The sequence below is a fragment of the Promicromonospora iranensis genome, from assembly GCF_028994805.1.
Lineage (GTDB): Bacteria > Actinomycetota > Actinomycetes > Actinomycetales > Cellulomonadaceae > Promicromonospora > Promicromonospora iranensis.
Genome location: NZ_JAJQQP010000008.1, coordinates 106,534 through 221,876, shown reverse-complemented (window position 1 = coordinate 221,876; position 115,343 = coordinate 106,534). Strand labels below are relative to the sequence as shown.

General features: G+C 72.4%; 101 protein-coding genes and 1 tRNA gene (1 of these 102 running past the window's edge). 37 read left to right on the top strand and 65 right to left on the bottom strand.

All coding sequences use genetic code 11. From position 1 onward, the window contains the following. The 4 genes from LUM46_RS15490 to LUM46_RS15475 all read right to left on the bottom strand — a co-directional run. A protein-coding gene (locus LUM46_RS15490) for a sacsin N-terminal ATP-binding-like domain-containing protein (RefSeq protein WP_274995034.1) crosses the window boundary here: on the bottom strand, window positions 1-2,031 show its 5' portion. Its footprint begins 1,233 nt before the window's first position; only the first 2,031 of its 3,264 coding nucleotides appear in the window; it begins with the start codon at window positions 2,029-2,031; the stop codon falls past the left edge of the window. After that, entirely contained in the window at window positions 2,028-2,870 is an 843-nt protein-coding gene (locus LUM46_RS15485; RefSeq protein WP_274995032.1) for a DUF3027 domain-containing protein, read from the bottom strand. Before LUM46_RS15485 ends, LUM46_RS15490 begins: the two co-directional genes overlap by 4 nt. 23 nt (window positions 2,871-2,893) lie before the next feature. Then, window positions 2,894-3,268: a cold-shock protein gene (locus tag LUM46_RS15480; protein WP_274995031.1), complete on the bottom strand. Its 375-nt coding sequence runs from the start codon at window positions 3,266-3,268 to the stop codon at window positions 2,894-2,896. Between the two features lie 194 nt (window positions 3,269-3,462). Next, window positions 3,463-4,209 carry a TetR/AcrR family transcriptional regulator gene (locus LUM46_RS15475; RefSeq protein WP_274995029.1) on the bottom strand — a complete coding sequence of 249 codons (747 nt, stop codon included), beginning with the start codon at window positions 4,207-4,209 and terminating at the stop codon, window positions 3,463-3,465. Window positions 4,210-4,333: 124 nt separating this feature from the next. On the opposite strand from LUM46_RS15475, the gene LUM46_RS15470 reads away from it, so the two are divergent. From LUM46_RS15470 to LUM46_RS15450, 5 genes are all read left to right on the top strand, one after another. Next, window positions 4,334-5,254 (top strand): NAD-dependent epimerase/dehydratase family protein, encoded by a 921-nt coding sequence (locus LUM46_RS15470; RefSeq protein WP_274995028.1) that lies wholly within the window; start codon window positions 4,334-4,336, stop codon window positions 5,252-5,254. Window positions 5,255-5,316: 62 nt separating this feature from the next. After that, window positions 5,317-7,962: a helicase-associated domain-containing protein gene (locus LUM46_RS15465; protein WP_274995027.1), complete on the top strand. Its 2,646-nt coding sequence runs from the start codon at window positions 5,317-5,319 to the stop codon at window positions 7,960-7,962. A gap of 10 nt (window positions 7,963-7,972) precedes the next feature. Beyond that, window positions 7,973-9,670: a DNA repair helicase XPB gene (locus tag LUM46_RS15460; RefSeq protein ID WP_274995026.1), complete on the top strand. Its 1,698-nt coding sequence runs from the start codon at window positions 7,973-7,975 to the stop codon at window positions 9,668-9,670. A 111-nt stretch (window positions 9,671-9,781) separates the two neighbouring features. Next, the gene (locus tag LUM46_RS15455) at window positions 9,782-12,037 is read left to right on the top strand and encodes a TPM domain-containing protein (protein WP_274995025.1); all 2,256 of its coding nucleotides are present in this window, start codon (window positions 9,782-9,784) and stop codon (window positions 12,035-12,037) included. Between the two features lie 112 nt (window positions 12,038-12,149). Further along, window positions 12,150-12,956 carry a carbonic anhydrase gene (locus LUM46_RS15450; RefSeq protein ID WP_274995024.1) on the top strand — a complete coding sequence of 269 codons (807 nt, stop codon included), beginning with the start codon at window positions 12,150-12,152 and terminating at the stop codon, window positions 12,954-12,956. Window positions 12,957-13,051: 95 nt separating this feature from the next. Here LUM46_RS15450 and LUM46_RS15445 read toward each other — a convergent pair whose 3' ends face one another. Beyond that, window positions 13,052-13,645: an NYN domain-containing protein gene (locus LUM46_RS15445; RefSeq protein ID WP_274995022.1), complete on the bottom strand. Its 594-nt coding sequence runs from the start codon at window positions 13,643-13,645 to the stop codon at window positions 13,052-13,054. Between the two features lie 117 nt (window positions 13,646-13,762). Between LUM46_RS15445 and LUM46_RS15440 the strand changes: the two genes are divergently transcribed. From LUM46_RS15440 to LUM46_RS15425, 4 genes are all read left to right on the top strand, one after another. Next, entirely contained in the window at window positions 13,763-14,488 is a 726-nt protein-coding gene (locus LUM46_RS15440; RefSeq protein WP_274995021.1) for a response regulator transcription factor, read from the top strand. Continuing rightward, complete coding sequence (locus LUM46_RS15435) at window positions 14,481-15,941, top strand: sensor histidine kinase (RefSeq protein ID WP_274995020.1); 1,461 nt, start codon at window positions 14,481-14,483, stop codon at window positions 15,939-15,941. Before LUM46_RS15440 ends, LUM46_RS15435 begins: the two co-directional genes overlap by 8 nt. 150 nt (window positions 15,942-16,091) lie before the next feature. Next, window positions 16,092-16,796, top strand: a complete 705-nt coding sequence (locus tag LUM46_RS15430) for an HD domain-containing protein (protein WP_274995019.1) — start codon at window positions 16,092-16,094, stop codon at window positions 16,794-16,796. Window positions 16,797-16,958: 162 nt separating this feature from the next. Next, window positions 16,959-17,243 (top strand): WXG100 family type VII secretion target, encoded by a 285-nt coding sequence (locus LUM46_RS15425; protein WP_274995017.1) that lies wholly within the window; start codon window positions 16,959-16,961, stop codon window positions 17,241-17,243. A 119-nt stretch (window positions 17,244-17,362) separates the two neighbouring features. Here LUM46_RS15425 and groL read toward each other — a convergent pair whose 3' ends face one another. The 6 genes from groL to LUM46_RS15395 all read right to left on the bottom strand — a co-directional run bounded on the left by groL (window position 17,363) and on the right by LUM46_RS15395 (window position 23,368). After that, window positions 17,363-18,991 (bottom strand): chaperonin GroEL, encoded by a 1,629-nt coding sequence (groL, locus tag LUM46_RS15420; protein ID WP_274995015.1) that lies wholly within the window; start codon window positions 18,989-18,991, stop codon window positions 17,363-17,365. A gap of 196 nt (window positions 18,992-19,187) precedes the next feature. Next, the gene (locus LUM46_RS15415; protein WP_274995014.1) at window positions 19,188-20,705 is read right to left on the bottom strand and encodes a phytoene desaturase family protein; all 1,518 of its coding nucleotides are present in this window, start codon (window positions 20,703-20,705) and stop codon (window positions 19,188-19,190) included. Window positions 20,706-21,012: 307 nt separating this feature from the next. Then, window positions 21,013-21,216: a cold-shock protein gene (locus tag LUM46_RS15410; protein WP_274995013.1), complete on the bottom strand. Its 204-nt coding sequence runs from the start codon at window positions 21,214-21,216 to the stop codon at window positions 21,013-21,015. A gap of 296 nt (window positions 21,217-21,512) precedes the next feature. Then, window positions 21,513-22,187 (bottom strand): LytR C-terminal domain-containing protein, encoded by a 675-nt coding sequence (locus tag LUM46_RS15405; protein ID WP_274995012.1) that lies wholly within the window; start codon window positions 22,185-22,187, stop codon window positions 21,513-21,515. Between the two features lie 42 nt (window positions 22,188-22,229). After that, window positions 22,230-22,529, bottom strand: coding sequence for a DUF3263 domain-containing protein (locus LUM46_RS15400; RefSeq protein ID WP_274995163.1), 300 nt, complete (start codon window positions 22,527-22,529; stop codon window positions 22,230-22,232). 116 nt (window positions 22,530-22,645) lie between these two features. After that, window positions 22,646-23,368: a uracil-DNA glycosylase gene (locus LUM46_RS15395; protein WP_274995011.1), complete on the bottom strand. Its 723-nt coding sequence runs from the start codon at window positions 23,366-23,368 to the stop codon at window positions 22,646-22,648. Window positions 23,369-23,459: 91 nt separating this feature from the next. Here LUM46_RS15395 and LUM46_RS15390 point away from each other — a divergent pair, with 91 nt between their 5' ends. The 3 genes from LUM46_RS15390 to LUM46_RS15380 all read left to right on the top strand — a co-directional run bounded on the left by LUM46_RS15390 (window position 23,460) and on the right by LUM46_RS15380 (window position 26,550). Next, on the top strand, window positions 23,460-24,314 hold the full coding sequence (locus tag LUM46_RS15390) for an SGNH/GDSL hydrolase family protein (protein ID WP_274995010.1): 855 nt from the start codon (window positions 23,460-23,462) through the stop codon (window positions 24,312-24,314). A gap of 131 nt (window positions 24,315-24,445) precedes the next feature. Further along, window positions 24,446-25,978: an MFS transporter gene (locus LUM46_RS15385; protein WP_374726963.1), complete on the top strand. Its 1,533-nt coding sequence runs from the start codon at window positions 24,446-24,448 to the stop codon at window positions 25,976-25,978. A gap of 35 nt (window positions 25,979-26,013) precedes the next feature. Then, entirely contained in the window at window positions 26,014-26,550 is a 537-nt protein-coding gene (locus tag LUM46_RS15380; RefSeq protein WP_274995009.1) for a TetR/AcrR family transcriptional regulator, read from the top strand. Window positions 26,551-26,736: 186 nt separating this feature from the next. On the opposite strand, the gene LUM46_RS15375 is transcribed toward LUM46_RS15380, so the two are convergent. The 3 genes from LUM46_RS15375 to LUM46_RS15365 all read right to left on the bottom strand — a co-directional run bounded on the left by LUM46_RS15375 (window position 26,737) and on the right by LUM46_RS15365 (window position 29,819). Beyond that, window positions 26,737-26,812, bottom strand: a tRNA-Thr gene (locus tag LUM46_RS15375). Between the two features lie 196 nt (window positions 26,813-27,008). Further along, complete coding sequence (locus LUM46_RS15370) at window positions 27,009-27,866, bottom strand: DsbA family protein (protein ID WP_274995008.1); 858 nt, start codon at window positions 27,864-27,866, stop codon at window positions 27,009-27,011. 120 nt (window positions 27,867-27,986) lie between these two features. Continuing rightward, on the bottom strand, window positions 27,987-29,819 hold the full coding sequence (locus LUM46_RS15365; protein ID WP_274995007.1) for a protein kinase domain-containing protein: 1,833 nt from the start codon (window positions 29,817-29,819) through the stop codon (window positions 27,987-27,989). A 166-nt stretch (window positions 29,820-29,985) separates the two neighbouring features. Between LUM46_RS15365 and otsB the strand changes: the two genes are divergently transcribed. From otsB to LUM46_RS15350, 3 genes are all read left to right on the top strand, one after another. Then, a complete protein-coding gene (gene otsB, locus LUM46_RS15360; protein ID WP_274995005.1) occupies window positions 29,986-32,316 on the top strand; it encodes a trehalose-phosphatase in 2,331 nt (776 codons plus the stop codon). Between the two features lie 152 nt (window positions 32,317-32,468). Then, the gene (locus LUM46_RS15355; protein ID WP_274995003.1) at window positions 32,469-33,584 is read left to right on the top strand and encodes an ABC transporter ATP-binding protein; all 1,116 of its coding nucleotides are present in this window, start codon (window positions 32,469-32,471) and stop codon (window positions 33,582-33,584) included. Window positions 33,585-33,773: 189 nt separating this feature from the next. After that, window positions 33,774-35,018: a DUF4032 domain-containing protein gene (locus LUM46_RS15350; RefSeq protein ID WP_274995002.1), complete on the top strand. Its 1,245-nt coding sequence runs from the start codon at window positions 33,774-33,776 to the stop codon at window positions 35,016-35,018. On the opposite strand, the gene rlmB is transcribed toward LUM46_RS15350, so the two are convergent. The 5 genes from rlmB to LUM46_RS15325 form a co-directional block, all read right to left on the bottom strand. Next, entirely contained in the window at window positions 35,015-35,989 is a 975-nt protein-coding gene (rlmB, locus tag LUM46_RS15345; RefSeq protein ID WP_274995000.1) for a 23S rRNA (guanosine(2251)-2'-O)-methyltransferase RlmB, read from the bottom strand. The genes LUM46_RS15350 and rlmB overlap by 4 nt on opposite strands. Window positions 35,990-36,084: 95 nt before the next feature. Continuing rightward, window positions 36,085-37,512, bottom strand: coding sequence for a cysteine--tRNA ligase (cysS, locus tag LUM46_RS15340; RefSeq protein WP_274994998.1), 1,428 nt, complete (start codon window positions 37,510-37,512; stop codon window positions 36,085-36,087). After that, window positions 37,509-37,991, bottom strand: a complete 483-nt coding sequence (locus LUM46_RS15335) for an SRPBCC family protein (protein ID WP_274994997.1) — start codon at window positions 37,989-37,991, stop codon at window positions 37,509-37,511. Before LUM46_RS15335 ends, cysS begins: the two co-directional genes overlap by 4 nt. Before the next feature lie 44 nt (window positions 37,992-38,035). Next, window positions 38,036-39,319: a low temperature requirement protein A gene (locus LUM46_RS15330; RefSeq protein ID WP_274994995.1), complete on the bottom strand. Its 1,284-nt coding sequence runs from the start codon at window positions 39,317-39,319 to the stop codon at window positions 38,036-38,038. Between the two features lie 44 nt (window positions 39,320-39,363). After that, a complete protein-coding gene (locus LUM46_RS15325; RefSeq protein ID WP_274994994.1) occupies window positions 39,364-40,569 on the bottom strand; it encodes a type III PLP-dependent enzyme domain-containing protein in 1,206 nt (401 codons plus the stop codon). A 76-nt stretch (window positions 40,570-40,645) separates the two neighbouring features. Here LUM46_RS15325 and LUM46_RS15320 point away from each other — a divergent pair, with 76 nt between their 5' ends. After that, a complete protein-coding gene (locus LUM46_RS15320) occupies window positions 40,646-41,989 on the top strand; it encodes a D-arabinono-1,4-lactone oxidase (RefSeq protein WP_274994993.1) in 1,344 nt (447 codons plus the stop codon). Here LUM46_RS15320 and LUM46_RS15315 read toward each other — a convergent pair. The 4 genes from LUM46_RS15315 to LUM46_RS15300 form a co-directional block, all read right to left on the bottom strand. Continuing rightward, window positions 41,986-42,585 carry a TetR/AcrR family transcriptional regulator gene (locus tag LUM46_RS15315; protein WP_274994992.1) on the bottom strand — a complete coding sequence of 200 codons (600 nt, stop codon included), beginning with the start codon at window positions 42,583-42,585 and terminating at the stop codon, window positions 41,986-41,988. The genes LUM46_RS15320 and LUM46_RS15315 overlap by 4 nt on opposite strands. Then, on the bottom strand, window positions 42,582-43,130 hold the full coding sequence (ispF, locus tag LUM46_RS15310; protein WP_274994991.1) for a 2-C-methyl-D-erythritol 2,4-cyclodiphosphate synthase: 549 nt from the start codon (window positions 43,128-43,130) through the stop codon (window positions 42,582-42,584). The genes LUM46_RS15315 and ispF overlap by 4 nt, the downstream gene beginning before the upstream one ends. Further along, entirely contained in the window at window positions 43,127-43,843 is a 717-nt protein-coding gene (gene ispD, locus LUM46_RS15305) for a 2-C-methyl-D-erythritol 4-phosphate cytidylyltransferase (protein ID WP_274994990.1), read from the bottom strand. Before ispD ends, ispF begins: the two co-directional genes overlap by 4 nt. A 100-nt stretch (window positions 43,844-43,943) precedes the next feature. Further along, window positions 43,944-44,426, bottom strand: a complete 483-nt coding sequence (locus LUM46_RS15300; RefSeq protein WP_116677014.1) for a CarD family transcriptional regulator — start codon at window positions 44,424-44,426, stop codon at window positions 43,944-43,946. A gap of 304 nt (window positions 44,427-44,730) precedes the next feature. Between LUM46_RS15300 and LUM46_RS15295 the strand changes: the two genes are divergently transcribed. Then, entirely contained in the window at window positions 44,731-45,273 is a 543-nt protein-coding gene (locus tag LUM46_RS15295) for a hypothetical protein (RefSeq protein ID WP_274994988.1), read from the top strand. A gap of 117 nt (window positions 45,274-45,390) precedes the next feature. Here the strand turns inward: LUM46_RS15295 and pstB are convergent, their stop codons facing one another. The 7 genes from pstB to LUM46_RS15260 all read right to left on the bottom strand — a co-directional run bounded on the left by pstB (window position 45,391) and on the right by LUM46_RS15260 (window position 52,843). Further along, window positions 45,391-46,170, bottom strand: a complete 780-nt coding sequence (gene pstB, locus LUM46_RS15290) for a phosphate ABC transporter ATP-binding protein PstB (RefSeq protein WP_274994987.1) — start codon at window positions 46,168-46,170, stop codon at window positions 45,391-45,393. A 49-nt stretch (window positions 46,171-46,219) separates the two neighbouring features. Next, window positions 46,220-47,164, bottom strand: a complete 945-nt coding sequence (gene pstA, locus LUM46_RS15285) for a phosphate ABC transporter permease PstA (protein ID WP_274994986.1) — start codon at window positions 47,162-47,164, stop codon at window positions 46,220-46,222. Beyond that, complete coding sequence (gene pstC, locus LUM46_RS15280; protein ID WP_274994985.1) at window positions 47,164-48,180, bottom strand: phosphate ABC transporter permease subunit PstC; 1,017 nt, start codon at window positions 48,178-48,180, stop codon at window positions 47,164-47,166. The genes pstA and pstC overlap by 1 nt, the downstream gene beginning before the upstream one ends. Window positions 48,181-48,315: 135 nt before the next feature. Further along, window positions 48,316-49,416, bottom strand: coding sequence for a phosphate ABC transporter substrate-binding protein PstS (locus LUM46_RS15275; protein ID WP_274994984.1), 1,101 nt, complete (start codon window positions 49,414-49,416; stop codon window positions 48,316-48,318). Window positions 49,417-49,593: 177 nt separating this feature from the next. Continuing rightward, a complete protein-coding gene (pstS, locus tag LUM46_RS15270) occupies window positions 49,594-50,757 on the bottom strand; it encodes a phosphate ABC transporter substrate-binding protein PstS (RefSeq protein ID WP_274994983.1) in 1,164 nt (387 codons plus the stop codon). A 119-nt stretch (window positions 50,758-50,876) separates the two neighbouring features. Further along, window positions 50,877-51,575 (bottom strand): response regulator transcription factor, encoded by a 699-nt coding sequence (locus LUM46_RS15265; protein WP_274994982.1) that lies wholly within the window; start codon window positions 51,573-51,575, stop codon window positions 50,877-50,879. Next, window positions 51,572-52,843 (bottom strand): sensor histidine kinase, encoded by a 1,272-nt coding sequence (locus tag LUM46_RS15260; RefSeq protein ID WP_274994981.1) that lies wholly within the window; start codon window positions 52,841-52,843, stop codon window positions 51,572-51,574. Before LUM46_RS15260 ends, LUM46_RS15265 begins: the two co-directional genes overlap by 4 nt. A gap of 272 nt (window positions 52,844-53,115) precedes the next feature. Between LUM46_RS15260 and phoU the strand changes: the two genes are divergently transcribed. After that, a complete protein-coding gene (phoU, locus tag LUM46_RS15255) occupies window positions 53,116-53,763 on the top strand; it encodes a phosphate signaling complex protein PhoU (RefSeq protein WP_274994980.1) in 648 nt (215 codons plus the stop codon). Window positions 53,764-53,864: 101 nt separating this feature from the next. After that, window positions 53,865-54,605, top strand: a complete 741-nt coding sequence (locus LUM46_RS15250; RefSeq protein WP_274994978.1) for a phosphoglyceromutase — start codon at window positions 53,865-53,867, stop codon at window positions 54,603-54,605. Between the two features lie 89 nt (window positions 54,606-54,694). On the opposite strand, the gene mshA is transcribed toward LUM46_RS15250, so the two are convergent. The 8 genes from mshA to LUM46_RS15210 form a co-directional block, all read right to left on the bottom strand. After that, window positions 54,695-56,050 (bottom strand): D-inositol-3-phosphate glycosyltransferase, encoded by a 1,356-nt coding sequence (gene mshA, locus LUM46_RS15245; RefSeq protein WP_274994977.1) that lies wholly within the window; start codon window positions 56,048-56,050, stop codon window positions 54,695-54,697. Beyond that, window positions 56,050-57,150: a lactonase family protein gene (locus LUM46_RS15240; RefSeq protein WP_274994976.1), complete on the bottom strand. Its 1,101-nt coding sequence runs from the start codon at window positions 57,148-57,150 to the stop codon at window positions 56,050-56,052. Before LUM46_RS15240 ends, mshA begins: the two co-directional genes overlap by 1 nt. A gap of 108 nt (window positions 57,151-57,258) precedes the next feature. Then, complete coding sequence (locus LUM46_RS15235; RefSeq protein ID WP_274994974.1) at window positions 57,259-57,588, bottom strand: histone-like nucleoid-structuring protein Lsr2; 330 nt, start codon at window positions 57,586-57,588, stop codon at window positions 57,259-57,261. 187 nt (window positions 57,589-57,775) lie between these two features. Next, window positions 57,776-57,958, bottom strand: coding sequence for a hypothetical protein (locus LUM46_RS15230; protein WP_274994973.1), 183 nt, complete (start codon window positions 57,956-57,958; stop codon window positions 57,776-57,778). A 39-nt stretch (window positions 57,959-57,997) separates the two neighbouring features. Further along, on the bottom strand, window positions 57,998-59,527 hold the full coding sequence (gene lysS, locus LUM46_RS15225) for a lysine--tRNA ligase (RefSeq protein WP_274994972.1): 1,530 nt from the start codon (window positions 59,525-59,527) through the stop codon (window positions 57,998-58,000). 101 nt (window positions 59,528-59,628) lie between these two features. Beyond that, window positions 59,629-60,558, bottom strand: coding sequence for a carboxylating nicotinate-nucleotide diphosphorylase (gene nadC / locus LUM46_RS15220; protein ID WP_274994971.1), 930 nt, complete (start codon window positions 60,556-60,558; stop codon window positions 59,629-59,631). Continuing rightward, on the bottom strand, window positions 60,555-61,268 hold the full coding sequence (locus LUM46_RS15215) for a GntR family transcriptional regulator (protein ID WP_274994970.1): 714 nt from the start codon (window positions 61,266-61,268) through the stop codon (window positions 60,555-60,557). Before LUM46_RS15215 ends, nadC begins: the two co-directional genes overlap by 4 nt. Before the next feature lie 101 nt (window positions 61,269-61,369). Further along, window positions 61,370-62,884, bottom strand: a complete 1,515-nt coding sequence (locus LUM46_RS15210; RefSeq protein WP_274994969.1) for a PIN domain-containing protein — start codon at window positions 62,882-62,884, stop codon at window positions 61,370-61,372. Between the two features lie 221 nt (window positions 62,885-63,105). On the opposite strand from LUM46_RS15210, the gene LUM46_RS15205 reads away from it, so the two are divergent. From LUM46_RS15205 to LUM46_RS15190, 4 genes are read left to right on the top strand one after another with little or no spacing between them, the layout of a single operon-like run. Beyond that, window positions 63,106-64,407, top strand: coding sequence for an NRAMP family divalent metal transporter (locus LUM46_RS15205; protein WP_274994968.1), 1,302 nt, complete (start codon window positions 63,106-63,108; stop codon window positions 64,405-64,407). Window positions 64,408-64,463: 56 nt separating this feature from the next. After that, the gene (locus tag LUM46_RS15200) at window positions 64,464-65,249 is read left to right on the top strand and encodes a LamB/YcsF family protein (protein ID WP_274994966.1); all 786 of its coding nucleotides are present in this window, start codon (window positions 64,464-64,466) and stop codon (window positions 65,247-65,249) included. Further along, window positions 65,246-66,970: a 5-oxoprolinase subunit B/C family protein gene (locus tag LUM46_RS15195; protein WP_274994964.1), complete on the top strand. Its 1,725-nt coding sequence runs from the start codon at window positions 65,246-65,248 to the stop codon at window positions 66,968-66,970. Before LUM46_RS15200 ends, LUM46_RS15195 begins: the two co-directional genes overlap by 4 nt. Then, the gene (locus LUM46_RS15190) at window positions 66,967-68,784 is read left to right on the top strand and encodes an acetyl/propionyl/methylcrotonyl-CoA carboxylase subunit alpha (RefSeq protein WP_274994963.1); all 1,818 of its coding nucleotides are present in this window, start codon (window positions 66,967-66,969) and stop codon (window positions 68,782-68,784) included. The genes LUM46_RS15195 and LUM46_RS15190 overlap by 4 nt, the downstream gene beginning before the upstream one ends. A gap of 118 nt (window positions 68,785-68,902) precedes the next feature. Here LUM46_RS15190 and LUM46_RS15185 read toward each other — a convergent pair whose 3' ends face one another. The 15 genes from LUM46_RS15185 to dacB all read right to left on the bottom strand — a co-directional run bounded on the left by LUM46_RS15185 (window position 68,903) and on the right by dacB (window position 86,666). After that, entirely contained in the window at window positions 68,903-70,603 is a 1,701-nt protein-coding gene (locus LUM46_RS15185) for an L-aspartate oxidase (protein ID WP_274994962.1), read from the bottom strand. Then, the gene (gene panD / locus LUM46_RS15180; protein ID WP_274994961.1) at window positions 70,600-71,106 is read right to left on the bottom strand and encodes an aspartate 1-decarboxylase; all 507 of its coding nucleotides are present in this window, start codon (window positions 71,104-71,106) and stop codon (window positions 70,600-70,602) included. Before panD ends, LUM46_RS15185 begins: the two co-directional genes overlap by 4 nt. A 4-nt stretch (window positions 71,107-71,110) precedes the next feature. Next, window positions 71,111-71,971, bottom strand: a complete 861-nt coding sequence (gene panC / locus LUM46_RS15175; protein WP_274995161.1) for a pantoate--beta-alanine ligase — start codon at window positions 71,969-71,971, stop codon at window positions 71,111-71,113. 89 nt (window positions 71,972-72,060) lie between these two features. Further along, window positions 72,061-73,035: a Rossmann-like and DUF2520 domain-containing protein gene (locus LUM46_RS15170; RefSeq protein ID WP_274994960.1), complete on the bottom strand. Its 975-nt coding sequence runs from the start codon at window positions 73,033-73,035 to the stop codon at window positions 72,061-72,063. A 13-nt stretch (window positions 73,036-73,048) separates the two neighbouring features. Continuing rightward, window positions 73,049-74,644 carry a PH domain-containing protein gene (locus tag LUM46_RS15165; RefSeq protein WP_274994959.1) on the bottom strand — a complete coding sequence of 532 codons (1,596 nt, stop codon included), beginning with the start codon at window positions 74,642-74,644 and terminating at the stop codon, window positions 73,049-73,051. Continuing rightward, window positions 74,641-75,132, bottom strand: a complete 492-nt coding sequence (locus LUM46_RS15160; RefSeq protein ID WP_274994957.1) for a PH domain-containing protein — start codon at window positions 75,130-75,132, stop codon at window positions 74,641-74,643. The genes LUM46_RS15165 and LUM46_RS15160 overlap by 4 nt, the downstream gene beginning before the upstream one ends. A 35-nt stretch (window positions 75,133-75,167) precedes the next feature. Further along, complete coding sequence (locus tag LUM46_RS15155; RefSeq protein ID WP_274994956.1) at window positions 75,168-75,653, bottom strand: DUF3180 domain-containing protein; 486 nt, start codon at window positions 75,651-75,653, stop codon at window positions 75,168-75,170. 1 nt (window position 75,654) lies between these two features. Continuing rightward, complete coding sequence (gene folK, locus LUM46_RS15150; RefSeq protein ID WP_274994955.1) at window positions 75,655-78,417, bottom strand: 2-amino-4-hydroxy-6-hydroxymethyldihydropteridine diphosphokinase; 2,763 nt, start codon at window positions 78,415-78,417, stop codon at window positions 75,655-75,657. After that, window positions 78,414-79,373 (bottom strand): dihydropteroate synthase, encoded by a 960-nt coding sequence (gene folP / locus LUM46_RS15145; protein WP_274995160.1) that lies wholly within the window; start codon window positions 79,371-79,373, stop codon window positions 78,414-78,416. Before folP ends, folK begins: the two co-directional genes overlap by 4 nt. Before the next feature lie 86 nt (window positions 79,374-79,459). After that, window positions 79,460-80,083, bottom strand: a complete 624-nt coding sequence (gene folE, locus LUM46_RS15140; RefSeq protein ID WP_274994954.1) for a GTP cyclohydrolase I FolE — start codon at window positions 80,081-80,083, stop codon at window positions 79,460-79,462. 43 nt (window positions 80,084-80,126) lie between these two features. Further along, a complete protein-coding gene (gene ftsH / locus LUM46_RS15135; RefSeq protein WP_274994953.1) occupies window positions 80,127-82,163 on the bottom strand; it encodes an ATP-dependent zinc metalloprotease FtsH in 2,037 nt (678 codons plus the stop codon). Window positions 82,164-82,348: 185 nt separating this feature from the next. Continuing rightward, on the bottom strand, window positions 82,349-82,903 hold the full coding sequence (gene hpt, locus LUM46_RS15130) for a hypoxanthine phosphoribosyltransferase (RefSeq protein ID WP_274994952.1): 555 nt from the start codon (window positions 82,901-82,903) through the stop codon (window positions 82,349-82,351). Between the two features lie 3 nt (window positions 82,904-82,906). Beyond that, window positions 82,907-84,061 (bottom strand): tRNA lysidine(34) synthetase TilS, encoded by a 1,155-nt coding sequence (tilS, locus tag LUM46_RS15125; RefSeq protein ID WP_274994951.1) that lies wholly within the window; start codon window positions 84,059-84,061, stop codon window positions 82,907-82,909. Window positions 84,062-84,104: 43 nt separating this feature from the next. Continuing rightward, window positions 84,105-85,181 (bottom strand): zinc-dependent metalloprotease, encoded by a 1,077-nt coding sequence (locus tag LUM46_RS15120; RefSeq protein WP_274994950.1) that lies wholly within the window; start codon window positions 85,179-85,181, stop codon window positions 84,105-84,107. A 33-nt stretch (window positions 85,182-85,214) separates the two neighbouring features. Continuing rightward, a complete protein-coding gene (dacB, locus tag LUM46_RS15115) occupies window positions 85,215-86,666 on the bottom strand; it encodes a D-alanyl-D-alanine carboxypeptidase/D-alanyl-D-alanine endopeptidase (protein ID WP_274994949.1) in 1,452 nt (483 codons plus the stop codon). Between the two features lie 255 nt (window positions 86,667-86,921). Between dacB and LUM46_RS15110 the strand changes: the two genes are divergently transcribed. After that, on the top strand, window positions 86,922-87,422 hold the full coding sequence (locus LUM46_RS15110; RefSeq protein WP_108493354.1) for an inorganic diphosphatase: 501 nt from the start codon (window positions 86,922-86,924) through the stop codon (window positions 87,420-87,422). 82 nt (window positions 87,423-87,504) lie between these two features. On the opposite strand, the gene LUM46_RS15105 is transcribed toward LUM46_RS15110, so the two are convergent. Then, window positions 87,505-88,872, bottom strand: a complete 1,368-nt coding sequence (locus tag LUM46_RS15105; protein ID WP_274994947.1) for a C40 family peptidase — start codon at window positions 88,870-88,872, stop codon at window positions 87,505-87,507. Between the two features lie 420 nt (window positions 88,873-89,292). On the opposite strand from LUM46_RS15105, the gene LUM46_RS15100 reads away from it, so the two are divergent. From LUM46_RS15100 to LUM46_RS15070, 7 genes are all read left to right on the top strand, one after another. Then, window positions 89,293-90,630: a bifunctional o-acetylhomoserine/o-acetylserine sulfhydrylase gene (locus tag LUM46_RS15100; RefSeq protein WP_274994945.1), complete on the top strand. Its 1,338-nt coding sequence runs from the start codon at window positions 89,293-89,295 to the stop codon at window positions 90,628-90,630. A 73-nt stretch (window positions 90,631-90,703) separates the two neighbouring features. Then, window positions 90,704-91,990 carry a homoserine O-acetyltransferase MetX gene (gene metX, locus LUM46_RS15095; protein ID WP_274994943.1) on the top strand — a complete coding sequence of 429 codons (1,287 nt, stop codon included), beginning with the start codon at window positions 90,704-90,706 and terminating at the stop codon, window positions 91,988-91,990. Window positions 91,991-92,031: 41 nt separating this feature from the next. Beyond that, on the top strand, window positions 92,032-92,457 hold the full coding sequence (locus tag LUM46_RS15090) for a VOC family protein (protein WP_274994941.1): 426 nt from the start codon (window positions 92,032-92,034) through the stop codon (window positions 92,455-92,457). Window positions 92,458-92,547: 90 nt separating this feature from the next. Further along, window positions 92,548-93,789 carry a YncE family protein gene (locus LUM46_RS15085; RefSeq protein ID WP_274994940.1) on the top strand — a complete coding sequence of 414 codons (1,242 nt, stop codon included), beginning with the start codon at window positions 92,548-92,550 and terminating at the stop codon, window positions 93,787-93,789. Between the two features lie 9 nt (window positions 93,790-93,798). Further along, window positions 93,799-94,758 carry a zinc-binding dehydrogenase gene (locus LUM46_RS15080; RefSeq protein ID WP_274994939.1) on the top strand — a complete coding sequence of 320 codons (960 nt, stop codon included), beginning with the start codon at window positions 93,799-93,801 and terminating at the stop codon, window positions 94,756-94,758. A gap of 196 nt (window positions 94,759-94,954) precedes the next feature. Beyond that, the gene (locus LUM46_RS15075; RefSeq protein WP_274994938.1) at window positions 94,955-96,640 is read left to right on the top strand and encodes a discoidin domain-containing protein; all 1,686 of its coding nucleotides are present in this window, start codon (window positions 94,955-94,957) and stop codon (window positions 96,638-96,640) included. A gap of 92 nt (window positions 96,641-96,732) precedes the next feature. Continuing rightward, window positions 96,733-97,785, top strand: a complete 1,053-nt coding sequence (locus LUM46_RS15070) for a LacI family DNA-binding transcriptional regulator (protein ID WP_274994937.1) — start codon at window positions 96,733-96,735, stop codon at window positions 97,783-97,785. Between the two features lie 40 nt (window positions 97,786-97,825). Here the strand turns inward: LUM46_RS15070 and LUM46_RS15065 are convergent, their stop codons facing one another. Continuing rightward, window positions 97,826-99,871, bottom strand: a complete 2,046-nt coding sequence (locus LUM46_RS15065; RefSeq protein WP_274994936.1) for a restriction system modified-DNA reader domain-containing protein — start codon at window positions 99,869-99,871, stop codon at window positions 97,826-97,828. A gap of 113 nt (window positions 99,872-99,984) precedes the next feature. Next, on the bottom strand, window positions 99,985-100,308 hold the full coding sequence (locus LUM46_RS15060; RefSeq protein ID WP_274994935.1) for a thiamine-binding protein: 324 nt from the start codon (window positions 100,306-100,308) through the stop codon (window positions 99,985-99,987). 34 nt (window positions 100,309-100,342) lie between these two features. Here LUM46_RS15060 and cofD point away from each other — a divergent pair, with 34 nt between their 5' ends. The 3 genes from cofD (at window position 100,343) to LUM46_RS15045 (ending at window position 103,129) form a co-directional block, all read left to right on the top strand. Then, the gene (gene cofD / locus LUM46_RS15055) at window positions 100,343-101,263 is read left to right on the top strand and encodes a 2-phospho-L-lactate transferase (RefSeq protein ID WP_274994933.1); all 921 of its coding nucleotides are present in this window, start codon (window positions 100,343-100,345) and stop codon (window positions 101,261-101,263) included. Then, on the top strand, window positions 101,260-101,925 hold the full coding sequence (gene cofC / locus LUM46_RS15050) for a 2-phospho-L-lactate guanylyltransferase (RefSeq protein WP_274994932.1): 666 nt from the start codon (window positions 101,260-101,262) through the stop codon (window positions 101,923-101,925). The genes cofD and cofC overlap by 4 nt, the downstream gene beginning before the upstream one ends. Before the next feature lie 61 nt (window positions 101,926-101,986). Continuing rightward, on the top strand, window positions 101,987-103,129 hold the full coding sequence (locus tag LUM46_RS15045) for an FAD-dependent monooxygenase (RefSeq protein ID WP_274994931.1): 1,143 nt from the start codon (window positions 101,987-101,989) through the stop codon (window positions 103,127-103,129). 21 nt (window positions 103,130-103,150) lie between these two features. Here LUM46_RS15045 and LUM46_RS15040 read toward each other — a convergent pair whose 3' ends face one another. Further along, window positions 103,151-104,692: an aminotransferase-like domain-containing protein gene (locus LUM46_RS15040; protein WP_274994930.1), complete on the bottom strand. Its 1,542-nt coding sequence runs from the start codon at window positions 104,690-104,692 to the stop codon at window positions 103,151-103,153. A gap of 93 nt (window positions 104,693-104,785) precedes the next feature. On the opposite strand from LUM46_RS15040, the gene LUM46_RS15035 reads away from it, so the two are divergent. Next, complete coding sequence (locus LUM46_RS15035) at window positions 104,786-105,769, top strand: aldo/keto reductase (protein ID WP_274994928.1); 984 nt, start codon at window positions 104,786-104,788, stop codon at window positions 105,767-105,769. 29 nt (window positions 105,770-105,798) lie between these two features. Here LUM46_RS15035 and LUM46_RS15030 read toward each other — a convergent pair whose 3' ends face one another. Then, window positions 105,799-106,503, bottom strand: a complete 705-nt coding sequence (locus LUM46_RS15030; RefSeq protein ID WP_274994926.1) for an SDR family oxidoreductase — start codon at window positions 106,501-106,503, stop codon at window positions 105,799-105,801. An 80-nt stretch (window positions 106,504-106,583) separates the two neighbouring features. Between LUM46_RS15030 and LUM46_RS15025 the strand changes: the two genes are divergently transcribed. After that, window positions 106,584-106,961, top strand: coding sequence for a winged helix-turn-helix transcriptional regulator (locus LUM46_RS15025; protein ID WP_274994925.1), 378 nt, complete (start codon window positions 106,584-106,586; stop codon window positions 106,959-106,961). A 6-nt stretch (window positions 106,962-106,967) separates the two neighbouring features. On the opposite strand, the gene LUM46_RS15020 is transcribed toward LUM46_RS15025, so the two are convergent. Then, window positions 106,968-107,573: a nitroreductase family protein gene (locus LUM46_RS15020; protein ID WP_274994924.1), complete on the bottom strand. Its 606-nt coding sequence runs from the start codon at window positions 107,571-107,573 to the stop codon at window positions 106,968-106,970. 88 nt (window positions 107,574-107,661) lie between these two features. Between LUM46_RS15020 and LUM46_RS15015 the strand changes: the two genes are divergently transcribed. Beyond that, window positions 107,662-107,991 (top strand): cupin domain-containing protein, encoded by a 330-nt coding sequence (locus LUM46_RS15015; protein ID WP_274994923.1) that lies wholly within the window; start codon window positions 107,662-107,664, stop codon window positions 107,989-107,991. Between the two features lie 166 nt (window positions 107,992-108,157). On the opposite strand, the gene LUM46_RS15010 is transcribed toward LUM46_RS15015, so the two are convergent. The 6 genes from LUM46_RS15010 to LUM46_RS14985 all read right to left on the bottom strand — a co-directional run bounded on the left by LUM46_RS15010 (window position 108,158) and on the right by LUM46_RS14985 (window position 115,324). Then, window positions 108,158-109,459 carry a serine hydrolase domain-containing protein gene (locus tag LUM46_RS15010; protein WP_274994922.1) on the bottom strand — a complete coding sequence of 434 codons (1,302 nt, stop codon included), beginning with the start codon at window positions 109,457-109,459 and terminating at the stop codon, window positions 108,158-108,160. 298 nt (window positions 109,460-109,757) lie between these two features. Beyond that, entirely contained in the window at window positions 109,758-112,673 is a 2,916-nt protein-coding gene (locus tag LUM46_RS15005; protein WP_274995159.1) for an FAD-binding and (Fe-S)-binding domain-containing protein, read from the bottom strand. A gap of 393 nt (window positions 112,674-113,066) precedes the next feature. Then, window positions 113,067-113,510 (bottom strand): OsmC family peroxiredoxin, encoded by a 444-nt coding sequence (locus tag LUM46_RS15000; protein ID WP_274994921.1) that lies wholly within the window; start codon window positions 113,508-113,510, stop codon window positions 113,067-113,069. Between the two features lie 75 nt (window positions 113,511-113,585). Beyond that, on the bottom strand, window positions 113,586-114,458 hold the full coding sequence (locus tag LUM46_RS14995; RefSeq protein ID WP_274994920.1) for a hypothetical protein: 873 nt from the start codon (window positions 114,456-114,458) through the stop codon (window positions 113,586-113,588). A gap of 55 nt (window positions 114,459-114,513) precedes the next feature. Next, window positions 114,514-115,068 (bottom strand): RNA polymerase sigma factor, encoded by a 555-nt coding sequence (locus tag LUM46_RS14990; RefSeq protein ID WP_274994919.1) that lies wholly within the window; start codon window positions 115,066-115,068, stop codon window positions 114,514-114,516. Window positions 115,069-115,222: 154 nt separating this feature from the next. Beyond that, on the bottom strand, window positions 115,223-115,324 hold the full coding sequence (locus LUM46_RS14985; protein ID WP_274995158.1) for a carbohydrate-binding protein: 102 nt from the start codon (window positions 115,322-115,324) through the stop codon (window positions 115,223-115,225). Between the last annotated feature and the right edge of the window lie 19 nt (window positions 115,325-115,343).

The window sequence follows — 115,343 nt, the reverse complement described above, 5'->3', positions numbered from 1 at the left end:
CCAGAACGGGAGCTCGGCCGGGCCCTCCGCCGCGGCGAGCCGGACCAGCTCCAGCACCGCCACGACCACGTCGGCGGGGCTCGGGTCGTCGAGCACGCCCGGGTCCGCCGGCGCCGGACCCGAGGACGCGCTCGTGGGCGGAGCCGCCAGGACGTCTCCGAGCTGCTCCGCGGCGCCGTCGTCCAGGAGCTCCTCCGCGGCGGCGAGCGCCGTCGACCGGACCGCCGGGTCCGCCAGCAGCCCGTGCGGCGTGGTGGGTACGGCTCCGGCGCGCTCCAGCAGCGGGTGCGCCACGTCCGGGTGCACCACACGGACGCCGAGCGCGCGGGCGGCCGCGGCGAGGTGCGGGGCGTCCAGGAGCACCGTGCCGCGGGCGCCGCGGGTCACCCGGCCGTCGGCGAGCGGGAGCGGCGCTCCGGCGACCGCCTCGAGCACCGTGGCCTCGCCCGCGTGCGGCGCGAGGGCGTCGAGCGCCGCACGGAGCACACCGGGTTCGGGCGGCAGCGCCTCGACCAGGTCGGCGAGGTCGACGGGCTCCGCGCCCAGGGAGCGAGCGAGCGCCTGGAACCGCACGGGGACGGTGACCAGGGTCGTGGGCGCACCGGCGGCGAGCGCCCGGGCGAGGTCGGGGTCCTCGCCCAGCGGCCCGGCGAGGAATGCCGTGCCGCGCGGCGCGACACGCTGCGGCACGCCGGGTGCGTCGTCGGCCCTGGCCTCCCGGCCGGGTGCGCTCCGCCGGAGGAGCGGGGTCTCGCGCAGGGCGGTGTCGGCCGCCGTGCGGATCGCGGCGTCGACGTCGCCGGCGGGCAGTCCGGTCGGCACCAGCCCGAGCACCTCGCGGTCCGCGCCGAGCTCACCCAGGAACGTGGCGTAGGCACGCCCCGCCTCGGCGGCCACGCGGTCCGACGTCGGTCCGGGGAGCACACCTCGCCGTCCCGGGTCGACGGGGAACGAGGCGACGAGCAACGCCGGGAACGTGAGCCGGACGTCGGTGGGGGTCGGCGCGTGCAGCACCGTGCTCTCCGCGGCGCGGCCGCCGGCGGTGGGCAGCGCCCAGAGCACCGACCAGTCCCGGCGGCGGGCCTCGGACGGCAGCGCGTCGTCCGGGTCCAGCGGACCGGACGCACGGTGCACGCGCCACCGTGCGGCGACGTCGCGGAGCACGCGGCGGGGCGGCGACGAGGTCGCGTCCTGCGCTGCGGAACCCTGCTGGCCTGCGAAGTCATCCTCGATCGCCACCTCGTCGAGCGCGGGGAGGGCGAGCAGGAGGGCGTCGTCGAGCGCGGCGAGCTGGGCGCTGACAGCCGCCACGGCGTCGGCGTCGCGCAGCAGCAGCTCGACCACCGTGCCCGGTTCGTCCGGCGCGGTGGCGGGTGCGGGGAACGGGAGCCGCAGCACCGGCAGCGCGGAGCCACGGGCGGCGGCCTCGCGGACGAGGTCGGCGCCGTGCTGGACACCCTCGCCGAGACCGGGTCCTGACCCGAGCTCCGCACGCAGCGCGGCGAGCGAGAACCGCACCCCGCCGTCACGTGAGCGGACCAGCACCTCGTCCGACACGGACCGGACCGCCGCGAACCCGACCCCGAACCGGCCCACGAGGGCATCGGACCCTGAGGTCACCCCGCCGCCCGAGGCGCCGACCTTCGCGGACGCCCGGAGGGACGCCAGCGACGCGACACCCTCGGCGTCGAGCGGCGCGCCCGAGTTGGCGGCCACCAGCCGCCAGCCCGCGCCGTCGCCCGAGCCGCCGGGCCGCTCGTCGTCCGACCCACCGGGGGACCCGGTCCGGTCGCCGTCGGCCCGCACCGGCTCCCCGCGCTCCAGGCGCAGGACCAGCCGGCCCGGGACCCCGGCGCGTGCGGCGGCGTCGGCCGCGTTCTGCGCGAGCTCGACGACCACGCGGTCGCGGTAGTAGCCGCGTGCGTGGTCCTCCTCGGAGTTCGCGTCCTCGCGAAAGCGCGTCGGGGACGCGCGCCACGCCTCGGTCACCGCGCGCCGCAGCGCACTGGTGCCGAAGGGGTCGGGCGTCACGCGGGAGATGCGTCCTCGCCGCCCGAGGTCTCGGCCGGCTCGACCAGCGCGGTCGCCTCCACCTCGTGCTCGTCGATCAGCGGGGCGGGCGCCGGCCAGTCGGTCGGGTGCTCCTCGACGTCCGTCTCCGAGTGCGCGCCACAACCGTGGTCGAGGGAGACGACCTTGCCGTCGTCGGGTGACCACTCGTTGGCGCACACCCCGAAGAGCTGCCCCATCGAACCGGACAGCGGGACGAGGAAGGCGCAGGTCATGCACTCGGCGGCCGCCGCGACGGCACCCGCCGTGGTGGGCCCGCGCGAGCCGCGGTACCAGCGCTCGGCCGCCTCGGCACGGCCCTGCGGGGACAGCACGCGGGTGCGGGCGAGGGCGAGCTCGTCGATCGCCACCTCGTCCACCTCGGGGTCGCCCGTCGGGGTGTACCCGGGCTCGAGCCGCGGGTCGTCGGCGCGGAACGGCAGCACGTCCCCGGCGCCGACGTCGCCCGGGCGCAGGCGCTCGGACCACGGCAGCCAGGCGGGGGCGAGGATCGCCTCGTCGCCGGGCAGCAGCTCGACCTCGCTGATCGTGGCGGTCCGGCCGCGCGGCACGCGCGCCACCGTGACCGTCCAGTGCCAGCCGCGGTAGCCCCGCATGGTGGCGGCGAAGCGGTGGGAGACAACTCGTTCGTCCTCGAAGAGGGTGCCGAGGTGTTCCCCGACGTCCTCCGGTCGCTCAGCGACCTCCTGTGCGGCGGCGCGCGCGAGCTCGGCGGCGCCGTTCAGGACGGCGTCTCGGCTCGAGCGTGCGGCGATCCGCCGGATGGGTGTTCGTGCGGCGGGCGCGATGGTCGTGACCATGTTCCTCGGGACCTCGTGGGGGTTCAGGCGTCGAAGTCGTCTGCGACCTTGCGCAGCATCTTGGCGAGCGTCTCCGGATTCTTCGGATAACGCCCCTTGCGCAGGTCGTTCGCCACACCGTCCAGCAGCTGCGTGAGATCGCCGACGATCACAGCCATGTCGTCGGCGGGCTTCCGCTTCGCCTTGGCGACCGACGGAGCGGCGTCCAGCACCTTGACCGCGAGCGCCTGGGGACCGCGACGGCCGTCGGCCACCCCGAAGTCCACCCGTGTGCCCGGCTTGGGGACGACGCCCTCGGGCAGAGCGGAGGCGTGCAGAAATACCTCGCCTCCGTCCTCGTTGGCGATGAAACCGAAGCCTTTGTCGGTGTCGAACCACTTGACCTTGCCGGTGGGCACTGCGACCTTCTTCTGTGCTTGTCGGTACTGCTCGTGGAAACTGCAGGACGGCCCGGGCTGCTGCGAGCTGAGCGCGCTACCTGGGCCGGAGGCACCAGGTTACCGGGCGGAAGCCTGCCGCGTCGCATGCATTGCGCACTCTTCGCCCGGACGGCCTGTTCGGGGGCGGGTCCGGGCGGCTCGTCCGCCGGGTCTCAGGCCCGGATACCCAGGTCTGCGGCGAGCCGGAGCGCCACCTCGTCCAGCCACGCCTCGGGATCCGCTATCGAGCCCACCTGGTGCCCGAACAGCTCGAACGAGATCACGCCGAACAGCTCCGTCCAGGCCATGACGGCGCGGCGGACCGTCTCGGGCAGCTCGGGATCCGACGGCTCGGCACCTTCCATGAGCCCGTGCCCCGCCACGAAGTCCAGCGCCGGCGCGATGGTGCCCGGAGGGGACGCGACGCCCGAGGTGGCGCCGGCGGACGGGATCACCTGCGGGCGTGCGCCGGCCGCGTAGCCGTCGCCCACGATGCGGATGAGCACGCGCACGACCCGGGTGGCCGGGTCGACGGTGTCCCGGGGGGCGGCGTAGCCGGGCACCGGTGTGCCGTAGAGCAGCCCGAACTCCCCCGGGTGCGCGACGCACCAGGCCCGGACGGCGCGGAAGGTGGCGAGCCAGCGGGCGGTGACGTCCGACCGGTCGGCGACACCGGCGTCCGCGACCTCCGCGGCGGTGCCGAGCTCGTCGTACGACTCGATGAGCAGGGCGGTGAGCAGCGCGTCCCGGCTCGGGAAGTACCGGTAGACGGCCGAGGAGACCATCTCGACGTCGCGGGCCACGGCACGCAGCGACAGCGCGGCGGCGCCGTCCGTGCTCAGCCGCGCACGGGCGGAGTCGAGGATCTCGCGGGTGATGGCCTCGCGGGCGAGGGCTCGGGCAGTTCGGGCCGGGCTCATGCGTTCCAGGGTGGCACGGGCAGATCGCCGCACACAAACGCGAGCACCGCTCTTGCCAGGGTGCATCCGCTCGTGCCACGCTGACGACACACGAGAGCGCCGCTCTCAGAATGGAGCACCGATCATGCCCGATCGTCACCTCGTCGTCGGCGCCGGCCCTGTCGGCCGTCACGTCGCCGCCCTCCTGGCCGAGCGCGGTTCCCGCGTCACCGTCGTGAGCCGTTCCGGCCGCAGCACCGGGATCGGCGGCGTCGAGCACCTCGCCCTCGACGCGTCGGACGCCGACGCGCTGGCCCGCGCCGCCGAGGGCGCGGACCACCTCTACAACTGCGCCAACCCGGCCGACTACACCCGGTGGGAGCGTGTCTGGCCGCCGCTCGCCACGTCGCTCCTGTCGGCCGCCGAGCGCTCCGGCGCCGTCTACGCGATCACCGGCACGCTGTACCCGTACGGACCGGTCGACGTCCCGATCTCCGAGGACCTGCCCGACGCCGCGACGGACCACAAGGGGCGCCTCCGCGCCCGGATGTGGGCGGACGCCAAGGCGGCGCACGACGCCGGACGCCTCCGTGCCGTCGAGATCCGCGGCTCCGACTACATGGGGCGCGGCGTCGGCGGCAACGGCCACATCTCGCGCCTGGTCCCCGACGCGCTGCGGGGCAGGCGCGCCCTGATGATGGGCCGGACGGACCGGCCCCACACCTTCACCGACGTCGCGGACGCGGCCCGCACCCTGGTCGCCGCCGCCGAGGACCCGGGTGCCCACGGCCGGGTCTGGCACGTGCCGAGCAACCAGCCGGTCACTCAGGCCCAGGCCCTCACCGACGTCCTGGCGAGCGTCGGCAAGCCGCCGGTGAAGATCTCCTCCCTGCGCGGCGCCGCCCTGAGCGCGGCCGCCCTGGCCTCCCCGTTCATGCGGGAGATGCGCGAGATCATCTACCAGTGGGAGCGTCCGTACGTCCTGGACGACTCGGCCGCCCGCGCCCGCTTCGGCATCGCCCCGACGCCGTGGGAGGAGGTCTGCCGCCGTACCGCGCAGCCCTGAGAGGCAGCCGGGGCGTGGACCGGCCGAACTTCGGCCCAGGAAACGCGCGTAGCATCATCAGGATGGCCTCCTCGCTCCCCGCAGCGCCGGCGGCGGCCACGCGGCACTTCGCCGACGACCTCCGGCAGCGCTCGGACACCGCGCTCGCCGCGCTCCTGCGCGCCCGTCCTGATCTCGCCACCCCCTCTCCCTCGACGCTCCGCTCGCTCGCGGCCCGCGCCTCCAGCCGCACCTCGCTCGAGCGCGCCCTGGCGCGCGCCGACGCGCTGACCCTGCAGGTCCTGGAGGCGGTACTCGCCCTGGAGCCCGTCCTCCGCCCGCCGTCCGGGCCGCTCAGCACCGCCGTGGTCACCTGGGCGCTGGGCGGCGCGGCGGAGGACGGCCACCTGGTCGACGCCGCCGTCCGCCGCGCCGTCGAGCACGCACTGCTCTGGGACGCCGGGGGCGAGTACGGCGCCACGCTCGACCTGCGCACGGCGCCCGGCCTCGACGAGCTGCTGGGGCCGAACCCGGCGGGCCTGGGTCCGCACCTCGACCCCGTGCCGGACGGCCTGGCCGAGGCGGTCGGGCACGCGCTCGGGTCCGCCCGCAGCGGCACCGAGACGACGGCGGCGCTCGACGCGCTCCTCGCGGAGGCCCCGCCCGGCGCCCGCGCGATCCTCGACGCGCTCGCCTGGGGCCCGCCGGTCGGCGTCGTGCCGGCTGCGGGCACCCGGCCGCGCGACGCGGTGAACTGGCTGGTCACCGAGCATCTCCTGGTCCGGTCGGACGCGCGCCACGTGGTGCTGCCGCGCCTGGTCGGGCTGGCGCTCCGCGCCGGGCACACCCATCGCGAGCCGCACACCCGCCCACCCGAGCCGCAGGGCCGCACGGTCCAGACCGCGACCGCCGACGCCGAGGCGGCGAGCGCCGCGCTCGAGCTCGTCCGACGCGTCCGGCTGCTGCGCCAGTCCTGGGACGAGAACCCGCCGTCGGTCCTGCGGGCGGGTGGCCTGGGCGTCCGGGACCTGCGCAGGGTCGCGACCCAGCTGGAGACGGACGAGCGCGCGGCCGCGTTCGTGGTCGAGGTCGCCGCCCTCGCCGGCCTGGTGCGCGACGACGGCGACGCGCCGCCGTCGTACGTACCGACCGTCACCGACTGGGACGACCTGGACGACTCCGCCCGCTGGGCGCGGCTGGTCGAGGCCTGGCTGGCCTCCCGGCGCGCGCCGTGGCTGGTGGGCTCACGCGACGACAAGGGGGCGCTCCGGGCGCCGCTGTCCCCCGACCTGCAGCGGCCGTGGGTGCCCCGGCTGCGCAACGGCGTGCTGCGGGTGCTGGCGGACGAGCCGGCCGGTGACACGGTCCTCGCCCCCACGCCCGAGGCGGTGGTCGAGGTGCTGACCTGGCACACGCCGCGCTCCGTGCCGCCGGCGACCGCCGTCGAGGGCCTGCTGGCCGAGGCGGAGTGGCTGGGCGTGACCGGGGCGGGCGCGCTCTCGACGCCGGGCCGTGCCCTGCTGGCCACCCCGGCCGGTGACGTCGCCGGGGAACTGCGCGCCGTCCTGCCGCACGAGGTGGACGAGATCCTGCTCCAGGGCGACCTGACGGGCATAGTCCCCGGGCGCCCCTCGCGCGATCTCGCGCGGCTGCTGGAGCGGTCGACGGACATCGAGTCGCGGGGCGCCGCGACGACCGTGCGGTTCAGCCCGGCGTCCGTCACGCGGGCGCTCGACCAGGGCGAGACCGCTGACGGCATGCTCGACGAGCTCGCCCACCGGTCCCCCGTGCCGGTCCCGCAGCCGCTGGAGTACCTGGTCCGGGACACCGCGCGGCGGCACGGTGCCGTGCGGGTGGGCACGGCGTCGTCGTACCTGCGGGCCGCCGACGCCACGGTGCTCGCCGGCCTGGAGCACGACCCGACGCTCGTCGGCCTCGGCCTGGTGCGGCTCGCGCCGACGGTGCTCGCGGCGTCCGTGCCCGCGGCCACCCTGCACGAGGCCCTGCGCAAGCGCGGCCTGGTCTCCGCCCTCGAAGGACCGGACGGGCGCGTGCTCGTGGCACGCCGGGGCGTGACCGGCCGGGCGATGCCCGCCCCCCGCTCCGCGGCCGCCATCCGGATGGGCACCGGGGCCGACGTCGTCGACCGTGCCCCCGACCCGGAGGCGCTGGTCGCCGAGCTGCGCGCCGTCGAGGACGCGGCGCGGGCCGGCGCGCGGGCGCGGGCCGACGCCGCGGAGGTGGCGCGGTCGGTCTCGACGTCCGGCGGTGGCATCCCGCTGCGCGGCTACCGGGTGGTCGGGGCCGTGCCGACCAGGGCCGAGACCTCGGGCGACCGACCGCGGCAGGGGGCCCTGGAACCGCTGCCGGCCGCTGACGCCCCGGCCCTGGACCGTCCGGTGACCCGGGCCGCGGCCCCTGCCGCCGACGTGCTCGACGACGACCCGGGAACACAGCACCCCGCTGACGGGTTGGCACTGCTGCGCGACGCGCTCCGCGACGGCTCCACGGTGATCGTCGAGGTGGCCGGCCACAGCGGCCGGCTGGAGCGCCGCGAGCTGAAGCCACTGAACCTCGAGGGCGGGCGGCTGCGTGCTCTCGACCCGGACAGAGAGGCCGAGCTGACGATCGCCGTCCACCGCATCGCGTCGGTCCTGCCGACGTCGTCCACGCCGCAGGCCGCAGTCGGGCCGCAGGCCGCAGTAGAGCAAGACCAGAAGCAGAACTGAGGGAGTCCCCATGCCCGACGGGCCGCTGATCGTACAGAGCGACAAGACGCTGCTGCTGGAGGTCGACCACCCGAGCGCCGAACAGGCGCGCCGCTCCATCGCGCCCTTCGCCGAGCTGGAGCGTGCCCCCGAGCACGTGCACACCTACCGCCTCACGGCGCTGGGCCTGTGGAACGCGCGCGCGGCCGGCCACGACGCGGAGCAGGTCGTGAGCACGCTCCTCGAGTTCAGCCGCTACCCGGTGCCGCACGCGCTGCTGGTCGACGTCGCCGAGACCATGGCCCGCTACGGCCGGCTCCAGCTCGTGCAGGACCCGGCGCACGGCCTCGTACTGCGCACCACCGACCGGGCGGTCCTCGCGGAGGTGCTGAAGTCGCGGCGCACCGCGGGCCTGGTCGGCGAGCGGCTGGACGATTCCACCGTCCTGGTGCACCCCTCCGAGCGCGGCCACCTCAAGCAGGTCCTGCTCAAGCTCGGCTGGCCGGCCGAGGACCTCGCGGGATACGTCGACGGCGAGAAGCACCCGATCGAGCTCAGCCCGGTGACCAAGCCGCGGACCGAGCACGAGCAGGCGGCCGCCTGGGAGATGCGGCCCTACCAGGCGCAGGCCGTCGACGGGTTCTGGCACGGCGGGTCGGGTGTCGTGGTGCTGCCCTGCGGCGCGGGCAAGACGATCGTCGGTGCCGGCGCCATGGCGAAGTCGGGCACGACGACGCTCATCCTGGTGACCAACACCGTCAGCGCGCGCCAGTGGCGCGACGAGCTGGTGCGGCGCACCAGCCTGACCGAGGACGAGATCGGCGAGTACTCCGGCGCCCGCAAGGAGATCAAGCCCGTCACGATCGCCACCTACCAGGTGCTCACCACCAAGCGGAAGGGCGTCTACACGCACCTCGAGCTGCTGGACGCCCGGGACTGGGGCCTGGTCCTCTACGACGAGGTCCACCTGCTGCCCGCCCCGGTCTTCCGGATGACGGCGGACCTCCAGGCCCGGCGCCGCCTCGGCCTGACCGCGACCCTGGTGCGTGAGGACGGCCGCGAGGACGAGGTGTTCAGCCTGATCGGGCCCAAGCGGTTCGACGCGCCGTGGAAGGACATCGAGGCGCAGGGCTACATCGCGCCCGCCGACTGCGTGGAGGTGCGGCTCACGCTCCCGGAGAGCGAGCGCATGACGTACGCGACCGCCGAGCTGGAGGACAAGTACCGGCTCGCCGCGTCGGCGTCGGGCAAGAAGAAGGTGGTGGAGCAGATCGTGGCGCGCCACCCGGACGACCAGGTGCTCGTGATCGGGCAGTACATCGACCAGCTCGAGGAGCTGGCCGAGCACCTCGGCGCGCCGATCATCACCGGGGCGACCACCAACAAGGAACGGCAGCGGCTCTTCGGGGCGTTCCGCGAGGGCGAGATCTCCCGCCTCGTGGTGAGCAAGGTCGCCAACTACTCGGTGGACCTGCCGGAGGCGTCGGTGGCGATCCAGGTGTCGGGCTCCTTCGGCTCCCGCCAGGAGGAGGCCCAGCGCCTCGGGCGCATCATGCGGCCCAAGGCGGACGGCCGTACCGCGCACTTCTACGCGGTGGTCGCGCGCGACACCGTGGACCAGGACTTCGCCGCCCACCGGCAGCGTTTCCTGGCCGAGCAGGGGTACGCCTACCGCATCGTGGACGCCGAGGACCTGGACGAGTCACCGGCCGGTTCGCCGACCCCCTGACGGGCTGTGAAAATGCCCTTCACGCTGGGCATTTACCTGAGGATTCATTGCATATGCGCAACAACACCCTCTCAGATTGCGTGGTCTTGAACCGGGGGTGACGATCAGGACGTGATCGAGTCCCCAGCAAGACACGAACATCCGCACGAACCCAGCACCCGGGCATCCGGGGGATGGGCCGTCGTGGCCTTCGCGGGCCTCGTCGGAGTCGTTCTGGCGGCCACCTCGCAGGCCGCCAACGCGACGGTCAGCGCACCGAGCGAGCCGCTGCCGTCCGTGTCGCCGCGCCTGTCCGCGGCGACCCAGGCGGAACTGATGTCGGACGTGCTGCCCGCGTCGCCACCGATCACGCTCACCACCCCGGTGACGGACGGCGCGGGCGCGCTCCGCGAGGCCGAGCGGCAGGACGTGGACGCCGCTCTCGACCGGCTCGGCAACGAGTCGGACCTGCGCATGTTCGTCGTGTACATCGAGAGCTTCGACGGCACCGACCCCGTGGACTGGGCCAACGCGAGCGCGAACCAGTCCGGCCTCGGCCCGGACGACCTGCTGCTCGCCATCGCCACCGCCGACCACGAGTTCGGCCTGTCCGCGGACACCAACGTGCCGCTCACCACCGCGCAGCTCAGCGACATCGACGACGCGGTGGCATCTGCCGTCGAGGACGAGCGGTGGGCCGGCGCCGCCACCGACGCGGCCGACTCCGTCCGGCAGGCCACCACCGCGACCACCAGCCCTCTCCTGGTCGCCGGTGCGGCGGCGGGCGGCGCGCTGGTCCTCGCCGTCCTCGGATACGTCCTGTGGCGCTTCGCGGCACCACGGCTCCTGCCCCGGGCTGCGCGCGGGGACCGCTCGACGGGGGCCGGCGAGCCGGTGCCCGACGAGCTCGACGACCTGACCGTCCCTGAGCTCGACGAGCGTGCCGCCGCCGCCCTGGTGAGCATCGACGACGCGCTCAAGACCTGCACGCAGGAGCTCGGCTTCGCCCGTGCGGAGCTGGGCGGCGACGCGACCCGGGACTTCGAGCTGATCCTGGAGCGCGCCACGGCCGACGTCCGGCAGGCGTTCGCGATCAGGCAGGAGCTGGACGAGGCCGCCGCGCGAGCGGAGGACGTGCACGCGCAGGACGCGCGGCCCGACGGCACCGCCACGGCCGAGGTCCCCGGCGCCGGGAAGCACGGCGCAGCGCTCCCGGACGCCGAGCGACGCCCGCACCTGAACCAGGTCATCGCGCTGTGCGAGAGCGCCGCCGACACGCTCGACGCGCGCACGCGCGCGTTCGACGACCTGCGCCGCCTGCAGCAGCGCACGCCCGAGCTGCTGGCCGACGTCATCACCCGTGAGCCGGAGGTCACCGACCGGGTGGCCACCACCCGCACCACGCTGGAGGAGCTCGCGGAGCGGTACCCGGCGGACACGCTGGCGATGGTGTCGGGCAACCCGGAGCAGGCCGAGCTGCTGCTGGTCAACGCCAAGGCGGCGGTCTCCGCCGGGCGCTCCGCCCTGGAGGCCGGGCAGAAGGCCGTCGCCGTCGCACACGCCAGGGGCGCGCAGAACGCGCTCGGCCAGGCGGTCATGCTGCTCGACGCCGTCGACGCCACCGCCAGGTACCTCGAGGAGGCAGCAGGACGGCTGGACAAGTCGATCGCCTCGCTGACCCAGGACGTGGCCGCCGCCCGGGCCGTCGAGGGCGACTTCCGCATCACCCTGGCGCGCACCGCTGCCCAGGCCGCGCTGAAGCACGTCGAGGTCACGCGCGAGGGTGGTGACCCGCTTGCAGGGCTGCAGCGCATCGCCGCCGCGGAGGCCTCGCTCGACGCCGCCCTGGCCGGGACCCGCGACACCACCGAGGTGGCGGCGCGGGCGTCCGCGCTGCTGCGGGACACCCTCGGCCGGGTCGTCGAGCAGCTCCGGCAGACCGCCGACTTCGTGGCCACACGCCGCGGTGCCGTCGGCTCGACGGCCCGGACCCGGCTGGCGGAGGCGGTCCGGCAGGCCGACGTCGCCCGCTCGCTCCAGCCGACCGACCCCACCGCGGCGCTCGGCGAGGCGCAGCGCGCGAGCAAGCTCGTGCAGGAGGCCGCGCGGCTCGCCCGTGCGGACGCGGACGCCGTCGTGACCGCGGCGGCCGCCGAGTCGGAGCCCGACACCGACGGTGCCGGCAGTCCTGACGAGAACGGCCCCATCACCGGCGGCATGATGCTGGGCGGCATCCTGCTCGACCCGAACGTCGTGCGCTCCCGCAAGCGCGCCGCCACCGCACGGATCGGCGGCGGGTTCGGTGGCGGCGGGTTCGGCGGTGGACGCCCCGCCACGCTCCGCAAGCTCGGCACGGTCCGTGCCTGGTGGCCGGCACCGGCGAAGTAGCAGGTCGTACGTCACATTCGGGTGGGCGGCCAGGGCCAGGGAACCGGGAGTAGCTTGACCTGCCGGTCTCCTGGTCCTCGGGTGACCGGCTGGTCCCACGAGAGGTATACCCATGAAGAAGCTCGTCCTGCCCGCCGTCCTCCTCATCGCCCCGCTGCTCGCGTCCTGCGCGACCGGCGGCTCACCCGACGAGCCGGCGTCCACCGCTCCGCCGCCCGCCGCCGCGGGCGAGGTGCACTGGTCGTACGACGGCGAGGAGGGCCCCGACGAGTGGGGCCACCTCGCCGCGGACTTCGCCGCGTGCGAGGCCGGTGACGCGCAGTCGCCGATCGACCTGCCCGACCACGCCGACGAGAAGCTGACGGACCACCCGAGGATCTCGGCGTCGCCCACCGTCGGTGAGTCGGTCGACACCGGGCACACCATCCAGCTCGTGCCGGACGGTGACGCGTCCGAGATCGAGTGGAAGGACAACGAGTTCGACCTGGCCCAGGTGCACTTCCACATGCCGTCGGAGCACACCGTCGAGGGCAGGGCGCTGGACGCCGAGTTCCACTTCGTCCACAGCACCGAGGACGGCCAGGTGCTCGTGCTCGGCGTGCTCGCCCGCGAGGGTGACGCCGAGAACGAGGACTGGCAGCCGTTCATCGACGGCGCGGCCGAGCCCGGCACGGACGACCTGCCGATCGACGTCGCCGCGATGCTGCCGGCGGACCCGACGTTCGAGGAGTACGCGGGCAGCCTCACGACGCCCCCGTGCACCGAGGGCGTCGACTGGGTCATCTACCACGAGCCCATCGAGCTGTCGGCAGAGCAGATCGCGGTGCTCAAGGCGGCGTACGACGACAACGCCCGCCCGGTCCAGCCGCAGGGCGACCGCGAGGCCTACGAGGGCACGATCACTCTCAGCCAAAACTGACACCCCGTTGAGTGCTGGATATCTGTGCCTCCAACGCACCTGGAACCACAGATATCCAGCACTCAACGAGTCGGGCCGGGGTGGCCGACCGGGCGCTACAGGTAGCGCAGCGGGTCGAACTCCTCGATCGGGATGATCCGGACGCGCGGCAGCATGGTGGTGAAGGCGTCGGCGTCGGCCTCGAGGTCGTACATGACCAGGCCGCGCTGCTCCAGCTCCGTGAAGCGGGCGTTGACGAACTCCCGGAAGCCCAGCAGGCCGACGCGGCGGTCGTCGTCGTCGAGCAGCGCCTCGATCTGCGGCAGGAAGTCGCCGTCGTGGCTCGCGAGCAGCACGTCGCCGGGGCGGTCCATCAGCGCGTCGAGGGTGCGCTGGATACCGACGTCGACGACCTTCTCCGAACCCTGCGCCGCCAGGGGGATGGGCTTGTAGCCCATGGCGAGCAGCGCCTGCACGAAGGGCATCGGCATCTGGCCGGACGTCGCGTTGAGGAAGAACAGCGGTACCACGTCCTGCGACCACACCTTCTCCGCGAAGGCGGAGATGCGGTCCCAGCGGGGGCGCTCCTCGGGTGCGGGACGGCGGTTCAGCACGTTCATGCCGAGCGTGGCGTCGATGTTCTCACCGTCGACGATGAGATACGTGCGCCGGGGCGTCTGCCCTGGAACCTGCGGGAACGGTGCTGACATGCACCCCAGCCTAGCCGCGCGGCAGGTGGCGGGCCGGACAGATCACCCCCGCGGAGCCCGGGCGATTTCCCGGGCGAATCTCAGGCACTCTTCAGGAACCGGTCGCACACTGGAAACATGGCTACTCCTGAAGCGCGTCTCGTCGTGGTCGACGACGAACCGAACATTCGTGAGCTTCTGTCCACCTCCCTGCGCTTCGCGGGTTTCGAGGTACATGCGGCTGCGGACGGTAACGGCGCCCTTCAGCTCGTCCGCGACGTCGAGCCCGACCTCGTGGTGCTCGACGTGATGCTCCCCGACATGGACGGCTTCACCGTGACGCGGCGCATGCGGGCAACCGGGCGGCACACCCCCGTCGTCTTCCTCACCGCGAAGGACGACACGCAGGACAAGGTGCAGGGTCTCACCGTGGGCGGCGACGACTACGTGACCAAGCCCTTCAGCCTCGAGGAGGTCGTGGCTCGGATCCGCGCGGTGCTGCGCCGCACCGGGGTACCCGCCCCCGAGGAGGAGGCCGTGCTGCACGTGGGCGACCTGGAGATGGACGAGGACTCGCACGAGGTGCGCCGCGCGGGCGTCGAGGTGGACCTGTCCCCCACCGAGTTCAAGCTGTTGCGCTACCTCATGCTCAACTCCGGCCGCGTCCTGTCGAAGGCGCAGATCCTGGACCACGTGTGGCAGTACGACTGGGGCGGCGACGCGAACATCGTCGAGTCCTACATCTCCTACCTGCGACGCAAGATCGACACCCTGGAGGTCGACGGCGAGACGTTGCCGCCCCTGATCCACACCAAGCGCGGCGTGGGGTATCTGCTCCGCGCCCCGCAGCCCGCCCGTGCTTAAGGATCGACTCTCCGGCATCCCGCTGCGCGCACGGCTCGTCGCGATCATCTCGCTGCTGCTCGCGGCCGGGCTGGGCATCGCGGCAGTCGCGACGACGACGGTGGTGTCACGCTTCCTCGTCGAGCAGGTCGACAGCGAGCTGAGCGTCGCCTCGCGCGACCTCAACCCGATCCTCCAGACCCTCCAGTCGGGGGCTCCGGAGGGCTTGCCCAGCGACTACTACGTCCTGATCGACGGCGAGGAGGGCACGGTCAAGGCGCTGGGCCTCTCCGCGATCGCGCGGTTCGGCACGCCCGAGCTGCCGGACGTGACCTACGAGGAGGCGGAGGAGAGCGGCGGCAAGCCGTTCACCACGTCCGGGGCGAGCAACGGAGCCGGCACGGAGAGCTGGCGCGTCATCACCCTGGCCGCGACCTATCCGTCCGGCGAGCGAGCGGTCGTCTACGTGGCGCTCCCTCTGGTCGGCATGGACAAGACGATCTCGATCCTGACCCGCACCCTGATCATGTCGGGCCTGGGCATCGTGCTGCTGGGCGGGCTCACCGCATGGGTCCTGGTCGAGCGGTCGCTCCGGTCGCTGCGGACCGTCGAGCACACCGCCGCGCAGATCGCCGCCGGCGACCTCACACTGCGCGTCCCTGATGCCCCGCGAAGCACGGAGATGGGCTCGCTCGCGGCGTCCCTCAACGCGATGCTGACGCAGATCGAGCGGGCCTTCGCCGCGCAGGAGGCCTCCGAGGTGCGGATGCGGCAGTTCGTCTCGGACGCCTCGCACGAGCTGCGCACGCCCGTCGCGACCATCCGCGGGTACGGCGAGCTGTACCGGATGGGCGCCCTCGACAGCACGGACAAGGTCGACGACACGATGCTCCGCATCGAGGACGCCGCGCGCCGCATGGGCGCGCTCGTCAACGACCTCCTGGTCCTCGCCCGGCTCGACGAGGGCCGGCCCGTCGCCCGGGAGGACGTCGACCTCGCGGCCCTCGCGCGCGACTCCATCCAGGACCTGCACGCCCTGGACCCGACGCGCGAGGTCGCGGTGGTCCCGCTGGTGGCCGACGCCGACGCGGACGACCCTGCGGGACAGGTCCCCGACACGTTGGTCGTCGAGGGCGACAGCGACCGCCTGCGGCAGGTCATCACCAACCTCATCGGCAACGTCGCACGACACACACCCGCGGGCACGCCCGCCGAGATCGCCCTCGGCGTGCGGCGGTCCGACGGCGCGGCGGTGCTGGAGGTGCGCGACCACGGTCCCGGCCTCACCGAGGAGCAGGGCCGGCGGATCTTCGAGCGGTTCTACCGCGCTGACTCCTCGCGCACCCGCGAGTCGGGCGGCTCGGGCCTCGGGATGGCCATCGTCGCGGCGATCATCGGCGCCCACGGCGGGCACGTCGAGGTGTCCGACACCCCCGGCGGCGGCCTCACCGTCCAGGTGGCTCTGCCACTCTGACCCGCCCCTCTGACCTGCGTGGCTCCCTGCCCGACCCGGCTTAACGAGCACGTCGATGATCACGATCCAGGACAGAGGTAGCCACCGCTGACGGTTTCGGTAATAGGCTGGCGGTGCAGTGACCGACCTCAACCGTTAGGCAGAATTCACATGGGCGTGCTCGCGTCTGACGCGCCGCAGTGGTTGCTCAAGTCGTTCGTCCGCAGTGCTGTGGGCGCGGGCGCCACGGCGGACACCGAGGCGATCGAAGAAGTCGGAGAGGCCCTGCTGGGCCGCTGGGCCGACGAGCACCGGCACTTCCACAACCTGCGGCACCTGGCCGCCGTCCTGCACCGGGTGGACCAGCTGGCCGAGGAGACGCACGAGCCGGACCTGGTGCGCCTCGCCGCCTGGTACCACGGTGCGGTGTTCAGCTCCGAGAAGAAGGTGGCCGAGGCCTCGCAGGGCGGCGAGCAGTCCACCGCCTCCGCGCTCCTCGCGCGCGAGGAGCTGACGGAGCTCGGCGTGCCGACGCGCGCCGCCGAGCGCGTGGCCGCGCTGGTGAACGCCATCGTCCGGCATGCGCCGGACCCCGCGGACTTCGACGCCGCGGTGCTGAACGACGCCGACCTCGCGATGCTCGCCGCCGAGCCCCAGCGCTACAAGGAGTACAAGACGGCGGTACGCGCGGAGTACGCGCACATCCCCATCGACGTGTACCTCAAGGCCCGGATCCGGGTCATCGAGCGGCTGCTCGCCCGCAAGTCGCTGTTCCTGAGCCCGATGGGCGCCGCCTGGGAGGAGCCCGCGCGGCAGAACCTCGACATGGAGCTGCACCGGCTGCGCAAGGAGCAGGCGAAGCTCGGCTCTGCCTGAGACAGGCCCTCCGCACGGGCCTGGAGCGGTCCGAGCACGACCACAACCCGGTCTCTGCCGCGCCCGTGCACAGTACGCCACGGGCGCCCTCCGCCGTCGGGCCGCGTCTACCTACCGTCGGTGGGTGGCGCCGGACGGTCCGGCGCGCGGGAGGTGATGGCCATGCGGTTCGAGGTCGACAGCGACCAGGTGGAGCAGGCGGGCGCCGCGGTGGCGGGCTCGGTGGCGACGGTGCGCACGGAGGTGGGGGCGCTCATGCGCAACCTCGACGCGCTGCAGGCGAGCTGGCACGGGCCCGCGGCCGCCGCGTTCGGGGGCACCGTCGCACAGTGGCGCGGTGCGCAGGCACAGGTGGAGGGAGCCCTGGACGCGATCCAGGCCGCCCTGGCGGCCGCCGCGCGCACGTACGCGGAGGCAGAGGCCGCGGCCACACGCATGTTCTCCTAGAGACGCCTGGAAACGGCCGACGCCGGCCGGTCGCCCTCCGTAGAAGAAGGTGACCGGCCGGCGTCGGACAGGTGCTCCGGCCGACCCGAGCGGGCCGACCCGAGCGGGTCAGGCGGGACTCAGAAGTCCATGCCGCCCATGCCACCCGTGGGGTCGCCGCCCTGGGAGCCCGCGGGCTCCGGCTTGTCGGCGACGACTGCCTCGGTGGTGAGGAACAGCGCGGCGATCGAGGCCGCGTTCTGCAGAGCAGAACGGGTCACCTTGACCGGGTCGTTCACGCCGGCGGCGAGCAGGTCCTCGTACACGCCGGTCGCGGCGTTGAGGCCCTGACCGGAGGGGAGGTTGCGCACCTTCTCCGCCACGACGCCGCCCTCGAGGCCGGCGTTGATGGCGATCTGCTTGAGCGGCGCGTCGATGGCGGCACGCACGATCGTGGCGCCGATCGCCTCGTCGCCCTCGAGCTCGAGCTTGGCGAACGCGACGGCACCGGCCTGGATGAGGGCCACGCCACCACCGGCGACGATGCCCTCCTCGACGGCAGCCTTCGCGTTGCGAACGGCGTCCTCGATGCGGTGCTTGCGCTCCTTGAGCTCCACCTCGGTGGCCGCGCCGGCCTTGATGACGGCGACGCCGCCGGCCAGCTTGGCGAGGCGCTCCTGCAGCTTCTCGCGGTCGTAGTCGGAGTCCGACTTGTCGATCTCGCTGCGGATCTGGTTCACGCGACCGGCGATGAGGTCGGCGTCGCCGGCACCCTCGACGATCGTGGTCTCGTCCTTGGTGACGACGACCTTGCGCGCCTGGCCGAGCTCCTCGAGCGTGGCGTTCTCCAGCTTGAGGCCGACCGTCTCGGTGATGACCTGGCCGCCGGTGAGGATCGCGATGTCCTGCAGCATGGCCTTGCGGCGGTCGCCGAAGCCCGGAGCCTTGACGGCGACGGACTTGAAGGTGCCACGGATCTTGTTCAGCACGAGGGTCGCCAGGGCTTCGCCCTCGACGTCCTCGGCGATGATGAGGAGCGACTTGCCCGACTTCATGACCTGGTCGAGCAGCGGCAGCATGTCCTTGACGTTCGAGATCTTCGACTCGACGATCAGGACGTACGGGTCCTCGAGCACGGCCTCCTGGCGCTCGGGGTCCGTCTCGAAGTAGCGCGCGAGGAAGCCCTTGTCGAAGCGCATACCCTCGGTGAGCTCGAGCTCGAGGCCGAAGGTGTTCGACTCCTCGACGGTGATGACGCCTTCCTTGCCCACCTTGTCGAGGGCCTCGGCGATGAGCTCGCCGATCGCCGGGTCACCGGCCGAGATGGCGGCCGTGGCAGCGATCTCTTCCTTGGTCTCGATGTCCTTGGCAGCGATCAGCAGCTGCTCGGTGACCGCCTCGACGGCCTTCTCGATGCCGCGCTTGATGGCGATCGGGTTGGCCCCGGCGGCAACGACGCGCAGGCCCTCCTTCACGAGCGCCTGGGCGAGCACGGTGGCGGTGGTGGTGCCGTCACCGGCGACGTCGTCAGTCTTCTTGGCGACCTCCTTGACGAGCTCCGCGCCGATCTTCTCGAACGGGTCGTCGAGCTCGATCTCCTTGGCGATGGAGACACCGTCGTTGGTGATCGTGGGGGCGCCCCACTTCTTGTCCAGAACGACGTTGCGGCCCTTCGGGCCGAGCGTGACCTTCACCGTGTCGGCGAGCTGGTTGAGCCCGCGCTCCATGCTCCGACGAGCTTCCTCGTCGAAAGCGATGATCTTGGCCATGGGGATGAATCCTCCGCTGGTGGCTTGTCCAGGCCGGCCGGTGCCCGCGACGGACGGCCTGCCGTCCCGACGATCATGTCTCGCCGCGACCGGAGGCCTCACCATTCGACCCTTGCTGTCACTCTCGAACGGAGAGTGCTAAGACATTATTGGCACTCGGACCATGAGAGTGCAAGGCGCGTCCGGGTCGGGTGGGTCACGGGCGGAGGTCCGGGAGCGAGCGGACGTCGAACTCCCGCAGCAGCGCCCGGCGGGCGGCGTGCCAGCCGCCCATCCCGTGCACACCCGGCCCGGGCGGGGTCGAGGCGGAGCAGAGGTACAGCCCTTCGGCGACCTGGTAGGGGTCGGGCGCGAGCGTGGGCCGCGCGACCATCTGCCACATCGTGGCCGCCCCGGCGGAGATGTCGCCGCCCAGATAGTTCTGGTTGTGGCGCTCCATCTGCGCGGCAGGTAGGCACCGCGAGCCGACGACGACGTCGCGGAAGCCGGGCGCGAACCGCTCGATCTGCCGGGTGACGGCCTCGGTGATGTCCTGCGTCGAGCCGGCCGGCACGTGCGCGTACGCCCACAGGGGTCGCGCACTGCCGCGCAGGCGGCTCAGGTCGGCGACGCTCGGGTCGCTGACCAGGACCACCGGGTGGTCGGCGTGCAGCCCGTGCGCGACGCTGTCCTCCGCCGCCACCATCTCGGCCCGTGTCCCACCGACGTGCACGGTGGAGGCACGTCCGACGTCGGGCACCCGCCACGGGACCGGCCCGTCCAGGACGAAGTCGACCTTGGCCGCCGCGTTCCCGTGCCGGAACCGTCGCAGTGCCGCGTGGCGCCCTGACCGGATCCGGTCCCCCGCGACCCGCAGCACGGTGCTCGGCGTGGTGTCGAACAGCACCGCGCGGGCGGGCGGCAGGTCGGACCAGCTGTCGACCCGGCGCCCCGCCTCGACGGTGCCGCCGTGCGCCTCCAGGTCGCGGACCATGGCGTCCGTGATGGCCTGGGATCCCCCGACGGGGACCGCCCAGCCGCCGTCGGCGTGCGCGAGGGCCCCCAGGAGCAGGGCGGTACCGGCACCGGAAAGCGCCGGGAGCGGTGTGATGTTGTGCGCCGCAACACCGGTGAGCAGCGCTTTTGCCTCCTCCGTGAGGAACCGGCGGTCCCAGCGCGGCCCGCCCTGCTCGAGGAGCGCGGCAGCGAACCGCAGGCTGGGCCGCACCATCGAGGCGAGGCCCGACGCGGTCACCGTGTGCCCGCCGGCACCCCGGACGCCCTCCAGCATGCCGCGCACGGTCCGCTTGTCCCCCATGGCCAACGCCGTGACCTGGCGCCAGTCGGCGGCGAGCGGGCCCAGCAGGTCGCGCCAGGCGCCGCCATCGGGCCCGAGCCGGTCGGCGGTCCGCGCCAGGTCGCGGAAGGCGAGCCCGGCACGGTCGCCGTCCATGGGCTGCGCGTAGGCGACCTCCGGCGCGACGAGCTCGACACCGCGCGCGGGAAGATCGAACTCCCGGAAGAACGGCGACGCCCAGGCCATGGGGTGCACGGCGGAACAGAGATCGAACAGCATGTCGCGGGCGAGCTCGGGAATCGCGAGGGTACGTGCGCCACCGCCGACCGTCGGCTGGGCCTCGAGGACGCGGACCCCGAGACCTGCGCGGGCGAGCGTGACCGCGGCCGCCAGGCCGTTGGGTCCTGAGCCCACCACCACCGCGTCGAGCAGGGTCACTCCCCCATCGAATCACGGTCGGGGGACTGATGGCCGACTGCGAGCGGGTCGGGTGACGGCGAGGCGCCGTCTGACGGCCGAGGGGGCGGCCGCTGGCGAAGGACCGGCCGAGGGGACGGCCGGCTGTCAGAACGAGCAGCCGCGGTACGGGGCGGCTGCCCGGCTGCGTCGGGCATCATCGACCGACGGTGTAGCGGGTGCTGGTCGTCGTCGACCATCCAGATCGGACGCCGGGGTCTGGGTCCCGGCAGTCCTTGGGGGGCGGCGGGCGACGGGCGGGCACTTCCCGCCCGTCGTCCCATCGATGTCAGGCTGGACGAACCTGCTCCGCCTGCGGACCCTTCTGCCCCTGCCCCACCTCGTATTCGACCGGCTGACCCTCATCGAGAGTCCGGTAGCCATCAGTCTGGATCGCACTGTAGTGAACAAAAAGGTCCTGGCCGCCGGCGTCGGGGGTAATAAAGCCATACCCCTTCTCGGCGTTGAACCACTTGACGGTGCCCTGGGCCATGCGTAGTTCTCCTTGTACCTCTGCACGGGACACTCGGTCGACCCGTGGTGGTTCGAGCGTAGTGGTCCGGCTCACACCAGGGAAGCCTCAATGCCCGGTATGCGGCATTAAGCGCATGGCGAACGCGCAGGTCAGAGCCCTGGGGCAGAGAACGGGCAAGCGGATATCAACCCAGTGGTACGGGCTGGGCGGAGTATCACTCACACTCCGCCCATGCCCGCGACCCGACCAAAGGTTGACCTCCAGCCGACGACTACGCTGCCGTCGGCCCGCCGTGCCAACCGGGTGGAAGGTCGTCAGCCGCCTGTCGTCGGCGGAGTCACCAGGATCACCCAGATCCCCTCGGTCGGGTGGTTGGCGACATCGTCCGACTGCTGCACGTTGGCGGGATCCACACCGAGCGTCTCCGCCACGGCAGACGCCGTGTCCGCACGGTCACCGCCGTAGAGCACGGTGTTCGCCGTGACCGAGTCAGCCGCCGGACCGAACTCTGCTCCGGTGTCCAGCGGGTGGATCTCCCCCTCGAACCCCGCGGCCTGAAGGTTGGTCGTCGCGGTGCCGGCCATACCTCCCATGCCGTCGCCACCGTTGTTGTACACACCGATGACGGTCTCGGACGACTTGTTCGCGAGTGCAGGGTCACCCGGATACTGCGCTTCCGCCGAAGGTGAGCTGGCCGGCGCCGATGGCTCGCCGCTCGGTTCGCCGGAGGGTTCGGTGGACGGCGCGCCGGACCCCGACGCGGAGACCGACGGCGACGCTCCGCCCTGCGCCTCTGCAGGGTCATCGCCACCTCCGGAGAGCAGCGTGATGCCGCCCCATGCCACGGCGGCGCACACTACGGCGACCAGCAGGAAAGGCCAGGCCGAGCTCCAACCGCTACGCGGCGCACGGTGCACACCCACGGGTGCGCCCCCGGGGACAGCGACGTCGAACTCGTCGGGCGGGTAGGGGTAGCCACTCTTCGTCACGGCAGAGAGAGTAGCGGGTCGTTGTGACGGATCGGTGCCCGGTCAGTGGTTCTCATCCGCCAGCCGTCGTCCAGAGCGTGCTCGCTGGCGGGTCGATCGGACCCTGCGCAGGCGCTTGACCAGCATCGGGTCGTGCTCGAGGGCGGCAGGAGTGTCGATCAGCGCGTTCAGCACCTGGTAGTAACGCGTGGCTGTCAGATCGAAGAGTTCCCGTGCCGCCTCCTCTTTGGCACCCGCGTACTTCCACCAACGGCGCTCGAACGCGAGAATCTCCCGGTCGCGGTCAGAAAGCCCACTCCCGGACCGCTCGACGACAGGGCTCTCGGCGTCCGGGACCAGCACCTTGCCGACCGGTTCGCCATATGCCCGGATTGCCTGGTTGTTATTCACCCTTGCCCTTTCACACAGTCAACACGCCGGCCCTGCCCCGCGGGCGCCACAGACCGGCGCCCGCGGTCCTACGGGAGACGCCAGTCGACCGGCTGCGCACCCTGCTGCTCGAGCAGCGCGTTGGCCCGCGAGAACGGCTTCGACCCGAAGAAGCCGTTGCGGGCCGACAGCGGCGAGGGGTGCGCGCTCTCGACGACCGGCACGGTGCCGAGCCAGGGCTTCAGGTTGCGTGCCTTCGCGCCCCACAGGATCGCCACGAGCGGACCGCCCCGCGCCACCAGGGCACGGATCGCGGCCTCCGTGATCTCCTCCCAGCCCTTGCCCGCGTGGGAGTCGGACGCGCCCGGCCGGCAGGTGAGCGTCCTGTTGAGCAGCATGACTCCCTGGTCGGCCCACGGACGCAGGTCACCGTCGGACGGGAGCGGGACCCCGAGATCGTCCTGCATCTCCTTGTAGATGTTGACCAGCGACCGCGGGACAGGCCGCACGTCCGGCTGGACGGAGAAGGACAGCCCCATGGCGTGCCCCGGCGTCGGATAGGGGTCCTGGCCCACGATGAGCACCCGGACGTCCGCGAGCGGCCGCTTGAACGCCGCGAGCACGTTCTCCCCGGCGGGGACGTACGTACGCCCCGCGGCGATCTCCGAACGCAGGAAGTCGCCCATGGCGTGGATGCGCGGCTCGACGTCCGCCAGAGCTTCGGCCCAGTCGGGTGCGACGACCTGCGACAACGGGGGCCGGCCCGAGGCGGCGGCGTCGACAGGGGGCGTCGGGTTCACGGTGGTCTCCACGTCCAGGAGGTTACCGGCACCCTCCGACACTGCCAGTTTGTGCTGCCCGTCACACGTCCGAGCCAGCGAGGCTCACCCCGCACACGGGAGAATGGGCCCCGTGAGCGCCACGACGACCCCAGACCCGGAAGGCCCCACCTCCGACCTCCCCGCAGCCGCCCCCGTCCGCTGGGAGCGGTACATCGCCATGGGCGACTCCTTCTCGGAGGGCCTGTGGGACCCGTACCCCGACGCCCCGGAGGTTCAGCGCGGCTGGGCCGACAACCTCGCGGCGGTGCTCTCGACCCGCCGCATCGCGGCCGGCCAGGCGCCGCTCGAGTACGCGAACCTCGCGATCCGCGGCCGCAAGCTGCGCCCGATCATCGCCGAGCAGCTGGACATCACCATCGAGGCCCAGCCGGACCTCGTCTCGCTGGTGGGGGGCGGCAACGACATCCTGCGCGCCTCGGCCGACATCGACGCGATCTCTGCCGCGCTGGAGGACGCCGTCGTCGCACTCCGGGCCACCGGTGCCGACGTCCTGATGGGCACCGGGTTCAAGGGCGGCGCCGCCCTCAGCTGGACCAACGGCCGCGTGGGCGTCTTCAACGCGAACCTCTGGTCCATCGCCGACCGGCACGGGGCGCACGTCCTGGACCTGTGGGGCATGCGGGCGCTGGCCGACCTCCGCCTGTGGTCCGAGGATCGCATCCACCTCACCCCCGAGGGGCATCAGCGGGTCGCGAACGCGGCCCTCGTCGCGCTCGGTCTCGAGCCGGACGACGCCGCCTACGACGCCCCGCTCGACGCCGCCCCGCCCGCGGCCTTCCGCGAGACGGCGCGTGCCAATGCGGCCTGGATGCGCCAGCACGTGGGCCCCTGGGTCAAGCGCCGCCTGACCGGCACCTCCAGCGGCGACGGACGGACCGCGAAGTGGCCGACGCCGCAGCCGTGGCCGCGGGCGTGATCGCGCGTCCGGCCGTAGACTTCGGCGGGTGAATCTCAGAGGCTCTCCGGTGCTCGCACCGGAGAGCCTCTATCGGTCCGGACTGCTGGCTCGACGCGTAACTTAACATTCTAGATAGTACAGTTACCGCCATGACGATGAGCCCGACCCTGGGTGCACGCACGTCACCGCTCAGCACCCGCCGACGCTGGACGCTCCTGGTGACCGTCGGCACCGGCCTGCTGCTGATCACCCTGGACAACTCGATCCTGTACACGGCGCTGCCGACCCTCACCCGTGAGCTCGACGCGAGCTGGACCGAGAGCCTCTGGATCATCAACGCGTACCCGCTGGTGATGACCGGTCTCCTGCTGGGCGCCGGGACCCTGGGTGACCGGTTCGGCCACCGGCTGATGTTCCTGAGCGGCCTCGTGGTGTTCGGGCTCGCCTCCTTGATGGCGGCCACCGCCCCCACCCCGGAGGTGCTGATCGCCGCGCGCGGCCTGCTGGCCGTCGGCGCCGCGGCGATGATGCCGGCCACGCTGGCCCTGATCCGGGTGGCCTTCGTCAACGAGCGCGAGCGCAACATCGCGATCAGCGTGTGGGGCAGTCTCTCGGTGGTGGGCGGCGCGCTCGGGCCGATCGTCGGCGGCGCGCTGCTGGAGCGCTTCGCCTGGGGCTCGATCTTCCTGATCAACGTGCCGGTCGTCCTCCTCGCCCTGATCGTCGGGGTCGCCGTCGCGCCGGAGAACGAGCCGCACCCCGGCACGAGGTGGGACTTCATCTCCTCGGTGCAGGCACTGGTCACGCTGGTCGGGCTCGTCGTGCTGATCAAGGAGGTCGTCAAGATCGACCGCTCCGGAACCGTTCTGCTCGGCGCCGCCCTCGCGACCGTCCTCGGGTGGTGGTTCTTCGTCCGCCGGCAGCGTCGTCTGCCGTTCCCGCTGCTGGACCTGTCGATCTTCCGCAACGCGGCCTTCGCCTCCGGCGTGCTGGCCGCGGCGTTCGCCATGTTCGCCATGGGTGGCCTGCAGCTGGCGACCACCCAGCGGTTCCAGCTCGTGGTGGGCTTCACCCCCCTCGAGTCCGGGCTGCTGGTGGCCGCCGTCGCGATCGGTTCTCTCCCGTCGTCGATCCTGGGCGGCGCCTTCCTGCACGTGGTGGGTCTACGCCTCCTGATCGGCGGCGGCCTGGGCGTAGGCGCCGTCGGCGTGGCCTGGACCCTGGTCGGCGTCCAGCACGGGATGGGGTGGCTCCTCGGGGGCCTGTTCGTCACGGGCCTCGGGCTGGGGTCGGCCATGTCCGTGGCCTCGACCGCGATCATCGGGAACGTGCCCGCCCGGCGGGCGGGCATGGCCTCGTCCGTGGAGGAGGTGTCGTACGAGTTCGGCAGCCTCGCGGCGGTGGCGCTGCTCGGCTCGCTGCTGACCACGGTCTACACGCTGACCATCCGCCCGCCCGACGGCGCCCCGGCCGAGGTGAGCCGGTCCCTGACCGACGCCCTGGCCGCACCCGGGAGCGGGCCGGAGGTCCTCGACGCCGCGATCACCGCGTTCGGCAACAGCTACTCGGTCGTCATGGTGGTCTGTGCCGGGGTCCTCGCGATCGGCGCTATCGTCACGACCGTGCTGCTCCGTGCCTACGGGCCCGGGTCGGCGTCCTCCGCCTACGGCTCCGGCCACTAGACCCGCCCCGACCGAGATACGCCCACGGAGGCCCCGTGCGACCGAGCAACCGCGACCGCATCCTCGACGCCGCCGTCCGCGTCATCCAGCGCGAGGGCGTCACCGCCGTCACCTTCGACTCCGTCGCGGCCGAGGCGGAGCTGACGCGCGGCGGGATCATGTACCACTTCCCGTCCCGTGAGGACCTGCTGGCGGCCATCCACCAGCACCTCGCCGACCGGTGGGAGGCCTCCCTCCTCGCCGACGCCGGCAGGCCCCTCGACGACCTCACCGCCGACGAACGGCTGTCCGCCTACATCCGCGTGAGTACCCGGTCCGCAACCCGTGCCGAGCTGCAGCTCATGCTCGAGGCCGCCACCCACCCCGAGTGGGCCGCGCCGTGGAGCGGCGTCCTGGAGCGCTGGGCGCCCGTTCCCGCAGACGCCGGGACCGACGCCGCGTCCATGGCCCGCCTCGTCACCCGGCTCGCCGCCGACGGGCTGTGGATGTTCGAGGCGCTGGCCTACCGGGACCTGCCCGAGGCGCAGCGCCGGGCGGTCGCGGAGCACCTGGTGCGGGCGGTCGCCGGCTGACCGGCAGCAGGTCCGTGACTTCGGTCAGTTGCACCCCGCGGGAACCGAGATCGGTCCGATGCCATGAGATCGGTCGGTTGACCGACCGATCTCATGGCAACCGACCGAAGTCGCTGAGTTCGGTCAGTTGCCCGCACCGGAGAAGGCGAACGGCCCGGGTCAGCACCCGCTGCTGACCCGGGCCTCTGGAGCCGCCTGTCGGGTTCGAACCGACGACCTTCCGCTTACAAGGCGGGAGCTCTACCAGCTGAGCTAAGGCGGCGGGCCGGAAACAGCCTAACGGTTCCCGCCACCAGTCCGCTTCCAGAATGTGGTCTGGCATGGGCCGGCCACCAGTTCCATGCCGAACCCCTTGGTGGTAGGACATTCGCGGGCGGACCGGCGCGGACGACGGCGGGGTCCCGGGCCGCAGCCCGGGACCCCGCCATCCACAACCTGTGGACTACTGAGCTGCTGGACTACTCGGACGGCTCCGTCGACGGCTCCGCGGACGGCTCCTCCGAGGCGGGCGCCTCACCGGTGATCGCCGCGGTCAGCGCACCGGGGTTCTGCCAGGCCTCGAACCGCTCGCCGTCGATCACCACGGTCGGCGTACCGAAGCCGCCCTGGGCGTTCCGGAGGTCCGGGTCGTCGCCCGCGACCTCCGAGGCGGCCGAGACCCACTCCTCGTAGGTCTCGTGCGCCGTACCGTCAGCGATGCCTGCGGCCGCATCGGCCGGCACGCCCGCCTGCTCGGCGACCTGGGCGATCTGCTCGTCGGAAAGACCCGGCGTCTGCTCCTCCGGCTGGCTCGCGAACATCGCGTCGTGGAACGCGGAGAACTGCTCCGGCGCACGGTCGGCCACCCATGCCGCGGCCGCCGCGGCACGCGTCGAGTACTCGGTGCCCTGGGACGTGCGGTCCAGGATCGAGACCGGGTGCACCACGAGCGTGAGGTCACCGGCCTCGCGCAGCTCGGCGATGCTCGCACCGTTCAGCGCCTCGAACTGGCCGCAGACCGGGCACATGTAGTCCACGTACACGTCGAGCGTCTTCGCGCCCTCGTTCGTGGTGCCCGCGGCGCCCTCGGCGCCCACCGGGATCCCGGTGTCCTGGACCACACCCGCCGGGATGTTGTCGACCTTCTCCATGGGCGTCTTCTGCCCCTCGAGGAAGATCAGCACCACGGCCGCGACCAGGATCGCGAGTCCGACTCCGAGCGCGCTCAGCACGATCAAGCGGCTGCGCTTCTCGCGTGCCTGCTGCTTCTTCTGGAGGGCAAGGGCCTCGGCACGGGCGGCGTCTCGACGCTGCGCCTTGGTCTGGTTCGTCGACATCGGGGTCCTTCGAGATGCGGGCCAATGGGGCGAGGCGCCACCGGCGCCCCGTCAAGACTACAAGCGCTCGCTGGGAGGCGGCTGGACGTTTCGTTACGATCCAGACACCTCACCTGCCGATCACCATACGACGTCGGGGCGGTCTCCCAGGGGCCACCACAGCACGTCCACCGTGCCGTCGAACAACGGCTGCGCGGCGAGCACCGCGAGCGCCAGCACGACCACTGTCAGGATGAGCTTGGCGCCCCAGCCGGGAGCGATCCGGCGCAGCACCGGCCCGGCCCCGACCCGTGTCCCGTACGACGCCGGTCCGAACCACGCGGCGACCACCGTCACGAGCATCGCCACGCTGAGCACGAGGCTGTCGACGATGGGCTCGTTCATGCCGCCCACCGACCGCGCCTCGACGGTCGGGACGGGGGCGATGATCACGTTGCCCGGCGCGAAGACGATGAGCCCGAGCAGCGCCACGACGACTCCTGCGCAGATGCCGACTGCCGCGGCGGGCAGCACGCCGAACACGGCGCGCACGAGGTGCCAGGGCGACAGGAGGGTGGCCACGAGCGCGTCGGCCCGGCTGGGACCGCGCCGCGCACGGCGGTTGCGGAACTCGTCGACGGCGATCCCCGCCAGCCGGGAGACGATCATCAGGGCCACGAGCACGACGACGGCGATGCCCGGCCGGGTGGCGGCGAGCGCCACGAGTGCCAGGGCCGCGGCCAGGAACAGCCCGCGGTAGCCGGCGACGTGCGCGGGGTTCGGCTGGTCCAGGGCGAAGGCTGGTTCGACGGACGGCGGCGCGGGGCGCGGGGCGCCGACCGCCCGGCCGGTGATCGATCGACCCCGGGGCGCGACAGGTGAGGCGGCCAGGTCGGTCACGCCGCCGACGGCGCCGGGGTGGGCGGCCTCCGCGACGGCCGCGGCTCCTGCCGCTGCGCCGACGCCGGCTCCGCCGGCCGCCTCGGACACCGGGTGCGGCAGGAGGCCCTGTGGCATGACGCGCGTCGAGCCGAGGTCGGCCGGCATCGAGGCGGTCGGGGCGTCGGGTGCGCCGGCGGAGGTGAGCTCCGCCGTCGTCGAGCCCGCTACGCCGTCGGACCCGGTCGTCGAGGCGATGAACGCCTCCGACCCGGCCTTGAGCGCTCGCGCGACCTCGTCCGGCCCCCAGCGCTCGACGGGCACCGCGCGCAGCGCGGCACCCAGCGCCCGGGCCGTGCGCGCCGGCAGGCCGTCGAGGTCGGCCTGGCCCTGCCGCGAGCGCCGCAGCACCAGCTCGGTGGGCCGGACGCCGAACGGCGCGCGGCCGGTGCCGGAGAACGCGAGCACGGCGGCCCAGGACCACCAGTCGGTGTCCGGGCCGGGCTCGGCGCCGTCGAGCAGCTCGGGAGCGAGGTAGCCGGGGGTGCCCATGACGAACCCGGTGCGGGTCGCACGCACGTCGCCCGGGCCCTGGGCGAGGCCGAAGTCGATCAGCACGGGCCCGGTCCTGGCGATGAGCACGTTCGACGGCGTGAGGTCCCGGTGCACGACGCCGGTGCCGTGCACCGCCTCGAGCGCGTCGGCGAGCTGGTCGGCGAGCTCGAAGAGGTCACGGGGGTCCAGGGGCCCGCGCTCGTCGATCTCCTCCTCCAGCGTCGGTCCCTCGACGAGCTCCGTGACGATGAACGCCTCGGGCCCTTCGAGCTCGGCGTCGAGCACGCGGGCCACCGCGGGGTGCCGCAGGCCCTGCAGCGCTGCCGCCTCACGGCGCAGCCGCTCACGGGCGGACGGGTCGTCGAGGTGGCGGTGCAGGATCTTGAGTGCGACGGGGTGCCCACCGTCGTCCTCCGCGCGGTAGACGGCGCCCATGGCGCCGGAACCGATCTCGCGCACGACCGTGTAGCCGCCGAGCTTCGAGCCGGCAGCAGGGCCGGCGCCGTTCGAGGGCGCTGTCGAGGCTTCCACCTCCTTCATGAGGCACACCGTAGCCGTCACGCGCTGGCGACGCCCGCCTATCTCTCGCACGCGCTCTCGCCGCGACCGGCGAGTGAACTGCCTGGTCGTTACCCTGAGCAGGCAAGAGGCGCCGCTACTCTTGGCACTGGACAGCGAGACTCTTCTACAACCAAGGAGCAGTACATTGCCGGGTAAAGACGGGTACGATCTGGTCGTCGTCGCGAACCGGCTGCCGGTGGACTTCTCGGTCGGCCCCGAGGGCGATCTCACCTGGCAGAGGTCTCCTGGTGGCCTGGTCACGGCACTGGAGCCGGTGATGCAGGAGGCCGACGGCGCCTGGGTGGGCTGGTCGGGCGCCCCCGACCTGGCCCACGAGCCGTTCGAGGCGGACGGCATGCTGCTGGTGCCGGTCACGCTCAACGCCGTGGAGATCGAGCGCTACTACGAGGGTTTCTCCAACGCGACCCTCTGGCCGCTCTACCACGACGTCATCGAGCGCCCCGACTACCACCGCCAGTGGTGGGACGCGTACCGCCGGGTCAACCAGCGCTTCGCCGACGCCGCGGCCGAGCAGGCCGCCGAGGGCGGGGTCGTCTGGGTGCACGACTACCAGCTCCAGCTCGTCCCGCGCATGCTGCGCGACCTGCGCCCCGACCTGCGCATCGGGTTCTTCGACCACATCCCGTTCCCGCCCGTCGAGCTGTTCGCACAGCTGCCGTGGCGCCGGCAGATCATCGACGGCCTGCTCGGGGCGGACCTCGTCGGCTTCCAGCGCAACGGTGACGCCGCGAACTTCGTCCGGTCCGCGCGCCGCCTGACCGGCTACACCACGCGCGGCCCGGTCATCACGATCCCCGACGCCGACGGGCGCCCCGGCCGGCACGTCCGTGCCTCGTCGTTCCCCATCTCCATCGACTCCCACCGGTTCGACACCCTCGCCCGCACGCCAGAGGTGCAGGCCCGGGCCAAGGAGATCAAGGCGGACCTCGGCAATCCGGAGACCCTCATGCTGGGGGTCGACCGGCTCGACTACACCAAGGGCATCCGGCACCGCATCAAGGCGTACGGCGAGCTGCTCGACGACGGCCGCCTCGACGTCGAGCACGCCACCCTCGTGCAGGTCGCGAGCCCGAGCCGCGAGAACGTCGGCGCGTACCAGGAGCTCCGCGAGCACGTCGAGGTCCTCGTCGGCCGGATCAACGGCGAGTACGGCGAGCTGGGCCACTCCGCCATCCACTACCTGCACCACTCCTACCCCCCGGAGGAGATGGCGGCCCTCTACCTGGCGGCCGACGTGCTGCTGGTGACCTCGCTGCGGGACGGCATGAACCTCGTGGCCAAGGAGTACATCGCCGCACGCTCGGACGAGCGCGGCGCGCTGGTGCTGAGCGAGTTCACCGGCGCCGCCGACGAGCTCTCCCCCGGCCCCCTGCTGGTCAACCCGCACGACATCGACGGCATGAAGGACATCATCGTCGCCGCCGCGACCATGGACCCCAAGGAGCAGCGCCGCCGCATGCGGCGCCTGCGCCGCAAGGTGCTGGCCGACGACGTCGCCAAGTGGTCGGAGACCTTCCTCGGGGTGCTCACCGCCGTGCCGCCCCGGCCGCTCACCGTGGACCCGCGGTCCCTGGAACCCCGCCATCACAACCTCCGTGACGCGCTGACGGCGTTCACCACGGTGCCGGACGGGGTGCCCGCGCGGGGCCGGCTCGCCCGCATGGGCAACGGGAACGGACGGCGCAAGAAGCCGACCACCGGCTGGCTGCTCGCGTGCGACTTCGACGGGACCCTCGCGCCCCTCGTCGACGACCCGAAGTCGTCGACCATGACACGCGCCGCACGCGCCGCCGTCGAGCAGCTGCACGCGCTGGCGCAGGAGGCGCCCGTGCGCCTCGCGTTCATCTCCGGGCGGGACCTGTCCGACCTCGCGGAACGGACCGTCGCGCCCGACGGCACGTTCCTCGTCGGCAGCCACGGCGCGGAGGCCGGCCGAGCCACCACCACCGGCGTCGAGCAGGTGCCGTTCCACCTGACCACCACCCAGTCCGGCCAGCTCGACGCGCTCGTGGCCGGGTTCGAGTCGGCGGTCTCAGGCCGTGAGGGCGCATGGGTGCAGGTCAAGCCCGCCGCCGCCGTCGTGCACACGCGCCTGGCGAGCGTGGACGACGCCGCCGCCATCACGGTGGCCGCCGACGAGGTCGCCGCCAACCTGGGACTGCCCGCCATGCACGGCAAGGACGTGGTCGAGGTGTCGGTGGTGCCGACCAGCAAGGGCGAGGCGCTGCGCCGTCTGCGGGGCACCGTCGCGGCCGAGCTGGGCGTCGAGAAGGTGCGCGTCCTGTACGCGGGCGACGACACCACGGACGAGCACGCCTTCGGTGCGCTCGAGTCCGGCGACCTGTCGATCAAGGTGGGGACCGGCGACACCCTCGCCTCCCACCGCGTGCCCGACCCCGACGCGCTGGCCGCGGTCCTCGCCGGGCTCGCCCGCACCCTGCGGAGCGAGGGCTGACCCGATCGTGACCTGGTCGATACCGCGGCCTTGAGGAACCGGGGTACGATCACGCTGCAACAGTGTCACCGCCGACACGTGAGTGGAAGCAACGGCACCCGACCACAACGGATCGTCCGGCACGTACCTGCCGGTGGAGGGATGTACTAGTCATGGCTACGGTCACTTTTGATCACGCGACGCGCGTCTACCCGGGCACTGAGCGCCCGGCTGTCGACCAGCTGAACCTGGAGATCGAGGACGGCGAGTTCCTCGTCCTCGTCGGCCCGTCCGGCTGCGGTAAGTCCACGTCGCTGCGCATGCTCGCCGGCCTCGAGGACGTCAACGGCGGGCACATCTTCATCGGTGACCGCGACGTCACCGACGTGCAGCCCAAGGACCGCGACATCGCGATGGTCTTCCAGAACTACGCCCTGTACCCCCACATGTCGGTGGCGGACAACATGGGCTTCGCCCTGAAGATCGCGGGCACGCCCAAGGCGGAGATCCGTCAGCGCGTCGAGGAAGCAGCGAAGATCCTCGACCTGGTCGAGTACCTCGACCGCAAGCCGAAGGCGCTCTCGGGTGGTCAGCGTCAGCGTGTCGCCATGGGCCGTGCCATCGTGCGTCAGCCCCAGGTGTTCCTCATGGACGAGCCGCTGTCGAACCTCGACGCCAAGCTCCGTGTCCAGACCCGTACGCAGATCGCGTCGCTGCAGCGTCGCCTGGGCGTCACCACGGTCTACGTGACCCACGACCAGACCGAGGCGCTCACCATGGGTGACCGCATCGCCGTCCTGAACCACGGTGTGCTCCAGCAGGTCGGCACGCCGCGCGAGATGTACGACCGGCCGAACAACGTGTTCGTCGCCGGCTTCATCGGCTCCCCCGCCATGAACATCGGCACTTTCGATGTCAAGGAGGGCGTCGTCAAGGTCGGCTCGGCCGACGTGCCGCTCGATCGTTCCATCGCGAGCAGCATGACCGACGCCGACAGCGGCAAGGTGACCCTGGGCTTCCGGCCCGAGGCGCTCGACGTCGTCCCCGTCGGCACGCCCGGCTCGTTCGACGTCGAGGTCAACCTCGTCGAGGAGCTCGGCTCGGACGCGTTCGTCTACGGCACGCTCAAGGGCGACACCGAGCTGAACCTGACCGCCGGTGAGACCAACCAGCTCATCGTGCGCATCGACCCGCGGTCGGTGCCGGACAAGGGCGACGTCATCGCCGTCTCCATCCAGACCGGCCACTCGCACGTGTTCTCCGCGACCACGGGTGAGCGCCTCGCCTGATCCCTTCGACTGATCCCTCGGCTCGCCGGGGGAACGGTTACCTCCTCGGGGTGTGTTGCTGTGCGTGGACTTTTGTCCTCGCACAGCAACACACCCCGCAGGCCTTTCATCCCTCCGCGTCGCGGAGATCCACGGCCGCTCCCCCTGCCTTGCGCGGGCAAGCGGCCGGCTCAGCGCAGAATGGTGCCCATGACCCAGCAGAAACTCCAGATCACCGCGGTCGCACCTGACCCGGCGCTGCTGGACCTCCCGTGGGACGTACCGCTGGCCGAGTGGCCCGACGAGGTCCTGGCCGCGCTGCCCCAGGGCATCTCGCGGCACATCGTCCGCTTCGTCAACCACGAGGGCCGGGTGCTCGCGATCAAGGAGATCGGCGAGACCGTCGCCTACCGTGAGTACGAGCTGCTGCGCCAGCTGCACCGCATCGAGGTGCCCTCGGTGGTCCCGGTCGGCGTCATCACCGGCCGCCGGGCGCCCGACGGCGAGCGGCTCGAGGCCGTGCTCGTCACCGAGCACCTGCAGTTCTCCCTGCCGTACCGCGCGCTGTTCAGCCAGGACCTGCGTCCCGACACGGCGACGCGCCTCATCGACGCCCTCGCCGTGCTCCTGGTGCGTCTCCACCTCGTGGGTTTCTACTGGGGCGACGTCTCGCTGTCCAACACCCTGTTCCGGCGGGACGCCGAGACGTTCGCGGCCTACCTCGTCGACGCCGAGACCGGCGACATCCATCGCACGCTGACCAACGGACAGCGCAACTACGACGTCGACCTGGCGCGCACCAACATCATCGGTGAGCTCATGGACCTCTCGGCGGGCGAGCTGCTCGACGAGGACGTCGACGAGGTCGCCATCGGCGACGCCCTCGTGGAGCGCTACCAGGAGCTGTGGGACGCCCTCACCGGCTCCGAGGCGTTCGACTCCGGCGACCGCTGGCGTGTCGCCGCCCGCATCGAGCGGCTCAACGACCTCGGCTTCGACGTGGGCGAGCTGGAGATCACCACCGACATCGACGGCACCAGGGTGCGCATCCAGCCCAAGGTGGTCGACGCCGGGCACCACTCCCGCCGTCTGCTCCGGCTCACCGGGCTGGACGTGCAGGAGAACCAGGCCCGCCGCATGCTCAACGACCTCGACAGCTACCGCGCGGCGACGGACCGGCAGAACGACCAGGAGCAGATCGTCGCGCACGCGTGGGTGCGCCAGGTGTTCCGGCCGACGATCGACGCCGTGCCGCGCGAGCTGCGCCGCAAGCTGGAGCCGGCGCAGCTGTTCCACGAGATCCTCGACCACCGCTGGTTCATCTCGCAGCAGGCGCAGCGGGACATCCCGCTGCCGGAGGCCGCCGAGTCCTACGTGGAGAACGTGCTGCGGCACCGCCCCGACGAGGACGCCGTGCTCGGCCTCGCGCCGGGCGAGGCCGAGCCGGAGTACTAGCCGGCCGGGGTCGCGCGCTGCTTGGCGACCTCGTACAGGGTGATCCCCGCCGCGACCGCCGCGTTCAGCGACTCGGTGGAGGCGGCGATCGGGATGGACACGATCGCGTCGCACGCCTCGCGCACCAGGCGGGACAGGCCCTTGCCCTCCGAGCCGACGACCAGCACGAGGGGGTCGGTGGCGTACGCGAGCTCGCCCACCTGCGTGTCGCCACCGGCGTCGAGCCCCACGACGAAGCAGCCGGTCTTCTTCAGCTCGGCGAGCTCGCGGGCCAGGTTCGTCGCACGCGCCACGGGGACGCGGGCCGCCGCACCCGCCGAGACCTTCCAGGCCGACGCCGTCACACCGGCGGCGCGCCGCTCCGGCACCAGCACGCCGTGCGCGCCGAACGCGCCGGCGGACCGGAGCACGGCACCGAGGTTGCGGGGGTCGGTGATGTTGTCGAGCGCCACGATCAGCGGCGGCTCCCCGGCCTCGGCCGCGGCGTCGAGCAGGTCCTCGGAGTCCTTGTAGTCGTACGGCGGCACCTTCATGGCGACGCCCTGGTGCACCGCACCCTCGGTGATCTTGTCGAGGTCGAGCCGCGAGGCCTCGAACATCGGGAGGCTGCGCGTGTGCGCGATCTCCAGGATCTCCTGGGTGCGGTCGTCCGAATCGAGGTGCGTGGCCAGGTAGATGCCCTCGGCGGGCATCTCGGCGCGCAGCGCCTCCAGCACCGCGTTGCGGCCGGTGACGACCTCGGTGGTGGTGCCGCTCCGACCCGCCTTCCCGCCCGGCCGCCGCCCGGCAGCCGCGCGCCTCTCCGCCGCCAGCTTGCGCTCGTGCGCGGGGTGGTAGGTCCGGTCCTCCGCCTTGGGCGTCGGACCCTTGCCCTGCAGCGCCTTACGGCTGTGTCCGCCGGTGCCTACCTGGGCGCCCTTCTTGGAGCCTGCCTTGCGTACCGCACCGGCGCGCTTCGAGTTTCCTGCCATGGTGTGTCTCGTCTCTCAGCCGGTGGTCGAGCTTGTCGCGACCACCGCGGGTTCGGTCGAGGTGGTCTCGACAAGCTCGACCACCAGGGAAAAGATCAGGAGAGCGCCCAGCGGGCGCCGTCGGCGGAGTCCTGGACCTCGATGCCGGCCGCCGCGAGGCGGTCCCGGATCGCGTCTGACGTGGCCCAGTCCTTGGCGGCGCGCGCCTCGGCACGCGCCTTGAGCTCCGCCGTGACCAGCCCGTCGAGCGCCGCCGCGTACCGGTCGTCGGTCGACGCCGCCCACTGCGGGTCCGCCGGGTCGAGCCCCAGCACGTCGAGCATCGCACGCAATGTCACCAGCTCGCTACGCACGGTGGCGTCCGTCCCCGACGCGAGGGCGGTGTTCCCCGCCCGCAGGTGCTCGTGCACGACGGCGAGCGCCTGCGGCACGTTGAGGTCGTCGTCCAGGGCTGCCGCGAACGCGTCGGGCACCTCGGCCTTGGCGACCTCCTCCGCCGGGACGTCACCCACCCGCTCCGACGCACGCGCCACGAAGCCCGACAGGCGCTCCCAGGTGGTGCGCGCCTCGTCGAGGGTGTCGGGCGACCACTCGAGCATCGACCGGTACTGCACGGCCGCCAGCGCGTAGCGCACCACGGGCGCGGGCGCCTCCTTCAGCAGCTCGCTGACGAGCAGGCCGTTGCCGAGCGACTTCGACATCTTCACGCCTGACTGCGTGACCCACGCGACGTGCATCCAGCGCTGCGCGAACCCGTAGCCCGCGGCCCGCGACTGCGCCTGCTCGTTCTCGTGGTGCGGGAACCGCAGGTCGAGCCCGCCGCCGTGGATGTCGAACGTCTCGCCGAGGTAGCGACGAGCCATCGCGGAGCACTCCAGGTGCCAGCCGGGCCGGCCACGCCCGTAGGGGGTCTCCCACGAGGCCGACTCGGGCTCGCCCGGCTTGGGCGCCTTCCACAGCGCGAAGTCGTGCGGGTTCTTCTTGGCGTCGCTCGCCGAGCCGGTGGCCACCTCCGCACCCTCCTCGGGGCTGAGGTCCTCGACCTTCTGCCGGGTGAGCTCCCCGTAGGCGGGCCAGGAGCGGACGTCGAACCAGACGTTGCCCTCGCCGGTGCCGTAGGCGTGCCCCTTGTCGACCAGGCGCTCCATGAGCGCGACCATCTCGGGGACGCTGCCGGTGGCACGCGGCTCGTAGGTGGGCGGGAGGACGCCGAGCGCGTCGTACGCCTCGGTGAACACCCGCTCGTACAGGGCGGCGTGCGCCCACCACTCACGGCCGGCGGCGGCGGACTTCGCCAGCACCTTGTCGTCGATGTCGGTGACGTTCCGGATCAGGGTGACCTTCAGGCCTCGCCGGGTCAGCCAGCGCCGGAGCACGTCGAACGCGACGGCCGGGCGGAGGTGGCCCACGTGCGGAGGTGCCTGCACCGTGGCACCACACAGGTAGATGCCGACCTCGCCCGGGGTGATGGGGTTGAAGTCGCGCACCTCGCGCGTGGCGGTGTCAAACAGGCGAATGGTCACCTGTCAAGGGTACCGGCGCTTCCGGTTCCCGCTTCGACAATTTCCCTGGCCCGCTCGAGCGTCTGCCGCATCCCCCGCACGTTGGCCCGACGGCGGTGCCAGCCCGCCAGTGCCCAGTACACGCGGGCCGCTCCGCGCTGCTCGAGCTCGAACGACTCGGTGACGTCCGTACCGCTGCCCACGGGGTCCAGCCGGTAGCGCCAGTTGTTCAGGCGCTTGCCGCCCATGTACACCGTGAAGCCGAAGTCACGGCCCGGCTCGCAGTGGGTCACCTTGCACTGTGTCCAGTACACCGGCCCCACGCCGTTGCGCCGCACGTGGCCGCGGAAGAACGCGCCGACCGCCGGGCCGGTCGCGCCGTCGGTCCACTCCGCCTCGAAGGTCTCGGGGCTCAGCTCACCCACCCGGGTGACGTCGCTGACCAGGTCCCAGACCACGTCCGGAGGGGCGTCCATGTGCACCGTCACTGCTGCTCGCATAGGGGCAGGCTACTGCCCCGGCGTCAGTAGACCGCGCCGCGGGTCTACTCGGCGGCGGCCTCCCCCGCGCTCCGCCCGGACGGCTCCTGCGCGAGCAGGCGGGCGACGTGTCGGTGCCCGCGCACCTCGTAGCCGACCACGGAGACCACCGGGGCGAGCATCACCAGGAGCAGCGCCCAGGCCATGGGGGCGCCGGCCGCCGCGGCGGCGACGGCGGCGGCGAGGACCACCGTGGTGCCGACGACGAGGAGTAGGTGCAGCCCGTCGAACGACCGGGACAGGAACCCGAACAGCGTGTAGTCCGCCAGGACGAACACGAGCACCGGCACTGCCACGGCCAGGACGGTCCCGACGGCGCCGACGTGGGAGTGCCCCTCCAGGTAGTACGCCGCCACGTGCAGGCCCGCACCCACCCCGGCGAGGGCCCCGAACACCACGATGCTCCCGTACCCCCAGGCGAACGACCGCTCGCGGTGCCGGTGCAGCATCTCGGCGTGCGGTGTGAGGTAGTAGGTCCACCACAGGCCGAAGGTCAGCGCGGTGCCGGCGAACGCCACGAGGGCGGCGTCGAGCGTCCAGCCCGAGTCGTGGACGACGGCAGACAGCGTCGCAACGGTCCCGATCACGCCCTCGCCGAGCGTGATGATGGCCAGCAGCCCGTACCGCTCGGCGATGTGGTGGGCGTGCCACGGGGTGCTCCGCTGGCCGGGCCCCTCGGTACGGAACCGTTCCGCGAGCCACGGGCCGGCCATCTCGGCCGCCCCGAGCAGTGCCCCGGCCACGAAGAAGACCGGCACGCTCACCGGTGCGACCGCGAGGATCACCCAGCCGATCTGGGCGAGGACGAGCGTCCGCGCGTACGCCAGGCAGGTCGCCCGGTACTCCGGCGCCTGCCTGGCTGCGCGGAGCCACTGCACGAGCATCGCCAGGCGCATCACGACGTACCCGGCGACCATCACCTCGTTGTGGACCCGCTCGCCCTCCACCACGGACTCGAACATCTCTGGCAGACCGAGCGCGAGCACTACCACGCCGATCATCTGGACCATCGTCGTGACGCGGTAGAACCAGTCGTCCGTGTCGAACGCCGAGGCGAACCACGAGAAGTTGATCCATGCCCAGCAGATGGCGAACATCGAGAACGCGAAACCGATCACTCCCGCGGCCGCGTGGCCCTCGGCGATCAGATGGGCGCCCTGCTCTCCGGCCACGCCGAACCCGACGACGAACGCCAGGTCGAACAGCAGCTCCAGCGGGGTCGCGGTGCGCACCGGCTCGTGCGGGTCGCGTCCCTGCATCGGGCGCGTGCGGTGGTGTGTGACGGGCATGGCCCTGTTCTACCCGACTTCTACCCGGTGGGCCGCCTCATGCCTCACCCGAAGTTCTTCTGCTCGCCCCGGTACGTCGCCACCGTCTCGACGATCGTGTCGCCCCGGACGAGATGGACGCGGTCGAACCGCTCCATCATCTCGCCCGCCTTGGCGTGCCGGAGCCAGACGCGGTCCCCGGTGCGGAGCCTGCCGTCCGGCGCCGGCCCGCGGGTCGCCCGCAGCGGCGTCTGCACCTCACCGGCGCCCTCGGGGGCGCTCAGGGCATAGCCGGGCGTGAACAGCCGGGGCAGCCGCGCGACGCCCGCCTTGCCCGACGCCGCGTACCCGCCCGCGAACGCGGTCACCCAGCCGGGCGCGGGCTCCCGTACGACGTCGAGCCCGAAGAACGCCGCCGGGCGAGCCTGGAACGAGCGGTACCCGTCGAACAGGCCGGGCGTGTAGAGGCCGGAACCAGCGGTGACCTCGGTGACGCCGGGAGCGCCGCCGCTCACCTCGATCGACCCGGTGCCACCCGCGTTGACGAGCTCCACCTCCTGCCCGACGGCGTCCCGCACCGCGCCGAGGATCCGCACGCGGCGCTCGTTCACCTCGCGCATCGAGAGTCGCTTGACCAGCCGGACGGCGGGGCTCGTGTCCGGCAGACCGGCCACCTGCGCCTCGTAGAACATGAGGCCGCGCACCGCCAGCCCTCTCGCCTGGGCCACCGTCGCGAGGGCTGCGACGTCCCCGGGCTCGCGCAGCGGCGAGCGCCGCACCCCGAGGTGGGCGGTCAGCGCACCGACGCCGACCCGCAGCGAGCAGTCGACGTCCAGGCAGACCTGGATCGGGCCCGCCGCACCGTCGGCGGCGGGGCCGGCGGCGTCCGCGATCAGGCCGAGGTGGGCGACGTCGTCGACCATCAGGGTGATCTCCTCGCGGGCCGTCGCGTCGGCCGCCAGGGTGGCGAGGGCCGCCCTGTCCACCGTCGGATAGCCCACCAGCACGTCCCGCACACCCTCGCTGACCAGCCACAACGCCTCGCGCAGCGAGTAGGCCATGACGCCGGCGAACCCGTGCCCGACGGCGCGGCCGACGAGCGAGCGGACGCGTACGGACTTCGACGCGACACGGACCGGCACGCCGTCGGCGCGCTTGAGGAGGTCGAGCGCATTCGCGTCGAACACGTCCAGGTCCACGACCGCGAGAGGTGCGGGCAGGCCGGACGTGGCGGCGGACAGCCGCGCGACGGTGTCTGCTGCGGAGCTCATGACCGCACGCTACTCCGCGGCACCGGCCCCGAACAGAGACCTAGTTCACGAGACGGGGCCGTGGGATAGTGCATCCGTGATCTGGACGAACTGGGCGCGCAACGTCAGCGTGACGCCCGTGCGACAGGAGCAGCCGGGCTCGGCGGACGAGCTGTCCGACGCCATACGTCGTGCGGTCAAGGACGGACACACCGTCCGTGTGGTCGGCGGTGGGCACTCCTTCGCCCCGGCCGCGGCCACCGAGGGCGTACAGCTCAGCCTGGATCGGTTCAACGCCCTGCACCGTGTGGAGCGCGACCCGGACACCGGGCACGCCCTCGTGACGGTGGGTGCGGGCATGCGTCTGCACCACCTCAACCAGGTCCTCGCCGAGCGCGGCCTCGCGATGCAGAACCTCGGCGACATCGACAGGCAGTCGATAGCGGGCGCGATCTCCACCGGCACGCACGGCACCGGCGCCCGGTTCGGCGGCCTCGCGACCCGCGTCCGCGCCCTGACGGTGGTGGGACCCGACGGTGAGGTCACCCGCTGCGGCCCCACCGAGAACCACGACCTGTTCGAGGCCTCCCGGCTCGGTCTCGGCACGACGGGCGTGCTGAGCACCGTGACCGTCGAGGCGGTCCCGGCCTTCGATCTGCGTGCCGTGGAGGACGTCCAGCCGCTGGAGCGCGTGCTCGAGGAGCTCGACCACCTGGTCACCGGGTCCGACCACTTCGAGTTCTTCTGGTTCCCGACCGCGCGCAAGGTCCAGACCCTGACCCACACCCGCCTCGAGTCGCGTGCTGACCCCGGCGGACCGGTCGGTGTCGGGCGTCGGGTGAGACGGGCAGCGGCCGCCGCGCGCTCGTTCATCGACGACGAGCTGCTGTCCAACGTCGCGCTCGAGCTGGCCAACCGCACGGCCACGACGTTCCCGGCCGTGACGCCGACCCTCAACTCGTTCGCGGCACAGGCGTTGCGGCCGCGCACCTACACGGCGGCGTCGCACGAGGTGCTGTGCAACCCCCGTCGGGTGCGGTTCCGGGAGACGGAGTACGCGGTGCCGCGCGCGGTCGTCGTCGACGTCCTGCGAGAGATCGACGCCTGGCTGCGCAGCACGGGCGAGAACGTCCCGTTCCCACTCGAGATCCGCTTCGCCCCGGCCGAGGACGTGTGGCTCTCCCCGGCCTACGGACGGGACACCGCCTACGTGGCGGTGCAGCAGTACTGGCGCCTGCCGCACGCCCGGTACTTCGCCGCCGCCGAGCAGATCTTCACCGCCGTGGGCGGACGCCCCCACTGGGGCAAGCTGCACACGCGCGATGTCGACTACCTCGCCGACCAGTACCGCCGTCTCCCGGACTTCCAGCGGGTGCGGGACACCGCGGACCCCGACGGTGTGTTCGCGAACCCCTACACGCGCCGGGTCCTCGGCGGCTAGACCGGTTCCATCTGGTTGAACACCTCTCTCGCGAGGTCCGCGAACCCCGCACGCGCGGCCTCGTCGTCCTGGTCCACCATCCACGCGAGCTCGATGCCGTCGATGCGGAGCGCCGTCATGCGTGCCAGCATGCCGATATCGGTGCGGAACGTGGCGCCCGCGACGTCGGACAGCCGCTGGAGGTACTCGCGCGTCATCGCGATGCTCTGCTTGAGGTGCGCCTGCGCGACCTCGCGCAGCACCGGCGTACGCGCGCCCGAGACCGCGAACTCGAAGGTCAGCAGCCGCATGTGCTGGTGCTGCTTGAGCCCGCCCAGCATCGCGTCGATAGCGGCCTCCGCCAGGTCCTCCCGGTCCGGCCCGACGTCGAGCGCCGCCAGCACCTGCTCGGACGCCCGCATCGCGATGGCGCGGCCCATGGCGCGCAGCATCGCGTCCTTGTCGTCGAAGCAGTAGTGCACGGTGCCCAGCGAGATGCCGGCCTCTTGCGCCACCCGGCGCACGGTCACCGACTCGACGCCCTCGCGCATGGCCACGCTCAGGCCGGCCTCGACGATCTCCGCGCGCCGTTCGTCGAGCGGCTTGCGTTTGTTCATACCGTGCTCCCGACGTCGGGCACGACGAGCGCCGTTGCGATCGCCGCGACGCCCTCACCGCGTCCCGTCAGACCGAGCGCATCAGTGGTGGTCGCGGTGAGGGACACGGGCGCGCCGGCGGCGGCCGACAGGACCGCCTGAGCCTCGTCGCGCCGGGTGCCGACCCGCGGATGGTTTCCGATCACCTGAACTGCCACATTACCGATCATGTACCCAGCAGCCCGGACGCGCCTCGCGGCTTCCGCGAGCAGGGTGGTCCCGGACGCGCCGGCCCACTCGGGGCGGCCGGTCCCGAAGTGCGATCCGAGGTCCCCCAGGGTCGCCGCCGAGAACAGGGCGTCCGCCGCGGCGTGCGCCGCGACGTCGGCGTCGGAGTGGCCCGCCAGGCCCCGCTCCCCCGGCCAGTGCAGGCCGCCGAGCCACATCTCGCGGTCCGAGCCGTCCGGCGCGAACGCGTGCACATCGACCCCGATACCCGTCCGCGGCAGGGCGTACGTGACCGGAGCCGGTCGTGCGGGCTCCGGTGTGCTGGACGGATCGGTCATGCGTGGGTCTCCTGCAGCACGAGGGACGCGAGCCACAGGTCGCGTTCGGTGGTGATCTTGAAGGCCGCCGCGTCCCCGGCGACGATGTGAACCGGTTCGCCGAGTGCCTCGACAAGACCTGCGTCGTCGGTGGCGGCGAGGTGCTCCGCGACGGCACGCTCGGCGCCCGTGCGGTGCGCACGCACGAGCAGGTCACGCGCGAATCCCTGGGGCGTCTGCACGGCCCGCAGCATCGAGCGGTCGGGTGTGCCGGTGACCAGCTCCGCGTCGCCGTCGGGGCGCACCTGCTTCACCGTGTCGGTGACGGGCAGACCGGGCACGACGGCGCCGTGCCCGCTGCGGACAGCGGCCACGACCCGCTGGACGAGCTCCGGCGGGACCAGGGGGCGTGCGGCGTCGTGCACCAGCACGACGTCGTCCCCTGGATCCGCGAGAGCGAGACCGGCGGCGACCGACGCCTGCCTGGTGGGCCCGCCGTCGGTCACCCGGACGGGGATCGGCACGTGCGGGTCCTCGGCCAGCAGGTCGGCCATGATGCCGACCAGGCCGTCAGGCGCGGTCACGACGAGTGCGTCCACGACGCCCGACGCCGCGAGGCGTCGCGCGGCGTGCAGCACGAGTGGAAAACCGTCCAGCTCCACGAGAGCCTTCGGCAGGTCGCGCCCTAATCGGGATCCCGAACCGGCGGCCGTCAGGATTGCAAGGGTCGTCATCTCGTCCGGGTCCCCACAGGATCGTGATTGAAGCGAAGGATCCCCGTGGGGCGCGAGCACCGGGTACTGACTGGTACGTCAGACGGATCCTGTGGGTAAGTCAGGAAGCGAGAACCTCGTCGAGGATCGCTTCCGCCTTCTCTTCTTCCGTGTGCTCGGCCAGCGCGAGCTCGGACACGAGGATCTGGCGAGCCTTGGCGAGCATTCGCTTCTCGCCTGCGGAGAGACCGCGGTCGGCGTCCCGGCGGGACAGGTCGCGAACGACCTCGGCCACCTTGATGACATCGCCGGACGCAAGCTTCTCGAGGTTCGCCTTGTACCGGCGCGACCAGTTGGTGGGCTCTTCGGTGTACGGCGCACGCAGTACCTCGAACACGCGGTCGAGACCTTCCTGGCCAACGACGTCGCGCACGCCAACCAGGTCGACGTTCTCCGCCGGGACCTCGATGGTGAGGTCGCCCTGGGCGACCTTGAGCTTGAGGTACATCTTTTCTTCGCCGCGAATCTTGCGGACCTTGATCTCTTCGATCAGCGCCGCGCCATGGTGCGGGTAGACAACCGTCTCGCCTACTGTGAACGTCATCTGCAGATGTCCCCTTTCCCTGAAACCAGGTTACCACGGCGTGATCTGAAGAACTTGCGCCCTTGGCGTTGCCCGTGTATCACTCGGAATAGCGTTTGCGCAGGTCAGCGTGTTGCCAGAGGGGTAGTTCGAGGCGCTCACCACCCCGCGCTCCACTATCGGATCGTTCCGGAGCCGTGACCGTTGCCACGCCCTGACCGGGCATTTCGCCCCTGGTCGCGATGCGCGGGCACACCCCGAGGACCACTAGGATATTGCGGGGATCCGCCCCCGCCCGAACCAGACGAACATCAGGGAGTTCACCGTGTCCCGTCGCGCCACCGCCGTCCGAGGCGCCCGCACCATCGCCCTCGCCGCGGTCTCAGCTACGGGGGCTCTCCTCCTGGCCGCCTGCTCACCGACCACGACGACGCTGAACTACGACCCGTCCGACGGTGTCGGCGTCTCGGTGCTGGGTGAGGAGAACAGGGACCTGCGCGGCATCAACCTCATGGTCGTGTCGGCCGCCGAGGGCGAGGCCGGAAACCTGCTGGGCGCGCTCACCAACGAGACCGCCGAGGACACGTCGTTCACGCTCGAGGCACCCGGCGCCTCCCCCGTCACCGTTGATGTCCCGGCCGGTGGCACCGTCTACCTGGGCACGGAGTCCGGCGAGGCCGTCCAGCTCGACACCGTGTCGGCAGCGCCCGGCAACTACATGGACGCGACCCTCACGGTCGACGGCGACTCCGAGGCGTTCCAGCTGCCGGTGTTCGACGGCACGCTGCCGGAGTACGCCGAGTACGTGCCGGCCGGCGAGACGTCGCCCTCGGCCTCCCCGTCGCCGTCCGCCTCCCCCACGGAGTGACGAACCCGCCGAGGTAGTCGTCTGGCGAGGTGGACATGCAGCGAGGTAGTCACCCGGTTCGCGCTGGGTGACTACCTCGCTGCATGTCCACCTCGCCGGACGACTACCTCGGCAAGGTCACCCGAAGCGGCCCGAGACGTAGTCCTCCGTCGCCTTCTCGGCGGGCGAGGAGAAGATCGTCGCGGTGTCGTTCATCTCGATCAGGCGGCCCGGCTTGCCGGTGCCCGCGATGTTGAAGAACGCCGTCCGGTCGCTCACGCGAGCGGCCTGCTGCATGTTGTGCGTGACGATGACGATGGTGAAGTCCTTCTTCAGCTCCTGGATGAGGTCCTCGATCGCCAGGGTGGAGATCGGGTCCAGGGCCGAGCAGGGCTCGTCCATGAGAACCACCTGCGGCTTGACCGCGATGGTGCGGGCGATGCACAGGCGCTGCTGCTGACCTCCCGAGAGACCGGAGCCCGGCTTCTCCAGGCGATCCTTGACCTCGTTCCAGAGGTTGGCACCACGCAGGGAGCCCTCGACGAGTTCGTCCTGGTCAGACTTGGACATCTTGCGGTTGTTCAGCTTGACGCCCGCCAGCACGTTGTCCCTGATGGACATCGTGGGGAACGGGTTGGGTCGCTGGAACACCATGCCGATGTTCCGGCGCACCGCCACCGGGTCGATGTCGTCCCCGTACAGGTCCACGCCCTCGAGCTCGACGGACCCCTCCACGCGCGCGCCCGGCGTGACCTCGTGCATGCGGTTCAGGGTCCGCAGGAACGTCGTCTTGCCGCAGCCGGACGGACCGATGAAGGCGGTGACGGACTTGGGGTCGATCGTCATCGAGACACCCTCCACGGCGAGGAAGTCGCCGTAGTAGATGTTCATGTCGTTCACGTCGATGCGTTGTGCCATCGGTCTACTTCTTCCTTCGTGATGAGCTGCGGCTGAGGCGGTCTGCGCGTCAGCGCAGCTTGGGGGCGAACCATCGGTTCACGAGGCGCCCGGTGATGTTGAGGAGCATGACGATGACGATGAGCACCAGCGCCGCACCCCAGGCATTCTGGTATGTGATGTCCACGACGCACTGCATATCGCCTTCCTGGCAGGTGGACAGGCCCTGGCTGTACTGGCGGTAGATGAAGACCGGCAGGGTCATCATGCGCCCGTCGAAGGCGTTGAAGTTGATCGACTCGGTCACGCCGACGGCGACCAGGAGCGGCGCGGTCTCGCCGATGACACGCGCGATGGCCAGCAGGATGCCCGTCGTGATGCCGGCCACGGACGTACGGAGCACCACCTTGACGATCGTCAGCCACTTCGGCACGCCGAGCGCGTAGGACGCCTCCCGCAGCTCGTTCGGCACGAGCTTGAGCATCTCCTCGCAGGACCGGACGACCACCGGGACCATCAGCACCGAGAGCGCGATGGACCCCATGATGCCCAGACGTGTCCCGGGATCCAGGAAGATGGTCATGAACGCGACCACGAACAGGCCCGCGACGATCGACGGGATTCCGGTCATGACGTCGACGAAGAAGGTCACCGACCGCGCGAGCGGCCCTCGCCCGTACTCGACGAGGTAGATCGCGGTCAGCAGCCCGATGGGCACCGAGATCAGCGTGGCCCAGCCGGTGATGATCAGTGTGCCCAGGATGGCGTGGTAGATGCCGCCCGACGGGTCCCCGCCGTAGATCCCGCGCATCGAGAACGACAGGAAATCGACGCTCAGCCGTCCGACACCGTTGACCAGCACCGTCCACAGCAGTGAGACGAGCGGGATCATCGCCAGGGCAAAGGCACCCCAGATCAGGACGGTCATCGTCCGGTCGGTCGTCTTGCGGTGCGGGTCAGCCGTGGTGAGGAGAGCACGGGTGTGCGCGGTCGCGTCGGTTGTCTCGACACTCATCAGTTGGCCCCCGAGAATTCCTTGCGGCGCGCGACGATCGCGCGGGCGGTCATGTTCACGGCCATCGTGATCAGGAACAGGGCAAGGCCTGTGGCGATCAGCGCGTTGACGGCCAGGCCGCTCGCTTCGGCGAAGTCCAGCGCGATGTAGGCGGCGATCGTGTTGTGCTGGGAGGCGGCCAGGATCTCCAGCGAGTACACGAGGAATCCGGGGCTGATGATCATGAGCACGGCCATCGTCTCGCCGAGCGCGCGGCCGAGGCCGAGCATCGCGGCCGAGATCACGCCGGACCGGCCGAACGGCAGCACGGCGACGCGGATCACCTCCCAGCGGGTGGCGCCCAGGGCGAGGGCGGCCTCCTCGTGGAGCTTTGGCGTCTGCAGGAAGACCTCCCTCGACACGGCCGTGATGATCGGCAGGATCATCACGGCGAGCACCACCGACACGGTGGCGAGCACCTTGCCGGTCGCCGAGACCTGGCCGGCGAACAGGGGGAACCACCCGAGGTTGTCACCCAGCCAGAACCAGACCGGTCTGAGCACCGGCGCGAGGACCAGGAACCCCCACAGGCCGTAGACGACCGACGGAATGGCCGCCAGCAGGTCCACCAGATATCCGAGCACCTGGGCCAGGCGCGGCGGCGCGTAGTGCGAGATGAACAGTCCGATGCCCATCGCGACGGGCGTCGCCAGTGCCAGGGCCAGCAGGGCCGCAAGCAGGGTGCCGAAGATCAGCGGCCCGACGAACTCCAGCAGTGAGGTCCCCTCGGGGATCCGCCCGACCGCGTCGGACAGCTCGTCCTCGGACGCCGTGAGCGCGGGCCAGGCACGGACCAGCAGGAAGAGCGCCACTGCGGCAAGGATTGCCAGGATGAAAGCGCCGGCGCCAGTCGCGATCCACCGGAACACCCGGTTGAATCCACGTTCGGTCGTGCCCCGCCGCCGGCGGCGTGCGGGTGCCCGCTCGGCATGGCCGCCGGGCCGGGCCGGGCGCTGCGGGCTGTCGGTCGTCGTCACGCGATGTCCTCGCTGCTCGTTGTCACGTGTCACATCTTCGTTCATTCACGACCGCGCCGGTGGACGCCGGTCCACCCCTGAGGGGCGGCCCGAGCGCCCACCGGCATCGGTGCGTGCTCAGCCGTTCGTCCTGACTCAGCCGGCTGCCGAGATCGCCTCGACAGCGGTCAGGTACTCGGTGCGGAGCTCCTTGGACACCGGGGCGGAGCCGGCAGCGTCGGTGCCCTGCTCCTGGCCCTCGTCGCTCAGGATGTAGCTGTACAGGCCCTTGACCAGGTCCGCGGTCTCCTGGTCCTCGTAGGTGGTGCAGGCGATGTGGTACGAGACCAGGACGATCGGGTAGGTGCCCGGGATGTCGCGAGCAAGGTCGTAGGCCCACACCGTGTCGGCCGTGCCCTCGGTGCGCGGCGACTCCGACACGACGGCGGCGGCGGCCTCGGGGCTGTACTCGACGAACTCGTCGCCCACGCCCACGGCCACCGTGCCCAGGTCACCGATCTGCGACGCGTCCGCGTAGCCGATCGTGCCCTCGCCGGCGTTCACGGTGCTGACCACACCGGAGGTGCCCTGCGCCGACTCCTGGCCGTCGACCGGCCAGACGTCCTCGACCTCGAAGTCCCAGACGTCCGGGACCACGGTGCTCATGTACTCGACGAAGTTCTCCGTGGTGCCCGACGGGTCGGACCGGTGCACGACCGTAATGTCCAGGTCGGGCAGCTCGACGCCCTCGTTGTCGGCGGCGATCGCCTCGTCGTTCCACTTGGTGATGTCGCCCTTGAAGACCTCTGCGATCGTCTCCGGGCTCATGTTGACCGAGTCGATGCCTTCGAGGTTGAAGGCCACGGCGACCGGGCTGATGTAGCCCGGGTACTCGATGATGTCGCTGCCACACTGCTCCTCGGCGGCAGCCATCTCCTCCTCGTCGAGCGCTGCGTCCGAACCGATGAACGGGAACGCGCCCCTGATGAAGTTCTCGCGGCCCGTGCCCGACCCGGTCGGGTCGTAGTTCACGGTGACGTCGGGGTTGTCGCTCTGGAAGCCGGCACGCCAGGCCTCCATCGCGTTCTCCTGCGAGGACGCTCCGCCGCCGCTGAGCTCACCGGAGAGGTCCATGCCGGACTCAGAAGCTTCGCCGCTGGGGTCGGCGCCGGGGTCGGACCCACAAGCTGCGAGGCTCAGCGCGAGCGCGCCCACCATGACAGCGGAGCCAACGCGGGGGAATCGGCTGATCTTCACGTGTCGTTCCATCCTGTTCAAGTCGTACGCGCGGCGATCGCCGGCGCGTCAGTCGGGACGCTAGGCAGGTGGAGTGACCTGCTCCCCAGGTATAGGTAAACGGAAGGTGAACAAGACCGTGTGGAGCGGGTGATCCGCAACACGCCCACCATGGCACGGCCCGGGATTGTTCACCCGTCAGGCCCCGTCCCCGGGCTCCCCGACGGCCTGGCCGTGCGCCCGTTCCCTGGTCAGGTAGATGGCCTCGGCGGCCTCGGCGATCCAGTCCTGGAGATCGCTCGAGATGACCGCACTGCCTGCCGCGCCGGCTGCACGCTGCTGGCCCTCGGTGGACGCGACGTACTCGACGAACTCCTTGACGAACCTCCCCTTGGTCTTGTCCTCGTACCGCGAGCACACGACCAGGTAGGAGACGAGCACCATCGGGTAGGCGAACGGCTTGTCGATCTTCCGGTCGAGCACGAACGCGAGGTCGTGCTCGTAGCGGTTCTCGATCCGCGGCGAGACGTCGACGACGGAGGCCGCGGCCTCCGCGCTGTAGGGGACGTACTCCTTGCCCACCTTGATGGCGACGCGCCCGAGGTCGGACGTCGCCGAGGCGTCGGCGTACGTGATGCTGCCCGGCGTGGACCGGACCGTCTGGGTCACGCCGCTCGTCCCGTCCGCGGCGAACCCCTCGGGCAGCGGCCACATGCCGTCCGGCTCGTGCGGCCACGCCTGCGGGGCGGTCGCGTGGAGGTAGTCGGCGAAGTTCTCGGTGGTGCCCGAGTCGTCGGCGCGGTGCACCGGCGTGATCGTGAGGGGCGGCAGCTTCGCCTGGGGGTTGGCCGCGGCGATCGCCGGGTCGTCCCACCGGGTGATCCGCCCCGTGAAGATCCCCGCGATCACGCCGGAGGACATGTTCAGCCGGTCGATGCCCTCGAGGTTGAAGGCCACGGCGATGGGGCTGATGTAGACGGGCAGGTCGATGGCGTTGCCGCCGTCGCAGGCCGGGCCGGAGGCCGCCATCTCCTCGTCGCTGAGCGCGACGTCGGTGGCGCCGAAGGCGGTGCCGCCCGCGAGGAAGGCCTCCCGTCCGTCACCCGAGCCCATCGGGTCGTAGCTGATCACGGCGCCCGGGTGCTGCTCCTGGAAGCCGCTGATCCAGGCCTCCATCGCCGCTTCCTGGGAGGAGGCGCCGGCCCCGTGGAACTCGCCCACGAGTGCGGGCTCAGACGTGGCGACGGGTTCGTCGTCCGCACCGAGACCCGGCAGCCCGACCATGCCGCAGCCCGCGAGCGGCACGACGAGGGCGCCTGCGGTGGCGGCAGAGACGAGTCGGGTGTATCGGGAGGTGATCACGGATCGTGAAACTACTCACGGGCGCGGTCCCGCGAGCAAACACCAGGTGAACGGGAGGTGGCCAGAACCGTGGGTCGCCCGTGACGTGCGACACGCGGGCGCGCCGCACGCCTCCGGGCTCACCCCTCGTCGTCGGCCAGCTTGTAGCCCAGGCCACGCACGGTGAGCAGGTACTTGGGCGTGCCCGGGTCGGGCTCGATCTTCGAGCGGATGCGCTTCACGTGGACGTCGAGCGTCTTCGTGTCGCCCACGTAGTCGGCGCCCCAGACCCGGTCGATCAGCTGGCCACGGGTGAGCACCCGGCCCGCGTTCCGCATCAGCAGCTCGAGCAGGTCGAACTCCTTGAGCGGCAGGGCGACGCTCTCCCCGGACACGGCGACGGTGTGCCGCTCCACGTCCATCCGGACCGGCCCGACCTCGAGCACACCGTCCTCGTCCTGGTCGGTCGAGTCGTTGGGCTGCCGGCGGCGCAGCACCGCCCGCACGCGGGCCAGCAGCTCCCGGTACGAGTAGGGCTTGGTCACGTAGTCGTCGGCGCCGAGCTCCAGGCCGACCACCTTGTCGATCTCCGAGTCCTTGGCCGTCAGCATGATGACCGGGACGTCGCCACGAGCACGCAGCTCCCGGCACACCTCCGTGCCGGACAGGCCAGGGAGCATCAGGTCGAGCAGCACCAGGTCAGCACCCTCCGCGTCGTACGCAGCGAGCGCCGAGTTGCCGTCGGCGGCCTCGATCACCTCGAAACCCTCGCGGGTCAGCTGGTACGTCAGCGGATCCCGGTACGACTCCTCGTCCTCGACAACCAGGATGCGCGTCACGCACCTACCTCCTCGTTCTTCGTGGCCCCATGAGCTGTGGCCTTGTGCTGGCCCTGCTGGCCCTGCTGGCCCTGCTGGTCGTGCTCTTCCTGCTCTCCCGCTTCCTCGTGAGAGGTGCCGCGGTGCCCGGCGTCGGGCCGGTCCGCGGACGGGATGCGCAGGGTGAAGGTCGAGCCCCGGCCCGGCTCCGACCACATGGTGACGTCGCCACCGTGGTCGGCCGCGACGTGCTTGACGATGCTCAGGCCCAGCCCGGTGCCCCCAGTGTCGCGCGAGCGCGCCGGATCCACGCGGTAGAAACGCTCGAAGACGCGGTCCTGTGCGTCCTCGGCGATCCCCACGCCCTGGTCCACCACGGCGATCTCGACCAGGCCGGCCCGCTCGTTCACCCCCACGCCCACACGACTGGCGGGCCCGGAGTAGGCGACGGCGTTGTCGACCAGGTTGCGGACGGCGGTGACCAGGAGGTTGTGGTCGCCGTAGACCTCGGTGTCCAGGTCGCCGCCCATGGTGATCGCGATGTTCTTGGACTGTGCGGTGGTGCGTGCGCGGTCGACCGCCTCCTCCACGACCTCGCGGATCGGGACGGGCGTCAGCTTCGGCACGGCACCGGCGCCCTGCAGGCGCGACAGCTCGATGATCTCCTGCACCAGCGCGGACAGCCGGACGGCCTCGCGCTGCATGCGCTCGGTGAAGCGTCGGACGGCGACCGGGTCGTCCGCGGCGTCGGCCACGGTCTCCGCCAGGAGCGCCAGCGCGCCCACCGGCGTCTTCAGCTCGTGGGACACGTTGACCACGAAGTCGCGGCGGATCGCCTCGACGCGGCGCGCCTCGGTCCGGTCCTCGGCGAGCATCAGCACCCGTTCGAGGCCCAGGGGGGCCACGCGCACCTGAAGCAGCACGGTGCCCTGGCCGACCGGGCCGCGGGGCAGCTCCAGCTCCTGCTCACGGATCACGCCGTCGCGGCGCACCAGGGCCACCAGGTCGGTGATCGCCGGGTGCACCAGGGCGTCGTTGCGCACCACACCCAGCGCGTAGGCGGGCGGGGACGCCCGGATGACCTCGTCCTCGCCGTCGAGCACGACGGCGGCGGAACGGAGGACCGAGAGCACGCGGACGAGGCCCGCGTCGAGCTCGTCGGGTTCGGCCTGAGGAAGGGCATGCTGCTGCCGCTCGGAGACGCGGAAGGCCACGGTGGCGACCACGCCGACGATCACGCCGAGAATTCCGGCGGCCAGCACCGGTACCCCGGAGATGATTCCGTCCACGCCTCCAGGGTAGGTCGACGTTTCAACCGCAGGACGACGTCGGCGGGCGCTCGGACGATCGTGTCGCCTACTGTTCATGTCAGGGAGGAAGAGCGTTAACCTCCCGGTACATCGCGACGCCGAACCTTGGCGGGTGCGGGCGGTAGCTGTGCCGTGCGCCGTTCGGGACTTGTCCGGACGGTCGGCCCGGTCGCGCGTCGGCCCTGCCCGCCCTTCGGCGGCGCGACAGCGGACGCGAACCGTCCGCGCGCCCCGAGTGCGAGAGGAAACCGATGCGACAGATCTTCGAAGCTGAGCTCCAGCAGGTCGGAGAGGACCTGACCGAGATGAGCAGGCTCGTGGAGTCCGCCATCACCCGTGCCGGCACGGCGCTGCTGGAGGCAGACCTCCAGCTGGCCCAGGAGGTGATCGCCTCCGACAAGACCATCGACGCCATCGAGGACTCCCTCGACGCGCGGTGCGTGCACCTGCTCGCGCAGCAGGCGCCGGTCGCCACCGACCTGCGGGTGGTCGTCAGCGCGCTGCGCATGAGCGCCTCCCTGGAACGCATGGGCGACCTCGCCCGGCATGTGGCCCAGGTGGCACGTGGCCGCTACCCCGCGCAGGCGATCGTGCCGGAGGCACGCGACACCTTCGCGAAGATGCACGACGCCGCCGTCCGCGTGTCACAGCGCACCACCAAGCTGCTCGCCACGCGCGACCTCACGGTGGCCGAGGCCCTCGAGCGGGACGACGACATCATCGACGCCCTGCACCAGGAGACGTTCAACCTGCTCCTGGCGCCCGAGTGGCAGGGCACCGTGCAGGAGGCCGTCGACGTGACCCTCGTCGGCCGCTACTACGAGCGGTTCGGCGACCACGGTGTGTCGGTCGCGCGCCGCGTGACCTTCCTCGTCACCGGAGACTTTCCGGACGAGTAGCACCGACGAGCAGTGCTCTCGCCGCCGTCGGGCACGTTGTTGCCGCTTCCACCACCTGGAGGCGGCAACAACTGTCTGCGCGCCGATGGCAGGATGGAACCATGACCTACACCCTCGTGCTGCTCCGCCACGGCGAGAGCGAGTGGAACGCGAAGAACCTGTTCACCGGCTGGGTAGATGTCGCCCTCTCCGAGAAGGGCGTCGAGGAGGCGAAGCGCGGTGGCCTGCTCCTCAAGGAGGCCGGCGTGAGCCCGGACGTCCTGCACACCTCGCTGCTGCGCCGCGCGATCATGACGGCGAACCTGGCGCTCGACGTCGCCGACCTCCACTGGATCCCGGTCAAGCGCAGCTGGCGTCTCAACGAGCGCCACTACGGCGCGCTGCAGGGCAAGGACAAGAAGCAGACGCTCGAGGAGTTCGGCGAGGAGCAGTTCATGCTCTGGCGTCGCTCCTACGACGTGCCGCCGCCGGAGATCGAGCTGGGCTCCGAGTTCAGCCAGGACTCCGACCCACGCTACGCGGACGCGCCCGTCATCCGCACGGAGGCCCTCAATCTCGTGCTCGAGCGCGCCCTGCCGTACTGGGAGAGCGAGATCGTCCCCGACCTCAAGGCCGGCAAGACCGTGCTCGTCGCCGCCCACGGCAACTCGCTGCGGGCCCTGGTGAAGCACCTCGACGGTGTCTCGGACGAGGCCATCGCCGGGCTCAACATCCCGACCGGCATCCCGCTGGTCTACGAGCTCGACGAGGAGACCCTCGCCCCGGTGAAGCCGGGCGGCACCTACCTCGATCCCGAGGCGGCGAAGGACGCGATCGCCGCGGTCGCCAACCAGGGCCGCTGACCTGCCAACCCTGCTGAGGTAGTCATCTGGCGAGGTAGTCATCCAGCTTGCGATCGACTACCTCGCCAGACGACTACCTCGCTACATGACTACCTCGGCGGGGATTGTTGTCTTGTCGTGTGGTGCTTGCGCGCCTGCTCGTAGACGTCCAGGATCTCGTCGGCGGCCCGGTCCCAGCCGAACCTGGCCGCGGAGGCGCGAGCGCCCACGGCCAGGCGGGCGCGGAGCGTGTCGTCGTCCAGGAGGCTCTTGAGGACCAGCGCCCAGCTCGCGGGCTCGTGGTCGGGCACGAGCACCCCCGAGACGCCGTCCTCGACCACGGTGCGCAGGCCGCCCACCGCGGCCGCGACGACCGGGGTGCCGGTCGCCTGCGCCTCGGCCGCGACGAGGCCGAACGACTCGCTGTGCGAGGGCACGGCCACCAGGTCGGCGGCCCGGAAGTAGTCGGCGAGTACCTGCTGCGGCACGGGGGGCCGTACCCGCACGTGGGCGGCCACCCCCTCCTGGTAGGCCAGCGCCTCGAGCTCGCGGACGGCGGTGGGCCGGCCCGACGCCCCGCCCAGCACGACGAGCAGGGGCGTCCGCCCGTCTCCCTCCGACCAGACCCGCTCCCCCAGCGCCCGCACCAGCACGTCGGGCCCCTTGAGCAGCTGCACCCGGCCCGCGAACAGCACGACCTTGCGGTCCACGGGCAGCCCGAGGCGCTCCCGCAGCTCGGCTCGCTGTGCGGCCCGGTGCCGGTCGGTCTCCGCCGGGTCTCCCGCGGAGACGTCCGGGAGCGGGGAGAACACCCCGAGGTCCACGCCGGGCTGCACCACGCGCACCCGAGCGGGTTCGGCGTGATAATCACGGACCAGCTCGGTGGCCTCCTGCTCGGTGTTCGCGACCAGGGCATCGGCCTCGGCGACCACCTGCTCCTCACCGATGATCCGGCCCTGCGGCTCGGGAGCGTCGCCCGGCGCGAGGGACGCGTTCTTCACGCGCGCCATGGTGTGCATGGTGTGCACCAGCGGGACGTCCCAGCGCTCTGCCGCGACCCAGCCCACCTGGCCCGACAGCCAGTAATGGGTGTGCAGCACGTCGTACCAGCCCTCCGGCCGGTGCGCCTCGGCGCGCAGCACCCCCGCGGCGAACGCGCACAGCTGGCCCGGCAGGTCGTTCTTGTCCAGCCCTTCGTACGGCCCCGCCGACACGTGGACGACCCGGATGCCGGGCTCGGCGTCGGTCACCTTGGGCTGGGCCGACGTCGTCGCCCGGGTGTAGATCTCCACCTGCGCCCCGCGCCGGGCGAGCGCCCGGGACAGCTCCAGCACGTACACGTTCATGCCGCCCGCGTCGCCCGTCCCGGGCTGCTCCAGCGGCGAGGTGTGCACGGAGACCATCGCGATCCGGAGCGGTCGGGCCCCGTCCGGCTCGACGAGGCCGGGAGGCAGGCTGTCACACATCACGCCTCCAGGACGCACGCGGGCACGGGCAGCTCCAGTCGGTCCGTGACCTCTCCCTGGCCAGACGTCCGGTCCAGCCGGACCGCGATCAGCTCGTCGGTGTTCTGCGCGGCCACGACCACGACACCGCCGTCGGCCAGGACCGCGTGGTGGCGCGGCCAGGCACCCGCGCCGAGATCGATGTCGGCGACGTTCTCGAGGACCAGGTGCGCCACGGCGCCGGGTACGGCGGCGTCGACGCCGTCCGGTGCGACAGCGGCGTCGTGCACCCGGAGCACCGACAGCACGTCCGGGCCGCGTACCCCCACGTGCACCAGGTCGCCGTCGACGGTGACGTGCGAGGGGTACCCGGCGGAGCCGTCGGGCATCGTGCGCCCGGTGATCGCCACCGAGCCCACGTGCGCGAGGCGGCCAGGGCCGGCGGGGACCAGGACGTGCAGCCGGCAGTCCAGCTCGCCCACGAGGAGGATCGTGCCGTCGGCGAGCTCCGCCAGATGGCGGGGCCCCGTACCGGGCGGCAGGACGACGGCGACCTCGCCGCTCGGCGCCTCGCCGGGGGCGGCGGCCCCTGCGTCCAGGGGGTAGGTGCGCAGCTCGTCGGTCCCGAGGTCGGACACGAGGACCCGGTCGCCCCAGACGTGCACGAAGTGAGCGTGCGGACCCTCCTGCCGGTCCTCGACCGGTCCCGTGCCCGCGTGCGGGAACGTCCGGGGCGTGGCGAGCGCGCCGTCCGCACTCAGCCCGACGACGGCGGCCACACCGTCACCGTAGTTCGCCACCCAGGCCGCGGTGTCGGTCGCGACGACGTGGCACGGGCTCGTACCGCCCGAGGGGGTGCTCCCCGCGGGGGTGAGCATGCCGGCGTCGGACACACGGAACGAGGTGAGGGTGCCGGGCTCCGCCTCCGTGACCGCCAGGAGCGTGCGCCCCGAGGGGTCCAGGGCCAGGAATGACGGCGCGGCCACCTGGGTGACGAGCTCGCCGCCGGTGAACCGGCCGCTCCCGTCGACACCGACGCGCCAGACGCCCTCACCGGTGCCCGGGGCGTCACCCGACGCCGGATAGGTGCCGATCCAGAGGGCAGCAGTAGGAATGCTCATGCGGCCAGCCTAATGACGTTTCCCTCGTGCACCCGCCTGGACGCACGACGCCCCGGCCGCCCCTCACAGGGGCGCCGGGGCGCTCTATGCCGTCGTGTCGACGACGCGTCAGCCGTTGGCCTTCGCGTAAGCCTCCTGGACCTCCGCCGCGATTCGACCACGGTCGCTCACGGTGTAGCCGTTGGCCTTGGCCCATTCGCGGACCGCGGCCGTGTCACTGCCGGAACGAGACCGGCGAGTGGTGGCAGTGCGGGCAGCCGGCGACTTCACCTTGCGCGCGTGGCCGACCCACGAAGCGAGTGCGTCACGCAGCTGAGCCGCGTGCTCGGCATTGAGGTCGATCTCGTAGGAGACGCCGTCAAGGCCGAAGTTCACGGTCTCGTCGGCGGCACCGCCATCGATGTCATCTTCAAGAACGAGCTGAACCTTCTGAACCATACGGGTACTTCCCTTCCGCGCCACAAATTCCGGGGTTAGTTCGTGAGCATGCCGCACTCAATATTGACATGTCAATAATGAGCATGTGACGCCGATCACGAAAACTTCACCCGGAAGAGTTGTAGCACGGGGAGAAGTGCGGGGATTTGATCCGGAAGGTCGCCAGGGATAACCTCGCCCGCACGGATCAGCGCGAAGGGGAATTCCCCGTGTTTTCTGCTGTCGCCACCATCGCCTCGCGATCCATTCGGTCGAGCGCCTCGCGCTCGTGGCGGTCCGCGCGCAGGATCTTCCGCATCGCAAACCAGAACAACAGACCGACACCCACCGAGGGCGTGAGTCCGGCGAGCACCGCTAGCGTCGTATCCATCACAAGATCCTCACAAACTCGTCTGCCGGTTCACATTCCTCAGGCCTGAGGCTTCACCAGCGGGAAAAGGATGGTCTCGCGGATGCCCTGGCCGGTCAGCGCCATGAGCAGGCGGTCGATGCCCATACCCATTCCGCCCGAAGGGGGCATCGCGAATTCCATCGCGGTCAGGAAATCCTCGTCGAGCAGCATGGCCTCGTCGTCGCCCGCCGCAGCCATCCTGGCCTGCGCCTCGAAGCGCTGACGCTGGACCACCGGGTCGACGAGCTCGGAATAGCCGGTGGCCAGCTCGAAGCCGCGGATGTACAGGTCCCACTTCTCGACCTGTCCCTTTTCCGTGCGGTGGTCCCGGGTGAGCGGCGACGTCTCCACGGGAAAGTCCCGGACGAACGTCGGCGCCGACAGGTGGTCGCCCACGCGGTGCTCCCAGAGCGTCTCGACGAGCTTTCCGTGATTGAGGATCTTCTTGTTGCCGACCTCGACATCGAGCCGCCCGGCGATCTTCTCGAGCTCCTCGACCGACGTGTCGCTGGTGATCTCCTCGCCCAGGCTTTCGGAGAGCGAGTCGTACATGCGCAGGTTTGCCCATTCCCCGCCCAGCTCGTACTCGGAACCGTCGGGAAGCGTCACGATCGTGGTGCCGAGAACGTCCTGGGCCGCCGTCTGCACGAGGTCCTGGGTGAGTGCGCCGATGGTGTTGTAATCGCCGTAGGCCTCGTAGGCCTCGAGCATGGCGAACTCCGGCGAGTGCGAGGAGTCCGTACCCTCGTTACGGAAGTTGCGGTTGATCTCGAAGACCTTCTCGACACCGCCGACGACGGCCTTCTTCAGGAAGATCTCGGGCGCGATGCGCAGGAAGAGCTCCAGGTCGTACGCATTCATGTGCGTCGAAAAAGGTCGTGCCGAGGCGCCGGAAGCAATGGTCTGCAGCATCGGCGTCTCGACCTCGAGATAGCTGCGGCGGTGGAAGTTCTCGCGCAGCGAGCGCACGACGCCGGCACGCAGGCGCACCATGTCGCGCGCGGCCGGGCGTGCGATGAGGTCCACGTAGCGCTGCCGGACGCGCGCCTCCTCGGACAGGTCCTTGTGCAGCACCGGGAGCGGACGCAGCGCCTTGGCGGCCATCCGCCACTCGTCGGCGAAGATGCTCAGCTCGCCCCGACGCGACGCACCGACCCGGCCGTGCAGGAAGAGGTGGTCGCCGAGGTCGACGTCGGTCTTGAAGGCCGCGAGCGCCTCCTCGCCGAGCACGGCGAGGCTCAGCATGCCCTGCAGACGGTTGCCCTCGCCGTCCTGCAGAGTGACGAAGCACAGCTTGCCGCCGATACGGATGAAGACCACGCGGCCGGCGACGCCCACGACGTCGTCCGTCTCCTGGCCTGCCTCGAGGTGGCTGTACGTCGCGCGGACCTCGCTGATGGCGTGCGTGACCGGGACGCCGACGGGGTAGGCCTCCGTACCCTGCGCCAGGAGGCGCTCACGCTTCTCACGCCGGATCCGCAGCTGCTCGGGCAGGTCGTCGGTCGGCGGGGTCGCGGCGTTCTCGGCAGCGGAGTTCTCGGTCGTCACCCGAGTGATTCTATCGGTGCGGATCACCCGTCGGGTGCGGGCTCGGTGCCCGGTCGACCACACCCGGAGGGCAGGTGCCCGGCGCTCGGCGAGCGGGAAGGTCAGGCGCGAAGGTCCAGGGCCAGGTCCAGGATCGGGGCGCTGTGGGTCAGAGCGCCTACCGACAGGAAGTCCACGCCCGTCGCCGCGACCGTGCGCGCCTTCTCGAGCGTCAGGTTGCCGGTCGCCTCGAGCTCGACGTGCGCGGGGACGCCGTCCTTCCCCTCCCGCTCGCGGACGGCGGCCACCGCCTCCGCGAGACGGTCCGGTTCCATGTTGTCGAGGAGCAGGAAGTCCGCACCCGATGCCAGGGCCTCCAGCGCCTGGGCGGTGGTGTCGGCCTCGACCTGGACCGGCACGTCCGGGAACATCTCGCGCACGGCGCGGACCGCCGCGGCCACTGACCCGGCAGCGACCACGTGGTTGTCCTTGACCATGGCGGCGTCGTACAGGCCCATGCGCTTGTTCGTGCCGCCACCGGCGCGCACCGCGTACTTCTGCAGGGCACGCAGGCCGGGCGTCGTCTTGCGGGTGTCGAGCACCTGCGCGCCGGTGCCCTCCAGCTCGCGCACGAAGGCGCGGGTCGCCGTGGCGACGCCCGAGGCACGGCTGGCCAGGTTGAGCATGGTCCGCTCGGCCACGAGCAGCACCTGGGTGCGTCCGTCCAGCGACGCGACGACCTGGCCCGCGGTGACGGCGTCGCCGTCCTGCGCGTGGAAGGTGACGCCCGGAGCCGGTAGGGCCAGGCGGGTCGCCACCTGGTCCAGGACCTCCCGCACCACCACGAGGCCCGCGAGGACGCCGTCCTCGCGGGCCACGAGCTCGGCGACCCCGGTGCCCGACGGCGGGATGGTCGCCTGCGAGGTCACGTCGCGGCCGGGAGCGGGGCCGAGGTCCTCGTCGAGGGCGATCTCGACGGTGCGTGCGACCCAGGCGGCGTCGATTCCCGGGGTGACCGTGGTGGGCGTGTCGAAGACGGGGAGAGTGCTCACGGGCTCACCGTATCCGCAGCGCGGGGCGTCGTATCCGCAGCGCGGGGCGTCGTATCCGCAGCGCGGGGCGTCCCGGCGCGGTCCACCATGTCCTGCAGCAGCCGCTCCGAGTCAGTGAGGTAGCGGTTCAGGTCGGCCGCTGCGCCGTCGGCGTCACCCGCGAGGAACCGGCGCAGGAGACCGGCGTTGCGGTCCACGAAGCCGTCGAAGAAGGCCCCGTCGTCGTCGCCCAGCAGGCCGAACGACAGGCGCAGCTCCGCGGAGAGGTTCGCGTGCACGCGGTCGAGCCGGGCGCTGCCCGCGAGCGCGACGATGCCCGAGTGGAACCGCATGTTCGCGGCTGCGATGTCGCGCCAGTCGCCGCCGAGCCGGGCGGCGAGGGCGGCGTCGACGGCGTCACGCATGGTGCGGGCGCCGGGGTGAGCCGGGTCGCCCGCCGCGAGCACGGGCACCTCGATGAGGCGCCGCACGCGGTAGATGTCGACGACGTCGGCGAGGGTGGGTCGCGCCACGGCGACGCCCGCGTTGGGCCGCCGGACCAGGAGCCCTTCGTGGACCAGGATCCGGAAGGCCTCGCGCAGGGTGTTGCGGGACACGTCGAGCGACTCGCTCACCGACTGCTCCGAGAGCCGCTGACCGGGGGTGAGCCGGCCGGTGACGATCAGCTCGCGGATGGCGTCCGCGCTCCGCTCCGCCCGATCCGCTGTCACTCCCCCATCCTACGGACCGCAACAGCTCGTTGAGTGCTGGATATTTGCGGGTCTTGAGGCCGAACTCCCGCAAATAGCCAGCACTCAACGATCGGGGTGGGTCAGTCGGTCGTGTCGATCACCGCGTGGACCAGGTTGCGGGTCTGGGCGGCGATCGAGGTGCGCCACGCGTCGAACGTCGCGTCGCTCACGCCGAAGTCGGTCTCGAAGTGCTGCATGCCCGGGGTGTGGATGTGCCCGGCCGGGATGTCGAGCCCCGCACGGTCCCGCAGCAGCGTGTTGCGGTAAGCGCTCTCGTTCGAGAGGTAGTTGCCGCCGCCCCCGCTGAAGGAGCAGGAGTCCTCGGCCGGCGGCACCGGCGGCGTGGTTGGCGGGTAGGTGACCGACGGAGAGTCGTTGAAGGACTCGAGCTCGGGCGACGTGCAATCGGGGAACGCGGTGTAGCTGGTGTTCCAGACGACGCCGAAGGCCACCGACGGGTCGGGCCAGGTGTCGCCGGGCGGACGCGGCACGTCGGCCCCGGTGTTCGCCGCGATCATCTCCGCGATCGGCAGGCTCGCCGTGGTCCACTGCGGCGGGTCGGTGAGCCCGTCACCGCCGCCCCAGCGGTCGACGACCTGGATGTTGCAGGCGGGGTTGTCGACCGCGAGCTGGGGCCATTCGCCGGTCCAGGGGCACGGCGCACCGTTGTCGTTGCCCGGGAAGGTGCCGTGGTAGCGGGCGTTCCACTGCTCCAGGTTGAACTGGGACCCGCCGGCCTGGCTCACCGTGATCGAGGCGTCGACCTGGCGCGGGCCGGGCTCCATGAACGGTCCGACGGTGTCCTCGAGGTAGCCGCGCTCGAACTCCGGGTAGCTCACCGGGAGCGTGTAGGCCTCCACGTGGGCGACCTTGCCGTCGTCGGTGCGATAGGTGGTGCCGTCGAGCGACAGCGCCGCCGCGCCCGAGGGGTTGCCGTGCCGGATGTTGTTGCCCACGGTGCCCGGCGCGGGGCCGGTGGTCCCGCCGTCGAGCGTGAAGACGTCGAACCCGCTGACGATCACGCGCAGGACGTCGTCGCCGGGCGGCAGGTCGATGTCGAACATGCCCCGCGCCGCCCTGTCGAACGTCTCGATCAGACCGGCCCGCTCGGCATCGGTGAGGCCGCCCTCGGGTGCCCACTGGCGCAGCACCGACATGGCCTCGACACGGGTCCAGTACAGCGGGCGGTCGTCGCTGGCGGGCAGGTCGCCGCGGACGGCGCCGTCGCTCTGGGCCCGGCGGACGGCGGCGTCCCACAGGGCCTCGCCCTTGCGCTCGGCCAGCGCCGTCGCACCGTCGAGCGAGCGCGTGCGGCACAGGGCCGCCGTGAAGGCGGCCGTGTACCCGCCGAACCCACCGCCCTCGATGACGGTGCGGGCGTAGGTCCGGTCGGCGGGAACCGCCGGATCGGACGGGTCGGGCAGGTGGGCGGCCAGGCGGCTCTCCTCGACCGAGAGCGGGATGCTCGGGTCGAGGCAGTCGCCCCCCGATCCCGGCGCGGCCTGGGCCGCGGCAGGAGCCGCCAGCGTGGTGGTGACACAGAGCGCGAGGGCGGCGGCGCCTGCTCGCACCCTGGCGGTACGTGGTGTCGACATGATGGATCACTTCTCCCCTCAGAGGTGGGTCGAGACCGACCGTAGAGGTTCGTTGAACAATCCAACAGACCCGGACAGGTAAACAACTCGTGTCCCGGGCTGTTCTCCAGCGCTCGAGCCGTGTCATGATCGAGAATGTTCCGCAATGCGGCGGAAACATCCGACGAGGAAGATCCTGACTGTTGAACAATCCGGCTCACCACAACGACCAGGAGGACGCGATGTCCGACACGAGCCACGAGCGCACCACCCCGCCGACAACGACGTCGGCGGAAACGTCGGCAGAGACGCCGGCGGGGCCGCCGGCGGCCAGGGTCAAGCGGTTCGCATCCACGCGCAGCCGCTCCCTGCTGGGCGCCCTGTTCCTCATGGCGACGTCCGCCATCGGACCGGGGTTCATCACGCAGACGGCCACGTTCACCCAGCAGCTGGGCGCCGCGTTCGCGTTCGGCATCCTGGTCTCGATCCTGCTGGACCTCGCGGTCCAGATGAACGTGTGGCGCATGATCACGCTGACCGGGAAGCGTGCGAGCGTGCTGGCCAACGAGGCCCTGCCGGGCAGCGGCTACGTGCTCGCCGTGCTGATCGTCCTCGGCGGCCTCGTCTTCAACATCGGCAACACCGCGGGCGCGGGGCTGGGCATGAACGCCCTGTTCGGCCTCGACCCTCGCATCGGCGGGGCGATCAGCGCCGCCGTCGCCATCGCCATCTTCCTCGCCAAGCGCGCGGGAGCCGTCGTCGACCGGGTGGTGATCGTCGCCGGCCTGGTGATGATCGTGCTCACCGTGGCCGTCATGATCATGTCCGGCCCGCCCGTCGGTGAGGCCCTGAAGCAGACGGTCCTGCCCGACACCATCAACTTCGCCACGATCACGACCATCGTCGGCGGCACCGTCGGCGGCTACATCACCTACGCCGGCGCGCACAAGCTGCTCGACTCCGGCACCGCGGGCCCCGAGAACATCCGCGAGGTCAACCGGGCCGCGGTCAGCGGCATCATCGTCACGGGGATCATGCGGTACGTGCTGTTCCTGGCGATCCTCGGCGTCGTGGCCTCCGGCGTCGTGCTGGACGTCGCGGGCAACCCCGCCGCCGACGCCTTCGGCGCCGCGGCCGGGGAGACCGGCCTGCGCATCTTCGGTGCCGTGTTCTGGATCGCCGCGATCACCAGCGTCATCGGCGCCGCCTACACGTCCGTCTCGTTCCTGCCCGTGTTCTCCGCGAAGATCGTCGGCCGCACCGCGGACCTGTGGACGGTGGGCTTCATCGTCGTCTCGCTGGCGGTCTACCTGGCGATCGGCACCGCACCCGCCACCCTGCTCGTGTTCGTCGGCGGCGTGAACGGCCTCATCCTGCCCATCGGCCTGACCCTGTTCATGTACATCGGCTGGTTCCGCGGCTCGCTGCTGGGCAGCGTCCGGTACCCGCGGTGGCTCCTGGTGGTCGGCACCCTGGCCACCGTGGTCACCTGGTACATGGCGGTCAACGCGGTAGGCCCGATCTTCGACCTGCTCTCCACCTGAGCCCTGGCCCAGGACCTCGACACACCGATCTCTCCGCACCACGAAGGAAACACACCATGAGCGCCGTCGACCTGAACAGCGACCTCGGCGAGGGCTTCGGCCGCTGGAGCCTCGGCGACGACGAGCAGATGCTCGGCATCGTCTCCAGCGCCAACGTCGCCTGCGGCTTCCATGCCGGGGACCCCGCGTCCATCCGCCGCACCGTGCGGTCCGCGGTGGCGCACGGCGTCACGGTGGGCGCGCACGTCGGCTACCGGGACCTGGCCGGGTTCGGCCGCCGCAACATGGACGTGCCCGACGACGAGCTCGAGGCCGACGTCGCCTACCAGATCGGCGCGCTCCGCGGTCTCGCCGACGCCGAGGGGGCGACCGTCACCTACGTGAAGCCGCACGGCGCGCTGTACAACACCGCCGCGGTCGACGAGCGGGTGGCGGCGGCGGTGGCGAGGGCCGTCGCCGCCGTCGACCCGGGGCTGGTCATGCTGGGGCTGCCCGGCAGCGCGGCCCTCGCGGCGGCGTCCGCGGCAGGGCTCGCGACCGCCACCGAGGCGTTCGCCGACCGCGCCTACACGCCCGAGGGCCGCCTCGTCTCCCGACGCGAACCGGGATCCGTGCTGCACGACGCCGACGACGTCGCGCGGCGCATGCTCCGCCTCGTCACCGAGGGCGTGGTGACCGCCGTGGACGGGTCCGACGTCGCGGTGCGCGCCGACTCCGTGTGCGTGCACGGCGACTCCCCCGGTGCCGTCGCCATGGCCCGGCGGATCCGCGAGGTGTTCGACGCCGAGGGCATCACACTCACGGCTTTCGCTCCGGCGTCGGGCAACGGCCCCGCAGCGTGATCCGGGTCCTGACCGCGCGCGACGACGCCCTCCTGATCGAGCTCGACGACCTGGACCAGGCGGTCGCGCTGTACGAGTCCCTCACCACCGACCCCCTACGCGGCGTCGGCGTGCCCGTGCCCGGCGCCCGGACCCTCCTCGTGCCGTTCCGGCCGTCGGCGATCACGGCACAGGCCCTGGCGGCGGAGCTTCGGACGCGACCGCTCGAGCGTCGCGCGACCTCCGCCGCACGTACCGTCGAGATCCCCGTCCGGTACGACGGCGAAGATCTCGCCGAGGCGGCCGAGCTCCTCGGCTGGAGCACCGACGAGCTGGTCCGGCGACACACCGCGGCGGCATGGACGGTCGGCTTCGTCGGGTTCGCGCCCGGGTTCGCCTACCTGACGAGCGACGACCCCGAGCTCGTGGTCCCCCGCCGGGCCAGCCCGCGCACCCGCGTGCCGGCCGGGTCGGTGGCGCTCGCCGGGCCGTACAGCGGCGTCTACCCCCGGGAGAGCCCTGGCGGGTGGCAGCTCGTCGGCCGTACCGACGCGCCGGTGTGGGACGTGACCCGCGACCGCCCGGCCCTCATGCTCCCGGGGGACGAGGTCCGCTTCGTCCCCCTCCCCGCCGGCCCGACGGCGCCTGCCGGCCCGCCAGAGCCGGGAACTGACCCCGGGGGCGCGACTGCCGGGGGCTCCGCTGCCGGCGGTACGGCCGGCGATAGCGGCAGCAGCGGCGGCGCGGCCCGCGGCAACGGCGTCGAGGTGGTTCGGGTCGGGGTGCAGGCGCTGGTCCAGGACCTCGGGCGACCCGGCTCCGAGGGAGCGGGTGTCTCCGCGTCCGGAGCACTGGACCGGCCCAGCCTGCGAGCGGCCAACTGCGCCGTCGGCAACCCGTCGGACGCCGCCGCCATCGAGTCGGTGGGCGGCCTGCGGCTGCGCGCCCGCGGCCCGCAGGTGCTCGCGGTGACGGGGGCGGCGGGCGACGTCGTCGTACGGCCCGGGCCCGGTGGACCGGACAAGACCGGAGCTTGCCGTCCCGACCGCCGTCCGCGGCCGGGTGAGCCCTTCGCCCTGGACGACGGCGACGAGCTGCGCCTCGCGCCGCCCACGCGGGGTGTGCGCGTCTACGTGGCGGTGCGGGGCGGGATCGACGTGCCGCCGGTGCTGGGCAGCCGGTCCACCGACGTGCTGGCCGGGCTCGGGCCCGAACCGCTCGGGGCGGGCGACGTGCTGCCGGTCGGCGTGCCGGCTCGCGGCCTCCCTGCTGCCGGGCCGTCGTCGGTCGCCGCGACCGGCACCCCCGGCGACGACCGGTCCGGGACGGGCGGGACACCCCCGTCGGGCGGCCTGCCCGCCGTCGGCGAGGTGACCGAGCTGCCGATCGTCCTGGGGCCGCGCGACGACTGGTTCGACGACGCGGCACTCACCCGGCTGACCGGCCAGGACTGGGTCGTCACGCCGCGCTCCAACCGCGTGGGGCTGCGTCTGGACGGGGAACCCGTCGCCCGGGTCCGGGACAAGGAGGGTGCGGAGCTGCCGAGCGAGGGCTGCGTCACCGGAGCCATCCAGATGCCGCCGGACGGCCTCCCGGTCCTCTTCCTGGCCGACCATCCGCTGACCGGCGGGTATCCCGTGATCGGTGCCGTCGTGGCCGGTCATGTGCCGCTCGCGGGCCAGCTGCCGGCCGGTGCGCGCGTTCGCTTCACGATCCAGAACCACCCCGGAGGTACCCCATGATCCGCAGCGTGCTCATCGCCAACCGAGGCGAGATCGCGGTCCGCGTGGCCCGCGCCTGCGCCGATCTGGGGATCCGCTCCGTCGCGGTGTACGCCGACGGCGACGTGGACGCCCCGCACGTCCGCCTCGCCGACGAGGCCTGGGCCCTGGACGGGCGCACGGCCGCCGAGACCTACCTGTCGGTCGAGAAGCTGCTCGACGTCGCGCGCCGGTCCGGGGCGGACGCCGTCCACCCCGGGTACGGCTTCCTGTCCGAGAGCGCCACCGCGGCGCGCGCCGTCGAGGACGCGGGGCTGGTGTGGGTGGGCCCGTCGTCGGCCACCATCAACCTGCTCGGCGACAAGATCGCCGCCCGCGACCTGGCGCGGACCGTCGGCGCGCCCCTCGTGCCCGGCTCCGACGGCCCGGTGCCCGACGCCGCCGCCGCGCTCGCCTTCGCCGAGGAGCACGGGCTGCCGCTCGCCATCAAGGCGGCCCACGGCGGCGGCGGACGTGGCATGCGCGTGGCCAGGACCCTCGACGAGGTGCCCGAGCTCTTCGAGGCCGCCCGGCGCGAGGCCGAGGCCGCGTTCGGGCGGGGCGAGTGCTTCGTCGAACGGTTCCTCGACCGGCCCCGGCACGTGGAGGCACAGATCATCGCGGACGACCACGGCCACGTGGTCGTCGCGGGCACGCGGGACTGCTCCCTCCAGCGGCGCAACCAGAAGCTGGTCGAGGAGGCCCCCGCGCCGTTCCTCGACCCCGCGGTGCGCAAGCGGATCCACGAGTCCGCGCGCGACCTCTGTGCCGCCGCCGGCTACCGTGGCGCCGGAACCGTCGAGTTCCTGCTCGGTACGGACGGGACCCTGTCCTTCCTCGAGGTCAACACCCGGCTCCAGGTGGAGCACCCCGTCACCGAGGAGACCACCGGGCTGGACCTCGTGGCCGAACAGCTCCGCGTCGCGAGCGGGCTACCCCTGTCCGTCACCGAGGACCCCGAGCCGCACGGGCACGCGATCGAGCTCCGGCTCAACGCCGAGGACCCGGCGCGCGGCTTCCTGCCCGGCCCGGGGCGCATCGAGCGGTTCGTCGCGCCCGCCGGTCCCGGCGTGCGGGTCGACGCCGGGGTGGAGTCCGGGTCGGTGATCCCCGGCGAGTTCGACTCGCTCTTCGCCAAGGTCGTCGTGTGGGGGCCGACCCGGGAGCTCGCGCTCGCGCGGGCTCGGCGAGCGGCGGCCGAGACCGTCGTCGAGGGCGTGCCCACCGTGCTGCCCTTCCATCGCGCGGTGCTGGCCGACCCCGCGTTCACGGGGACGGCCGAAGAGTCCGGCTTCGCCGTCCACACCCAGTGGATAGAGACCGAGATGCTCCCGTCGATCGACCCCCAGACGCTCGCCACGCCGGTGACCGAGCCAGGGGTCGTGGCGACGTGGGTCGAGATCGACGGGCGGCGGCACCGGATACGAACGCCGGGCGGGACCGGGGTCGGGGTCGGCGCGGCCGGTGCCGGGTCCGGTGCGGCCGGGCCGACGGCAGGTCCCGGGACGGCAGCCGGCTCCGCGACGGCCTTTGCACCGGCGCCGAGCGCACCGTCGGCGTCGGGCAGCCGAGCCGACGACGGACGGGTACCGCTGCTCGCCGCGATGCCCGGCACCGTGGTGCGCTGGCTGGTGGCCGATGGCGAGACCGTGGTCGACGGTCAGGCCGTCGCCGTCATCGAGGCGATGAAGATGGAAACCCAGCTCGTGGCAGAGGCCGCAGGAACGCTGGAGCACGCCGCCGACGAAGGGGCGCCGGTCAACACGGGCGACCCGATCGGCTACATCACGCACTAGCCGACCCCGGAGTCGCGGCCGCGTGCGGTCAGTTGCCGGCGCCCGCCCATGACTTCGGTCACCACAACGCCCCGTGCCAGCGACCGAGGTCAATGCCGCATCCGGACCTGCGCCGGGCTCAGCCCGCCTGGAGCACCCCGTCGGCGTCGAGCCAGACCTGGACCCGGCGCTTCCATGCCTCGACCGGCTTCGGGAAGTCCGTGCGGTAGTGGCCGCCCCGGGTCTCCTCGCGCAGCGCGGCCGCGCGGGTCAGCGCGCGGGCCACCTGGTGGACGTTGGTGGTCTCCCACTCGGCGGCCTGGGGCTCGGCCATGACCTCGTCCGCGAGGTGGGCGTCGGCGCGGACGGCGGCGAGCCGCTCGTCGACCTCGGCCAGCGACCGGGCCGACCGGATCACGCCCGACCCGGCGGAGGTCACCTTCTGGATGCGCGAGCGGGCGGCGGCCGCGACCAGCCCGGATCCGCCAGGGCGCTCGGCGGGCTCGCCCGGCTTCAGCTCTCCGGCGTCGAACCGGGCGGCGATGTCGCGCGCCGCCCGGTAGGCGAACACGATGCCCTCCAGCAGCGAGTTCGACGCGAGCCGGTTCGCCCCGTGCACTCCCGTGCAGGCGACCTCGCCGACCGCGTACAGGCCGTCCACCGAGGACCGCCCGTCGAGGTCGGTCACGACGCCACCCGAGTGGTAGTGCTGGGCGGGCGACACGGGAACGGGCTCCTCCGACCAGTCGATCTGCGCCTCCAGGAGCCGCCGGTTGATCGTCGGGAACCGCGCGCGCAGGAACTCCCGGCCGAGGTGCCGGGCGTCGAGCAGCACGTTGTCGGCACCGGTGACGGCCATCTGCCGCTGGATCGCGTGCGCGACGACGTCCCGCGGCGCCAGCTCCGCCAGCTCGTGCACCGCCGGCATGAACCGGTGCCCGTCGACGTCGAGCAGCAGCGCGCCCTCACCGCGCACCGCCTCCGAGATCAGGGGCACCTGGCCCTTGGCACCCGTACCGAGCCACAGGACCGTCGGGTGGAACTGCACGAACTCCAGGTCACCCAGCACCGCACCTGCCCGGAGCGCCGCGGCGATGCCGTCGCCGGTCGCGCCCGCCGGGTTGGTCGAGGACCGGAACACCTGCCCGATCCCGCCCGTCGCCAGCACGACCGCGGGAGCCAGGACGGCACCGACGCCGTCCCGCGATCCCGTGCCCCGCACGTGCAGGGTCACGCCGCAGGCGCGCGCCCCGCTCTCCTTCGACCCATCCCGACCGCCCATGGGCATGGTGGTGAGCACGTCCAGCACCAGGGCGTTCTCCACGACCTCGATGCCCGGGTCGTGCCGGACCGCCTCGATCTGCGCGACGAGCGCCCGCGAGATCTCCGCACCTGTGGCGTCACCGCCGGCGTGCGCGATCCGGTCGGCACGGTGACCGCCCTCGCGGGTGAGCGCGATGTCGCCGTCGGCCGCCTTGTCGAAGACCGCGCCACGGGCGACAAGCTCGCGCACGCGCTCCGGGCCCTCGGTGACCAGCACCTGCACGGCCTCCGGGTCCGACAGGCCGCCGCCGGCGGCGAGCGTGTCCGCGAGGTGCGCCTCCGGTGAGTCCGAGGGGTGGAGCGCCGCGGCGATACCGCCCTGCGCCCACACCGTCGACCCCGACAGGAGCCGGCCCTTGGTCACGAGCAGCACCCGCGGCACGTGCGTCCGCAGCTCGAGCGCCGCCGTCAGCCCGGCGATGCCGGAGCCGACGACTATCGCGTCAGCCTCCGCGGTCCAGCCGGGCGCGGGGGCTGCGAGGGAACGAGCGAGACGAGGTCCGGAACCGGCACTCACGCTCGGCCCGACGCCGTGCGCACCAGGCCGGCCTGCTGGAACGGCTCGATCGGCAGGCCGCTCTCCTCGAGGCCGTACCCGTCGGGCACGTGTCCGGGCTCGTCGTTGATCTCGACGATCCGGTTCTTCTCGTCGACGAACACGACGTTCGGCAGGAAGGTCCGCGCGTCGTGGTCCGAGAGCATGCCGTAGGCGATCAGGATGACGATGTCGCCGGGGCTGACCAGGTGGGCGGCCGCGCCGTTGATGCAGATCTGGCCCGAGCCGGGCTCGCCCGGGATCACGTAGGTGGTCAGCCGGGCGCCGTTCGTCACGTCGACGACGTCGACCTGCTGGCCCGGGACGAGGTCCGCGGCGTCGAGCAGGTCGGCGTCCACGGTGATGGACCCGACGTAGTGCAGGTCCGCCTGCGTGACGGTGGCGCGGTGGATCTTGGCGATCATCATCGGCCGCTGCAGCGACGCGGGGCGGGCGACGGGCGGGCGGTGCGGGGTGGAGCTCATGGTGCTACCTCTGGACCTCGGGTGAGACCTCGATGGCCTGGTTGTCGATCAGGCGGGTAGTACCCACCCGTGCGGCCACGAGCAGCAGCGCATGGCCGGAGTAGTCGTCGGTGACCGCGTCCACGGTCACCGGATCGACGAGCGCGAGGTAGTCGACCACGACGCCGTCGGCCTCGTCCAGCACTTCGCGCGCGGCGTTGATCACACCCGCCGGGCCGCTGCCGGCGGCCGCCTCGCCCGCACGCAGCGCCCGGGACAGGGCGAGCGCCTGCTCCCGCTCGTCCGCGGACAGGTACGCGTTGCGGGAGGACAGCGCGAGCCCGTCGGGCTCCCGGACCGTGGGCACGCCCACGACCTCGACCGACACCTCCAGGTCACGCACCATGCGGCGAACGGCCAGGAGCTGCTGGGCGTCCTTCTCGCCGAACAGCGCGACGTCGGGGCGCACCAGGTGCATCAGCTTGAGCACCACGGTGAGCACGCCGTCCAGGTGCCCGGGACGGTGCTCGCCCTCCAGCACGTCCCCGATGTGTCCGGCGGACACGCGGACCACCGGGTCGCCGTCGGGGTAGACGACCTCGGGAGCGGGTGCGAAGACGACGTCGGCACCGGCCCCGGCCAGCTTGGCCACGTCACCGTCCAGGTCCCGGGGGTAGGTGTCGAGGTCCTCGCCCGCGCCGAACTGCAGCGGGTTCACGAAGATCGTGACGACCACCTGCCCGTTCGGCCCGGCCTCCTCGCTCGCCCGGCGCACCAGCTCCAGGTGCCCGTCGTGCAGCGCGCCCATCGTCATGACGACCGCCCGCTTGCCGGGGCCCGCGTCCGACCCGGCCGAGTCCAGGGGTCCCGCGATCGCCCAGCGCATCTGTGCGTCGCGCAGCTCGGAGCGGGTGTGCACCACGAGCGGCGTCCGCTGCGCGGCGCGCGCGTCGGGCGGGGTCTGGGCCTCGGTGGTCACTGTGCCTTCCTTCCTGCGTGCGACTCCCCGGTGGCGCCGTCCAGCGCGTCCAGCAGCTTCTGCGCGGCGGAGTCGTCGATACGGTGGCTCGCGAGCGCGCGGCGGGTGGCCCCGCGCGCGAGCTCGGTGTAGCTGTCGGGCACGTCGGTGGCCCCACTGGCCGCGGCGAGGGCGCTGAGCTCGGTCAGGTGACGGCGCACGGTGCCGACGTCGCCCCGGGAGACCGGGCCCGTGAGCGCGGAGATCGCCCCCGGCCCGACGCCGTCGCGCGCGTCGGCGGACCGGGTGGCCGACTCGAGCGCCGCCGACAGCAGGGGCGCCAGCACCCGGCCGGGCGCCTCGATCCCCGCCGCCTCCAGGGCCTGCGCGGCCTGTGCGACGAGCACCACCAGGTGGTTCGCACCGTGGGCGAGAGCTGCGTGGTACAGGCCGCGGAGCTGCTCGTCGACGATCACGGGCTCGCCGCCGATCTCGACCACCAGCGCCTGCCCGATCGGCTGCACGGGCGCCGGCGCGGTCACGGCGAACGTGCAGCCCTCCAGGCGGGCCAGGTCGAGGGACGTGCCGGTGAACGTCATGGCGGGATGCACCGCGAGCGGGATCGCACCGCCCAGCCGGGCGGGCTCCAGGACGGCCGTGCCGTAGCGGCCCGACGTGTGGATCGCGAGCTGGCCCGGCTGCCAGGCCCCGGTGTCGGCGAGGCCGGCGACCAGGGGGCCGAGCGCGTCGTCGGGCACCGCGAGGAGCACGAGCTCCGCGCGCTCGACGACGTCGGGCACCTCGAGGTTGGGGACGCCCGGCAGGAGCATCTCGATGCGCTCCCGGGAGTCCTCCGAGATCCCGCTCGCGCCGACGACGGCATGCCCGGCAGCGCGCAGGGCGTTGCCGAGCACGGCACCCACGCGTCCCGCGCCGACCACGCCGACGCCCAGCCGGCCGGGCCGTCGGCCCGGCTCTTCGGAGCTACTCACCGGGTATCACCGGTCACTCACCCTGTCTTTCCATCCATCGTTCGGGACCGGCGGCGGCACGCGCGCTACGGGCTCGCGTGGCCTGCTCCGCCATGAGCCGTGCGGCGTCGCCGGCGTCGAGGTGCGGCGCCTCCGGATGTACCGGGCCCTCCGTGGAGTGCACCTGGAACGAGGCGACACCCAGCCGGCGCTGCCACGGGCCCTGGCTCAGACCCAGCGACTGCGTCCGCTCGTGCGGCACCACGTCCAGGATCTTCACCATGCGGCCCCGGCGCAGCAGCAGGGCCCGACCGGTCACGGTGAACCCGTTGCGACGCCATGCCACCGGATCCAGTATGCGCGTCCGCCGGGGTGCCGTGACGTACACGCTCTCGGTCCGGGAGTCGCCGTCCAGCCCCGCGTCGAGGATGCGGCGCGGCTCGTCGACGCCGAGGTCCGGCAGCACGAGCGACAGGACCGTCAGCGCCTCCTCACGGGTGCCGACGGGCAGGAGCACGCTGTTCTTCTCCTCGCTCTCACCACCGTAGCCGGCGACGTTCACCTGGACCCGCCACCAGTCGCGGCCGCGCCACAGCACGCTCTGCACCAGGCGGACGGCCTGCACACGGCCGGGCGGGATGGTCTGCGAACGTGTCTCCAGCATCCCGTGACGCAGCCGGACGCCGTCGGGCGAGATGGCCACGCGGAAGTCGAACTCGCCGGTGAGGCGGCCGAACAGGTACCCACCGGCACCCAGGACCGCGGGCAGCGACGCGGAGATCACCGCGAACTCGCCGGTGGCGATCATGACCACCACCACGACCAGGGCCCACGCCACCAGCGTGATCATGGCCCCCGAACGCACGACCGACGCGATCAGCCGGCCCAGCGGCACGCTGAGCACGGGCACCTGGGGTGCCTCGAGGCTGGTGGGGCCCGGCGCGACGGCCTCCAGCGGCTGCCCCGGCTGCCCCTCGGGTGCGGGACCGACGGGCACGGCGTGGCCGGGGCCGGCCGGCGCGGCCACCGCGCCCGGCGACGCCTGCGTCGGCGCGCCGGCCGCCGGGCCGGTCCGCGCGACCTTCAGGCCTGCCGCGCGGGCGAGGAGCTCCGCGCGCAGCTCGTCGGCGTCGGACCCCTTCAGGAACCCGATGGCGACGCCGGAGTCGGTACCGCCCGCGGTCTCCAGGGTGAGCTCGCACAGGCCGAAGAACCGGGCCACGAGCGGCTGCCGGATGTCCACCGACTGCAGCCGGTCCAGGCGGGCGTGCCGCTGCTGGCGGAACAGGATGCCGCGCCGCAGGTGCACCGTCTCCTCGCCGATGGCGTAGGTGGTCATGCGCCAGGCCAGCACCGAGTAGCTCCAACCGACCAGCGCGACGGCCGCGAGGGCGACGAGCAGCGTCCACCAGTACTCACCCGAGACGAGGGTGATGAGGCCACCCCTCGGTCCGTCGTCGAGGCTCTGCTGGCCGAGGATCACGAGGGCCGCACCGACCACGGCCCAGCCCCGGACCAGGGGGGTGATCGGGTGTACGCGGCGCCAGCCCAGGTCTTCTGCGGGGGGTTGTGCTCGCTGGGCAGCGGAGCCTGGTCCGCTCTTGTCGAGATCGTGCTCCGGTGTGCTCACAGCCCCGCCAGACGGGCCTCACCGCGGGACGCCAGGCGGTCGCGCAGGCGCGCCGCCTCGTCCGGCGGCAGGCCGGGGATCTGGGCGTCGGTACCGACCGACGCCGTGTGGAGCTGAACCTTCGCCAGGCCCAGCTTGCGGTCCAGCGGCCCCGCCTCGACGTCCACGTACTGCATCCGGCCGTACGGCACCACGACCATCGACCGGAACATGACCCCCTTGCGGATCAGGAGGTCGTCGTCGCGCTCGGCGTAGCCGATGGCCCTGACCTGGCGCGGGATCAGCAGGATCGACCACAGCAGGAAGACGGCGGGCACACCGGCGAGTAACCAGAACCACGGGCTGATCGTCACGGCGAGCACGACGCCGACGACCATGGGTATGCCGAGACTGATGGTGGCCGGCACCAACATGGCCGTCACGAGACGCGGGGACACGCGGCTCCAGGTCACATCGTGCGGTTCGAAGGGGCTGGTCATGATGGCCATTGTTCCGCAGAGGGCAAGCCAAGGACAGCGAAGCCTCAGGCCGGGGCCGGAGACTCGCCTTCGTCGGAGCCGGCGTGGTCCTTGCCCGACGGCGGCAGCTCGCAGAACTTCTCGACGACCAGGCCGATGACGGCCAGCACCACCGAGCACAGCACGGCTATCCCGGCGGCTACCGCGCGATCGCGCCGGGGCTCGATGGCGAGGTCACCCAGCACCACCAGGACCTGCGCGAGGTACCAACCGCCGAGCAGCGCGCCCGTCAGCGCGGCGGCCTTGGCCAGGACCAGGGTCCGCGCGGCCCGGAGCCCGTCGAGCGAGGGCCGCTTGCCCTTCTGGTACGACCGCACGGTCCAGCCCGACCAGAACACCGCTCCGGCCAGCGCGAGGATCGCCACGTCGACCAGCCAGGGCACGACCGGGAGGTACACGCCGCGCGCCTCCAGGGCGCGCAGCACGAGCCAGCCGACGACCGCGACGGCCACGAGAACTGCGATCAGGGACCCGATCGGCGTTCTGCGCATGTCAGGCGTCGCGCCCCCGCTCGTCCCGCACCGGGACCCACGAGGGCACCGAGTCGATCGGGCCGTCCGACGGCGCGGTGGCGCGCTGGTCGCCGACGAAGCCCGGCACCCGGATCACCGTGTGGTCGCTGTCGTAGGCGTCCTGCTGGCCGTTCGGCTGACCGTTGGCGTGCCCGTTCGGCTGACCGTTCTGGGCCTGGTCCGGCACCCCGTTCGGCGGCGGGGTGACCGGGGCGAACACCGGGGCGGGCGGCTCCTGGGGTGCGGCACCGTTCATGGGCGGGAACACCCCGCTCTGCTGGCGCGACGGGTTCACCGGCGCGAACACCGGCTTCGCCGGGGAGGGTGCCGACGGCAGCGGCTCGTGCGCCGGCGCCTCGCGCGCGGTGTCCCGCACCGCCCGGGGCGCGATGGGCGCCTGTGGTGCGGGGACGAGCGCTTCCTCCGGCGGCGGGACCGCCGAGCCGTTGCCGGCCGGCGTCGCACCGCGCGGGCCCGTGAGCGCCGGCTGCGTGGTCTGCTGCGAGACCGGCACCGAGCCGCCCACGTCGGGCACCGGCCCGCTGGAGTAGCCCTGCGGGTGCGAACCACCCGGGTACGCCTCCTGCTGGAGCGCACCGTGCGCCGGGCGATCGACCTCGACCGGACCGCTGTGCTGCCCCTGCGGGTGCCCACCGCCCGGGACCTCGACCACGGGACCGCCGGGCAGGACCGGCGGGCGGCCGCTCGGCGGGAGCGAGGGCGGCAGGGCCGGCGGCATCTCGCCGGGGTGCGCGTCCTGGCCGGAGCTGCCCGCGTCGTCGGGCACCGCGGGATGGTTCGAGCCGGTGGTCCCGCCGCCGCCCTGATCGGGCTCCGGGTCGGTCAGCCAGTCGAGGGCGAGCCAGCGGATGCCGGCCCGGTCGGGCGCCGTGGCCGCGAGCTGGGCCACCGGGCCGCCACCCAGGCCGGGCAGCACCGCGTCCGGCGCGATCTGGGACCACGGCTCGAGGACGAACGCCCGCTCGTGCGCGCGGGGGTGCGGCACCTCGAGGTCCTCGGCCGAGTCGGTCAGGTTGCCGTAGGTGATCACGTCGACGTCCAGCGTGCGCGGACCCCAGTGCTCCTCACGGGTGCGGCCGTGCACGTTCTCGACCTCCTGGCAGAGGTGCAGCAGCCCGCGGGCCGAGAGCGTGGTGCGGGCCAGCAGCACCGCGTTGAGGTAGTCGGGCTGCTCCTCGGGACCGCCGACGGCAGCCGTACGTGCCAGCGGTGACACGTCGGTGATCTGCAGGCCGGGCATACGGTCCAGCTCGGCCACGGCGGACCGCATGGTCGCCTGCGGGTCGCCCAGGTTGGCGCCGATCGCGATGACCACGTCCACGTACCCCGCGGGAACCTCGTCGAACCGGTCGCGCGGCTCGGTCTGGTACTGCTCGGCCTGGTACTGCTCGGCCTGGGGCTGCTCGGGCTGGTACTGCCCGGCCGCGTAGTGCTCCGGCTGCCCGACGGCGGGGTCGGGAACCGCCGCCGCCGACACGCGGGTCGCCTCCGGCTCGCCCTGGTCGTACTGCTGCTCGAACAGCTGGTCGTACTGGTTCTGCACGGCATCGGGCTGCTGCGGCTGCTGCTCGTAGCCCTGCTCGAACTGCTGCTCGAACTGCTGGGCCGGCTCGAACCGCTGACCCGGCTGCTCGGCCTGCTCCGGCTGCTGCGCGAACTGGTCGTACTGCTGCCCGAAGGCGTTCGGCTGGTCGCGCATCTGGTCGAGGCCCTGGACCGACTCGTACTGCTGGACGGGCTCGAAGGCCTGCTCGGGCAGGAACTGCTCGTCCGGCCGGAACGTCGGCTCCTGGCCGGGCTGGTCCCGCTGCTCGGCCGGTGCCGGGGCGTCGGCGTGCAGGTCCCAGGCGGCAGGGACCACCTGGACGGGCGCGGGCGCGATGAGCTCGGGCACCGGGAGCGGCTCCGGCGTCTCGACGGCCGGCTGCGCGGCAGGTGCCGCGGCGGGAACTCGCTCCACCAGCGGATCCGGCTCGAACGCCTCCGCGCGGAGCTGCGCCGGCTCGGCGGGCTCCTGCTGGTAGGGCTGGTACGGCTCCGGCTCGAACTGCGCCGGCTCGTCCGGTGCGGGGCGGGTGACCGGCTCGAGGTCCTGCGGCTCGGGCTCGCCGGCGTACGACGCGCCCTCGGGCCCGCTGCGTGAGTGCTCCGCCGCGTCGTTCCACGAGTCGGTGGGCGGGCTCGCCGGGAACACGTCCCTCGTGCCGGCCTCGTACCCCAGGGGATCGGCCGGTGCGGCCGCCGAGTCCGGACCGGACAGGAGCGCCGCGGCCGCGGAGTCGGCGGACGACGCCGGCGCGGCCACCACAGGCATGCGGCTGCGGTCCCGCCGGATCGCCACCGCGACGTCGGCGAAGGGCACCGCGATGGGCGCCTGCGGCTTGTGCACGCGTACGTCCACCGCCTCGACCTGCGGCCGGGCCAGCACCGCCGCGGCGATGCGCTCGGCCACGGTCTCGACGAGGTCGGCGGGCTCTCCCGCCAGGACGTCGTGGACGTCCTGCGCCACGTCCGCATAGCTCACGGTCTGTGCCAGGTCGTCACCGGCGGCCGCGGGGCGGGTGTCGAGGTACAGCACGACGTCGGCCCGAAACTCCTGGCCGGTCTGTCGTTCCGACGGCAGCACACCGTGGTACCCCCGCGCGCTCACGCCTGTCAGCTGGACCTGGTCCAGCGACCGGCCGTCCGGGCCTGTAACGCCCGTTCCGAACGCTGTGGTCACCGTGGTCTCCCCCCGTCGTCTGTGCGTGCACCGGAATCCTGCCAGGTCGGCATGCCCTGTTCCCCGGCCGTCCACGATTCTGTGGTCAAGGCCACGGTGGAAGTCAATGCTTCCGGTGCGGAATGGGGAGCGGTACCCGGTGACCCTACCCGGGACCCGTCGCTCGCGGCCGCCCACGCGGCCGCGACCTTGACGGCATCCGCGCTGGCCCGGACGGTGTGCACCCGGACGCACCAGGCGCCAGCGACGGCCGACAGGGCGGAGATCGCGGCGGTCGCGTCGTCCCGGGCCCGGGGCGGCGCGGGATGCCCCGCCGGGTCGGCGAGCAGGTGCCCGAGGAATCGCTTGCGCGACGCGCCCACGAGCACAGGGCGGCCCAGCTGGTGCAGGGCGTCGAGATGAGCCAGGAGCGGCCAGTTCAGCACGCCAGCCTTGGCGAAGCCGAGACCGGGATCGAGGATGAGCTGCTCGGGTCGCACACCGTCGTCGTGCAGAGCGGCCATGCGGGAGGCGAGCTCGTCACGGACGTCCGCGACCACGTCGTCGTACTCCTGCCGGTCGTCCATGACGTCCGCGTGGCCTCGCCAGTGCATCGCCACGTACGCGGCACCGGACTCGGCGACGGCGCGACCCATCTCCGGGTCGGCCAGGCCGCCGGAGACGTCGTTCACCACGCGTGCCCCTGCGGCCACCGCTCGTTCGGCGACGGCCGCCCGCGTGGTGTCCACGCTCACGACCGCACCGCGTGCGGCCAGCTGCTCGATCACGGGGAGCACCCGGGCGAGCTCCTGGTCCTGCGGGACCCGCACCGAGCCGGGCCGGGTGGACTCCCCGCCCACGTCCAGGATGTCCGCGCCCTCGCCGAGCAGCTCCAGCCCGTGCGCGACGGCGGCCGACGGCTCGAACCACTCCCCGCCGTCCGAGAACGAGTCGGGAGTGACATTGACGACACCCATGACCAGGGTGCGGCCGACGCCGGAGAGCTCCGGCAGACCGAGCACCCGGGCGTCCCGCGTGGGATGGCGCACGGTGGGGACCACCGTCACTTCCCGAGGATGAGGCTCATCGCCTCGGCTCGCGTGGCGCCGTCGCGCATGACGCCGCGCACCGCGGAGGTGATGGTCCGCGAGCCCGGCTTGCGCACACCGCGCATCGACATGCACAGGTGCTCGCACTGGACCACCACGAGCACGCCGCGCGGCTCCAGGATCTCCACGAGGGAGTCCGCGATCTGCGTGGTCATCCGCTCCTGCACCTGCGGTCGGCGCGCGTACACCTCGACCAGGCGGGCCAGCTTGCTCAGGCCCGTGATGCGGCCGTCCACGTTGGGGATGTACCCGACGTGCGCCACCCCGTGGAACGGCACGAGGTGGTGCTCGCAGGTCGAGTACACCTCGATGTCCTTGACCAGCACCATCTCCTCGTGCCCGAGGTCGAAGGTGGTGGTCAGGACGTCCTCGGCCTCCTGCCGCAGGCCGGCGAAGATCTCCCGGTACGCCCGGGCGACGCGGGCCGGCGTCTCCCGCAGGCCCTCGCGCTCGGGGTCCTCACCGACGGCGAGGAGGAGTTCCCGTACTGCCGCCTCGGCCCGTGCGGCGTCGTACGGCGGGATGTCCGCCGCACGCCGCACGGGCGTCGACACGGGGTGGGGTGACCCGTCGGTCATCGTGGTGCTCCGGTCTTGGTTGCTGCCCGGTCGTTCGTCATCGCTAGTTCGGCGGGTCCGTGGGTGCCGCCGACGGCGGAGCCGTGTCCAGCACCGCTTCGTCCTGCGGCACGGTGGAGTGCCCGTTCTGGGCCGCCAGCTCCTTGGGAGTGAGGACAGGGCCTCGCGTGTGCACGGTGCGCTGCTCGCTGGACAGCCAGACGTCGCGCGCGGCACGCTTCTCGACCGGTGCGAAGACCTCGGCCAGCTCCCGCTGGTTCAGCGTCTCCTTGTCGAGCAGGCGCAGGACGAGCTCGTCGAGCACGTCGCGGTGCTGGGTGAGCACCTCCCACGCCTCGTCGTGCGCGGCCTCGACCAGCTTGCGCACCTCGTCGTCGATGGTGCCGGCGACCGACTCGGAGTAGTCCCGCTCGTGCCCGTAGTCGCGGCCGAGGAACGGCTCACCGGCGCTCGTGCCGAGCTTGATGGCGCCGACCCGCTCGCTCATGCCGTACTCGGTGACCATCTTGCGCGCGATGGCCGAGGCCTTCTCGATGTCGTTCGAGGCGCCGGTCGTGGGGTCGTGGAACACGATCTCCTCGGCGACACGCCCGCCCATCGCGTAGGCGAGCTGGTCCAGCAGCTCGTTGCGCGTGGTCGAGTACTTGTCCTCGAGCGGCATCACCATGGTGTAGCCGAGCGCACGACCGCGCGGCAGGATCGTCACCTTGGTCACGGGGTCCGTGTAGCGCATCGCCGCGGCGACGAGGGCGTGCCCGCCCTCGTGGTACGCCGTGATCTTCTGCTCCTTGACGTTCATGACCCGCGTGCGCTTCTGCGGGCCGGCCACGACGCGGTCGATGGCCTCGTCCAGGGCACGGTCGTCGATGAGCTGTGCGCCGCTGCGTGCGGTGAGCAGCGCGGCCTCGTTGAGCACGTTCGCCAGGTCCGCGCCGGTGAAGCCGGGCGTGCGGCGGGCGACCGCCTCGAGGTCGACCTCCGGCACCATCGGCTTGCCCAGCGCGTGCACCTTGAGGATCGCCTCGCGGCCCTTGAGGTCGGGGGCCTCCACGGCGACCTGGCGGTCGAAGCGCCCCGGGCGCAGCAGCGCCGGGTCGAGGATGTCGGGACGGTTGGTCGCGGCGATCAGGATGACGTTCGTCTTGACGTCGAAGCCGTCCATCTCGACGAGCATCTGGTTCAGCGTCTGCTCGCGCTCGTCGTGCCCGCCGCCCATACCGGCACCGCGGTGCCGGCCCACGGCGTCGATCTCGTCCACGAAGATGATCGCCGGCGAGTTCTGCTTGGCCTGCTCGAACAGGTCGCGGACCCGGCTGGCACCCACGCCGACGAACATCTCGACGAAGTCGGAGCCGGAGATGGAGTAGAACGGCACGCCGGCCTCACCGGCGACGGCGCGCGCGATCAGCGTCTTGCCCGTACCGGGCGGACCGTACAGCAGCACGCCCTTGGGGATCTTGGCACCGACGGCCTGGAACTTGGCCGGCTCGGCGAGGAACTCCTTGATCTCCTGGAGCTCCTCCACCGCCTCGTCCGCGCCCGCGACGTCGGCGAAGGTCACCTGCGGCGTGTCCTTGCTGGCCAGCTTGGCCTTGGACTTGCCGAAGCCCATGACCCGGTTGCCGCCACCCTGGGCCCGCGAGAGCAGGAACCAGAACACGACACCGATCAGCAGGAACGGGATCAGCACCGACAGCATGGAGGACCAGAAGCTGGGCTGCGGGACCTCCGAGTCGAAGCCGTCGGCCGGGTCGGCCTTCACGATGGCGTCCTCGACCCGCTCGCCCTGGGGCAGCGTGTAGAAGAACTCGACGGTCGTACCCTTGTCGACCTCCTCGGCGTCCGCACCCTCACCCTCGGTCACGGAGTACGCCTCGGAGAGCTCGAGCTCGACCCGCTGCTCACCGTCGACCATCAGGGCGTGCTCGACCGTGCTGCCCTCGAGCAGCTCGATCCCCTGTGACGTCTCGATTCGCGAGACATTGGGCTGGTTCAGTGCCGAGATGGCCAGCGTCACCACGACCAGGGCCACCAGGATCCAGATGACAGGCCCACTCAGAAGCTTCTTGATGTTCTTCATCGGCGACGGGGACCGAGCCCCGTTTCCCTCCGCTCGCGCAGTATGTTTCCGTCGAAACTACATGGTCTCCCTGACAGGAGCCCCGGGTGTTCGCCCAGAGCATGTGATGCCTGGGCCACACCTCGCCCAGACGTGACGAACCGCCCGGGACGGGCTCGCCGCGGCGTCGAGCGGTGCTGAGGAGATCAGCCTCCGTAGACGTGCGGTGCCAGGGTGGCAACGAACGGCAGGTTGCGATAGTTCTCGGCGTAGTCGAGGCCGTAGCCCACGACGAACTCGTTGGGGATGTCGTAGCCCAGGTACTTCACGTCGACGTCGGCCTGCGCGGCGTCCGGCTTGCGCAGCATCGCGGCGATCTCGACGGACTCGGGGCCGCGCGAGCGCAGGTTCGACACCAGCCAGGACAGGGTCAGGCCCGAGTCGATGATGTCCTCGACGATGATCACGTTGCGGCCCGTCAGGTCCGCGTCGAGGTCCTTGAGGATGCGCACGACGCCCGACGACTTGGTGCCCGAGCCGTACGACGACACCGCCATCCAGTCCATCTGCACCTGGTGGTGCAGCCGGCGCGACAGGTCCGCCATGACCATGACCGCGCCCTTGAGCACGCCGACCAGGAGGAGGTCCTTGCCCGCGTAGTCCGCGTCGATCTGGGCTGCCAGCTCGTCGAGCTTCTTGGTGAGCTGCTCCTCGGAGAGCAGGATCTCTGCGAGGTCGGGGCCGACGTCGGACTGGTCCACGAGTTACTCCTGAGTTGTGCTGGGGGGCTGGACGCCGGTCCCGCCGTCCGAGATGCCGGTCGGCGCGGCGCGCAGGAAAAGACTGCCACACGCGCGACGGGCCCGTGCGCCGCCCGGGAGGTGGACGGAGCCTTGACCGCCCCATGACACGACGAGTGCGTCGAGCGCGTCGACATGCCGCGTGGTGGTGTCCGTGGGCCGAGAGCCCACGGCGAGGGCGGCGCGCCGGAGGGCCCGACGCCGGAGCGCCGGGTGGGCCCGCTCCAGCACGCCGACGTCGAGGATGTGCTCGGCGTCGTCGGGCACCCGGGCGCGCTCCAGGAGTTCCTCGGCGAGCGCGTCGAGCAGGTCGGCGTCGTCCCGGAGCTGGTCGGCGCTGCGCCCGAGGGCCTCGACCACGCCCGGGCCCAGTGTGCTCTCCAGCACCGGCAGCACCCGCCCACGCACCTGCGACCGCAGCGGTGTGTACGGTCCGCGTGGCCGGCCCGTCGCCTCGCCCTGACCGGGCCGGGGCACTACCGCGTCGCCGTCGGGCAGCAGGTTCGTCGGGTCCGTCCAGAAGTCCAGGCCCGACGCCGCACACACCGCCTCGGTCTGCGCCCGCCGCAGCCCGAGGAACGGCCGGTGGAGGACGCCCCGCGCACGCGGCATCCCGGCGAGCGAGCGGGCACCGGCGCCGCGGGCGAGGCCCAGCAGCACCTGTTCCGCCTGGTCGTCCAGCGTGTGCCCGAGCAGCACCCGGGCGGCTCCGGTCTCCTCGGCCACGGCTGCCAGCTCGGCGTAGCGGACCTCCCGGGCAGCCGCCTCGGGACCGCCGTCGCCCGCTCCGGTCCGGTCACCGTCCGCCCACTCGACGCGCCGGACGACCACCGGAGCGAGGCCCAGAGCGCTGCACTGCGCAGCGGCCCGCGCGGCGACGTCGGCGGAACCGGTCTGGAGCCCGTGGTCCACCACGACCGCGCCCGCCCGCACGGCATACCCGCGAGACCGCACCGAGCGCCCGACCCGCCGGGCCTCGAACGCGACGGCAGCGGCGAGCGCGAGGCTGTCGGCACCGCCGGAGCAGGCGACCAGCACCAGGTCGTCCGGGCCGAGCGGGGCCAGCACCGCCCGGACCGCGTTCCGTGCCGCGGCGACCGCGGGATCGACACGGGCCACGGTCAGGCGCTCCGGGCGCCCGAGGGCCGCACGGCGCCGGTCCTCATCCGTGCACCCGGCGCACCCACGCGCGGGGGTCGGCGATCTCCCGGGCGTTCGGCAGGTGCTCCGGGGCGGCCCACACGGCGTTGAGCCCGTCGCGTCCCACCGACCGCTCCACCGCCCGCACGAACACGGCGCCGTCGCGGTACTGGGCGAGCTTGGCGTCCATGCCGAGCAGCTTCTGCACCACGACGTCGAAGGTGGTGCGCCCCTCGCCGTCGCGCCGGCGCTCGAACCGCGCGCGGATGCGCCGCACCGACGGGACCACCCGTGGCCCGACGGCGTCCATCATCACGTCGGCGTGCCCCTCCAGGAGCGCCATGACCGCGGTGATGTCGGCCAGCTCGTCCTTCTGCTCGTGCGTGAGCATGCCGTCGATGAGAGTGCCGTTCTCGCCGCGCAGCGTGGCGAGCACGTTCCGGCCGATGGTGATGATCTTCTTGTCGAACCTGGCCTTGGCCAGCTCCGCGGACGTGCGGGCCATGCCGGTGACCAGGCCCCGCGTGCGGCCGCTGAGGTGTCCCGCAAGCCACGGCGCCGCCGCGAACTGCAGGGCGTGCGTCTGCTCGTGCAGGCAGACCCACAGCCGGAAGTCACGCACCGGGACGCGCAGCGCCGCCTCGGCCTGCAGCACGTTGGGCGCCACGAGGAGGAGCCGGCCCGAGCTCGAGTACGGGTCGAACTGGCCCAGCACCCGGCCGCTGAGCAGGGCGAGGACCGCCCCGAGCTCGGCGGCGCCGGCCAGCTGGGCGCCGGGCGACGTGGCCCCCCGGGAGATCTCGGCGACAACCTCCCCGATGCCGTCGGTCATCGCCGCCATGGACTGCGTGTTCGCGCGGGCCCAGGACGCGCGGTCCACGACGACCACCGGGCTCAGTGCGAGGCCGCCGTCGGCCGGCAGCATGCGCGTCGTCTCGAGCACGTGCCCGACGGCGTCTCCTGCCGCACTGCGCAGACCGCTCACCAGGGAGTCGAGCTCGTCCCGTGGCGCCTGCGGCCCGGGCGCCGCGAGGCGCCCGGCGATCTGTGCTGCCGCCGACCAGTCGACGACCTGCGGGGCGGTGGAGGCCTGGGTCACCGGACCACGGTAACGGTCCGGGCCCGCGGCACGTCAGCCCTGGACCGAGTACGCGGCCAGGTCGCCCACGAAGCTGTCGTAGATCCACGTCGCACCGACGGTCTTGTTGGCGGGGATCGAGTCGGCGAGGACCGAGAAGACGAGCAGCCGGTCGTCAGCGGTGACCACCGTGCCGGCGAGCGCCCGCACCTTGGGCAGGCTGCCGGTCTTGGCCCGCGCCAGGCCCCGGGCCGCGTTGGTCCCGGTGAACCGGCCGTGGCTGCTGTCGAGCGTGCCCGACAGGCCCGCGATCGGCATGCCCACCGCCTCGCTGCGCAGCTGCGGGTGCGCGGGGTCGACCATGATCGCGAGGAGGTCCACGAGCTGCTGCGAGCTCAGGTACGAGCCGTCGGCGAGCCCCGAGCAGTCCCGCAGACGGGCACCGCTCATGTCGACGCCGAGGCGCGTCGCGCTCGCGATCACCGCCTGCGTGGCGCCGTCGTTCGAGCCGGGCAGGCCGGCGTCCACCGCGACGAGCCGTCCGAGCACCTCGGTGATCGTGTTGTCGGAGTACTGCATCGCGAACCCGACGACGTCGGCGAGCGGTGCGGAGCTGACCTGGCCGAGCACGCGGGCGTCGTCCGGGGCGCTCTCGTCGATCACCGCTCCGGCGGTCTGGAGGCCCTCGGCCTCCAACGCCGCGGAGAAGACCTCAGCGGCATACTTGCCGGGGTCGGACGCGCGGGGCCCGTTGTCGGTGTACCCGTCGGACAGCAGGCCGACGTTGATGCCCACGGACGAGACCGGCGCCACGTAGCCGGCCGCGATGTCCGGGCTCGCGACGGTGGGGGCGATGTCCTCGCCCGTGAAGAGCGTGTCGTCGAGCGCCACCCGGATCTCGGTGGTGCCCGTCAGCTTCACCTTGGCGGCGACTTGGCGGGCGAGGTCCGCGAGGCCGGCCCGTCCGTTCACGGCGTCCGGGTCGCCCTCCCCCGCCGAGAGCATCATGTCGCCGCCGCCCACCAGGACCACCGTGTTGTCGTCGACGAGGACCGCCTTGGTGTCCAGCGTCTCGCCCGCCATGGACGACGAGAGCGCCGCGACACCCGTGAAGAGCTTCTGGGTGGACGCCGGGGTCATGAGCTTGTCCGGGCTCGACGAACCGAGCACGTCGCCGGTCCGGCCGTCCGACACCACGACGCCCACCCGCGAACCGAGCCGCTTGTCCCTGGCCAGGCCGGTCACCAGGCGCTGCATCTCGACGCTGTCCGGGACCGGCGCGTCCTCGGGGAGGCTCTCGAGGAGCGCGGCGGGCGCCGGCCCGTCGACGGCCCCGGGCGCGGACGGGAACGGGCTGGGCTCGGGCCATGGCTCGGCCGTGGTGAGCATGCCTGGGACGACGTCGTACGCGTCGGCGACCAGGTATCCACCGAACAGTGCGACGACCGCGGCGACGGCAGCGCCGGAGCGCAACCCCCACTCCATGGGCATCCTCTCGATCGTCACGTAAAAGCCATAGCCAACTCTAGTGGCGGCAAACCATGCGGCGCGTACGGCAACGGCGATTCACGGGAGTTTTCACCCGTCGCACGGCCGGTTCGCGCGCGCGACGCGCACGCTGCGAATTATGCCCAACGGGGAGAGTGGTGCTGACCACAGGTAACGGTCGGGACACAGGACACATGGCACACTGGACAGGCGCAAGGCCGCCGCCGCGGTAAGAACTTCGGCGACCATCTTCGAGAACTGGAGCACATCGGCGTGGAGTTCGACGTCACGATCGAGATCCCCAAGGGTCAGCGGAACAAGTACGAGGTGGATCACGAGACCGGACGCATCCGCCTCGACCGCATGCTCTTCACCTCGACGCGCTACCCGGACGACTACGGCTTCATCGAGGGCACCCTCGGCGAAGACGGTGACCCCCTGGACGCACTGGTGCTGCTGGAGGAGCCCACGTTCCCGGGCTGCCTGATCAAGTGCCGCGCACTGGGCATGTTCCGCATGCGCGACGAGGCGGGCGGTGACGACAAGGTGCTGTGCGTGCCGACGGGGGACCAGCGTGCGGCGTGGCGCCAGGACATCGACGATGTCTCGGACTTCCACCGCCTGGAGATCCAGCACTTCTTCGAGGTCTACAAGGACCTCGAGCCGGGCAAGTCCGTCGAGGGTGCCCACTGGGTGGGCCGCTCCGACGCCGAGGCCGAGATCGTTCGCTCGATCCAGCGCGCCAAGGACACGGGCTACTACGACAAGCACTGACGCCTGTCGCACCAGAACGTCCGGACGCCCAGGCCACTTCGGTGGCCTGGGCGTCCGATCTGCAGCAGGTCCCGACGGCGGGTCAGGGGCGACCCGCGAAGGGCATGGCGTTCGAGAGCCGCAGCGGGTTCTCCGACAGCGGCTGCCCCGGCAGCGTCGCCTCGATCATCATGCCGCCGCCCGTGTACATCGCCACGTGGTAGATCGACGACGGGTCGCTCGGCTCCGAGCCGTAGAAGATGAGGTCGCCGGGCCGGAGCGAGCCGTAGCCCACCTTGCCGACCGCGAGGTACTGCGACCGCGACGTGCGGGTGATGTCCACACCCTGGCTCGCCCACGACATCATCGTCAGGCCTGAGCAGTCGTAGGCGGACGGGCCGGCGGCGCCGAGCAGGTACGGGGCGCCGATCTTGGTCCGCGCCCAGGCCACGGCACCGATCCCGAGCCCTTCCGCGCCCACCGTCACGCCTGACGTCGGCGGGCCGACGGGCGCGGCGGGCCGCGGAGCCGGGGCCTGCCCGCCGGCCGAGCCGCCAGAGCCGCCGTCGTCCGCGGCCCTCTCGTCCGGCCGTTCCGTGCGGGGCTCGGCCGGGGCGGCCGCCTCGGTCCGGGCCTCCTCCTGCCGTTCGAGCTCCGCCTGCGCCTCCGCCTCGCGGGCAGCCTCCGCCGCGGCGGCCTGCGCCGCCTCCCGCTCGCGCTCGATGGCGACGCTGGTCTCCCGCAGGTGTGCGAGGCGCTCGACCAGCACCGTGCGCTCCGCCTCGGCGGCCCGGGTGCGCGCCTCGAGGTCCTCCGTCGCGGCCTGGGCGGCGTCGAACGCCGCCTCCGCCTGATCGGCAGCGGCGTCGCGCTGCTTCTTCGCGGCGCTCCACCGGGCGTCGGCGGACTCCGACGACGCGCGCGCCTCCTGGTACTCGGTCATCGCCCCACCGAGCTTGCGCTGCACCGCCCGCTCGGCGGCGTTCCGGCCGACCATGTCGGGAACCGAGTCGGCCTCGAAGGCGATACCCAGCGAGCCCAGGTCGGCGTCGCGCGCCGACGCCCGGTACACCTCCGCCAGGCCCGCTCGCGCCGCCACCTCGCCCCCGTGCGCCTTCTTCGCGGCGGCGCGCGCGGCGGACACCTCCTGCTCGGCCTGCTCGACGGCCTGCTGCGCCTCGGCGTAGTCGGCGGCAGCCACCTGGACGCGGATCCGGGCCGCCTCGAGCTCCGAGCGGAGCGACACGAGCGCGGCCTCCGCCTGCTGGACATCCAGCGTGCCCGCGGCGACCGCGTCACGGGCGGCCCGGACGTCCTCGGCGGACGGCGGATCGGCGGGCGGGTCCGCCTCGGCGGCAGGGCCCCACGGGATCACCAGGCCGAGCGCGAGCACCATGGCCCCCAGCGCGCGGAACGCCAGCAGCCCGCCATGACGCTGCCTCGACTCGTCCACACCTCGGACCTGTCCCATGATCCCCTTCCCGATCCGCACTGCTCGCGGCGTGTCGCCTTGCGCAGATCCTGTGAATCACTCCGGTGTCACGGTCCAATGTGACCCAGGGCGCCGCTTCGCGCTACCTGAGCGCACGCGGTCCCGGCACGGACGATGGCGCGCCGGGACCAACCCTGTCTCATTTCTGCATCTCACGATCTAAGACACGACTATCGGCGCGGCCGGTCCCCGTCTACGGTCTCAACCATGACTCGTCGAATGTGTAGTTGCTGAACCAGCGCACGTTCGCCTGCCCTCGGCCGTTCTCGGCCGACTCCCGCGTGCGCGCCACCCCGCCGCGGACCACCTCCTGATGCGCAGGCCCCATGGGGCACGCCGCGGCACGTCTCGGTCAGTCCGCCAGAAGCCCGTCACCCGCAACGAGGAAGCAGGAGAGCCATGACTCAGCCCCAGTGGTCGTTCGAGACCCGCCAGATCCACGCCGGCCAGGAGCCGGACCCCACCACCGGCGCTCGCGCGCTCCCGATCTACCAGACGACGTCGTTCGTGTTCCCGGACGCCGGCGTGGCCGCCGACCGGTTCGCGCTCAAGGACCTCGGCCCCATCTACACGCGCATCGGCAACCCGACGCAGCAGGTCGTGGAGGACCGGCTCGCGAGCCTCGAGGGTGGCGTCGGCGCCCTCCTCGTGGCCTCCGGCCAGGCGGCGGAGTCTCTCGCGATCCTCAACCTCGCCGAGGCGGGCGACCACATCGTCGCCTCCGCGAGCCTCTACGGCGGCACGTACAACCTGCTGCACCACACGCTGCCGAAGTTCGGGATCGAGACCACGTTCGTGGACGACCCGCACGACCTCGACGCGTGGCGCGCCGCCGTCCGTCCGAACACGAAGGCGTTCTTCGGGGAGACCATCCCCAACCCGCGGTCCGACGTGCTCGACATCGAGGGTGTCGCAGCGGCCGCGCACGCGGCCGGCGTCCCACTGATCGTGGACAACACCGTCGCCACTCCGTACCTGATCCGCCCGTTCGAGCACGGCGCCGACATCGTGGTCCACTCGGCCACCAAGTACCTGGGCGGTCACGGCAGCGCGATCGGCGGCGTGATCGTCGACGCCGGCACGTTCGACTTCGCCGCCGACCCGGAGCGCTTCCCCGGCTTCAACACGCCGGACCCGAGCTACAACGGCCTGGTCTTCGCGCGGGACCTCGGCGTCGGCTCGGCCCTCGGGGCGAACCTCGCGTTCGTGCTCAAGGCGCGGGTCCAGCTCCTGCGAGACCTCGGGGCGGCGATCTCGCCGTTCAACGCCTTCCTGCTCGCCCAGGGCATCGAGACGCTGTCGCTGCGGATCGAGCGGCACGTCGCCAACGCGCAGCGGGTGGCCGAGTGGCTGGAGGCCCGGGACGACGTCCGTACCGTCCACTACGCCGGCCTCCCGAGCTCGCCCTGGCACGCGAACGCGCAGAAGTACGCGCCCCAGGGCGCGGGCGCGGTGCTCGCCTTCGAGCTCGACGGCGGCGCCGAGGCCGGACAGGCCTTCGTCTCGGCCCTGCAGCTGCACTCCAACGTGGCGAACATCGGCGACGTCCGGTCGCTCGTGATCCACCCGGCCTCCACCACGCACTCGCAGCTGACGCCGGACGAGCAGGCGCTGTCCGGGGTCACGCCGGGCCTGGTCCGGCTGGCCGTCGGGCTGGAGCACGTGGAGGACGTCCTGGCCGACCTCGAGCTGGGCTTCACCGCGGCCAAGGGGCTGCTGGGCGAGGAGCCGAAGTAGCAGCGATGTGACGTCGCCGTCCGCGCCGGGGCCGACCACCCCGGGCTCACTACCCCGAGCCGCAGGAGACACCATGGCCATCACCACCCCGAGGGCCCCGCACGACGCCGCGGACCAACCGGTCCGCTCGGTGCTCGTGCCCTTCCCTGCGCCGGACGGCGCGCACGACCGGGACGGCGGCGCGCCGCCGAGCCCCGCCGACCCCGTGCAGACCTCACGCTCCCGCAGCAAGCCGCCGGTCCCCGCGAGCGGCGCCTGGCGCGATGGCGACGACCCGGGCCACCGCCTGTTCGCCGACGTCGGCGCGTTCGACCTGGAGGCCGGCGGACGCCTGCCCGCCGTGCGCGTGGCCTACGAGACCTGGGGCACCCTGAACGCCGACGGGTCCAACGCCGTGCTGGTGCTGCACGCCCTCACGGGCGACTCGCACGTGACGGGCGAGGCAGGGCCGGGCCACGTCACGGACGGCTGGTGGGCGGACACCGTCGGCCCGGGCAGGCCCATCGACACCGACCGGTACTTCGTGGTGGCACCCAACGCGCTCGGTGGGTGTCAGGGCACCACCGGGCCGTCGTCCATCGCGCACGACGGTCGTCCGTGGGGCGGGCGGTTCCCGTACATCACGACGCGCGACCAGGTAGCCGTGGAGATCGCGCTGACCCGTGAGCTCGGGATCCGCTCGTGGGAGCTGGTGGTCGGTGCGTCCATGGGCGGCCTCCGGGTGCTCGAGTGGGCGCTGCTCGGGCCCGAGGCCGACATCGAGGTGCGCAACGTCGCCGCCATCGCCACGACCGCCCAGACCGGCGGCGACCAGATCGCCTGGTCCCACCCGCAGCTCACCGCGATCCGCATGGACCCGCGCTTCCGCGACGGCGACTACTACGACGCGGCGGACGACGACGGCCCGCACGCCGGCCTGGGCATCGCACGCCAGATCGCGCACACGACCTACCGGACGAGCTACGAGCTGGACCGCCGCTTCGGCCGCCTGCCGCAGGGCGGGGAGGATCCGTTCGCGGGCGGCCGGTTCGCCGTGCAGTCGTACCTGGAGCACCACGGCGACAAGCTGGCCCGCCGGTTCGACGCCAACTCCTACGTGGTGCTCACCGAGTCGATGCTCTCGCACGACCTGGGCCGCGACCGCGGCGGCGTCGAGGCGGCACTCAGCCAGATCACCGCCCGGACCCTCGTGGTGGCGGTGGACAGCGACCGCCTGTTCCCGCCCGCCCAGTCGGCGCGGCTCGCGCGGTGGATCCCGAACGCGGAGCCGCTGCGGATCGTGACGAGCGACGTGGGGCACGACGGGTTCCTGGTCGAGGCCGACCAGATCGGCCCGATCGTGAGTGAGTTCCTCGGGTAACCACCGAGCAGGCCGCAGACCCCAGGTCTAGCGTGGCCAGCATGGCAAAGCTCAATCCGTACCTCAGCTTTCGGTCCGAGGCCAAGGCTGCCCTGGACTTCTACCGGTCCGTGCTCGGCGGTGAGCTCGACGTCAGCACGTTCGGTGGGACCCCGATGGAGGGGATGCCCACTCCCGACGAGGACAAGGACCTCGTGATGCACGGGCAGCTCGACACCCCGGGCGGCCTCACGATCATGGCGTCGGACACGCCGTCGTTCATGGAGTACGTGGCGCCGTCCGCAGGCGTCACCGTCGCTCTGACGGGCGGGCCCGAGGACCACGACTACATCAAGGACGCCTACGAGAAGCTGTCCGACGGCGCGACGCCGGGGCAGCCGTTCGAGCTCGCACCGTGGGGCGACTACTACGGGCAGCTCACCGACAAGTTCGGCATCTCCTGGATGTTCGACGTCGCCGCGCAGTGACCACCGGGTGACCTTTCGTTACTGAATGCACCTCCAGTAGCCTTCGTCGAGCTGGTCATCGCCGATCAGCTCGACGAAGAGGAGCGTTCAGTGACACATCGCCGTGCTCTCTCCATCCGTGCCCTCTCGATCCTCGCCTCGCTGGGCCTCGTGACGTCCGGTGCGGCTGCGGCCGCCGCGCCCGCGCAGGCCGACCCGCCCCTCGACGAGGTCCTGTTCGTCGCCAACAACTGGGACGGCACGGCTTCGGTGCTGTCCTCGGGGCCCGACCTCACACCGGTCGGCGAGGTCGACGTGATCCCGGACCGCGCGCAGCGGATGCGCGAGATCTATCGTGACCCGATCCGGCTCGCCGCCTTCCTGGTCATCCGCGAGACCGTGGGCGAGGGCCACGACCAGTTCGCCGACGACATGTACACCACGCCGGACGGCTCGTCGCTGGTGGTCTCCCGGCCGAGCTTCGCCGACGTCGTCTCCATCAGCCTCACGACCGGCGAGGTCGAGTGGCGGTTCCCGGTGTCCGGCCTCCGCGCCGACCACATGGCCGTGTCGCCCGACGGGACGCAGGTGGCCGTCTCCGCGTCGACGGGCAACCGGGTGCACGTGCTCGACATCGAGACCGGCGCGGAGGCCGGGTCGTTCCCCACCGGCGACAAGCCGCACGAGAACATCTACACGGCGGACGGCCTGATCTGGAACATGTCGATCGGGGAGGTCAACAACGGCCTCGACGACCCCGCGCTCGACTTCCTCAAGGGCGACCGCGTCATCACGGTGGCCGACGCCGAGACGTTCGAGGTGGTGCGCGAGATCGACATGCGCGACCGGCTCGACGACGCCGGGCTGGACCACCTGTCCGACGCCGTCCGCCCGGCCACGTTCAGCCCGGACGAGTCGAAGCTGTACTTCCAGGTGTCCTACTTCGGCGGCTTCCTGGAGTACGACGTGGCGACCGACCGCATCACCCGGGTCACGACGCTGCCGCGGGTGTTCGACGGCCGGCGCTCCGAGATGGTCAACGACTCACGGCACCATGGCCTGACCATGCAGCCGACGGGCGAGCACCTGTGCGTCGCCGGGACCATGGACGACTACGCGGTGGTCGTGGACCGGTCGACGCTCGAGGAAGGGCCGCTGGTCGACGTCGACAAGCCGTACTGGTCCACCGTGACCGGTGACGGCGAGGCGTGCGTGGTCTCGGAGTCGGGCGCCGACCAGGTGACGTCCATCGACTTCGGGACCGGGCAGAGGATCACGTCGGTGCCGGTGGGCGACCATCCGCAGCGGGTGCGGCTGGGTACCGTCCCGGCCGGCTGGTCCGGCGTCGGTTAGGGTCGCCAGATGCTTGCCGCCTACGTGACCAGCTTCTCGCCCGACAGCCCGCTCGACGGTCTGGAGGTGGGTGACCGCCCTGAACCGGAAGCCACCGAGCACTGGACCACGGTGGACGTCCGGGCCGCGAGCCTGAACCAGCACGACCTCTGGTCGCTGCGCGGTGTGGGGCTGAAGGAACAGCAGCTGCCGATGATCCTCGGCACCGACGCCGCCGGGGTGACGCCGGACGGCACGGAGGTGATCGTGCACGGCGTCATCGGGGCCGACGGCCACGGCGTCGGGCCGAAGGAGCCGCGGTCGCTCCTCTCGGAGCGCTACCCCGGGACCCTCGCCGAGCGGGTGGCCGTGCCGACCGCGAACCTCGTGCCCAAGCCGGCCGAGCTGTCGTTCGAGGAGGCCGCGTGCCTGCCGACGGCCTGGCTCACCGCGTACACCATGCTGTTCACGGCGGGCGGGCTCGCACCGGGTGACCGGGTGCTGGTGCAGGGCGCCGGCGGCGGCCTCGCCACCGCGGCGATCACCCTTGGTACGGCGGCCGGCCTGGAGGTCTGGGTGACGTCGCGTTCCGCGGAGAAGCGCGAGCGGGCCGTCGCGCTGGGCGCCGCGGGCGCCGTCGAGACCGGTGCGCGCCTGCCCGCGCGGGTCGACGCCGTGCTGGAGTCCGTGGGGCAGGCGACCTGGGCCCACTCGATCCGCTCGGTGCGCCCGGGCGGATCGGTGCTGGTCTGCGGTGCCACGTCGGGCGACGCTCCCCCGGCCGAGCTGACCCGCATCTTCTTCCAGGAGATCCGGGTGCAGGGCGTCACCATGGGCTCACGGGAGGACCTCGGGGCGCTCGCCCGGTTCTGCGCCCGCACCGGCGTCCGCCCGGTGATCGACGCCGAGGTGCCGCTCGCGCAGGCAGCTGACGGGCTGGCTCGGCTGAACCAGGGCGCCCAGTTCGGCAAGGTCGTCGTGCGGCCCTGAGCCGCGCCGCCGGTGCCGTGCCGGACGCTCAGGTCACCGCGGTGACCTGAGCGTCCGGCTTTTTACTGACAACTCTGTCAGTGAGTTCGGGCCAAACCCTTGACCTGTGACGGGCGGGTCCGCGACAGTGTCCGAGAGAGCGCTCTCTCGCTGCGCTCTCGCCCCTGCCTGTCCGACGTTCGAAGGAGCACGTCACATGCGCAAACATCTCCGCCGGTTCGCGGCCGCGGCGTCCGCCGCGTCCCTCCTCGCGCTGGGTGCGCTCACCCAGCTCCCGGTGGCGACGGCCGCCGCCGAGCCGCTCTCCCAGGGTCGGCCCGTCACCACGTCCAGCACCGAGTTCACCTGGAGCACCGGAGCCAACGCCGTCGACGGCGACCCCGGCACCCGCTGGTCCAGCGCCGCCGCCGACAACCAGTGGATCCGCGTCGACCTGGGCTCGGTCCAGGCCATCGACCGGGTCGTCCTCGACTGGGAGGGCGCGTACGCGTCCGGCTTCCGGATCGAGGTCTCCCACGACGCCAGCACCTGGTCCACCATCTACTCGACCACCACCGGGACCGGCGGGGACCAGGACCTCGACGTCGACGGCAGCGGGCGCTACCTGCGCCTGTGGGTCACCCAGCGCGCCACGCAGTGGGGTGTCTCCCTGTGGGAGCTGCAGGTGCTCGGCGCCGGCGGCGTCGGGCAGCCCGGCGACACGACGCTGCTCTCGTACGGCAAGGCGGGCACGGCCTCCAGCTCGCAGGACGACGGCACGTGCTGGCAGTGCTCGCCCGACAAGGCGTTCGACCTCGACCCCGCCAGCCGCTGGGCCGTCGACCCCGACACGGGCTGGGTCGACGAGGGCTGGATCGCCGTCGACCTCGGCGCCGCCGCGCAGCTCAGCAGCGTGGTGCTGCAGTGGGACCCGGCGTTCGCCACCACCTTCGACATCGAGGTCTCCGACGACGGGAGCACCTGGCGCAGCGTGCACACCACCACCGGCGGCACGGGCTTCAGGCAGACCATCCCGCTCGACGCCGAAGGCCGGCATGTCCGCGTGCACATGCGCGACCGGAGCGGCCCGTACGGCTACTCGCTGTGGGAATTCCAGGTCTACGGCACCGGTGGCGCGCCCACCGCTCCCCCGGCAGAGCCTGCCGACCCGGACTTCGCCGACCTCGACCTCGTCTGGAGCGACGAGTTCGACGGCGCGGCGGGCAGCCCTGCGAACGCCGCCCGGTGGACGATCGACCCGGGCCTGCCGCAGAACAACGAGCAGCAGGTCTACACCCCGAGCGGCAACGGGTTCCACGACGGTCAGGGCAACTTCGTGCTCGAGGCCCGGCGGGAGGACCGTGACGGACGCCAGTTCACCTCGCACCGGATGAACACGTCAGGGACGTTCAACACCCAGTACGGCCGGTTCGAGGCGCGGGTGAAGGTCCCCGAGGGCCGCGGCCTGTGGCCCGCGTTCTGGATGATGGGTTCCGACTTCCTCGAGGGCCGTCCGTGGCCGTACAACGGCGAGATCGACATCATGGAGTTCATCGGCCAGGACCCCACTCGCGCCCACTCGACGCTGCACGCACCGGCGTACAACGGCGCCGGTGGCTACGGCGGCGGGTACTCCCTCCCCGACGGCTCGAAGATCTCGGACGGCTTCCACACCTGGGCCGCCGAGTGGGACAGCGAGGGCATCCAGTTCTCCCTCGACGGTCGCGACGTCTTCTACGCCGACCGGGACACCGTGGAGTCGACGCGCGGGCCCTGGGTCTACGACCACGACTTCTACATGATCCTCAACCTCGCCGTCGGCGGTGACTGGCCCGGCCCGCCGGACGCCACCACGCCGTTCCCGTCGAGGATGCTGGTCGACTACGTCCGCGTCTACCAATAACCACTGCCCTCGTTGAGTGCTGGGTATTTGTGGGTCTCGGGCCCGCAGACCCACAAATACCCAGCACTCAACGAGGGGGTATAACTGGGCGAGTGCAGAATCTTGGGGCCGGGCGGCCTACGCTCGAGGCGGTCGCCTCCGTCGCGGGAGTCTCGCGCGCGACCGTGTCGCGCGTGATCAACGGGGTGCCGACCGTCGACCCGGAGATCGTCGAGGTCGTGAGCCGGGCGATCGAGGAGACCGGCTACGTGCCGAACCTGGCTGCCCGGTCACTCGTGACGCGGCGCACCGGCTCGGTGGCCCTCGTGGTCTCCGAGCCGCCGGAGCAGCGCTCGCCGCTGCCGTTCCTCGAACGGCTCTTCACCGACCCCTACGTGGGGCGGGTGACCGCGGGCGCCCAGACCGTGCTGCGGCCCCGCGACATCCACCTCGCGATCATCCCCGCCGACCCGCCCGCGCACGACCAGGTGGTGCGGTACGTACGGCAGGGGCACGTGGACGGGGTGCTCCTCATCACGTCCAGCTCGGCGGACCCGCTGCCCGCCCGGCTCGCCGCGCTCTCCGTGCCGCTGGTGCTCTCCACCCGCACCACCCTGCCGGGGGTCGCCTGGGTCGACCTGGACCAGGCCGCCGGCGGCCGGCTCGCCGCGGCGCACCTCGCCGCGTCCGGGCGCACGCGGCTCGCCGTGGTCGCCGGGCCGTCCGACGCGCCGTTCGGGCACGCGCGGCTCCAGGGGTTCCTGGACGGGGTGCGGGCCGCCGGGCTGCCGGAGCCCGAGGTGGTCACCGCCGACTTCACCCGCCCGGGCGGTGAGGCCGCGGTCCGGGAGCTGCTGGCCGCCAGGCCGGACGTCGACGGCGTCTTCGCGGCGAACGACCTCATGGCCGACGGCGTGTCGACGGCGCTGCGCACCGCGGGCCGAGAGGTGCCGCGGGACGTCGCGGTCGTCGGCTTCGACGACTCGAGCGTCGCCGCGCAGGCCCATCCGCCGCTGACGACGGTGCGTCAGCCCGTCGAGGACATGGCCGAGGCCATGGCCCGGCTCCTGCTGGCCGCCCTCCGACGGGCCCAGGAGCCGGACGGCGAGCCGGCGGGCGGCTCGGAGACGTTCGTGCCCGAGCTCGTGGTGCGCGCGTCGGGCTGAGGTCAGGCTCTGTGGGTATCGCCTGAGCCTGCGGTTCCGCTCAGGCGAACCGGCGGGAGAACTCCTCGACGAGCGTGGGACCGGTGTCGCCGAGGCGCCACACGCTCCAGCCGTCGGCCGTGTACGAGCCCGAGGCCGCCGTCGCAGCCGAGTCCGGGTGCCGGTACCGAGCGCCGTTGGCGAGCTCGATGGCGCCGTCCGGCAGGAGCATCGCCTCGAAGTGCTGGTTGCGGCGCGGGCGCGACCACACGATGCGCGTGGGGGTGCCGATGCTGCGGGCCAGCGCCTCGAGGTCGGGGTCGTCCTCCTCCTCGAACAGCATCGGGGTGCTGGCCCGGATGCTCTCGCTCGGCGGCACGGGGCGGGCCGGCGCCTCGGGGGCGCTCGACGGGTACGGGTCCGCGGCGAACGCCGTCTGCCCGTAACCGTCGTCGGGGCCGGCCATGTAGCCGCCGGACTCCCAGGGGTTCTGCTCCGTGACCACCGGGGCCACGTTGTCCGCGTAGGGCGTGTACCCCGGCTGCTCGCCGTAGCCGTAGCCGTTCTGGTCGCCGTACCCGGCCGCCGGCTCAGGGGTGTACCCGTACGTCTGCGGGGCGGGCGCGAAGGCCGACTCCGCGCTGTACGCGGGCTCCTGGGTGAAGCGGGGCCTGGTGATGTCGAAGTCGTCGGGCTGGTTCGAGCCCGCACCGGGAAAGGCAGGGGCGTCGTCGTACGACGGCGGCTGCCACAGGTTCTCCTCCGCCGGCTCCGGCTGCGGCGCGGGCGGTGGCGGATAGTTCGGCGCGGCGGACGGCGTCGGGTCCGACGCCGGGTAGGCCGTCGGCCCGTCGGGCTGGGTCGACGCCGCGAACCGGTCGGTGCGCGAGCGGCGACGGACGGACGGTGCCGGCTCGGCCGGCGCCGGGGCGGCGACGTCGCCGAGCGAGGAACGGCTGGACGCCAGCCGCGGCGGGGTGCTCGGCGTCGGGCGGGACTCCGCGCCGGGACGCACCGAGGACACCGGGGCGCTCGGCGTGCTGCCGGGGTCCGCGGGCGCCTGCGTGGCGTCCGGTACGGTGGCGGCGGCCTGGGCGCGGCGCCCGGCACGGGTGCCCGCCACCCGCTCGGACGTGTTGCCGGCCGTGGAACGCTCGGGCGTGCTGCCACGGGCAGCGCCACCCCGAAGACTCGACCGCAGACCGGTCGCCGCGTTGGTCGGGCCGGAGACCGGGTTGTCGGCGAGCGGCGTCGGGTTGTCGGCGCGGGCCGGGGCCTGCCGCGCGGCGCGCTCCGCGCGGGACGGCGGGGCCTGCGGGGCGCGGGACTGCGGCGCCTGCGCCACGACCGGCATCTTGCCGGTGAGCGCGTAGCCGACCTTGACGCCCTCCTCGAAGGCGTCCTTGGGCGGCGCGGAACCACCGGCGACCCCACCGGTGACGCCCGTGCCCATCGAGCCGCTGACGGACCCTTCCATCGAAGCCGTGATGGACCCACCGATCGGCGCCGACTTGGGCGCGGGCAGGCCCGGCGGGAGATGCACGACGAGCGGCGAGACGTCGAGGAACTTGCGGCCGTCGTTCGAGTTCACGACGCCCATCTTCAGCACCTCGACGGGCATCGTGGGCTGGCGCAGGAAGTCGACGGCGTTGAGGATCTCGTCGGGCGCGTTCTGGCAGATGATGATGAGCCGAGCGCCGCTGCCGCCGTTCTTTCCCTGCGTGCGCGTGATCGGCACGCTGTCGTAGAAGGCGGCGACGTCGTGCTGGAACGAGCTCGCGCCGCCGCTGTAGCGCGCGGCGAGGTCCGCCCGCGTCAGCCGGCCGGCGGCTCCCGCGTGGTCGAGTGCCTTGGCGAGGTTCTCGCGGTCGAGGTCCGCGACCAGCTCCACGACGACCGGGGAGCCCGACGCGTCGAGCGCCAGCAGGTGCGGCTCGTCCGGGCCCGACCCCTGAGCGATCGGGAACACCTCTTCACCGAGGAGCCCGTCGATGTGGGAGTCGACCACCTGGTTCGCGGTGGTCTTCAGTCCCGGTTCCGAACCGTCCGCGCCGTTCGTGGACGTCACGAGGAGGGGCCGCTGGGTGTCGACCTCGAACAGTGGCATCTCGTGATCTCCCGGGGTCCTGCGGCATTGGTCCGCCTTAGCCTAAAGGCCGGGAGCCGGAGACTGGAAACACGGGGGTGAAGGTGTCGTGACAGTTGTCACGAGCACGGCGCTCAGGAATGACCGGTCTCCGACTCGTCGGCGGCGAGCCGTTCCTCGACCCGGGTGATCTTGCTGGCGATCTGCCCGTCGGGCGCGCCAGGGCGGATGTCGGCCTTGATCACCAGTGACACACGGTGCCCGCCGCGAGACACGGCGTCGGTGGCGCGCTGGATCACGGGCATCACCTGGTCCCAGGTCCCTTCGATCTCGGTGAACATCGAGGTCGTCCGGTTCGGGAGTCCTGACTCCCGGACGATGCGGACAGCCTCGGCAACGTGGTCGGCGACGGACTCGCCTGCGGTCATGGGGGCGACGGAGAACGCGAAGACAGCCATGTACCCAGTCTGCCCCCACACGTAGGCTCGACGCGTGAACGTCACCCTTCTCGCGGGCGGGGTCGGCGGTGCGCGGCTCGCGCACGGCCTGGATCTCGCCCTCGGCGCACCGTCCCTCACCGTCGTCGTGAACGTCGGCGACGACACCGAGCTCCACGGTCTCGCCATCTCCCCCGACATCGACACGGTCGTGTACACCCTCGCGGGCCTGAACGACGAGGAACGGGGCTGGGGCCTGCGCGGCGAGTCCTACGCGACCCTGTCCGCCCTGCGGGACCTCGGCGAGGACACCTGGTTCACGCTCGGCGACCGTGACCTCGCCACCCACATCGTCCGCACCCAGCGTTTGCACCGCGGTGAACCGCTGTCGGCCGTCACCGCGCACCTCGCCCGCGCGATGGGCGTCGGGCCGCGGGTCGTGCCCGTCACCGACGACCACCTCGCCACCCTCGTCGACACCCCGTCGGGCAGGCTCGGGTTCCAGGAGTACTTCGTGGGGCGGCAGCACGCGGACGCCGTCCTCGGCCTGCACTTCGAGGGGGCCGACGCCGCCCGCCCCGCCCCCGGCGTCCTCGACGCGCTGGCCGCGGAGCTGGTGGTGCTCGCGCCGTCGAACCCGTTCCTGTCGATCGAGCCGCTGCTCGCGGTGCACGGCGTCCGCGAAGCGCTCGCCACCGCCTCCGGCCGCCGCGTGGCGGTGAGCCCCATCGTGGGCGGACAGGCGATCAAGGGCCCGGCCGCCCAGATCCTGGAGACGCTGGGCCACGAGGTGTCGGCGCTCGGCGTGGCCCGGATCTATGCGGACCTCGTGGACGTCATGGTGATCGACGAGCGGGACGCGGGCCTCGCCGGCCCGGTGGCCGACCTCGGCCTGACCGTGCACGTCACCGACACCGTGATGGGCGGCCCGCCCGGCCGCGAGCGCCTGGCCCGCGAGCTGCTGGCGCTGGCGTGACCGGCGTCCGGCCACCGGGCCGGGGCACGACGGCGGTGGTGCCGCTCCGCGACGGCGTGTCGGGCAAGTCGCGGCTGGCCGCGGTGCTCGACGGCGGCTCGCGGCGGCGGCTCGTCCGGGTGCTGGCGCGGCACGTGGTGGCGACGCTGCTCGCCGCGGACGGGGTCGGGCGGGTGGTGGTGGTGACGGCGGACCCGGTCTTCACGCGGGAGACGCTGGCGGGGCTCGAGGTCGAGGTGCTGGAGCAGCCCGCCGGCCGGCCAGGGCTGAACGGCGCGCTGGAGCACGCGCGCGAGGTGCTGACCGCGCGCGGCCCCGGGCCGCTGCTCGTGGCGCACGCCGACCTGCCGGCGCTCTCGCCGGCGGACGTCGTGGCGCTGCTCGCCACGGACGCGCCGGTGGTGGTCGCGACCGACCGGTACGGGTCGGGCACCAATCTCCTGCTGCTCCGTGCCGGGGACGCGGCACGTGGTGCCTTCCGGTTCCGGTTCGGGATCGGCTCGCTGGCGGCCCACCTTGCGGAGGCGGAGGCGCGGGGCCTGGAGGCGGTGGTCGTGGACCGCCCGGGGACGTCGGTGGACCTGGACACCGCCGACGACTGGTCGCAGCTCCCGGATGAAGTTCGGGCCGCCGTCGGCCAGCAGGTGCCCGGTCTGCTGTAATTTGCGCGGTATCGGCGAGTTCGTTTCGCTCGGGAATCCGCCCGCAGACCTGGGAGTCACCGTGAGTGCTGTGCAGAACGTCGGAGTAGTCGGTGCGGGAGCCGCAGGGCTGGCGACCGCCATCCTGCTGGCGGAGGCCGGCGCCGACGTCGTCGTCTACGAGACGAAGCCGACTCTCGGCGCTCTCGGGTCCGGCATCACGCTGCAGGGCAACGCGCTGCGGGCGCTCGACCGGCTCGGGGTCTGGGACCAGGTGCGGGCGAGGTCGTTCTCGTTCGACGTGCTCGGCATCCGCGCCCCCGGCCCGGAGGCGCCCCTGGTCGCCGAGATGCCGGACAACAAGATGGGTGGCCCCGACTATCCGGCGACCGCCGGCATGTTCCGGCCCGACCTGGCCGAGATCATGCTCGCGCGGGCCCAGGCGCTCGGTGCGAACGTCCGTTTCGGCGCCCGGGTCACCGCGGTCACCCACGCCGACGACGGCGTCACGCTCACCATCTCGACGGACGCCGGGGGCGAGCAGGTGACGCACGAGCTCGTCGTCGGGGCGGACGGGCTCAACTCCGCGGTCCGCGAGCAGATCGGGATCACCACCCGGCCGGAGCCGAACGGGATGGGCATCTTCCGCGCCTTCGTCAAGCGCCCGCCCGAGGCCGACCACACGGAGCTCGTGTTCGGCGGCCCGTCCTACATCGCGGGGTTCTGCCCCACCGGCGAGGACACGATGTACGCGTACCTGGTCGAGGACAAGCAGGACCGCCAGGGCATGACGCCCGAGGAGGGCTCGAAGATCATGGCGGAGCTGGCGCGCCCGTACGGCGCCCACTGGAACGCCGTCCGCGCCCAGCTCGAGCAGGGCGTCGAGCACGTCCACTACACGTGGTTCACCAGCCACGTCGTCGCGGAGCCGTGGAACCGCGGCCGGGTGGTCGTCATCGGCGACGCCGCACACTCCTGCCCGCCCACCGTTGCCCAGGGTGCCGCGCAGGCGCTCGAGGACGCTGTGGTGCTGGGCGACGTGCTGGGCAGGTACGACGCGCTGTCCGACGAGCTGTGGGCCGAGTTCCACGCACGCCGGGTGCCCCGCGCGACCACGGTCGTCGAGGCGTCGAACCAGATCGCGGCCTGGCTGCTGGCCCGCGAGCGCGGCGACGTGCAGGGCGTGCACCGGACCGTCTCCGACCTGGTCTCCCAGGAACCGTGAGGCGCAGAGGGGCGTGACGGGTCACCCTGCCGCGGCCTCGACGGCCGCGCGCAGGCTCCCGACCGCCTCCGCGAGGCGCGCGTCAGCCAGGTTGCCGTAGCCGACCACGAGCACCGTCGAGCCGGCCGACGGCGCGACCTGGTACCGGCGGAGGTCGACCAGCGCGACGTCCCGGGCAGCCCCCTCCCGGACGACGGCGGCGGCGTCGAGCCGGGTGGTGCCGACTCCGGGCAGGTCGAGACCGGGCAGGTCGAGGCCGGCGAGGTCCACCGTCACGTGCATCCCGGCTGCGATCCCGCCGACCCGCGCACCGGGCAGCTCGCTGTCGAGGGCGGCCAGCAGCGCGGCCCGGCGTCGGGCATAGCGGCCACGGGCCGCACGCAGGTGCCGCGCGAAGGCGCCGTCCGCGACGAACCGGGCGAGGGTGAGCTGGTCCAGCGTGGCCGGGCCAGGTGTGGGCCCGCGCCCCATGGAGACCTCCAGCACCGCGGCGCGCCACCGCTCCGGCACCACCATCCAGCCGATACCGAACGCCGGCGCGAGGGTCTTGCTCGTCGCGCCGAGCAGCAGCACCCGGTCCGGGTCCAGGCCCTGCAGGGCAGGCACGGGACGGCGGTCGTAGCGGAACTCGGCGTCGTAGTCGTCCTCGATCACCAGCCCGTCCGCCTCCCGCGACCAGTCGAGCACCGCCGCTCGCCGGGCCTCGGACAGCGCGGCACCCAGCGGGAACTGGTGCGCGGGGGTGAGCAGGACCGCCCGGGCACCCGTGCGGTCGGCCTGGCTGCGCAGCCGGTCCGTGGCGATCCCGTCGTGGTCCACGGGGACGGGGACCGGGACCAGACCGGCAGCCGCGGCGACGTCGCGCAAGGGGGCCCAGCTCGGGTCCTCGACGAGCAGGTGCGTGTGCCCGGCGGCGGCCAGCGCAGCGGCGATCCGCGACATTCCGTCCGAGGCGCCCCGGGAGAGCACCACCGCACGATCCGGCCCGGAGGTCATGCGCGCGCGGCGCAGATGGGTCGCCACCGCTTCGCGCGCCGCCGGGTGGCCGGCGGCCGGCTGCCCGCCCAGGTCGTCGTTCGTCGCTGCCGCCAGCGCGTCCCGCGCGGCCCGCAGCCAGGCCTCCCGCGGGACGTGCCGCAGGTCGGGCACCCCCGGCGCGAGATCGTGCGTCGCACGGCGCGGCGCGTGTTCCGGAGCCCCGCCCGCCGGCCGGGTCGCGTCCGCCGGCCGGGCGGCGTCCACGGGCCCTCCCGGTCGCGGCCCTGGCCCTGGCCCGGCCATGCCACCGTCGGCCAGGGGCGGGGCGACCCGGGTCGCCGAACCCGTCCGTGCGTCGAGGACCCCCTTGCTCACCAGGTGGCCGTACGTCTCGGTGACCACCCAGCGCGAGATCCCGAGGGTGTCGGCGAGCGCCCGGCTCGGCGGCAGCGCGGTGCCCGGCGTGAGGCGACCCGACGCGATGCCCTCGAGGATCGCCCGCTCCAGCCGGTGCCGCAGCGCTCCCGGCCCGGGCGCGAGCGCGATCAGCACCTCGTCCGCAGAATTGGTCTGGTCCAGTGCCATGGCATTGGACCGTAGCACCAGACCGATCGCTGCCTAGCGTGGTCAGCACCGGGCCGGACCGCCCGGGGACGAAGCAGGCCGAAGGAGCAGAGCATGCAGTACCGCACGCTGGACAACGGGCACACCTCGTTCGAGGTGTCGACGCTGTGCCTGGGCACGATGTTCATGGGCACCCGGACCGACGAGGAGACGTCGTTCGCGATCCTTGACCGGTTCGTCGAGGCCGGGGGTACGTTCCTCGACACGGCGAACAACTACAACGCGTGGGTCGGCGGGCACGGCCGCGACTCCGAGGACGTGCTCGGCCGCTGGCTCGCCGCGCGGGGCAACCGCGACAGCCTGCGGATCGCGACCAAGCTGGGCGCGGCGAAGAAGGACCCCGCCCTGCCGCTGTCGACCACGCCACCCACGAACTACCAGGGGCTGGCCGCACCGACGATCGACCGTGAGGCACGCGAGAGCCTGCGTCACCTGGGCACCGACCACATCGACGTGCTCTACGGGCACGTCGACGACCTCGAGACGCCGCTCGACGAGACGGTGGGCGCGTTCGGCAAGCTGGTCGACGAAGGGCTCGTGGGCATCCCGGGCATCTCGAACGTCGCGCTGTGGCGGGTCGTCGAGGCGCGGGAGGCCGCCGCGCGCCTGGGTGTCGCGCCCTACGGCGCCGTCCAGCAGTGCTACAGCTACGTCTACCCGCGCCCGCAGCCGATCCGGACCAACTGGGCGACGCCGGAGCTGCTCGACTACGCCCGCTCCACGGGTACGCCCGACCGCCCCGGTCTCACGGTGATGGCGTACTCCCCGCTGCACCAGGGCGTGTTCACGCGGGACGACAAGTCGCTCTTCAACGGTGCGGACCACGCGGGGTCCCGGGCACGGCTCGCGGTCCTGCGCGCCGTGGCCGCCGAGATCGGGGCGACGCCGAACCAGGTGGCGCTCGCCTGGCTGCTGGGCGGCGAGGTCCCGGTGGTGCCGGTGTTCGGGGCGAGCAGCGTGGCGCAGCTCGACGAGGCGCTCGGCGCGACGGACCTGGTCCTGGACGACGACGTGCGGGCGCGCCTCGACGAGGCGTGAACCTCGAGCCGAGACCCGGCGGCGCCCCGTCAGGAGGTCATGTGGCGGGCGCCGCCCTCGAGGTGGACCGTCTCGCCGGAGATGAAGCCGGCGCGCAGCAGCCACATCACCGCCTCGACGACATCGCCGGACTCGCCGTACCGTCCGACCAGCGTTCCAGCGGCACTCTTGCTCAGCAAGCCGGCCTTGTCGTCGCCCAACCGGTCCCACGCACCCGAGTCGACGACACCGGGCGAGACGGCGTTGACCCGCACCGGTGCGAGGTCCGCCGCGAGATGGCGGGCGAGGTACTCGACCGCACCGTTGGTCACTCCCTTGACCAGCGAGCCCGGTCCCGGCCGCCACCCGACGACCCCGGAGAACAGCACGATCGACCCGCTCGGCCGCAGCGCCGGCGCGAAGTGCTTGGCGACCAGCATCGGTCCGATCACCTTCGCCGTGAACGCGGCCACCAGCTTGTCGCGATCCAGCTCGACGGCCCGGACGTCGTGCGGCGCGGAGCCGGTCGTCACGATGTGGTCGATCCCGTCCACGAGCCGTGCGGCCGCGGCGGCCATCGTCGTCTCGTCCTGCAGGTCGATGCGCACCGCCGTCGCGCCGATCTCGGTCGCCAGCGCCTCGGCGGCAGCCAGATCACGTGCACCGATCACCACCTCGTACCCGTCCTTCGCCGCACGCCTCGCGACCGCCGCCCCCAGCGCCCGCGCACCGCCGATGACCAGGATCCGTTCCATGTTCGCCACTCCCTCTCGTAGGATCGGACCTCACGGTATGGATTTGATACCGGTATCTTCAACGGAACGGGGAGCGCCCTATGGGCAAGGCGTACGACGTGATGGCGGCGACCTGTCCGAGCCGGACCGTGCTCCACCGCATCGGCGCCCGCTGGACCGTGTTCGTCGTCAACGCCCTCGCCGACAGCCCGCGCCGCTTCACCGACCTCAAGGCGCACATCCAAGGGATCACCCCGAAGGTCCTGACCGAGACGCTCCGCTCCCTCGAAGCCGATGGCCTGATCAGTCGGCACGAGTACGCCGAGAACCCGCCACGTGTCGAGTACGACCTGACCCCGCTGGGACGCTCGCTCCTCGTCCCGCTCAGCGCCGTACGACTCTGGGCCGAACAGCACGTCCCCGACATCGAGGCCGCCCGGGCTCGTCACGAGGACCGGACGCACGCCGCCACGGTGTGACCACAGCTACCAGCCGCCACGGTGCACGACCTCGTCGAAGGGCTTGCGCCTGCGGCGGGTGGGCGAGCCCTTCGCCCCACCGTCGGCCGGGTGCCCGATCGCGACGACGCCGGTGATCTCGTACTCGTCAGGGATGCCGAGCTCGTCCCGGACCGCTCCCACGTGCTCCGGCGGGACACCGAAGAAGCACGCGCCCAGCCCTTCGTCGACGGCGGTCTGGAGCATGAGCAGCGACGCCATACCGACGTCGACGTGCCAGAACGGGACCGGCCAGCGGGACTCGTCGAGGTCCTCCCAGCCCTTGTCCTTCTCCGCGTACCGCCGCAGGTAGGCCGCCTTGGACGCGAGCGCGAGGACGATCACGGGGGCGGTCCGCATCCCCGCGAGCCACGCCGACATGTCGCGCTCCGAGGTGTCCGGCGTCGAGGCAGCCCAGAACCGGTCCCGGTCCGCTGCGGTCTCCAGCACCACGAACGCCCAGCCCTGGCTGAAGCCCGCGCTCGGGGCGCGGACGGCGTTGCGGGTGATCCGGTCGACGGCCTCGGCCGGCACCGGCTCGTCGGTGAACGTACGGTGCATCCGGCGCTTGCGGACGACGTCCTGGAATTCCATGGGGCTCATTGTCTGCCCTCGGCCCGGCGATCTTCGGCGGGCGTCGAATCCGGTTGCCGCGTGGCGGCGCGCCCGCCAGCCTGTGCGCATGACTCTTCAGGCCATCGAGCAGGCGACGCTGCCGCACAACAACTTCGAGGGGTACCTCCACGGATCGGAGGTGTCCGTCATCTTCGAGCGGGTCACGCAGGACGGCTTCGGGCCCCGCCTGCACCGGCACCCCTACTCCGAGACGTTCGTGATCCGGTCGGGCCGGGTGCTCTTCACCGTGGCCGGTGAGGAGATCCAGGCCGTCGGTGGCCAGATCCTCGTGGTCGAGGCGATGGTGCCGCACAAGTTCAAGACCCTCGGTGCGGACCTCTACGAGGCGGTCCACATCCACGCGAACGACCGGTTCGAGACGGAGTGGCTGGAATGAGCGCCGCTGTCGCCGGGGGGACGGCGACGCTCTGGCTCAGCCGGGCGAGGCTCGACAGGCCAGGAAATCGACCCCTACACGATGCACGCTGTCGTCGGCGTGTCGCATGCATTGTGTAGGGGTCGATCTGGCTTCGATGTGAGCCTGCTGGGGAGGCGGTTCTAGGTCAGCAGGTGGCGCGCATCATTCCCACCAGCAGCTCGTTGAAGTCGTACAGCGGCTCTTCCGTGAGCACCGGGTAGGCGACGTCCCGCCCGGTGATACCGAGGGACACCTGGCGCTCACCGTCGGGTGATGTCAGGTTGACCGAGATGGTGCCGAACGAGGCGCCGTCGTGCCCGTAGAGCCAGCCGCCGGGGACGCACGGGTCGGGAAGCCGGTAGACGCCGAGCCCGTAGTCGGGGAACGCCTCCTGGCCGACGGTGCGCGGCTCGAGCATGTCCGCGGTGGTCCCCGCACCGACCAGCCGGCCGGTGACCAGGGCCTCGGTGAAGTCGGCGAGGTCCTCGGTGGTGCTGGTGGCGGCGCCCGCCGCGTCGAACAGGCTCGGGTCGAAGTGGTCGAGGTCGTACCAGCCCTGACCCGCGGGACCGGTGTACGCCGACTCGTGGAGGAACGGCCCGCGCGTGCCCGGCTCGTCCGGGTACGCGCTCTGCCACATCCCGGCCGGCGCGAAGACCCGGTGCTGCAGCAGGCGCTCGACGCTGCGGCCGGTGACCTCCTCCAGCATCATGCCGAGCACCACGTAACCCGCGTTCGAGTAGGAGAAGCCCTCCCCCGGCTCGTTCATCCACGGGGCGGACTGCAGCGCCTCGATGTGGTCGGCGGGCGTGACCTCCTGGCCCATCACCTCGAAGAACTCGTCGTACGAGCTCAGGTCGGTCACCCGCGAGGTGAGGATCCAATCCGTCGCCGTCGGAGCGCCCGAACGGTGGCTCAGCAGCTGCTCGATCGTCACCCCGGCCGGCATGACGCCGGGCAGCACGTCCTCGACGGGCGTGTCGAGGGTCCAGGTGCCCTTCTCGACCTCCTGCATGACCAGCGCGGCGATCATCGGCTTGGTGTTGCTCGCCACGCGGAACCGGTCGCGCGGCTTGGCGGGCGCGTGCCCGTCCCGCTCCCGGGTCCCGGCGGCACCGCTCCAGGTCTTCGCCCTCTTCTCGACGCGAGCCGTCACCGCGGTGGCGCCGTCCGCCACGAGGGCGTCCACGGCGGCGTCGAGCTGCGTCCCGGTCGGCGCCTTCGGACCCTGCGCCAGGGTCCGGTTCGCGGCGACGTCGGCCCGGGCCTCGCGGGCGGCGTCGGCCACCATGGCGGACACCGTGTCGGGGACGTCGGGAACCGTGACGGCGGGGGACGGCCGGTCGGTCGTGCTCACGGCGTGCGCCGAGCCTGCGACGACCAGTGGCGCCGCGAGCGCCAGCGTCGCGCTCAGGGCCAGCGCCGCCCGGCGAGTGGTGCGATCCATAGGAGTCTCCTTCGTCTGGGCTGTGCTCCCATCCTGTCGACGGACCTCTCCGCACGGATCACCCCAAGGGCGGATATCCCTCCAACCTGGGGCGGAGCACCCCGAGACGGACACCGGCCGGACCGCCGTGACCGCGCCGTCGAACGGCTACCGGCTCGGCTCTCCGCCGACGCTGACCTTCACCATCGAACGTAGGCCTGGTCGCTCTCGAGCCCGCCGAACGTAGGCCAGGTCGCTTCAAGAGGCCGCAGAGAGCGACCAACCCTACGTTCGGCAGCGCCCTCCGGGACGGCGTCCCCTACAGCCGGTCCGCGATGACCTCTAGCAGGGACTTGCCCTCTACGCCCGCCAGGTCCAGCGCCTGGGTGCGGCAGGAGAAGCCGTCGGCCAGGTAGGTGGTCCCGGGGGCGGCGTCGCGCAGTGCGGGCAGCAGCGCGTTCTCGGCGACCGCCACCGACGTCTCGTAGTGCCCCTTCTGCATGCCGAAGTTGCCGGCCAGGCCGCAGCAGCCCGCGAGGACCTCGACCGTGGCCCCGCCCTGCCGGAGCAGGTTCTGGTCGGCCTCGAACCCCATCACGGAGTGCTGGTGGCAGTGCGGCTGCACGACGGCGGTGACGTCGGCGAGCGACGGCATCTCCCACTCGTCAGGGGTGTCGTCGGAGGTCAGCAGCTCCGCGGCGGTCCGCGTCATGCGGGCGACGGCGTGCGCGCGCGGGTCGTCGGGGAACAGGTCGAGCAGGTCGGAGCGCAGCACCGCGGTGCAGGACGGCTCCAGCCCCATGATCGGGATGCCGTTCACCGCGTACGGGCCGAGCACCTCGAGCAGCTTCAGCAGGCGGCGCCGGGCGCCGTCGAGCTGGCCCGTCGAGATCCAGGTGAGGCCGCAGCAGGCCTGCTCCGACGGCACGATGACGTCGTATCCGGCGGTGGTCAGCACCTTCAGCGCGGCCTGGGGCACGGACGGCGACAGCGTGTCGCTGAACGAGTCGGTCCAGAGCACGACCTTGGGCTTGGTCGCGAGCCGCGCCGCCGTCTCGGCCTCGCGCCCGGGCACGCCCAGCCCTTCGTCGGCCGCGACGCGCAGGCCCGGGACGCCGTGGGTCGCACCGCCGCGTGCGAACCACTGCCGGAACGGGACCTCGGCAAACTTCGGCATCGACCGGCGGGTGTCCATGCCGCCCGCCCACAGGACCGCCTTGCCGACCCACTTCACCCCGAGCAGGCCGTTGACCAGCTCGGGGAGGGCACCCGCGAGGCGGGCCCAGCGCGGCAGCCAGCCGAGGGCGTAGTGGTCGACGGGGCGCAGCTTGCCGCGGTAGGTCCGGTACAGGACCTCCGACTTGTACTGCGCCATGTCGACGCCCGCCGGGCAGTCGCTGGAGCACGCCTTGCACGACAGGCACAGGTCGAGCGACTCCCGCACCTCGGGCGCCTCCAGGCCGCCGACGAGGGTCCCGTTCACCGCCTCCTGCAGCACGCGGGCTCGCCCCCGCGTGACGTCCTTCTCGTCCTTCGTCGCCTGGTAGCTCGGGCACATGAAGCCGCCCGACGCCGAGGTGTCCGCCCGGCACTTGCCCACGCCCACGCAGCGGTGCACCGCCGTCGACAGGTCGTTGTGGTCGTGCGCGAACGAGAAGCCCTCGTACCCGGACCTGCGCCGCACACCGTGGCCGGATCCCTTGCCGACGAGCGGCAGCTTGGTGCGCACCGGCGCCGCCTGGGGCCGGCGCAAGTCGGCGTCCACGGCCCGCGGCCGCACGACGACGCCCGGGTTGAGCAGGTCGTTCGGGTCGAAGAGCGCCTTGAACTGCTCCATCAGCGCGATCGCCTCGGGCGAGTAGATGAGCGGCAGCAGCTCGGACCGGGCGCGGCCGTCCCCGTGCTCGCCGGACAGCGACCCGCCGTAGCTGGCGACGAGCTCGGCCGCCTCGATCATGAAGGTGCGCAGCACCGAGCCCGACGTCTCCAGCGGGATGTCGATCCGGAGGTGCACGCAGCCGTCGCCGAAGTGCCCGTAGGGCAAGCCGTCCACGCCGTAGCGGTCCATGAGCGCCTGCAGGTCCCGCAGGTAGGGGCCCAGCTTCTCGGGCGGCACCGCGGAGTCCTCCCAGCCGGGCCACGCCTGCTCCCCGGCGGGCGTGCGGCCGGCGAGCCCGGCGCCGTCCGCCCGGATCTGCCACATCTTCGTGGCGTCCGGACCTGCGGGCAGCACCAGGGAGTCCAGCGCCGTCGACGACGCGACGATGGCGTCCGCACGACCCAGCGCCTCGGCCTGCGACGAGCCGCCGACCTCGATCATCAGCCAGCCGGAGACGCCGCTCACCGTGGCACCGGGCAGCGGGGGCACCGAGCTGTCACCCTTGGCCCGCCGCACGACGTCGACCAGACGGGCGTCCAGGCCCTCGATCGCGAGCGGCTTGTGGTCCAGCAGGCGGGGGACGTCGTCGGCGGCGGTGGCCATGTCGGGGTAGCCGAGCACGACGAGCGTGGGCGCGCCCGGCGTCTCGACCAGGTTGAGCTCCGCCTCCAGGACCGTGACCAGCGTGCCCTCCGTGCCCACGAGGGCGCGGGCCAGGTTCGAGTCGTTCTCGGGCAGCAGGTGCTCCAGCGAGTAGCCCGACACCTGCCGGCCGAACCGGCCGAACTCGGTGCGGATCAGCGCGAGGTTGTCGCGGACGAGCTCCTTGAGACCGGGGACGTCGGCGAACTCGGGGTCGCCGGACCCTGCGGTGAACCGGCGCCCGGTGCCGTCGACCACGTCGAGCGAGACCACGTTGTCGGCCGTGCGTCCGTAGGCGACGGCGTGCGGGCCGCACGCGTTGTTGCCGATCATGCCGCCGAGCGTGGCGCGGTTCTGGGTGCTCGGGTCAGGACCGAAGCGCAGGCCGTGCCCCTTGGCCTCGGCCTGGAGGGTCGACATGATCGTGCCCGGCTGGACCCGTGCCGTGCGGCGCTCCGGGTCGATGCCCAGCACCCGGTCGAGGTTCCGCCCGAGGTCGAGCACGACGCCGGGACCCACCGAGTTGCCCGCGACCGACGTGCCGGCACCACGCGCCGTGATCGGGACCTTGAGCTCGCGCAGCACCCCGAGCGCCGCGACGACGTCCTCGGCGCTCTCCGGGAAGAGCACTCCCTCGGGCACCACGCGGTAGTTGGACGCGTCGGTGGAGTACTCGGCGCGACGGCGGGTGCTGGTGTCGACGACGCCGTCCATGGCGATCCGCAGTGCGTCGGCGACCGCCTCGCGGGCCGCCTCCGCGGCGTGGTCCGCCTCGCGGCGTGCGGCCTTGCGCCGCTCCTCGCTCTCGGCGCGGCGACGCTCCGCCTCCTCGGCGGCGCGGGCCTCGGCCTTCTCGCGCGCGGCGCGGGCGGCCTCGGCGTCGTCAGCGGTGTGGCCCTTCGAGCCGTGCGCAACGCGGTCGTCGTCGTTCATACCGTTCCGGGACGGGGCGTCGTGGGTAGGCGATGGCACGTCGCGATTCTCGCACCACGAGGAGACAGATCGCGCCATGCGTTCACGGGCGTGGCACCCACGGGCCGAGCTCGCGCCCTCGGGGTCGGGCTGGCCGAGACGGGTCTCGACCAGCCCGACCCCCGACGGGGCGGGTCAGCCCTCGAAGGTGACGTCCACCGTGATCGCGTCGACGCCGGTCAGCGCCTTCGAGATCGGGCAGCCGGTCTTGGCGGCCTCGGCGGCGGCCTTGAAGCCGGCCTCGTCGATGCCCGTCGCGAACCCGCGTACCGTCAGGGCGCTCTGGGTGATGCGGACACCGCCGGCCGGGTCCGGCCCGAGGGTCACGTCCGCCGTGACCTCGATCTGCTCCGGCGTCGCGCCGGCGGAGCCGAGCTCGTTCGTGAACGCCATGGTGAAGCACGACGAGTGCGACGCCGCGAGGAGCTCCTCGGGGCTGGTGACGCCGCCGGCCTGGTCGGCGGTACGCGCGGGCCAGGACACGTCGTACGTGCCGACGCCCGACGACGACATCTCGACCTGCCCCGATCCCTCGGTGAAGGTGCCGTTCCAGGCGGTGCGGGCGGTACGTGTTGCCATGGTTGCGCTCCTTGTGTGACGAGAAGTGTTCTCAACTGTTACTGCGTTCGCGACACTACCGGGCAGGCCGTCTCGTCACAGAGCAAAGTCAAGTTTGTCATCATCAACGGCCATGACGGTCCAACTGCCACCCTCTGCATCAGCGAGATCGTAGGCAGGGACGAACAGCACCGTGCCGTCGGGCAGCGCGTAGCGCACCTCCGTGAGGGTCGCCGCGACGATGGTCACGTCCTCGACGGGCCAGGCGAGCGGTCCGCCCGGTACCGGCGTCGCCGTCGGCCCGGTCTCCTCCCGCGGCGGGGACGGCCGGCCCAGCACCGCCCCGGCGAACCGCGGGTCGCCGAGCCGCTCGACGGCCTCGACCTCGCTGACCACCGGATAGGAGCCGAGGCTCTCACCGTGCGTCCCGGCGACACGCACCTCCGCCGTCCGGGGCACCTCCGAGAGCGCGGCCCCGGCATGGAACACGTACCCGGTCGCCGCGGGCAGGTCGCCGCCGGCGATGAGCGGCTGCAGGCCTTCGGGTGCGGCCCCGCTCTCCTCGCCGCCCTCCTCGCCGCCCTCGTCCCGCTCCGACATGACCGACGGCGCCTGGTCGGCGCTCCCGACCGTGTCGGACGCGGGCGGGGAGCCGAGCCCCGACTCCCCGGCCACGTAGCCGCCTCCGCCCGCCGCGACGATGCCGGCCACCGCGGCCGCGACCAGCCACGGCGTCCGGCGCCGGTGCCGCCGCAGCGCGAGCTCGTCCGACCGCTCGTGCCCGGTGGCCTCACGCCGCACGGCTCCGTGCTCCGCTCCCCCGGCCGGCCGCTGCCCGGCCTGCTCGGCGATCAGCGCGTCCACCTTCGCCCGGAGCACACCCTGCGCCGGGTCGGGCGCACGCCTCGCGGGGTCCGCCGCCACCAGGCGGGCGAACGCCGGGTCCTCCAGCCGCTCGTGCTCGTTCATCGCCGTCCCTCCGTGCCGTGCTCGGCTGCGCACCGTGCACACCCTCTACATGTGCTCATGCGTCCACCGCTTGCTCGTGTGCGTCCCAGGCGTCGCGGAGCCGCGCCCTCGCGCGGGACAGCGCCGCGTCGGCCCCGCCGCGGGAGACGCCGAGCACCTGGGCGAGATCGTCGCCGGAGAGCCCGTCCCAGGCGACGAGCAGCAGGATGCGCCGGTCGCGCGGGGACAGCTGGGACAGCACCTGGCGGACGGCGTCGTCCGCGGCGGCGAAGGTCGCGGGATCCACGTCGTCCGGCTCGTCCGGGACGACGGCGACGGGCAGCGCCCGCATCTTGCGTCGGTGGTTCGCCAGCACGTAGCCGGCCGTCCGGTACATCCACGGCAGCTCGGCGCCGTCGGGCACGTCGTCGCGCCGTCGCCACGCCGTGGCGAGCACCTCCGCGGCGAGGTCCTCGGCGTCGGAGGTGCGACCGCCGTCGGGCAGTCGACGGACGAAGTACGAGTAGAGCGCACGCGAGTGCGCGTCGAAGAGCGCGCTGAACCAGGCATCGTCGTGCGGGAGCCTGTCGCGCGGCGGCTCGTCCTGCGGGGCGCCGGGGCTGTCGTCCACGCCCCCACTCTGTCGTGAACGCCAACGTCCTTGCACCCCATACGCCGAGGTAGTCATGCAGCGAGGTAGTCACCCAGCGTGAACTGAGTGACTACCTCGCTGTATGACTACCTCGGCAACTGACTACTTCGCCAACTGACTAGGCGGGTGAGTGTCAGCAGGCGCCCAGGTCCTGCCACACCCCCCAGTCGGACGGCGCGGGCGTCTCGCCCTGCGTCCACCACTTGGCGCGCCACTCGTGGCCACCGTGCGACACCGTGTCACCGCCCACGTAG

Coding starts and splice junctions, on each gene's coding strand:
- LUM46_RS15160 (WP_274994957.1), bottom strand. CDS start 75,132: ATGGCCATCATGACCAGCCCCTTCGAACCGCACGATGTGACCTGGAGC.
- LUM46_RS15205 (WP_274994968.1), top strand. CDS start 63,106: ATGTCCGACACGAGCCACGAGCGCACCACCCCGCCGACAACGACGTCG.
- LUM46_RS15015 (WP_274994923.1), top strand. CDS start 107,662: ATGACTCTTCAGGCCATCGAGCAGGCGACGCTGCCGCACAACAACTTC.
- LUM46_RS15200 (WP_274994966.1), top strand. CDS start 64,464: ATGAGCGCCGTCGACCTGAACAGCGACCTCGGCGAGGGCTTCGGCCGC.
- LUM46_RS15100 (WP_274994945.1), top strand. CDS start 89,293: ATGACTCAGCCCCAGTGGTCGTTCGAGACCCGCCAGATCCACGCCGGC.
- LUM46_RS15440 (WP_274995021.1), top strand. CDS start 13,763: ATGGCTACTCCTGAAGCGCGTCTCGTCGTGGTCGACGACGAACCGAAC.
- LUM46_RS15080 (WP_274994939.1), top strand. CDS start 93,799: ATGCTTGCCGCCTACGTGACCAGCTTCTCGCCCGACAGCCCGCTCGAC.
- LUM46_RS15315 (WP_274994992.1), bottom strand. CDS start 42,585: ATGAACAAACGCAAGCCGCTCGACGAACGGCGCGCGGAGATCGTCGAG.
- LUM46_RS15010 (WP_274994922.1), bottom strand. CDS start 109,459: ATGGATCGCACCACTCGCCGGGCGGCGCTGGCCCTGAGCGCGACGCTG.
- pstA (WP_274994986.1), bottom strand. CDS start 47,164: ATGAGTGTCGAGACAACCGACGCGACCGCGCACACCCGTGCTCTCCTC.
- LUM46_RS15040 (WP_274994930.1), bottom strand. CDS start 104,692: ATGGCACTGGACCAGACCAATTCTGCGGACGAGGTGCTGATCGCGCTC.
- LUM46_RS15450 (WP_274995024.1), top strand. CDS start 12,150: ATGAAGAAGCTCGTCCTGCCCGCCGTCCTCCTCATCGCCCCGCTGCTC.
- LUM46_RS15300 (WP_116677014.1), bottom strand. CDS start 44,426: ATGACGTTCACAGTAGGCGAGACGGTTGTCTACCCGCACCATGGCGCG.
- LUM46_RS15020 (WP_274994924.1), bottom strand. CDS start 107,573: ATGGAATTCCAGGACGTCGTCCGCAAGCGCCGGATGCACCGTACGTTC.
- ispF (WP_274994991.1), bottom strand. CDS start 43,130: ATGACCGATCCGTCCAGCACACCGGAGCCCGCACGACCGGCTCCGGTC.
- ispD (WP_274994990.1), bottom strand. CDS start 43,843: ATGACGACCCTTGCAATCCTGACGGCCGCCGGTTCGGGATCCCGATTA.
- LUM46_RS15350 (WP_274995002.1), top strand. CDS start 33,774: ATGACCCAGCAGAAACTCCAGATCACCGCGGTCGCACCTGACCCGGCG.
- folP (WP_274995160.1), bottom strand. CDS start 79,373: ATGGGTGTCGTCAATGTCACTCCCGACTCGTTCTCGGACGGCGGGGAG.
- LUM46_RS15060 (WP_274994935.1), bottom strand. CDS start 100,308: ATGGCTGTCTTCGCGTTCTCCGTCGCCCCCATGACCGCAGGCGAGTCC.
- LUM46_RS15460 (WP_274995026.1), top strand. CDS start 7,973: ATGCCCGACGGGCCGCTGATCGTACAGAGCGACAAGACGCTGCTGCTG.
- LUM46_RS15030 (WP_274994926.1), bottom strand. CDS start 106,503: ATGGAACGGATCCTGGTCATCGGCGGTGCGCGGGCGCTGGGGGCGGCG.
- LUM46_RS15335 (WP_274994997.1), bottom strand. CDS start 37,991: ATGCGAGCAGCAGTGACGGTGCACATGGACGCCCCTCCGGACGTGGTC.
- panC (WP_274995161.1), bottom strand. CDS start 71,971: ATGCGCTGGGCGATCGCGGGACCCCTGGACTCGGCCGGGTCGGACGCG.
- LUM46_RS15240 (WP_274994976.1), bottom strand. CDS start 57,150: ATGAGCATTCCTACTGCTGCCCTCTGGATCGGCACCTATCCGGCGTCG.
- LUM46_RS14995 (WP_274994920.1), bottom strand. CDS start 114,458: ATGAACGAGCACGAGCGGCTGGAGGACCCGGCGTTCGCCCGCCTGGTG.
- LUM46_RS15325 (WP_274994994.1), bottom strand. CDS start 40,569: ATGAGCTCCGCAGCAGACACCGTCGCGCGGCTGTCCGCCGCCACGTCC.
- LUM46_RS15430 (WP_274995019.1), top strand. CDS start 16,092: ATGGGCGTGCTCGCGTCTGACGCGCCGCAGTGGTTGCTCAAGTCGTTC.
- LUM46_RS15475 (WP_274995029.1), bottom strand. CDS start 4,209: ATGAGCCCGGCCCGAACTGCCCGAGCCCTCGCCCGCGAGGCCATCACC.
- LUM46_RS15190 (WP_274994963.1), top strand. CDS start 66,967: ATGATCCGCAGCGTGCTCATCGCCAACCGAGGCGAGATCGCGGTCCGC.
- ftsH (WP_274994953.1), bottom strand. CDS start 82,163: ATGAAGAACATCAAGAAGCTTCTGAGTGGGCCTGTCATCTGGATCCTG.
- LUM46_RS15425 (WP_274995017.1), top strand. CDS start 16,959: ATGCGGTTCGAGGTCGACAGCGACCAGGTGGAGCAGGCGGGCGCCGCG.
- LUM46_RS15485 (WP_274995032.1), bottom strand. CDS start 2,870: ATGGTCACGACCATCGCGCCCGCCGCACGAACACCCATCCGGCGGATC.
- panD (WP_274994961.1), bottom strand. CDS start 71,106: ATGAGCTCCACCCCGCACCGCCCGCCCGTCGCCCGCCCCGCGTCGCTG.
- LUM46_RS15370 (WP_274995008.1), bottom strand. CDS start 27,866: ATGTCGACGAACCAGACCAAGGCGCAGCGTCGAGACGCCGCCCGTGCC.
- LUM46_RS15410 (WP_274995013.1), bottom strand. CDS start 21,216: ATGGCCCAGGGCACCGTCAAGTGGTTCAACGCCGAGAAGGGGTATGGC.
- LUM46_RS15445 (WP_274995022.1), bottom strand. CDS start 13,645: ATGTCAGCACCGTTCCCGCAGGTTCCAGGGCAGACGCCCCGGCGCACG.
- LUM46_RS15090 (WP_274994941.1), top strand. CDS start 92,032: ATGGCAAAGCTCAATCCGTACCTCAGCTTTCGGTCCGAGGCCAAGGCT.
- LUM46_RS15330 (WP_274994995.1), bottom strand. CDS start 39,319: ATGCCCGTCACACACCACCGCACGCGCCCGATGCAGGGACGCGACCCG.
- mshA (WP_274994977.1), bottom strand. CDS start 56,050: ATGTGTGACAGCCTGCCTCCCGGCCTCGTCGAGCCGGACGGGGCCCGA.
- LUM46_RS15155 (WP_274994956.1), bottom strand. CDS start 75,653: ATGCGCAGAACGCCGATCGGGTCCCTGATCGCAGTTCTCGTGGCCGTC.
- LUM46_RS15470 (WP_274995028.1), top strand. CDS start 4,334: ATGCCCGATCGTCACCTCGTCGTCGGCGCCGGCCCTGTCGGCCGTCAC.
- LUM46_RS15390 (WP_274995010.1), top strand. CDS start 23,460: ATGGGCCCCGTGAGCGCCACGACGACCCCAGACCCGGAAGGCCCCACC.
- LUM46_RS15025 (WP_274994925.1), top strand. CDS start 106,584: ATGGGCAAGGCGTACGACGTGATGGCGGCGACCTGTCCGAGCCGGACC.
- LUM46_RS15355 (WP_274995003.1), top strand. CDS start 32,469: ATGGCTACGGTCACTTTTGATCACGCGACGCGCGTCTACCCGGGCACT.
- LUM46_RS15465 (WP_274995027.1), top strand. CDS start 5,317: ATGGCCTCCTCGCTCCCCGCAGCGCCGGCGGCGGCCACGCGGCACTTC.
- pstB (WP_274994987.1), bottom strand. CDS start 46,170: ATGGCACAACGCATCGACGTGAACGACATGAACATCTACTACGGCGAC.
- phoU (WP_274994980.1), top strand. CDS start 53,116: ATGCGACAGATCTTCGAAGCTGAGCTCCAGCAGGTCGGAGAGGACCTG.
- LUM46_RS15035 (WP_274994928.1), top strand. CDS start 104,786: ATGCAGTACCGCACGCTGGACAACGGGCACACCTCGTTCGAGGTGTCG.
- rlmB (WP_274995000.1), bottom strand. CDS start 35,989: ATGGCAGGAAACTCGAAGCGCGCCGGTGCGGTACGCAAGGCAGGCTCC.
- LUM46_RS15065 (WP_274994936.1), bottom strand. CDS start 99,871: ATGCCACTGTTCGAGGTCGACACCCAGCGGCCCCTCCTCGTGACGTCC.
- groL (WP_274995015.1), bottom strand. CDS start 18,991: ATGGCCAAGATCATCGCTTTCGACGAGGAAGCTCGTCGGAGCATGGAG.
- LUM46_RS15230 (WP_274994973.1), bottom strand. CDS start 57,958: ATGGATACGACGCTAGCGGTGCTCGCCGGACTCACGCCCTCGGTGGGT.
- LUM46_RS15365 (WP_274995007.1), bottom strand. CDS start 29,819: ATGAAGGAGGTGGAAGCCTCGACAGCGCCCTCGAACGGCGCCGGCCCT.
- LUM46_RS15210 (WP_274994969.1), bottom strand. CDS start 62,884: ATGTCGACACCACGTACCGCCAGGGTGCGAGCAGGCGCCGCCGCCCTC.
- LUM46_RS15250 (WP_274994978.1), top strand. CDS start 53,865: ATGACCTACACCCTCGTGCTGCTCCGCCACGGCGAGAGCGAGTGGAAC.
- LUM46_RS15385 (WP_374726963.1), top strand. CDS start 24,446: ATGACGATGAGCCCGACCCTGGGTGCACGCACGTCACCGCTCAGCACC.
- LUM46_RS15000 (WP_274994921.1), bottom strand. CDS start 113,510: ATGGCAACACGTACCGCCCGCACCGCCTGGAACGGCACCTTCACCGAG.
- LUM46_RS15235 (WP_274994974.1), bottom strand. CDS start 57,588: ATGGTTCAGAAGGTTCAGCTCGTTCTTGAAGATGACATCGATGGCGGT.
- LUM46_RS15075 (WP_274994938.1), top strand. CDS start 94,955: ATGCGCAAACATCTCCGCCGGTTCGCGGCCGCGGCGTCCGCCGCGTCC.
- LUM46_RS15005 (WP_274995159.1), bottom strand. CDS start 112,673: ATGGACGGCGTCGTCGACACCAGCACCCGCCGTCGCGCCGAGTACTCC.
- folE (WP_274994954.1), bottom strand. CDS start 80,083: ATGACCGACGGGTCACCCCACCCCGTGTCGACGCCCGTGCGGCGTGCG.
- LUM46_RS15105 (WP_274994947.1), bottom strand. CDS start 88,872: ATGGGACAGGTCCGAGGTGTGGACGAGTCGAGGCAGCGTCATGGCGGG.
- metX (WP_274994943.1), top strand. CDS start 90,704: ATGGCCATCACCACCCCGAGGGCCCCGCACGACGCCGCGGACCAACCG.